The 115,343-nt window shown below is 39.7% G+C and carries 97 protein-coding genes, 2 tRNA genes and 2 riboswitches (2 of these 101 running past the window's edge); of the genes, 26 read left to right on the top strand and 73 right to left on the bottom strand.

Features of this window, described 5'->3' with window-relative positions; translation table 11 throughout:
- The 9 genes from CJ263_RS13310 to CJ263_RS13270 form a co-directional block, all read right to left on the bottom strand.
- Window positions 1-830 carry the 5' portion of a homocysteine S-methyltransferase family protein gene (locus tag CJ263_RS13310; protein WP_094997725.1) on the bottom strand. The gene continues 175 nt to the left of window position 1, outside the view, so only the first 830 of its 1,005 coding nucleotides appear in the window; it begins with the start codon at window positions 828-830; its stop codon lies beyond the left edge, outside the window.
- 93 nt (window positions 831-923) lie between these two features.
- Window positions 924-1,049: riboswitch (SAM riboswitch) on the bottom strand.
- A gap of 138 nt (window positions 1,050-1,187) precedes the next feature.
- A complete protein-coding gene (locus CJ263_RS13305) occupies window positions 1,188-2,249 on the bottom strand; it encodes an NAD(P)/FAD-dependent oxidoreductase (protein WP_094997724.1) in 1,062 nt (353 codons plus the stop codon).
- Between the two features lie 59 nt (window positions 2,250-2,308).
- On the bottom strand, window positions 2,309-3,145 hold the full coding sequence (gene cobA / locus CJ263_RS13300; RefSeq protein WP_094997723.1) for a uroporphyrinogen-III C-methyltransferase: 837 nt from the start codon (window positions 3,143-3,145) through the stop codon (window positions 2,309-2,311).
- A 1-nt stretch (window position 3,146) separates the two neighbouring features.
- Window positions 3,147-5,237, bottom strand: coding sequence for a HEPN domain-containing protein (locus tag CJ263_RS13295; protein WP_094997722.1), 2,091 nt, complete (start codon window positions 5,235-5,237; stop codon window positions 3,147-3,149).
- A gap of 121 nt (window positions 5,238-5,358) precedes the next feature.
- Window positions 5,359-6,606, bottom strand: coding sequence for a sulfate adenylyltransferase subunit 1 (locus CJ263_RS13290; protein ID WP_094997721.1), 1,248 nt, complete (start codon window positions 6,604-6,606; stop codon window positions 5,359-5,361).
- A gap of 81 nt (window positions 6,607-6,687) precedes the next feature.
- A complete protein-coding gene (gene cysD, locus CJ263_RS13285; protein WP_094997720.1) occupies window positions 6,688-7,626 on the bottom strand; it encodes a sulfate adenylyltransferase subunit CysD in 939 nt (312 codons plus the stop codon).
- 9 nt (window positions 7,627-7,635) lie between these two features.
- Window positions 7,636-8,259 (bottom strand): phosphoadenosine phosphosulfate reductase domain-containing protein, encoded by a 624-nt coding sequence (locus tag CJ263_RS13280; RefSeq protein ID WP_094997719.1) that lies wholly within the window; start codon window positions 8,257-8,259, stop codon window positions 7,636-7,638.
- A gap of 7 nt (window positions 8,260-8,266) precedes the next feature.
- Entirely contained in the window at window positions 8,267-8,530 is a 264-nt protein-coding gene (locus tag CJ263_RS13275) for a DUF2061 domain-containing protein (RefSeq protein WP_094997718.1), read from the bottom strand.
- Between the two features lie 191 nt (window positions 8,531-8,721).
- On the bottom strand, window positions 8,722-9,141 hold the full coding sequence (locus CJ263_RS13270; protein WP_094997717.1) for an RrF2 family transcriptional regulator: 420 nt from the start codon (window positions 9,139-9,141) through the stop codon (window positions 8,722-8,724).
- Window positions 9,142-9,364: 223 nt separating this feature from the next.
- Here CJ263_RS13270 and CJ263_RS13265 point away from each other — a divergent pair, with 223 nt between their 5' ends.
- The 5 genes from CJ263_RS13265 (at window position 9,365) to CJ263_RS13245 (ending at window position 17,340) form a co-directional block, all read left to right on the top strand.
- Window positions 9,365-9,832 (top strand): (2Fe-2S)-binding protein, encoded by a 468-nt coding sequence (locus tag CJ263_RS13265; protein WP_094997716.1) that lies wholly within the window; start codon window positions 9,365-9,367, stop codon window positions 9,830-9,832.
- 29 nt (window positions 9,833-9,861) lie between these two features.
- Window positions 9,862-12,093 carry a xanthine dehydrogenase family protein molybdopterin-binding subunit gene (locus tag CJ263_RS13260; RefSeq protein ID WP_094997715.1) on the top strand — a complete coding sequence of 744 codons (2,232 nt, stop codon included), beginning with the start codon at window positions 9,862-9,864 and terminating at the stop codon, window positions 12,091-12,093.
- A gap of 222 nt (window positions 12,094-12,315) precedes the next feature.
- Window positions 12,316-12,783 (top strand): (2Fe-2S)-binding protein, encoded by a 468-nt coding sequence (locus tag CJ263_RS13255; RefSeq protein WP_094997714.1) that lies wholly within the window; start codon window positions 12,316-12,318, stop codon window positions 12,781-12,783.
- 5 nt (window positions 12,784-12,788) lie between these two features.
- The gene (locus CJ263_RS13250) at window positions 12,789-15,059 is read left to right on the top strand and encodes a xanthine dehydrogenase family protein molybdopterin-binding subunit (protein WP_094997713.1); all 2,271 of its coding nucleotides are present in this window, start codon (window positions 12,789-12,791) and stop codon (window positions 15,057-15,059) included.
- Window positions 15,060-15,090: 31 nt separating this feature from the next.
- Window positions 15,091-17,340 carry a xanthine dehydrogenase family protein molybdopterin-binding subunit gene (locus tag CJ263_RS13245; RefSeq protein WP_094997712.1) on the top strand — a complete coding sequence of 750 codons (2,250 nt, stop codon included), beginning with the start codon at window positions 15,091-15,093 and terminating at the stop codon, window positions 17,338-17,340.
- Window positions 17,341-17,353: 13 nt separating this feature from the next.
- Here CJ263_RS13245 and CJ263_RS13240 read toward each other — a convergent pair whose 3' ends face one another.
- The 17 genes from CJ263_RS13240 to CJ263_RS13160 form a co-directional block, all read right to left on the bottom strand.
- The gene (locus CJ263_RS13240) at window positions 17,354-17,866 is read right to left on the bottom strand and encodes a GNAT family N-acetyltransferase (protein ID WP_094997711.1); all 513 of its coding nucleotides are present in this window, start codon (window positions 17,864-17,866) and stop codon (window positions 17,354-17,356) included.
- 5 nt (window positions 17,867-17,871) lie between these two features.
- Entirely contained in the window at window positions 17,872-19,140 is a 1,269-nt protein-coding gene (locus tag CJ263_RS13235; RefSeq protein WP_094997710.1) for an acetyl-CoA hydrolase/transferase family protein, read from the bottom strand.
- Window positions 19,141-19,269: 129 nt separating this feature from the next.
- Window positions 19,270-19,728 (bottom strand): META domain-containing protein, encoded by a 459-nt coding sequence (locus tag CJ263_RS13230; protein WP_094997709.1) that lies wholly within the window; start codon window positions 19,726-19,728, stop codon window positions 19,270-19,272.
- A 73-nt stretch (window positions 19,729-19,801) separates the two neighbouring features.
- The gene (locus CJ263_RS13225; protein WP_094997708.1) at window positions 19,802-19,984 is read right to left on the bottom strand and encodes a hypothetical protein; all 183 of its coding nucleotides are present in this window, start codon (window positions 19,982-19,984) and stop codon (window positions 19,802-19,804) included.
- A 58-nt stretch (window positions 19,985-20,042) separates the two neighbouring features.
- Window positions 20,043-20,465, bottom strand: a complete 423-nt coding sequence (locus CJ263_RS13220; RefSeq protein WP_094997707.1) for a VOC family protein — start codon at window positions 20,463-20,465, stop codon at window positions 20,043-20,045.
- A 154-nt stretch (window positions 20,466-20,619) separates the two neighbouring features.
- Entirely contained in the window at window positions 20,620-22,251 is a 1,632-nt protein-coding gene (locus tag CJ263_RS13215; protein ID WP_094997706.1) for a serine hydrolase domain-containing protein, read from the bottom strand.
- A 71-nt stretch (window positions 22,252-22,322) separates the two neighbouring features.
- Window positions 22,323-23,129, bottom strand: a complete 807-nt coding sequence (locus tag CJ263_RS13210; protein WP_094997705.1) for a helix-turn-helix domain-containing protein — start codon at window positions 23,127-23,129, stop codon at window positions 22,323-22,325.
- A 222-nt stretch (window positions 23,130-23,351) separates the two neighbouring features.
- Window positions 23,352-23,819 carry a DinB family protein gene (locus tag CJ263_RS13205; protein WP_094997704.1) on the bottom strand — a complete coding sequence of 156 codons (468 nt, stop codon included), beginning with the start codon at window positions 23,817-23,819 and terminating at the stop codon, window positions 23,352-23,354.
- A 134-nt stretch (window positions 23,820-23,953) separates the two neighbouring features.
- The gene (locus CJ263_RS13200; protein ID WP_094997703.1) at window positions 23,954-24,760 is read right to left on the bottom strand and encodes a Cif family virulence factor; all 807 of its coding nucleotides are present in this window, start codon (window positions 24,758-24,760) and stop codon (window positions 23,954-23,956) included.
- Window positions 24,761-24,974: 214 nt separating this feature from the next.
- Window positions 24,975-25,685, bottom strand: a complete 711-nt coding sequence (locus CJ263_RS13195; protein ID WP_094997702.1) for a DUF6090 family protein — start codon at window positions 25,683-25,685, stop codon at window positions 24,975-24,977.
- 177 nt (window positions 25,686-25,862) lie between these two features.
- A complete protein-coding gene (locus CJ263_RS13190; RefSeq protein WP_094997701.1) occupies window positions 25,863-26,279 on the bottom strand; it encodes a 3-hydroxyacyl-ACP dehydratase FabZ family protein in 417 nt (138 codons plus the stop codon).
- A 162-nt stretch (window positions 26,280-26,441) separates the two neighbouring features.
- A complete protein-coding gene (locus CJ263_RS13185; RefSeq protein ID WP_158657158.1) occupies window positions 26,442-27,761 on the bottom strand; it encodes an ATP-binding protein in 1,320 nt (439 codons plus the stop codon).
- A gap of 157 nt (window positions 27,762-27,918) precedes the next feature.
- Window positions 27,919-29,048 (bottom strand): IS3 family transposase gene (locus CJ263_RS13180; RefSeq protein WP_094997699.1). Its coding sequence is split into 2 segments (ribosomal slippage): window positions 27,919-28,787 and window positions 28,787-29,048, totalling 1,131 coding nucleotides; the frame shifts between segments, so codons are not numbered across the junction.
- Between the two features lie 49 nt (window positions 29,049-29,097).
- Window positions 29,098-29,661, bottom strand: coding sequence for an ATP-binding protein (locus CJ263_RS13175; protein WP_233726850.1), 564 nt, complete (start codon window positions 29,659-29,661; stop codon window positions 29,098-29,100).
- Window positions 29,648-30,253, bottom strand: coding sequence for a hypothetical protein (locus CJ263_RS13170; protein ID WP_094997697.1), 606 nt, complete (start codon window positions 30,251-30,253; stop codon window positions 29,648-29,650). Before CJ263_RS13170 ends, CJ263_RS13175 begins: the two co-directional genes overlap by 14 nt.
- Window positions 30,240-30,974, bottom strand: coding sequence for a hypothetical protein (locus CJ263_RS13165; protein ID WP_094997696.1), 735 nt, complete (start codon window positions 30,972-30,974; stop codon window positions 30,240-30,242). The genes CJ263_RS13170 and CJ263_RS13165 overlap by 14 nt, the downstream gene beginning before the upstream one ends.
- A 423-nt stretch (window positions 30,975-31,397) precedes the next feature.
- Entirely contained in the window at window positions 31,398-32,669 is a 1,272-nt protein-coding gene (locus tag CJ263_RS13160; RefSeq protein ID WP_158657156.1) for a hypothetical protein, read from the bottom strand.
- A gap of 121 nt (window positions 32,670-32,790) precedes the next feature.
- On the opposite strand from CJ263_RS13160, the gene CJ263_RS13155 reads away from it, so the two are divergent.
- Window positions 32,791-33,990: a hypothetical protein gene (locus CJ263_RS13155; RefSeq protein ID WP_094997694.1), complete on the top strand. Its 1,200-nt coding sequence runs from the start codon at window positions 32,791-32,793 to the stop codon at window positions 33,988-33,990.
- Window positions 33,991-34,237: 247 nt separating this feature from the next.
- On the opposite strand, the gene CJ263_RS20975 is transcribed toward CJ263_RS13155, so the two are convergent.
- The 4 genes from CJ263_RS20975 to CJ263_RS13135 all read right to left on the bottom strand — a co-directional run bounded on the left by CJ263_RS20975 (window position 34,238) and on the right by CJ263_RS13135 (window position 40,859).
- The gene (locus tag CJ263_RS20975) at window positions 34,238-34,429 is read right to left on the bottom strand and encodes a hypothetical protein (RefSeq protein WP_158657155.1); all 192 of its coding nucleotides are present in this window, start codon (window positions 34,427-34,429) and stop codon (window positions 34,238-34,240) included.
- Window positions 34,430-34,705: 276 nt separating this feature from the next.
- Window positions 34,706-35,872, bottom strand: coding sequence for a trans-sulfuration enzyme family protein (locus CJ263_RS13145; RefSeq protein ID WP_094997692.1), 1,167 nt, complete (start codon window positions 35,870-35,872; stop codon window positions 34,706-34,708).
- 259 nt (window positions 35,873-36,131) lie between these two features.
- The gene (thrA, locus tag CJ263_RS13140) at window positions 36,132-39,518 is read right to left on the bottom strand and encodes a bifunctional aspartate kinase/homoserine dehydrogenase I (protein ID WP_094997691.1); all 3,387 of its coding nucleotides are present in this window, start codon (window positions 39,516-39,518) and stop codon (window positions 36,132-36,134) included.
- Window positions 39,519-39,572: 54 nt separating this feature from the next.
- The gene (locus CJ263_RS13135; protein WP_094997690.1) at window positions 39,573-40,859 is read right to left on the bottom strand and encodes an O-acetylhomoserine aminocarboxypropyltransferase/cysteine synthase family protein; all 1,287 of its coding nucleotides are present in this window, start codon (window positions 40,857-40,859) and stop codon (window positions 39,573-39,575) included.
- 143 nt (window positions 40,860-41,002) lie between these two features.
- Window positions 41,003-41,119, bottom strand: a riboswitch (SAM riboswitch).
- Between the two features lie 477 nt (window positions 41,120-41,596).
- Here CJ263_RS13135 and CJ263_RS13130 point away from each other — a divergent pair.
- Window positions 41,597-41,968, top strand: a complete 372-nt coding sequence (locus tag CJ263_RS13130; protein ID WP_094997689.1) for an endonuclease domain-containing protein — start codon at window positions 41,597-41,599, stop codon at window positions 41,966-41,968.
- Window positions 41,969-42,057: 89 nt separating this feature from the next.
- Here CJ263_RS13130 and CJ263_RS13125 read toward each other — a convergent pair whose 3' ends face one another.
- The 4 genes from CJ263_RS13125 to metK all read right to left on the bottom strand — a co-directional run bounded on the left by CJ263_RS13125 (window position 42,058) and on the right by metK (window position 46,142).
- Window positions 42,058-42,588, bottom strand: coding sequence for a hypothetical protein (locus tag CJ263_RS13125; protein ID WP_094997688.1), 531 nt, complete (start codon window positions 42,586-42,588; stop codon window positions 42,058-42,060).
- 6 nt (window positions 42,589-42,594) lie between these two features.
- Window positions 42,595-42,663 (bottom strand): DUF3667 domain-containing protein, encoded by a 69-nt coding sequence (locus CJ263_RS21465; RefSeq protein ID WP_394339925.1) that lies wholly within the window; start codon window positions 42,661-42,663, stop codon window positions 42,595-42,597.
- A 178-nt stretch (window positions 42,664-42,841) separates the two neighbouring features.
- The gene (locus CJ263_RS13115; RefSeq protein WP_094999246.1) at window positions 42,842-44,782 is read right to left on the bottom strand and encodes a CocE/NonD family hydrolase; all 1,941 of its coding nucleotides are present in this window, start codon (window positions 44,780-44,782) and stop codon (window positions 42,842-42,844) included.
- A 103-nt stretch (window positions 44,783-44,885) separates the two neighbouring features.
- The gene (metK, locus tag CJ263_RS13110; protein WP_094997686.1) at window positions 44,886-46,142 is read right to left on the bottom strand and encodes a methionine adenosyltransferase; all 1,257 of its coding nucleotides are present in this window, start codon (window positions 46,140-46,142) and stop codon (window positions 44,886-44,888) included.
- Between the two features lie 337 nt (window positions 46,143-46,479).
- Here metK and CJ263_RS13105 point away from each other — a divergent pair, with 337 nt between their 5' ends.
- Window positions 46,480-47,094 (top strand): deoxynucleoside kinase, encoded by a 615-nt coding sequence (locus CJ263_RS13105; protein ID WP_094997685.1) that lies wholly within the window; start codon window positions 46,480-46,482, stop codon window positions 47,092-47,094.
- Window positions 47,095-47,097: 3 nt separating this feature from the next.
- On the opposite strand, the gene CJ263_RS13100 is transcribed toward CJ263_RS13105, so the two are convergent.
- Both CJ263_RS13100 and CJ263_RS13095 read right to left on the bottom strand, forming a co-directional pair.
- Window positions 47,098-48,102: an App1 family protein gene (locus CJ263_RS13100; protein ID WP_094997684.1), complete on the bottom strand. Its 1,005-nt coding sequence runs from the start codon at window positions 48,100-48,102 to the stop codon at window positions 47,098-47,100.
- Window positions 48,103-49,368 carry an MgtC/SapB family protein gene (locus tag CJ263_RS13095; RefSeq protein ID WP_094997683.1) on the bottom strand — a complete coding sequence of 422 codons (1,266 nt, stop codon included), beginning with the start codon at window positions 49,366-49,368 and terminating at the stop codon, window positions 48,103-48,105.
- A 254-nt stretch (window positions 49,369-49,622) separates the two neighbouring features.
- On the opposite strand from CJ263_RS13095, the gene CJ263_RS13090 reads away from it, so the two are divergent.
- Window positions 49,623-50,324, top strand: a complete 702-nt coding sequence (locus CJ263_RS13090) for an energy transducer TonB (protein WP_094997682.1) — start codon at window positions 49,623-49,625, stop codon at window positions 50,322-50,324.
- A 77-nt stretch (window positions 50,325-50,401) separates the two neighbouring features.
- Here CJ263_RS13090 and CJ263_RS13085 read toward each other — a convergent pair whose 3' ends face one another.
- The 4 genes from CJ263_RS13085 to CJ263_RS13070 form a co-directional block, all read right to left on the bottom strand.
- Window positions 50,402-52,825 (bottom strand): sodium-translocating pyrophosphatase, encoded by a 2,424-nt coding sequence (locus tag CJ263_RS13085; protein WP_094997681.1) that lies wholly within the window; start codon window positions 52,823-52,825, stop codon window positions 50,402-50,404.
- A 104-nt stretch (window positions 52,826-52,929) separates the two neighbouring features.
- Window positions 52,930-53,457: an inorganic diphosphatase gene (locus CJ263_RS13080; RefSeq protein WP_094997680.1), complete on the bottom strand. Its 528-nt coding sequence runs from the start codon at window positions 53,455-53,457 to the stop codon at window positions 52,930-52,932.
- Window positions 53,458-53,531: 74 nt separating this feature from the next.
- A complete protein-coding gene (locus CJ263_RS13075; protein ID WP_094997679.1) occupies window positions 53,532-56,033 on the bottom strand; it encodes a DUF5686 family protein in 2,502 nt (833 codons plus the stop codon).
- 103 nt (window positions 56,034-56,136) lie between these two features.
- The gene (locus tag CJ263_RS13070) at window positions 56,137-57,114 is read right to left on the bottom strand and encodes a pyruvate dehydrogenase complex E1 component subunit beta (RefSeq protein ID WP_094997678.1); all 978 of its coding nucleotides are present in this window, start codon (window positions 57,112-57,114) and stop codon (window positions 56,137-56,139) included.
- 177 nt (window positions 57,115-57,291) lie between these two features.
- Here CJ263_RS13070 and CJ263_RS13065 point away from each other — a divergent pair, with 177 nt between their 5' ends.
- From CJ263_RS13065 to egtD, 7 genes are all read left to right on the top strand, one after another.
- Window positions 57,292-58,032 carry an electron transfer flavoprotein subunit beta/FixA family protein gene (locus CJ263_RS13065; RefSeq protein WP_094999245.1) on the top strand — a complete coding sequence of 247 codons (741 nt, stop codon included), beginning with the start codon at window positions 57,292-57,294 and terminating at the stop codon, window positions 58,030-58,032.
- 38 nt (window positions 58,033-58,070) lie between these two features.
- Window positions 58,071-59,036 carry an electron transfer flavoprotein subunit alpha/FixB family protein gene (locus CJ263_RS13060; RefSeq protein ID WP_094997677.1) on the top strand — a complete coding sequence of 322 codons (966 nt, stop codon included), beginning with the start codon at window positions 58,071-58,073 and terminating at the stop codon, window positions 59,034-59,036.
- 85 nt (window positions 59,037-59,121) lie between these two features.
- Window positions 59,122-59,751, top strand: a complete 630-nt coding sequence (locus CJ263_RS13055; RefSeq protein ID WP_094997676.1) for a bifunctional nuclease family protein — start codon at window positions 59,122-59,124, stop codon at window positions 59,749-59,751.
- 18 nt (window positions 59,752-59,769) lie between these two features.
- On the top strand, window positions 59,770-61,233 hold the full coding sequence (locus CJ263_RS13050; protein WP_094997675.1) for a NupC/NupG family nucleoside CNT transporter: 1,464 nt from the start codon (window positions 59,770-59,772) through the stop codon (window positions 61,231-61,233).
- An 84-nt stretch (window positions 61,234-61,317) separates the two neighbouring features.
- A complete protein-coding gene (locus CJ263_RS13045; RefSeq protein WP_094997674.1) occupies window positions 61,318-62,142 on the top strand; it encodes a thymidylate synthase in 825 nt (274 codons plus the stop codon).
- A 69-nt stretch (window positions 62,143-62,211) separates the two neighbouring features.
- The gene (gene egtB / locus CJ263_RS13040; protein WP_094997673.1) at window positions 62,212-63,372 is read left to right on the top strand and encodes an ergothioneine biosynthesis protein EgtB; all 1,161 of its coding nucleotides are present in this window, start codon (window positions 62,212-62,214) and stop codon (window positions 63,370-63,372) included.
- A 15-nt stretch (window positions 63,373-63,387) separates the two neighbouring features.
- Window positions 63,388-64,353, top strand: coding sequence for an L-histidine N(alpha)-methyltransferase (gene egtD / locus CJ263_RS13035; RefSeq protein WP_094997672.1), 966 nt, complete (start codon window positions 63,388-63,390; stop codon window positions 64,351-64,353).
- A 221-nt stretch (window positions 64,354-64,574) separates the two neighbouring features.
- On the opposite strand, the gene CJ263_RS13030 is transcribed toward egtD, so the two are convergent.
- Window positions 64,575-64,871 carry an isoamylase early set domain-containing protein gene (locus tag CJ263_RS13030; protein ID WP_094997671.1) on the bottom strand — a complete coding sequence of 99 codons (297 nt, stop codon included), beginning with the start codon at window positions 64,869-64,871 and terminating at the stop codon, window positions 64,575-64,577.
- Between the two features lie 150 nt (window positions 64,872-65,021).
- Window positions 65,022-66,107, bottom strand: a complete 1,086-nt coding sequence (locus tag CJ263_RS13025) for an aminotransferase class V-fold PLP-dependent enzyme (RefSeq protein WP_094997670.1) — start codon at window positions 66,105-66,107, stop codon at window positions 65,022-65,024.
- A 124-nt stretch (window positions 66,108-66,231) separates the two neighbouring features.
- Between CJ263_RS13025 and CJ263_RS13020 the strand changes: the two genes are divergently transcribed.
- Window positions 66,232-66,738 carry a dihydrofolate reductase gene (locus tag CJ263_RS13020; protein ID WP_373288370.1) on the top strand — a complete coding sequence of 169 codons (507 nt, stop codon included), beginning with the start codon at window positions 66,232-66,234 and terminating at the stop codon, window positions 66,736-66,738.
- Window positions 66,739-66,762: 24 nt separating this feature from the next.
- Here CJ263_RS13020 and murI read toward each other — a convergent pair whose 3' ends face one another.
- Both murI and pafA read right to left on the bottom strand, forming a co-directional pair.
- Window positions 66,763-67,551: a glutamate racemase gene (gene murI / locus CJ263_RS13015; RefSeq protein ID WP_094997669.1), complete on the bottom strand. Its 789-nt coding sequence runs from the start codon at window positions 67,549-67,551 to the stop codon at window positions 66,763-66,765.
- Window positions 67,552-67,558: 7 nt separating this feature from the next.
- A complete protein-coding gene (gene pafA / locus CJ263_RS13010) occupies window positions 67,559-69,229 on the bottom strand; it encodes an alkaline phosphatase PafA (RefSeq protein WP_094997668.1) in 1,671 nt (556 codons plus the stop codon).
- Window positions 69,230-69,340: 111 nt separating this feature from the next.
- Here pafA and CJ263_RS13005 point away from each other — a divergent pair, with 111 nt between their 5' ends.
- Entirely contained in the window at window positions 69,341-70,078 is a 738-nt protein-coding gene (locus tag CJ263_RS13005; protein ID WP_094997667.1) for an MlaE family ABC transporter permease, read from the top strand.
- The gene (locus CJ263_RS13000) at window positions 70,078-70,845 is read left to right on the top strand and encodes an ABC transporter ATP-binding protein (protein WP_094997666.1); all 768 of its coding nucleotides are present in this window, start codon (window positions 70,078-70,080) and stop codon (window positions 70,843-70,845) included. Before CJ263_RS13005 ends, CJ263_RS13000 begins: the two co-directional genes overlap by 1 nt.
- On the opposite strand, the gene CJ263_RS12995 is transcribed toward CJ263_RS13000, so the two are convergent.
- The 9 genes from CJ263_RS12995 to porV all read right to left on the bottom strand — a co-directional run bounded on the left by CJ263_RS12995 (window position 70,842) and on the right by porV (window position 80,464).
- Window positions 70,842-72,311, bottom strand: a complete 1,470-nt coding sequence (locus CJ263_RS12995) for a DUF389 domain-containing protein (protein ID WP_094997665.1) — start codon at window positions 72,309-72,311, stop codon at window positions 70,842-70,844. The two genes, CJ263_RS13000 and CJ263_RS12995, sit on opposite strands and share 4 nt — an antisense overlap.
- Before the next feature lie 2 nt (window positions 72,312-72,313).
- On the bottom strand, window positions 72,314-73,393 hold the full coding sequence (locus CJ263_RS12990; RefSeq protein ID WP_094997664.1) for a mannose-1-phosphate guanylyltransferase: 1,080 nt from the start codon (window positions 73,391-73,393) through the stop codon (window positions 72,314-72,316).
- A gap of 1 nt (window position 73,394) precedes the next feature.
- Window positions 73,395-73,997, bottom strand: a complete 603-nt coding sequence (locus CJ263_RS12985) for a SprT-like domain-containing protein (RefSeq protein ID WP_094997663.1) — start codon at window positions 73,995-73,997, stop codon at window positions 73,395-73,397.
- A 93-nt stretch (window positions 73,998-74,090) separates the two neighbouring features.
- Window positions 74,091-74,771, bottom strand: coding sequence for an SDR family oxidoreductase (locus CJ263_RS12980; protein WP_094997662.1), 681 nt, complete (start codon window positions 74,769-74,771; stop codon window positions 74,091-74,093).
- On the bottom strand, window positions 74,771-75,814 hold the full coding sequence (locus CJ263_RS12975) for a M28 family metallopeptidase (RefSeq protein WP_094997661.1): 1,044 nt from the start codon (window positions 75,812-75,814) through the stop codon (window positions 74,771-74,773). The genes CJ263_RS12980 and CJ263_RS12975 overlap by 1 nt, the downstream gene beginning before the upstream one ends.
- A gap of 81 nt (window positions 75,815-75,895) precedes the next feature.
- Window positions 75,896-77,560, bottom strand: coding sequence for a pyruvate dehydrogenase complex dihydrolipoamide acetyltransferase (locus CJ263_RS12970; protein WP_094997660.1), 1,665 nt, complete (start codon window positions 77,558-77,560; stop codon window positions 75,896-75,898).
- 4 nt (window positions 77,561-77,564) lie between these two features.
- Window positions 77,565-78,563, bottom strand: coding sequence for a pyruvate dehydrogenase (acetyl-transferring) E1 component subunit alpha (pdhA, locus tag CJ263_RS12965; RefSeq protein WP_094997659.1), 999 nt, complete (start codon window positions 78,561-78,563; stop codon window positions 77,565-77,567).
- 184 nt (window positions 78,564-78,747) lie between these two features.
- On the bottom strand, window positions 78,748-79,236 hold the full coding sequence (gene cdd / locus CJ263_RS12960; RefSeq protein ID WP_094997658.1) for a cytidine deaminase: 489 nt from the start codon (window positions 79,234-79,236) through the stop codon (window positions 78,748-78,750).
- Between the two features lie 76 nt (window positions 79,237-79,312).
- The gene (gene porV, locus CJ263_RS12955; protein ID WP_094997657.1) at window positions 79,313-80,464 is read right to left on the bottom strand and encodes a type IX secretion system outer membrane channel protein PorV; all 1,152 of its coding nucleotides are present in this window, start codon (window positions 80,462-80,464) and stop codon (window positions 79,313-79,315) included.
- A 391-nt stretch (window positions 80,465-80,855) separates the two neighbouring features.
- Here porV and gldJ point away from each other — a divergent pair, with 391 nt between their 5' ends.
- On the top strand, window positions 80,856-82,520 hold the full coding sequence (gene gldJ, locus CJ263_RS12950) for a gliding motility lipoprotein GldJ (RefSeq protein WP_094997656.1): 1,665 nt from the start codon (window positions 80,856-80,858) through the stop codon (window positions 82,518-82,520).
- Window positions 82,521-82,585: 65 nt separating this feature from the next.
- A complete protein-coding gene (locus CJ263_RS12945; protein WP_094997655.1) occupies window positions 82,586-83,857 on the top strand; it encodes a UDP-N-acetylmuramoyl-tripeptide--D-alanyl-D-alanine ligase in 1,272 nt (423 codons plus the stop codon).
- Window positions 83,858-83,889: 32 nt separating this feature from the next.
- Here CJ263_RS12945 and CJ263_RS12940 read toward each other — a convergent pair.
- Window positions 83,890-83,964 (bottom strand) — tRNA-Val (locus tag CJ263_RS12940).
- 385 nt (window positions 83,965-84,349) lie between these two features.
- Here CJ263_RS12940 and CJ263_RS12935 point away from each other — a divergent pair.
- The gene (locus CJ263_RS12935) at window positions 84,350-85,447 is read left to right on the top strand and encodes a tyrosine-type recombinase/integrase (protein ID WP_158657154.1); all 1,098 of its coding nucleotides are present in this window, start codon (window positions 84,350-84,352) and stop codon (window positions 85,445-85,447) included.
- Between the two features lie 446 nt (window positions 85,448-85,893).
- On the opposite strand, the gene CJ263_RS12930 is transcribed toward CJ263_RS12935, so the two are convergent.
- The 7 genes from CJ263_RS12930 to CJ263_RS12900 form a co-directional block, all read right to left on the bottom strand.
- Entirely contained in the window at window positions 85,894-87,207 is a 1,314-nt protein-coding gene (locus CJ263_RS12930; protein WP_094997653.1) for a glycerate kinase type-2 family protein, read from the bottom strand.
- 177 nt (window positions 87,208-87,384) lie between these two features.
- Window positions 87,385-88,269: a 2-hydroxy-3-oxopropionate reductase gene (gene garR, locus CJ263_RS12925; protein WP_094997652.1), complete on the bottom strand. Its 885-nt coding sequence runs from the start codon at window positions 88,267-88,269 to the stop codon at window positions 87,385-87,387.
- 73 nt (window positions 88,270-88,342) lie between these two features.
- A complete protein-coding gene (locus tag CJ263_RS12920; protein WP_094997651.1) occupies window positions 88,343-90,025 on the bottom strand; it encodes an L-lactate permease in 1,683 nt (560 codons plus the stop codon).
- Window positions 90,026-90,068: 43 nt separating this feature from the next.
- On the bottom strand, window positions 90,069-92,354 hold the full coding sequence (locus tag CJ263_RS12915) for a GH92 family glycosyl hydrolase (protein WP_094997650.1): 2,286 nt from the start codon (window positions 92,352-92,354) through the stop codon (window positions 90,069-90,071).
- A 177-nt stretch (window positions 92,355-92,531) separates the two neighbouring features.
- Window positions 92,532-93,971, bottom strand: coding sequence for a RagB/SusD family nutrient uptake outer membrane protein (locus CJ263_RS12910; RefSeq protein WP_094997649.1), 1,440 nt, complete (start codon window positions 93,969-93,971; stop codon window positions 92,532-92,534).
- Between the two features lie 9 nt (window positions 93,972-93,980).
- Window positions 93,981-97,406, bottom strand: coding sequence for a TonB-dependent receptor (locus CJ263_RS12905; protein WP_094997648.1), 3,426 nt, complete (start codon window positions 97,404-97,406; stop codon window positions 93,981-93,983).
- 153 nt (window positions 97,407-97,559) lie between these two features.
- Window positions 97,560-98,723: a FecR family protein gene (locus CJ263_RS12900; protein WP_094997647.1), complete on the bottom strand. Its 1,164-nt coding sequence runs from the start codon at window positions 98,721-98,723 to the stop codon at window positions 97,560-97,562.
- Window positions 98,724-98,838: 115 nt separating this feature from the next.
- Between CJ263_RS12900 and CJ263_RS12895 the strand changes: the two genes are divergently transcribed.
- Window positions 98,839-99,432 carry an RNA polymerase sigma factor gene (locus CJ263_RS12895; RefSeq protein WP_308423272.1) on the top strand — a complete coding sequence of 198 codons (594 nt, stop codon included), beginning with the start codon at window positions 98,839-98,841 and terminating at the stop codon, window positions 99,430-99,432.
- Between the two features lie 365 nt (window positions 99,433-99,797).
- On the top strand, window positions 99,798-100,052 hold the full coding sequence (locus CJ263_RS12890) for a site-specific integrase (RefSeq protein ID WP_094997646.1): 255 nt from the start codon (window positions 99,798-99,800) through the stop codon (window positions 100,050-100,052).
- A gap of 635 nt (window positions 100,053-100,687) precedes the next feature.
- On the opposite strand, the gene CJ263_RS12885 is transcribed toward CJ263_RS12890, so the two are convergent.
- The 12 genes from CJ263_RS12885 to nhaD form a co-directional block, all read right to left on the bottom strand.
- A complete protein-coding gene (locus tag CJ263_RS12885; RefSeq protein WP_094997645.1) occupies window positions 100,688-101,656 on the bottom strand; it encodes a DUF5712 family protein in 969 nt (322 codons plus the stop codon).
- Between the two features lie 30 nt (window positions 101,657-101,686).
- Entirely contained in the window at window positions 101,687-102,247 is a 561-nt protein-coding gene (locus CJ263_RS12880) for a BfmA/BtgA family mobilization protein (RefSeq protein ID WP_094997644.1), read from the bottom strand.
- A gap of 337 nt (window positions 102,248-102,584) precedes the next feature.
- Window positions 102,585-103,247 carry a P-loop NTPase family protein gene (locus tag CJ263_RS12875; RefSeq protein WP_094997643.1) on the bottom strand — a complete coding sequence of 221 codons (663 nt, stop codon included), beginning with the start codon at window positions 103,245-103,247 and terminating at the stop codon, window positions 102,585-102,587.
- A 5-nt stretch (window positions 103,248-103,252) separates the two neighbouring features.
- A complete protein-coding gene (locus tag CJ263_RS12870; RefSeq protein WP_094997642.1) occupies window positions 103,253-103,705 on the bottom strand; it encodes a helix-turn-helix domain-containing protein in 453 nt (150 codons plus the stop codon).
- 9 nt (window positions 103,706-103,714) lie between these two features.
- Entirely contained in the window at window positions 103,715-104,026 is a 312-nt protein-coding gene (locus CJ263_RS12865; RefSeq protein ID WP_094997641.1) for a DNA-binding protein, read from the bottom strand.
- 148 nt (window positions 104,027-104,174) lie between these two features.
- On the bottom strand, window positions 104,175-104,828 hold the full coding sequence (locus CJ263_RS12860) for a hypothetical protein (protein WP_158657153.1): 654 nt from the start codon (window positions 104,826-104,828) through the stop codon (window positions 104,175-104,177).
- Between the two features lie 210 nt (window positions 104,829-105,038).
- Window positions 105,039-105,113: transfer RNA gene (locus CJ263_RS12855), tRNA-Val, on the bottom strand.
- Between the two features lie 59 nt (window positions 105,114-105,172).
- Entirely contained in the window at window positions 105,173-106,384 is a 1,212-nt protein-coding gene (locus CJ263_RS12850) for a bifunctional folylpolyglutamate synthase/dihydrofolate synthase (protein WP_094997639.1), read from the bottom strand.
- A complete protein-coding gene (locus CJ263_RS12845; RefSeq protein WP_094997638.1) occupies window positions 106,381-107,313 on the bottom strand; it encodes a cell envelope integrity protein TolA in 933 nt (310 codons plus the stop codon). The genes CJ263_RS12850 and CJ263_RS12845 overlap by 4 nt, the downstream gene beginning before the upstream one ends.
- Window positions 107,313-107,699: an ExbD/TolR family protein gene (locus CJ263_RS12840; protein ID WP_094997637.1), complete on the bottom strand. Its 387-nt coding sequence runs from the start codon at window positions 107,697-107,699 to the stop codon at window positions 107,313-107,315. Before CJ263_RS12840 ends, CJ263_RS12845 begins: the two co-directional genes overlap by 1 nt.
- Window positions 107,700-107,708: 9 nt before the next feature.
- Window positions 107,709-108,401, bottom strand: a complete 693-nt coding sequence (locus CJ263_RS12835) for a MotA/TolQ/ExbB proton channel family protein (protein WP_094997636.1) — start codon at window positions 108,399-108,401, stop codon at window positions 107,709-107,711.
- 50 nt (window positions 108,402-108,451) lie between these two features.
- Window positions 108,452-109,786 (bottom strand): sodium:proton antiporter NhaD, encoded by a 1,335-nt coding sequence (nhaD, locus tag CJ263_RS12830; RefSeq protein WP_094997635.1) that lies wholly within the window; start codon window positions 109,784-109,786, stop codon window positions 108,452-108,454.
- Between the two features lie 297 nt (window positions 109,787-110,083).
- Between nhaD and CJ263_RS12825 the strand changes: the two genes are divergently transcribed.
- Together CJ263_RS12825 and gltB are read left to right on the top strand one after the other, a co-directional pair.
- Complete coding sequence (locus CJ263_RS12825) at window positions 110,084-111,223, top strand: acyl-CoA dehydrogenase (RefSeq protein WP_094997634.1); 1,140 nt, start codon at window positions 110,084-110,086, stop codon at window positions 111,221-111,223.
- Window positions 111,224-111,540: 317 nt separating this feature from the next.
- On the top strand, window positions 111,541-115,343 hold the 5' portion of the coding sequence (gltB, locus tag CJ263_RS12820) for a glutamate synthase large subunit (protein ID WP_094997633.1). 706 nt of this gene lie beyond the right edge of the window; 3,803 of the gene's 4,509 nt are visible here — the first part of the coding sequence; the start codon lies at window positions 111,541-111,543; its stop codon lies off the right edge, out of view.

Here is a 115,343-nt window from a genome sequence, read left to right as displayed (position 1 = left end):
AAAGCATTGGGCAGTCCCGCATTGGGATGGGCCGATATTCCGAATTCACTTTTTTGGGACAGGACCTCTAAATGGGGTACTAAGTCCTTAGCTCCCAAGGCACAGTTAAATCCAACAGATAAAAGGGATACATGGGATACGGAAATCAAGAAAGCTTCTGCCGTTTGTCCTGTTAACGTTCTACCGGAAGCATCGGTAATGGTTCCGCTAATCATGATAGGAACGTCTATATCTCGTTCTTCCTTCACCTCTTCTATAGCAAATAAAGCGGCCTTACAATTTAAAGTGTCCGTTATGGTTTCTATCAGCAAAACATCCACACCACCATCCAACAGCGCTTCCACTTGTTGCTTATACGCTACGCGTAATTCTTCAAAAGTGATGGCCCTGTAACCAGAGTCGTTTACATCCGGGGACATACTGGCTGTTTTATTTGTAGGTCCCATGCTACCTGCCACAAAACGTGGTTTTTCGGGGGTTTTCAACGTGTATTCTTCGGCGACTTTTTTAGCGATGACGGCCGATTCATAATTCAAGTCATACACAAAATCCTGCATTTCATAATCCGCCATGGCAATGGTGGTGCTGGAAAAAGTATTGGTCTCAATGATATCCGCCCCGGCCTCGAGATATTTACGATGTACCTCCGCCAAAGCTTCTGGCTGCGTAAGGGCCAACATATCGTTATTGCCTTTAACATCAATATGCCAATCCTTAAATCGTTCACCACGAAAATCCACCTCTGTGAACTTATATTGCTGCAACATGGTGCCCATCGCACCATCCAATACCAAAATTCTTTTTTGAATTTCCTCTTTTATATTGCTCATTTCTGTTTCATATTGGACGTTATAACCTCCTATTTTAAATCAATTAAATGTAACGTAAGGAATCAAGAATAGGAATTTGAGCTAAGCCTTTTGGGGTTATCTTTCCCGATAGCATTCGGGATAGAACGTAGCACCTACTTACCTACTGACCAAATCAGACTAGACCAAGGGTTGCCAAGGCTTCAATGGGTCTATTCCCTCCACCTTTCTTGATAACAATACAGTTTTTAAAAGAACTGGGGCAAAGTAACGGCTCTACCCGTTCAAAACCAAATAATCATTTTGTAAAGACCTTTCCATAACAAAAAACCCTTCAATTAGTATTCTTGAAGGGTTCCTTAGTCGTTTTAAAAATTACTATGCTATACTTTGAACCACTTCTTTTTTTGCTTCTTTTTTGGAACCGTCAAATCCTTCCACACCTCCAACAGTTGTATATTTCATAACATAGCGTTTTCCAGGATTGACAACTTGATAGGCATACTGACACATCACAGCGGCCTCGTGAAAACCGGAAAGTATCAATTTCAATTTACCTTCATAGGTATTTACATCCCCAATGGCAAAAACACCAGGCAAATTGGTTTGATAATCCTTGGCATTGTTCACCTTAATAGCGTTCCTCTCAATTTCCAATCCCCAATTCCCAATAGGCCCTAATTTTGGGGACAATCCGAATAGCGGAATAAAATTGTCCACCTCTAAATAGGTCTCGCCCTTTTCTGCGTCATTATGTTTAACGACAACGGCTTCCAACTTCTCATCGCCATATAATTTTTTAACCTCGGCTTCCGTAAATAATTTTATTTTACCCAATTTGGCCAATTCCGATGCTTTCTCAACAGAGTCCAAGGCTCCTCGGAATTCATTTCTACGGTGAACCAAGGATACTTCCGAAGCGACATCTGCCAAGAAAATGGCCCAGTCTAGGGCAGAATCTCCTCCACCGGCAATAACCACCTTTTTACCACGATAGACCTCAGGATTTTTGACCATATAGGCCACGCCTTTATCCTCAAAATCCACAATATTGGAAATAGGAGGCTTCCTAGGCTCAAAAGAGCCTAAACCGCCTGCGATCACCACAACTGGTGCATGGTGCTGAGTACCTTTATTGGTAGTAACAATATAGGAACCATCTTCTTGTTGGTCCAAGGTTTCCGCCCGTTCTCCCAAGGTAAATCCGGCTTCAAATGGCTTTATCTGTTCCATAAGATTATCCACTAATGTACCCGCCAATATTTCCGGAAAAGCTGGAATATCATAAATCGGTTTTTTGGGATAAATCTCCGAGCATTGACCACCAGGCTGTGGCAATGCATCGATAAGATGGCATTTTAATTTTAGCAGTCCTGCTTCAAATACGGTAAATAATCCTGTTGGGCCTGCACCTATGATTACAATATCTGTTTTTATCATACTTCTTAATTAGGATTTAGTGGTTAGGAGTTAGCTGTTTAGCTAAAAAAATCTTTTATCTATTCACTTAGAACTTTTGACTCTTTACTATCTACATATCGTTTTTTTATTTCGATAAGCTTTTGCCGATGTCGAACCACTTCCCCAATAATAATGATGGCAGGGTTGGACAATGTATTCTTCTTTACTTCGTCTTCTATGTTGGAAATAGTTCCTACACCTATTTTCTCGTCTCTCGTCGTTCCGTTTTGAATAATGGCAATGGGTGTTTCGTCTTTCCCTTCTTTTTTAAAAAGCGAAACGATTTCAGATAACTTGGACATGCCCATGAGAATGACCACCGTAGCATTACTTTTGGCCGCCAAGGCTACGTCTCCTGATAATTTATGCTGTTTTGTTGTTCCTGTAATGACCCAAAAACTCTCCGATGCCCCTCTTTTAGTAACGGGAATATTTTGATGGGCAGGAACACTTAAACTGGACGAAATCCCAGGAACCATGGACGTTTCCAGACCGTGGGAAGCTGCAAATTCCATTTCCTCGGCCCCACGCCCAAAAACAAAGGAATCCCCTCCTTTTAGCCGGACTACGTGTCCGTGGGATTTGGCCCTGGAAACAATAAGCTCATTTATCTGGTCCTGCTGATAGGTATAACACCCTTTTCGTTTTCCAACGAATATCTTTTCCGCCTGTTGGGCATATTGCAAAAGTTCTTCGTTAACCAGGGCGTCATACAAAACCACATCGGCACTTCGCAGGGCCTTTATCCCCTTAAAAGTTATCAATTCAGGATCGCCCGGTCCCGCTCCCACAACAGTTAACCTCCCTTCCTTTTGGAAGGGAGTGCTTACTGCTGCTGCGATTGTTTTTTGATTGGGTTGTTTGTTAAACTGCATTTTAAACTTGCGCTAATTCTTGTTCCCTATACTTTTCAACGGTTTCCAAAAACAATCTTGCATTTTTCAAATATGATGTGGCAAATTCTTTCGTTGGCTCATTCTTGTTTATTTGTAGCACCATAGTTTCAAACCCACCCTCTACGGCAATTCTACCATCCGCAACAAATTTCTCGTCAAAATCCTTGATGATACTTGCGTGTGTATTCACCTTCGTATTTTCTGATGTCAATAAGGCCTTGGCCGAATTTACCATGGAGGCATAGGCATAATAAATACTGGCCGCCCATTTTTCCTCCTCAAATTTCTCTTGGGCATTCTGAATCTTTTCCTCACTTTCAAAAAGCAACGTCGCAATCAAATCGATGACTACCCCTGCGCATTCACCTACTCCGATAGCTTTTTCATATTTTTCAGTATTTCCCCAATCGATGAAATCATCGGCAGTTAAATCATCGACACTGGATAAATGGGTCAAGAAATCGTAGAAATACATTTGTCCTTTTTCGGCATAATAATCAGGAAAAGATTTTCCGTTGCCGTTAGCATCAAAATCGTCCAATATTAATCGTAAGGCTTCAGGTCCTCTTTTACTTGGCACTTTTACAACCTTATCCGCAAATCTTCCATTTCCATTTCCATAATTTCCGCCTCCCAATAATACCTGCAAAGCAGGAGCTACCAATTTATCCTTGGTTCTAACGGACATCCCCTGAAAACCTATATTGGCCATATTGTGTTGCCCACAGGCATTCATACATCCGCTTATTTTAATGACGACATCCGGATTTTCAATATATTGTGGATATTCTGCTTTTATTACCCGTTCCAGCTCCTCCGCTATTCCCGTACTGCTCGCAATACCCAGGTTACAGGTATCCGTTCCAGGACAGGCGGTAATATCCAGTGCCTTATTGTAACCTGCCTCGGCAAAACCTAGTTTTTTTAGTTCCGTGAAGAAAAATGGAATGGCTTCCTCCTTTACATAGGGAATCAATATGTTTTGGCGCAAGGTCAACCTAAACTCACCAGCAGCGTACTTCTGCACCAAATCCGCCAACAATCTGGCCTTATCAGTATAAAAATCCCCTAAAAGTACCTTTATGCCAATAGCTACAAAACCACCTTGTTTCTGTGGTACAATATTGGTCGATTTCCATTTCTCAAATTCCTTGATATCGTCGATTTCTACTTTTGGAGCTTCGAGCTCGGAAACTTTTATTTTAGGATATGCCAAGGCATCGATAGGATAGGCTTTAAAGGGAATTGCCTTGCATTCTTCATCAATCAGTTTTCTAAAACCATCCAAGCCCACATCTTTCAACAAGAACTTCATTCTGGCTTTTGCCCTGCTTTTTCGTTCCCCATAACGGTCAAAAACACGGACCACTACTTCCATCAAAGGAATTATTTTATCCGAAGGCAAAAATTCATACAGCATATCGGCATGTCTAGGTTGAGATCCCAAACCACCTCCCAACATCACCTTGAAGCCTTTTATACCTTCCTTGACTTTGGCAATAAAACCAAGGTCGTGCATGTAGGAAAGTCCGGTATCTTCATCCGAAGCGGAAAAGGACACCTTAAATTTTCGTCCCATTTCCTGACTGACGGGGTTTCTAAGAAAATATTGAAAAAGCGCATGGGCATAGGGCGATACATCAAAAGGCTCCATGACATCGATTCCTGCAGTTTCACTGGCCGTGACATTTCTTACGGTATTTCCACAAGCTTCTCGCAAGGTAATATCGTCTTTTTCCAGCTCCGCCCAAAGTTCAGGAGTTCTGTTCAAATCCACATAATGGATTTGAATATCCTGCCTTGTCGTAATATGTAGCCTACCTCTGGAATACTCATCGGAAACCTCACAAATACGGTGCAATTGTTTAGATGTCACCTTGCCATAAGGCAACTTAATCCTGATCATTTGCACTCCCTGTTGGCGCTGTCCATAAACCCCTCTGGCCAACCGTAGACTTCGGAATTTCTCCTCGTCCAACTTGCCTCCATGGAATTCATGAATCTTTCGCTCCAGTTCCAGGATATCCTTTTCAACAATCGGATTTTCTATTTCTGTTCTAAAACTCTGCATTGCTCTTTAATTATTTAATCTTGTCGCACCCCTTCGATTTATTACTTTAATACTAATCCTATCGATTTAATATATTTTAAATCAAAACATACTGGACTTTAATTCATTACAGGAGCCACGACTAACTTATAAAACCTGCTCCTACAGTATTATTGGATTGGGTATCGATAAGAATAAAAGAACCATTGGTCCTATGATTTTTGAATTTGTCATAAAATATGGGCTTGTTCAATCGGAAACTTACCTCCGCTATATCATTCATTCCCAAAGCTTTGGCTTGGGTATCTATGCCGGAATAATCAGGTGCAATTTTATGATGTACTTGATCTACCTTGGCCAATACCTTATTCACCCCATGCTGAACCACATATTTGTTCCCAGCCGCCAACGGCTTGGAATCCATCCAAGAAATGGTAGCAGTAAATTGCTTTTCTATGGTTGGGAGGTCATTGGCCTTGACCAACATATCACCCCTGCTTAAATTAATTTCGTCTTCCAACGTTATGGTCACAGATGACCTTCTGGAAGCCGTTTTATATTTTTTATCGTAAACATAAATATCCTTGATTTTGGACCTTGTTTGTGAAGGTAGGGCGACTACCTCATCACCCACACTCAACTCACCTCCGTACACCTTACCTGCGAATCCCCTAAAATCATGATGTTCTTCCGTTTTTGGACGAATAACATATTGCACAGGAAAGCGTGGCGTACCCACATTTGAAACCGCTGCAAGATCCAATCCTTCCAAATGCTCCAATAAAGTTTCCCCTTTATACCACGGAGTATTTTCGGATTTATTCACCACATTATCACCCTTTAGTGCACTGACCGGAACAAAGGTGATTTTTTGATCGGCATAATCCCGTTTTTCCATCAATTTTTCAAAATCGGCCTTAATTTCATTGTATCGCTCCTCAGAAAAATCGACCAAGTCCATTTTATTAATGGCCACCACCACTTCCTTAATACGAAGAAGGTTATTGATGAAAAAATGCCTGTTAGTCTGCTCAATGACCCCTTTACGGGCATCAATCAAAATAATGGCCGCCTGAGAGGTAGAGGCACCCGTTACCATGTTTCGGGTATATTCCACATGTCCTGGGGTATCAGCGATGATATAACTTTTTTTCGCAGTGGAAAAATAGATATGGGCTACATCTATGGTAATTCCCTGCTCCCGCTCCGCTACCAACCCATCCGTAGCCAAGGAAAAATCCAAATAATCATATCCTTTTTGCTTACTGGTCCTTTCTATGGCTTCGAGTTTATCCGAAGTCAGGGATTTGGTATCGTAAAGTATCCTTCCAATCAAGGTACTTTTACCATCATCCACACTACCTGCCGTTGCTATTTTTAGTACTTCCAATTTCGTTGTTCGTTGTTAGTTCATAGTTGTTGGTGTTATTCGCAAATACTATCAACGAACAACCAACAACTATCAACCAGGTTAAAAATATCCTTGTTGTTTTCTTTTTTCCATGGCGGCTTCGGAACGTTTGTCGTCTATACGGGCACCACGTTCTGAAATGGACGAATCCCTAATTTCGGCTACCACCTTATCTATACTAATGGCATCCGAAAGAACTGCTGCCGTACAGGACATATCCCCTACCGTTCTAAAACGAACCATCCGTTCTTCCACGACCTCATCCTCGTCCCTGAATACAATTCCATCCTCGGCAGACCATATCATACCGTCCCTAAGAAAGGTCTTACGCTTATGTGCAAAATAGATGGAAGGAATTTCTATTCCTTCATACTTTATATAGGACCAAACATCCAGCTCCGTCCAGTTGGAAATAGGGAAAACACGTACGTTCTGACCCAACTCGATCTGACCATTTAACATATCGAACAATTCCGGTCTTTGGTTTCTTTCGTCCCATTGTCCAAAATCGTCACGAACAGAAAATATCCTTTCCTTGGCCCTTGCTTTTTCCTCATCCCTACGGGCACCTCCGATACAAGCATCGAACTTAAACTCTTCAATGGCATCCAATAGCGTCGTTGTCTGCAAACTGTTTCTACTGGAATATCTTCCAGACTCTTCCTTGACCTTTCCTTGGTCAATAGAGTCCTGGACATTCCTTACGATAAGTTCCAATCCCATTTCCTTCACCAAGCGATCTCTAAATTCTATAGTCTCTGGAAAATTATGCCCAGTATCAATATGCATCAAGGGAAAGGGAATTTTAGCGGGCCAGAAGGCCTTTTGGGCCAACCTTACCAAAGTAATCGAGTCCTTTCCTCCCGAAAACAATAAAACCGGTTTTTCAAATTGTGCAGCTACCTCCCTCAAAATATAAATGGCCTCGTTCTCTAGGGCATTGATATGGGCGGTATTCTCACCGATTTCCGTTGGTACTTCCAATTCTTTTACTTCCATAGGTATTTTTTATGTATGCAATCCGCACTCCCTATTGGCCAAAACCTTGGTGGGATCAAAATAGTTATGTTCATTGGGAAGATCGAACTTCCTTAAATAGGTATCTAATTGGGTATCACTATAATGATAGAAAGGACTTACTTTTAGCACTCCGTCCTTGCTCAAACTTAAAATATCCAAACTATCGCGCAAAGCTGTCTGACCTTTGCGCAAGTTCGTAAACCAAACATCCGGCTTAAAGTCTGCCATGGCCCTGGCAAAAGGTTCCAATTTCACCTGCTTGGTAAATTCCTCATGTCGGGGATCATCTATTTGTGGAATTCCCATTATGGCATCCCTATGGGCAGAGGTCTGTCTGGGAACATATAGTTTGATGTTCAACTGTAACCTTTCAATTAGCTCCTCCGCATGTTTGTAGGTCTTTGGGGTATTGTACCCCGTATCGCACCAAATCACAGGAATATCCTGACTTACTTGCGATACCGCATGTAAAATAGCGACTTCATAAGGCCTAAAATTGGTAGTAACCACTGGCGTATTACCGTGTTTCACGGCCCAAGAGATGATTTCCTCTGGTGGTATACCCTTGAATTGGGCGTTCAATTGTTGAATTTGAGATGTTGTTAATGCCATACCTTTTTTATTTGCCCCATTTTATTAAGTTCCACAACCTTTCATGAAAAAAATAGAGAATCATTTTCGTAACAAAATCAATGGAGGCTATGGATGCCGCAATTGAAATCTTACCCGTAAGGATGTATGAAATAACGAGGGTGTCCAGAGTTCCTATGATACGCCAGCTAAATGCCTTGGCAATACTTCGTATCGGCTTTTCGGATTTTTTATCCTCCGCGTAGGTTGTTTTTGTGGTTTTCTTATCTAAAACAAGTTGATCTGCAATCATCTTAAATGCTTTCTTTTATTACCCTACTTATTTAGTAGAGTTTTCAAAAATAGAATTTAATTTTTACCTGTCACCAATGAAATCCATAAAATTTATAATTACCCTATAGAATTAGTAGATTATTAACAAAACAGGGGTGAAATTGAGATATTTCCAACAAGAGGTTTAGATGGGCAAGCTTATTTCTCGTCTTAGGGTTGATTGCAAAGAATATCCTGCAAAGTATTGTTTCGGTATACCGCCAAGGCACTGTCCCTAACTTGGAGCATCAATTTGTGGACGGAGCATGTCCTTTCATCCGGGCAATCATCACAGCTTTCGTAAAAATTAAGGCTTACACAGGGTACCATGGCAATGGGCCCTTCCAGTACCCGCATAACATCGGTCATGTATATTTGGTCTGGATTCTTTAAAAGATAATATCCCCCACCCTTACCCTTTTTGGAACTCAGGAAACCCGACTTGCGAAGACTTAATAAAATACTTTCCAAAAACTTTTGGGAGATATTCTCATGCTCCGCAATTTCAGAAATCTGAACCGGCTTTCGATCCTTTTGGTTACCCAAATAGGCCAATGCCTTTAGTCCATATTTTGTCTTTTTGGAGAGCATGGTGCTAAGATACTTAAAATTGGAATTGAGTGTTCCAAAACTGGAATCCGGAAATTGTCCGAAAAAATGTAAACATTAAATTATTTTAGCCCAACCCTTTAATTGATTGAACTTTTAGAGCATTTGGTGTTAAAAGATAATTTTTGTTAATCTTCTGTCTTACAGTTCCATTACATTTTAATATTTCTTAACTTGTAACATCCCTTTCAAAAACAAATCAATTATGTCAAAATTCAGCTTAAAAATAAACGGAAAGACTCAAGAGGTCGATGTGGACGAAAACACACCAATGCTTTGGGTACTTAGGGACCATCTCAAATTGGTGGGCACAAAATACGGATGCGGCATTGCTCAATGTGGGGCCTGTACCGTTCACCTAGGAGATAATGCCGTTCGTTCCTGTCAAATACCTGTTTCATCTGTTGGGGACCAAGAAATCACTACTATAGAAGGTTTGTCCGAAAATGGTGATCATCCAGTACAGCAGGCTTGGTTGGAAATTGATGTTCCCCAGTGTGGATATTGTCAAGCGGGTCAGATAATGAGTGCATCGGCCCTTTTGAAAAGAAATCCAGTACCCTCCGATACCGAAATAGAAGCCGCCATGAACGGAAACATCTGTAGATGTGGAACCTACACGCGCATTAAAAAAGCGATCAAGACGGCAGCATCTGCAACTGAAAATGCTTAAAGCGTACCTAACACCCTAAAAACAAAGAAATGACACTCGTAAAAACAAAAATAGGAAGACGATCTTTTATAAGAACTTCGGCACTTGCCGGTGGGGGTATGATGGTGGGTTTTAGTTGGCTCGCCTCTTGTAAAATGACCCCTGAAGAAGTAAATAGCCTTCCCAAGGAATGGTTTGACATAAATGGCTTTCTGAAAATAGGTGATAACGGCATGGTAACCATCATGTCCCCAAACCCAGAAATTGGCCAAAACGTAAAAACGGCTATGCCGATGATCGTGGCTGACGAATTGGACGTGGATTGGAAAAAAGTCATTGTTGAGCAGGCTCCTTTAAACCTGGAAGTCTTCCAACGTCAATTGGCAGGTGGAAGTCAATCCATTAGAGCGGGCTGGGAAGGATTACGAATGGCTGGTGCTACAGCAAGAAAAATGTTGAAACAGGCAGCTGCCAAGGCTTGGGAGGTTCCAGAGAATGAAATTACTACTTCCAATGGCATGCTTTACCATGAAGCCAGCAACAAGTCCGCTGGATATGGGGAAATGGCATCTGCAGCAGTGGGCGTAGCTTCTCCCAATGACCCACCGGAAAATATTGAAGTTCCGGAAGAAGTGGAATTAAAGGATATTAAAGATTTTACAATAATAGGTACGGACAGATTAAATGTGGACGGACCAAAAATAGTTACAGGAAAACCATTGTTCGGAATCGATGTTCAAGAAGAAGGCATGTTAACTGCTATGATCATACATCCTCCGGCGTTTGGACAGACGTATAAATCCATGGATGTGGAGTCCATTAAATCCATGCCGGGAATCGTAGATGTATTTCCAGTGGAAGTATATCCGGAAGGCGTTGAAAAACAATGGTCCGATGGTGGCGGAATCGCAGAATTAGTGGCCGTTGTCGGAGAAAGTACCTGGCAATGTATGCAGGCCAAAAAAGCGTTGAAGGTAGAATGGGAAAGCCCGTCCAACTTGGAAAGCACGGCATCCTACGAAGAAGACCTCGAGAAACTGATAGAGGCTCCAGTTGAGGCACCTGCTAGAAGCGACGGTGATTTCAATAAGGCTATTAAAGGAGCTGCAAAGGTTATAGAACGTACGTATAGTGCTCCATTCCTGGCGCACAATACTATGGAACCCATGAACTTTTTTGCCAACGTAACAGCGGACAAGGCAGAAGTTAAGGGCCCTATACAGACTCCTGAGTTTTTGGAAAAGACCTTATCCTCCGTGTTAGGATTGCCCATTGATAAAATAGATGTTGGCATGACCCGTATGGGTGGTGGATTTGGACGTAGGCTCTACGGGCACTTTGGTGTAGAGGCGGCCGTTATTTCCAAAAAAGTGCAGGCTCCAGTCAAATTGGTTTATACCCGCGAGGACGACATGACCCAAGGAACCTACCGCCCTGCCTACAAAGTGAGGTTTAAAGCAGGGTTGGACAAGGACAACAATCTAATAGCTTGGTCCGTGAAGGGAGTTGGAACCAATGATGATTTAGTTTTTGAAAATAGATTCCCCGCGGGAGCTGTAGATAATTATTTGGCCGAAAAGACCAGCCTACAGACCAAAATTACAACAGGGGCTTGGAGAGCACCTAGATCCAACTTTATGGCCGGTGCGGAGCAGTCCTTTATGGACGAGGTAGCCGAATTGGCTGGTAAAGATCCTATCGAATTCCGATTGGAATTGTTTGACAGGGCCATAAAAGATCCCGTTGGCCCTCCTGAGAAAAACGATTATGATCCAGAACGCTATGCGGGAGTATTAAAACTTGCCAAGGAAAAATCTAATTGGGGCAATACTAATGACGGAAAAGCAAGGGGAGTTTCGGCATATTACTGCCACAACTCCTATGTAGCCCAGGTATTGGATCTTACCATGGACGGTAACAAACCTATGGTAGACAAGGTTGTCTGTGCTGTTGATTGCGGAATCGTAATCAATCCGATAAGTGCCAAAAACCAGATTGAAGGGGGTATCATAGACGGTATTGGACATGCTACTTATTCTCAAATGACCTTTGAGGACGGGGTTCCGCAGCAGCAGAACTTCGACTCCTATCATTTAATTAGAAATAGCGAAGCGCCCAAACAGATAGAATCCTATTTTGTGGACAACGGTATAGACCCTACCGGACTGGGAGAACCTTCGTTGCCACCGGTCATCGGGGCATTGGCGAATGCCATGTACAAGGCTACCGGAAAACGTGTCTACAATCAACCCTTTATTCTTGAAAAGGAAATAGTGGGATAGTATATTGCTTGGCCTATAATTGCTAGGTATTACCGTTACGACCCCACGGCCGTAAATGTAAAAAGTGTTATCGAAGATTTTTTCGGTAACACTTTTTTAATTCCATGTCAACCAAAGCTAAAAATCATATAGCCTACATTATTTTGAACTTCCCTGCCTTAGTTTTCCTTTTGTATATCAATATTTTGTAATTTCAACAAGGACAACAACTTATCAAAAATTATGGCAGCATTCTCATTAAAAATCAACGGAGCACAACATGAAATCGATGTTGACCCAACAACGCCCATGCTTTGGGTCCTTCGAGATCATTTAAACATGGTTGGAACCAAATACGGTTGCGGTATTGCACAATGCGGTGCCTGTACGGTACATCTTGGCGACAACGCCGTTCGATCTTGTCAGTTACCGGTATCATCCGTGGGCGACCAAAAAATTACCACTATAGAGGGCCTATCGGAAAATGGGGACCATCCGGTTCAAGAAGCTTGGCTGGAAGTAGACGTTCCTCAGTGTGGTTATTGCCAAGCGGGTCAGATTATGACGGCATCTGCTTTGCTCAAACGAAACCCTAACCCTTCTGACGATGAAATTGAAAATGCCATGAACGGAAATATTTGCCGTTGCGGTACATATACCCGAATTAAAAAAGCCGTAAAAATGGCTGCCACTACGAATCAAAACTCATAAATCAGATGACCCATATCAAAACAAAACTAGGAAGACGCGCATTTATAAAAAACACCAGTCTTGCGGGAGGTGGACTGGTTCTTGGATTTAGTTGGCTAAATTCCTGTAAACCTAAAGGTGCGGAAGCCGTGGCCATGGAATTGGAAATGCCCAAGGAATGGTATGAAATCAATGGATATTTAAAAATTGGGGATAATGGGGTCGTTACGATTATGTCCCCCAATCCTGAAATCGGACAAAACGTTCGAACCTCTATGCCCATGATTGTGGCAGATGAACTGGAAGTGGATTGGAAAAATGTGGTCGTTGAGCAAGCTCCCCTAAATACAAATCTGTACAGTTGGCAGGTGGCCGGTGGCAGTAGATCAATAAGCAGCTCTTGGCAAAATCTACGTATGGCAGGAGCAACGGCACGGCATATGTTAAAAGAGGCAGCGGCCAAGGCTTGGCAGGTGCCCGTTGAGGAAATCACTGCAATTGAAGGTGTACTTTCGCACGAGGCAAGCGGCAATTCCGCCGGATATGGCGAAATGGCATCGGCTGCGGCGAGCTTGGAAGTACCCGAAGAAATAGAATTAAAAGAGATTGCGGATTTTTCCATTATCGGAACATCACGTAAAAATGTGGATGGTAAAAAAATAGTAACGGGCCAACCCCTATTTGGATTGGACGTACAGCGGGAAGGTATGTTGATCGCCTCATTGGTTCATCCGCCTGCCTTTGGCATGAAACTAAAATCCTTTGATGCAGAGTCTGTCAAAAAAATGCCGGGGATTCACGATGTTTTTTCCATCAAACTATACGATGAAGATTACAAAAAAAACACCTTTCACTTTACGGCCTTCAATGAGTTGATTGCGGTGGTAGGGGAAAGTACTTGGCAGGTATTTCAGGCCAAGAAGGCCTTGAATGCCGAATGGGAAAACGCTTCCGATATTACAGAAACCGTTACCATGTTCGGCAATGATATGGAAGTTACCTTTCCCGCAGGTATGGAAGATTCGGAAACCCATACCACCAAATTAAAGGAACTGGTAACTTCAAAAGGAAAGGTAACACGCAAAGATGGTGACCCTGAAACCGCTTTTAAAAATGCCGCCAAAATTATTGAGCGGAGTTATAGTTGTCCGTTTTTGGCGCACAATACCATGGAACCCATGAATTTCTTTGCCCATGTAACGGAAGACCATGCGGAATTATTAGGTCCTACACAAACACCAGAATGGATGGAACCCGCTGTTTCCGAAGTTTTGGGATTACCGTTGGAGAGCATCGATATACAAATGACGCGACAAGGAGGAGGTTTTGGCCGAAGGTTGTACGGTCACTTTATGGTGGAAACCGCCTTGATATCCAAAAAAATGAAAGCTCCCGTAAAATTGGTCTATAGCCGGGAAGATGATATGACGCAAGGGATTTATCGCCCTGCTTATTATGCCACCTACCGTGCAGCTTTAGACGAGGATAACAATTTGATAGCCTTTCATGTAAAGGGCGGGGGAATTCCGGAAAGTCCAGTATTCGCCAATCGGTTCCCTGCCGGAGCCATTGACAATTATTTAGCTGAAGACTTTACCCTTGATTCCAACATTACCACCGGTGCATTTAGAGCGCCACGCTCCAATTTTATCGCCGGGGCGGAACAGTCCTTTTTAGATGAACTGGCCGAGGAAATGGGCAAGGACCCCATCGATTTCAGATTGGAACTACTAAAACGTGCCCAAGAGAACCCAGTCGGGGAAAAGGAATCCAATGATTATGACGCGGCCCGATATGCAGGCGTGCTGGAATTGGTGAAGGAAAAAGCGAATTGGGGCCAATCCGAAGCGGGAGTCCACAGAGGGGTTTCAGCCTATTTCTGCCACGACAGTTACGTTGCCCAAGTATTGGATATGGTTATGGAAAATAACAAACCCATCGTTCAAAAAGTTACGGCTGCCATCGATTGTGGCATTGTTGTAAATCCGGATGCGGCATCGAACCTATCTGAAGGGGGAGCTATTGACGGAATTGGCCATGCTATGTATAGTGGCCTTACCTTTAAAGATGGCACTCCAGAACAGAACAACTTTGACCGATATCGATTGATTCGGCATAGCGAAGCACCAAAATCCATTGAAACGCACTTTGTGAAAAATGACATAGACCCAACGGGAATGGGCGAACCGCCATTTCCGCCAATCATGGGGGCCTTGGCGAATGCATTGTATAAGGCCACGGGCAGAAGACATTATCATCAACCCTTTATAACGGACAAACCGCCATTGGTGGGATAAGGCTCAAAACGAATCTAAAATATCCGAATAAGTGACTACCGTTAAAACCAAAATTGGACGTCGATCATTTATAAAAAGTAGCGCCTTGGCCGGCGGTGGAATGGTACTGGGCTTTAACTGGTTAGCTTCGTGCAAAATGTCAGCGGAAGAAGTGAACCAACTACCCAAGGAATGGTTTAAAATCAACGGATATTTAAGAATAGCGGACAATGGTCAGGTGACCATTCTATCCCCAAATCCAGAAGGGGGCCAAAATGTAAAGACGTCTATGCCCATGATTGTTGCGGATGAACTGGGAGTTGATTGGAAAGATGTCATTGTTGAACAAGCACCCTTGGACACAAATGCCTTCTCATTTCAATTTTTGGGAGGAAGCCAATCCATTCGAAGAGGCTGGGAAGGGCTGCGTATGGCCGGAGCTTCGGCTAAGGCCATGTTGATTGCGGCTACGGCCCAAGATTGGCAAGTACCCTCAGAAGAAATTAGTGCACGTAATGGCATTTTAACACATACCGGAAGTGACAAAAGTGCTTCCTATGGGGAAATGGCCTCAGCTGCGGCAACAATGAAGGTACCGGATGAAGTGCAATTAAAGGACATCAAGGATTTTACCATTATTGGCACATCCCAAAAAAATGTGGACGGACACAAAATCGTTACCGGCAAACCCTTGTTTGGGGTAGATACCTATAAAGAAGGTATGCTGACCGCCATGATCGTACATCCGCCTGCATTCGGATTAAAATTAAAATCCATTGATGATAGCGAGGCCAAAAAAATGCCCGGTATCAAGGATGTCTTTACCATTAAGGTATTTAACGACGATTATGAGAAGGCCTTTTTTGATACAAGAACCTTCAACGAAGTGGCGGTTGTTGTTGGAAACTCCACTTGGGAGGTGATGCAGGCCAAAAAAGCATTGAAAATTGAATGTGAGCCCATAGAAAGTACGACAGAAAGTCGGGACCGCTTTGGTCGCAAATGGAAGGAACATACGCCTTCAGGTTTGGAGAGCACAAAGAAACACTATGCGGAAATGGTGGCCATGACGGCCAAAAATGCAACCGTAAAACGTAGAGACGGAGAACCCGAAAAAGCATTTAAGAATGCAGCCAAGATCATCGAAGCAAATTATACGGCTCCTTTCTTGGCCCATAATTGTATGGAGCCCATGAACTTCTTTGCCCATGTCACCGATGAAAAGGCAGAACTGATAGGGCCGCTTCAAAAACCCGAATTGACCGAGCAAACACTATCCGCACGTTTTGGCATGCCCGTAGAAAATATCGATATCCAAATGACCCGTTTGGGCGGGGGCTATGGCCGAAGGTCCTATGCCCACTGGTTGGTGGAGGCCGCCCTAATTTCCCAAAAAATGAAGGCGCCCGTAAAACTGGTCTATTCCCGTGAGGATGATATGACCGACGGTATTTACAGACCATCTTATAGCGCCACCTATAGAGCTGCATTGGATGCCGACAACAACCTCATCGCCTTTCATGTAAAAACAGGTGGAATTCCACAAAGCCCCTTGCATGAAAACCGTTTCCCCGCAGGTGCCGTGGAAAACTATTTGGCGGAAGATTGGACCATAAACAGTAATTTGACCGTAGGTTCCTTTAGGGCACCAAGTTCCAATTTTATGGCGGCTGCGGAGCAATCCTTCTTAGATGAAGTGTCCGAGGCCGCAGGCAAGGACCCAATTGATTTCCGGTTAGAGCTTTTGGAACGTGCAGAGAAAAATCCTGTTGGAGAAAACAACGACTATGATCCCGAACGCTATGCAGGGGTACTGAAACTGGTCAAGGAAAAATCCGGTTGGGCGAATACGGAGGACGGACTATCCCGAGGGGTAGCCGCCTATTTTTGTCATAATTCCTATGCCGCACAAGTGTTAGACCTAAAATGGGAGAATAATAAACCTACAATAGAAAAAGTAACCTGTGCCGTTGATTGTGGTATTGTTGTCAATCCCGATGCAGCGACCAATCTTGCGGAAGGTGGTATCGTTGACGGTATTGGAAATGCCCTGTACGGAGAAATCACCTTTAAGGATGGGGTGCCGGAACAAAACAATTTTGATACCTACAGAATGATTCGTATGAGCGAGGCACCTAAGGAAATTGACGTGTATTTTGTAGATAACGAGGTGAGTCCGACCGGATTGGGAGAGCCTACCTTCCCTCCCATTTTTGCCGCTTTGGCGAATGCCATATATAAAGCCACTGGAAAAAGGCAGTATCATCAGCCTTTTTTAAGGGACCGGGAAATTTTAGGATAAAAAATTGTTTCCTTTATTGAACTTGATTCCGAAAGAGTAGAAACGGAACACCCTTATCATGGGCCTTTACGGTCCCAATTTCCTCTAAGTTCAATTTGGTTAATAGTTTTTTGGAGCGCTCGTTATCTTCCGTTGTGACCGCAAGGATTTTGGTAAAGCCCAGGCTATTCTTTCCATACTCCATTACTACCGAAGCCGCTTCCAACATATAACCGAACCCTTCAAATTCGGGTAACATGGCAAACCCGATATCGGGGGCATCCAAGTAATTCCGTTTCAGAAATCCACAAACACCTATGGGCGTATTAGTTTCCTTTAAGGACACTTTATATAGTCCGAATCCATTTTCATGGTAGGATTTCATTAAACTTCCTTCAATATATCCAACAGCATCTTCCTTATTTTTTATCCCTCGGTCCCCAATATGTTTTAACCAAGATGAACTGTTTAAAAGGGCGTAAAAGAAATCGGCATCAGAATTTTTAGCCTCTGAGATAACAAGTCTATTGGTTTCACCTATTTTCATCGATTTTAACTACTAAAACGCTCAAAGGTAGCCTTTTCCAAATCTTGTCTGTGATCCGGGTGGGCAATATTGATAAGTGCCTTTGCGCGTTCCTTTAAATTTTTCCCGAACAAATCCACTACGCCATATTCCGTAACAATGTAATGTACATGTGCGCGAGTAGTCGTTACCCCTGCTCCATGTTTTAGATACGGTGTTATCTTGGAGATTCCCTTCGCGGTGACGGATGGCATAGCAAAAATAGGTTTACCACCTTTCGACAAGGCGGCTCCACGGATAAAATCCATCTGACCTCCTACCCCGGAAAACTGCCTATTCCCAATGGTATCTGCGCAAACCTGTCCGGTAAGGTCGATTTCAATAGCACTGTTAATCGCCGTTACCTTTGGGTTTTTTCGAATAATTGCGGTATCGTTCGTATAGGCGGCCTCCTTGAAGTGAACCAAGGGATTGTCATCCACAAAATCGTACAGTTTTTGGGAACCTACTGCAAAACAGGTCACAATCTTTCCTGTTTTCACCTTTTTCATTTCTCCGGTCACCACACCTTTTTCGATCAAGGGAAGAATACCGTCCGTAAACATTTCAGTATGGATACCCAATTGTTTATGATTGCCCAAATTGTCCAAGACAGCATTGGGAATACTACCGATACCCATTTGAAGGGTAGCGCCATCCTCGATGAGTTCCGCCACATGTTTACCTATTTCCGCTTCCACGGGCGATACTTCTATTTTGCCATGTAGGTGAATGGGGCTTTCCACTTCAATGGCACAGTCGATATCCTTGATATGGATAATACCGTCCCCATGGGTTCTTGGGACAAAGGGATTAATTTGGGCAATGACTTTCTTCGCTGTTTCAATGGCCGGTAAAGCCACATCGACAGAGACTCCCAAGGAACAATAGCCATGAACATCGGGCGGGGAAACTTGTACAATAGCAACATCCAAAGGCAAAATTTCCTGTCGGAACAAGAGGTGGATTTCACTCAAAAAAATAGGGATGTAATCCCCAAGCGTGCTATTGACCGCATTACGAACGTTTCTCCCCACAAAACAACTGTTCATTTTAAAACTTTGGTTGTAGGGTTCCCTAGTGTATTTGGCATCCCCTTCTGTGTGGATGGAAATAATTTCGACATCCTTTAGCTCTTGGTATCTATCGCACAAAGCATCAACCAATGTATTCGGAGTCATGGCCGCTCCCTGTAAAAACACTCGGTCTCCTGACTTTACTAGTGCTACGGCCTCCTCTTTACTAACTATCTTCATGGTGTTTTATTTGAAGATGCAAAGATGTTCAAGATAGGAGCGTTAAAACATGAGGAATGTCATGCTTTATAAAAATGCACCGGAAATAAATTTAGAAGGAAGTTATTTTACTTGAAAGAAAATGAATACTCAATTACGCTCAAACACAATGGCGTCTGTCCTATCGTTATAGTAGATAAAAAGTTCATCGCCCTTGACTTCATATTCTTGTGCGGCACTTATATTATACAAAGAAGTCCATTCCGGTTCATTGATCAATGTAGTAGCCACCGGACCAATAGACAGTTCGCCATTCTTTTTAGCCGTATAACTTCCGGTGTAAGAATTGCTTACGGTAAATCCAGAAAGTATTCCCTCTCCCCCATCACCTGGCTCGCCGAATGTTGCGGTGATTTCGCCCCCGTTAACTTCCGGCCATGTAGGGTTTTGTTCCTTGGTAATGCTAAGGTCGCCCGCCGTAATATAGTATGTAACCTTCCAGCTCCCTACCAAATCATAAGAGATATCATCGTCCTTGGAACAACCTAAACTCACAAAAAAAGTTAGCAGTGCCCACAAACCCATTTTAAAAGAAGCCCTCTTATTCATGACCTTTATTTAAACGTAAAGATGCAAAACTAAAAAAATGGTTGCTTAACTATGGAAGAATTCCTGCCGGTATTTACTGCTCTTTACCTTCCTGAAACGACCCTGCAATTAGAAACACCAGGCCCAAAACCAAAAAAACGGTACCAACACCATCTTGCTTGATACCATCACCTTGATATTGTTTAAAAATGAACATTACCAACCAAGTAAACAAAAAAACACCACCTAACCTTTTCATTTTTTGAGGTCTCTTCATGTTTACGAATTTTAAGATAAATATTAAATATTTCTGTGTTTTGTAGCACTTACCAAAACTATTGGTAAAATTCCTCAGGGTTCACTTTAATGGTAGTGAGCTCCACCGTATGCCCGTCCGGATCCTGGGTATAGATGGAATCAAAATAATGATGGTCTTGAACGGAGAATTCCAGATTCAATTCCTCATACCGCTGTTTCGCCCTATTAAAATTCTCTTGATTCACATTAAAGGCAAAGTGATCTATTTTCACATTTCTTGAACTCAAATCCAATTTAGGATCATCGTTATTTGCTGGGAAGAGAGCAATACCGGATTTGCCTGCCAACATAAAAATGGGGAATTCGCCCCATTCTGGCAGTTGGTACTTTTTAAGTCCCAAAACCTTTTGATACCATTGGGCAGAAACCTTCAAATCCTTGACACGAATGGCGACATGGTCTAAAAAATCGATTTGTATTTCTGTATCCTTCTTTGCCATTTTTAAATTTAATGATTATTTTCTGGAAAAAACCAATGATTATAGGGCACCAAAAAAAGTGCAGTAAATGTTATTTTTCCATTTGAAATATTCTCGGAAAACCTCAAAAAAGCTTTATGCTCACTTTTCCATATACACCTTCTTATAACGGGCTCTATTCTTTCCCTAGGATTGCCGGCAATATATATTCGGTCATCATTTTATCTACGTTGGCATGTGCATTTGGAACGTTATATGCCGAAGACGTAATGACAACTACATAAGGAATGTCTTTAAAGATGTAAATTTTATTTCCTCCCATACCGCTACAATAGGACACCTCATAGTCCTTATGGTTAATGGAAAAGGTTTTGTTCCAAAATAAATAACCGTAGTATCCATGGTCAAGCGATTGTTCTATGTGCCTGTCCAAACTTTTTTCCACCCATTGTTCAGTTAAAATTTGGTTACCATTCCAAAGACCTTTGTTCTTATATAATTGACCATATTTTGCAAAATCAATGGTCCTTAACCTAATTCCCCCAGCGGTATTCCCCACTTTTTGCGGGGTATATTCCCATTGATAATTGGTTATACCCAGTGGTTCGAATAACTTTTTATCGGCATATGAAACCAACCCCCCAGGGACCGCTTTATCAATGATATCCCCTAAAACTACTACCCCTGCCGTAAAATAGGCAAAATCCTTACCCATTACCCTGTCATCTTGCATGGGTAAATCAAGGGCAAATTTCACCCAGTTTTTCGTTGGATACATATTTTCCTCATTACCCGGACTACTGAAATCATTATCGTTACCAAGAAATCCGGAACTCATGGTCAAGAGCGATTTAAGCGTAACGGAATCTTTTTTTAAACTATAGTTTTGGAAAGATTTTAAATTGTAAAAATCCTTTAATTGGGCATTTTCATTAGGTATGTAACCCTCTTCAACAGCGATACCCAACATGGTAGAGGCGATTGATTTTCCAACGGACCTTGGGTCGTGTAAACTATCCCTAGTTTCTCCGTTAAAATATTCCTCTATTAAAAGTTCCCCCTCCTTTATGACCACAATTCCATTGATAGCTTCAAATCTACCTTCGGCTATTTTTCTATTTAAGGCTTCAATTTTACTTCTATCAAACGTATCCTTGGATATTTTCCAGCCGCTATTGGGTTGTATTTCCTGAATGGGGATTAGGCTTTCATCCACGGGTATTTCTGCAACTTCAACAGCAACTTCCCCTTTGGCAAATAGTTTGCCCACACGAACCGAAGCCTGTTTTACATACGGTCTAACCTCAATACCTAAAGTATGTTTTCCATCCTCAAGAACATCTTGTCCACCCCCTAGCTTCATGAATTTGAGCCACATGAACCAACCCCAAAAATCTAACTGTTGTGGTGCCGCCAAGCGTATGGTGTGCTCTAGCTGCTCTGTTTTGGAGGCTCTTAGTCCTGCGCCCTTGTTCAGGTTTTCTACATAGATGATTTTCCCATCCACTAAAAAGGAAAATTGAAAGTTCCCTTTTTCCAATAATTCATCCACGGTTAAATTTGGCGCAATGTCTTGTAGACTTTCTACGAGCGGGTTGTCCAATGTAAAGTGAATATTCAGGAATTCATCTTTGTTTAACGTGAAGTTATTGATGTAGTCCCTTTTGGAAACATCCCCTTTGGAAATGTCATCTTTGGAAAAATATAAATTTTCAATTTCTTTTGAACGGGAGCTGCTCGATACATCGCTGTTCTTGCACGATATAACCACACAGACCAGGAGAATTAATAAATAATTTGATTTCATACTACGCATTTTGATTGACTTTTGATGAACACCAAAGTTGCGATTAATTAAGCCCCTAAAATTGTATAAAATTAACCTACGGAAATCTTCGTCTGGATTTTTGAAGGGGTTGTGCCATAAATACGTTTGAAGTTGGTGATGAAATGACTTTGGTCGTAAAAATCGCATCGGTAGCAAATTTCCGTTAATGAAAATTTATTCGAAACGATAAGGTTAAAAGCCTGATTGATTTTCAGCAACCGTATATAATTCCCTAAACTGGTGCCAAAATATCTGCTGAACTCTCGGGACAAATGAACCGGGTGCAATCCTAAGGATGCACTTAAATTTTGTAAGGAATAATCGATTTTTTCCTCCAGTAACAGTTCCTTTAATTGGCCCACCCACACCGGCTTTTTGGAACTGTCTTTTTTTGATGTTTCCATCGCACTGAACAAAGCGATCAAATTACTTTCAATACTCAATGTTGAATACGGGTCGTTGATTTTAGAATCGACAAAGATGTGGTTCATCAGGTTCCTTGCTATAGGATCCTTTAAATTGATGCTCCCTTCAAAATCCAATATTTGAATATCAAAAGTTGAAAACCATTCGGTATTGAGTTCTATGTGAAACCCTCTCGTAAACTCAGGTGGTTTTATATTGTAATGTGCATCCTGCCAATTATGGAATAGTAGATTTCCCGGTTCTAAATAGTAAGATTCCTTTTTGTTTGCTTCAAAGAGTTTACCCTGAAGCAGATAGGTGAAATATGGATTTTCATGATAGTGCCAATCCACTTTTTCATGGGTGTATTCGGTATCCGTAATGAGTACATTTTCAAAAGCCGATTTTTGATAATGTGCTCCGTAAAACTCGCCTGTTTTCAATTCGTTCATGCTGTATCTTCAACGGATTACCAAGATCCTATCCCAATGCAAATTACGGGATAAAACCCGTACCTATTCCTTGCAATCCATAGCGCAAAACTAATAGGTTATATACTTTCCTTCTGGTCACAGAGTGAAATCCTAAGGATTTCCCGTCCCCTAAAAATACAATTACCTTTTGCTTAAGTTATTGGTTTAAGTTGTTATAATTGGCTTTAGTGTTTCTGTTTTTTAGTCCCATATCTCCGGACGATCTATTTTCATTGCCCGCAAATAAGAAAGGAACTGTCCCGCATGGACAGATTCATGATATCCAATCCGTAATAAATAGTTCCCAAGGATTTTTTTCTTTCCATTTCCGGGGTGAATGATTTCCGTTTCGCTTAATTCCCTGTCGGAAAATTGGCGAACGCTTTCCAAAAATGAATTTCTATAGGGCTCGGCAAATTCAAGTTCGTCAGCAACGCTAACAAAGGGTCGGTTTTTCCAAGGTGTTTGAAAATCTGCCATACTCTCATTAGTGATGATTTTATTCCAACCATAATCGGCTTCCAAAACGTGCCTGACCATTTCTATGGCCGTCATGGCCTTTTCATCGGGTTTCCAATCATAATAGCGCTCCGGAAGTCCCTCCCAAAGTTTTATGCTTCTTCTCCTAATCTCCGTAAAGTTTAAAATTATGAGTTCAGATTGGGTCATTTTCCTTGTTTTCGAGAATATCGTTTTATATTAAAATTAGCGTTCAAGTATATGAAAAGTTGGCGATTACGGAATACCAAACTTTTATCTTACCGCTTAACCACCTTTTTCTACATATTGTTAGTCTTCTTTTTTTAAATATTGGAATCAATAAATACTTTCCAATTTCCGTCTGTTTGTTTTTTCCAGACCAAAATATATTTTCCGTTATAACTTCCACTACATTGCCCAATTTCAAAGGCCGTGCTGGCATTTACTACCTCCAATTTCATTGGATGTAAGTTTAACTCGTAGTTTTCATTATTCATATAGCCATATTCCCTAATCAATGCTTCGGTTCCCTGTACTATAGGTTTATGGTTAAAATACATCGTATTATTGCTGTAGAGTTGTTTCACCAGGTTTTCCGGGTTATTTGTATTACAGAGTTCGACCCATAAGTTTCGTCTCTGGGCTATATTTGTGGTGTCAATTTTTTTTGATTCAGAAGTATATTCTTCGGTATATTCAAATTCCCTAATTATCCTTTCATTTTCCATGCTCCAAATTACAATTCCAACGAATTCTTTTAGGTTATCCCGTGTATACCTGACCAGTTCATAATTAATTCCTCTTTCCTTGTTTGCCTCTATAGTGAATATTGATTCAGCTGACGTAATGCTTCCTTTGCGAATCATGTAGTAATCCGCTATTTGGGCTGAATTCTCAAGTATACTATCCGAAGAAATAATCTTAACGCCATTAGGATCGTAGAGATTTTTTATGGCATTAATGTCATTATTGTTTATGCCCTCTGCCCAATTTTTGAGGTTATCGGAAAAGTCTTCGGATTGAACTACCTCGGTTTGGGAATTGATGGTATTTTCTTTTTTATTGACAGGTTGTTTGTATCCAACAATTGCCAAAAGAACACAGGTGAGTATTACTGTTTTAAATTTCATTTGTGATTTTCTAAATGTGCTACCATGCTCGATGATAAAAAGTTGTATTGATTAGCGTTAAACTTTGCTTACCTGCCAGCTGGTAGGCAAGTACAAACCTAACTGAAAATCCTCCAGTTCCGATAGCTATCGGGATTAGAAGTATTTAGAACAAGCTATTACTTAAGACCTATGTTGTACTTTCGCTATTTTTATATGAATAATTTTATTTTCATTATTCTTTTGGTTCAGTTAATCGGATAATTTCATTGATGTGATTTTCAATGGGTTCTTCCTCAATAGCTTTGACAATGGCTCTTAAATAATTCCTTTTGTCTATGATGTAATTTTGAAACTTTACGGTAGAAGTTCCTGTAAGACTTATTTCATTGTCAAATCCTGAATAATCTAATACTTCCCTCCAATAAGGCCAAAAATGGTCATTCATCATTTTATAGTACAAATTTTCTTCTTCTTGATAATCCAGTAAAACATCTTCCCAAGAAACTAGATATTCTTGTAAGTCTTCATCTTGTATTAATTGAAGCGAATTTGAATTAATTACCAATGCTATAGAGCCAGAATATGGATTATAGGTATGGTCTTGTATTTGTGAGAAGTATTTCCAAAAGGTTGCATTTTTTAGGCTATCTCTCTGTAAAGGGAACAGAGCAATCATGCCGTCCAAGGCTGCGAGACTACGATAGTTAATTGCTTTAACAGAATCAAAACTAATTTTATTCTGAATAAAATCTCTATGAATATTGTCCAATAGTTTACGCTCGCTAATGCGGTCTTTCCTATCCTGATTCCAATTGCTCACTTGCAAGGCAAGTAAAATACCAATCATTACCAAAACAATTTCACCAATGGCATAAAGTAAATACGTATTGAATTTATTTTTGGAGAGTAACTTTTGCCGAATTTTTCTAAAGAATTTTATCATTGGTTATTGGTTGATTACAATGTAGTACAACATTTTCGGATACAAGTAGTTGCGTGGTTTAGCGCTTAACAATACAAGTATACAAATCTGAAAATCAGAAAGTTCCGATATCCATCGAAATCAGAAGTAGGCGAGAACAGGAAAATACTTATAGCTACAGATATCCAAGGTTTTTATTTAGTCAATCCTAGCACATAACCATGTGGCTTCTGCAACTGGTCTATTCTGAACATACGCAACTCCAGACTGCTTTATTAATCGATTACTTACTCTTAAATTTTTGATTACGTATTTAATTTCCTCTTCATACGTTGCGCCACTCAAAAAACTTACTTTTTCCATACTCACCAAACCGAAAAACCCATCTGCCAATCCTGCTTTTTTAATTCCCGCTCCCCCGCATTGTGCCATTGATTCTATCAATATCATTCCAGGGATAAAATTGAATTTAGGAAAGCTTCCCGTAAGCATTTTATCTTCTTCCGCATTAAAACTTTTAAAACCTACCACCTCTTTTTCATTCGCTATTTCAATTTTGTCCACAAATAAAAAAGGAAATCTATGTGGGATTAATTTTTCTATTTCTGTTTTCATCTTTTAGTTTGTTAATTTCACAACTGTCTAGAATAACTTTCAGTTACGGATTAATATGCCTTAATTTTCGGTTTAGCACAGACTTAAGTAATTCCGAGTGGATTTGGATCTAATCGAATCCGCCGTAATTGCGATTATCTATTGTTGACAGCTGGTGTTGCCCTAATTTATTCTTTTTAGTAGATAATCATTTTTATCTTTCATTTCATATATAATATGATCATCAAATTTATCTTTATCAGTTTGAAGTTCTGAATAGGTTGTTAAAATGACTTGACTGCTATTGTAAGTTATATTTTCTATTAAATTAACACAATCCATAAGAGAATCACTATCAAGATTTTGTTGTTTTGGCTCATCTAGGATCAGTAATTTTGGATAACAAATCTCATTAATTTGATCAAGTTTAATTGACGTCTGCAATAATGCTAAATAATAACTGAGAATTATTCGAATGTTATCACTTGAACTCGAGATGTTGTAAATGTCAAAATTATCTAAATAGGGAGTGTAATTATCTGTTTCATCAACCCTGATATTATCTATCAACCCTTTATTACCTTTAAATAAACCAAGTTCTGATACATAAGACCTAACCAAATTTTGAATTGTATTAATGATTAAGATATCCTTTTCTGTTTGCTGGTATTGGGAAATTTTTTCTCGTAATTTTTCAATTTGATTTTCTAAATTGTCTATCTTTTTTCGAATGGGTTCAAGTTCCTCCCATCTTACAGAAATACGCGTATATCTTTCCATTTTCTTGTGTGTAGCATCAATGTCTAGAATTCTCTTCCTTAAGTTTGCAAATTCTTTTCCTGCGTATGTTTTTGTTTGATGCTCTAACTGACTTTCATACTCCTTAATTTTATCTTTAATATTACTACGTTTTTCGATTAACTTTCTGCGGTCAAAAATTCTTTGAGAAATAACTTTTTTAAAAGTTTTTTCTTCATCTTCCAAAAAAATTAGGTTTTGCTCAGGAGTAGAGATTTTTTTGCTCAGATCAGTGTGACATAATATACATTCACCTTCTTCATTTTTTTCTAATCGTGCTTCACAAATTGGACAAGTTTTAATATTCAAATCAGTTGAAAACTCCTGTATTTTTTTTAATTGCTTGTTTTTGTATTTGTTATTTTGAATTCTGTCCAAATAATTTTCATAACCGGAAATTTCGATATTGAGTTTATCAATTCTGGATGAAATTTTTCGATATTGATAATCTAAAGTTTTAAGACTATCTCTTAACTTGAGATTTGATTCTTCATATTTTTTATTCTGACTAGAAAGTTGATTGATTGATTGAGATTCAGTTTTATACTTTTGAGTAAGATATCTGATGTAATCATAAATACTCGTTTTTCCAATTTCACTTGAATCTACGATGGGTATTCCATCAATTTTCTCTGCATTTCCAATTATCAATAAATTTTCTTCCTTTTTTTCCTGGTGATCTTTTAACTCCCTTAATTCAGACAATTTTTCCCTCAATTCGATTTCAGAGAGGTGAAGATTAAACCTATCTAGCCCAAAAAGATATTCAAAAGTAACTTTCTTAACGTCTTTAATATTATATCTAGATACTTGTCTAGCTTGAATTTGAGACCATCTGTAAGCTTCCCCTAGATAGAACTGCTCATTTTTCTAATACTTCATCAAAGTTATCGTTTTTAATTCCTTGTGCGGTACCGCACAAGGAATTAAGCTCCAGATATTGTTTGGGGGACACATATCCCAGGGCCTTGTGTGGTCTGTAATTGTTGTAATCGTCCATCCAAATCCGTGCCTGTTCCCTTACCTGATTAATGTCCTCAAAGATGAACCTATTGAGGGCCCCTCTCCTAAAACTGCCGTTGAACCGTTCCACAAAAGCGTTCTGGGTCGGTTTTCCCGGTTGTATATATTTGAACTCTATTCCATGCATCTCGCTCCATTGGGAGGTGAGCTTTGCTATGAATTCCGGGCCGTTGTCCATGCGTATGCGCTTGGGCTTGCCCCTTCGGTTTATCAAGTGGTTCAGGACCCATACCACCCGGTTGCTTGTCAGGGAAAAGTCCACTTCGATGTGCAGCGCCTCCCTGTTGTAATCGTCCATGATGTTGAGTGCCCTGAAACGGCGTTTGTTCTCCAGGACGTCGGTAACAAAGTCCATGCTCCAAGTATGGTCCGCCTCCGCTGGGACCTCCAAAGGTTCCTTTACACGGGACGGCAGGCGTTTCTTCGCCTTTCTTCTCAAGGGCAGTCCCAGTGCTCTGTAGACACGGTAAACGCGCTTATGGTTCCATGGCCTCCCCTCCGCCCTCAAACGGTGATAGGCCATCCAGAAACCCTCCTCCGGATGTTCCCCGGCCTTTTCCCGAAGTGCCTCCTCTATATCGTCGTCATCTTTTGGCAACGGACTGTAATAATATACGCTCTTGCTCATGTTAAGGACACGGCACGCCCTGCTGATGCCGTAATGGGCAAGATCCTTTCCGATGCTTCGCTTTCGGCAGGGCCTCAGAGCTTTTTTTCGATGATCTCCTTGGCCATTTGGTGGTCCAGGGCCAAGGTGGCGTACATCTGCTTGAGCTTGCGGTTCTCCTCCTCGAGCTCCTTGATGCGCTTGAGCTCCTTCCCGCTCATACCGGCGTACTTCGAACGCCACTTGTAAAATGCGGCGGAGCTGACCCCATGGTCACGGGTTATCTCTGCAACGGACTTGCCGTTGTCGAACTCCTTTAAAATCTTCGCGATCTGTGTTGGTGAAAATTTGCTCTTCCTCATAATGCTGTTTAAAATTAAGATTATTATTCTACTTTTAAACAGTTCGGTTTTAAGGGGAGCTTACACATCCAGCTCTTTGTTCAACAAAAAATAGCGGTAGTAAGTTTTCAAAATATAGTTTTGAAAACTTCTGATCATATGTGGGTAGTAATACTTGTTCTAGACCTATAAAGTCAAAAAGGAAAGATTGAAATCCATTTTCAGAGAAAACTCCTTCACCAGAAATTATCAGTTTTTCTGAATCTTCAATTTTGAAAAAATTATCCGCTGTACATTTTTTTATCGCAGCTATATTGATATCAGTTCCTTTTATATATCTAAAAATAGTTCTGACTTCTGATCCATTAGAAATCTCCAAGAGTAAATATGATTTATCAATTGACTCACCTTCAATTGCTTTATAAAACTCAGGTTTAAATGGGTTTTGTACAGATTTAAAAATTCCTAGACTTTTTTCACCGCCTAAACCATATACTATTCCTGTTATAATACTTGTTTTTCCTACCGAGTTTGGTCCAAAGATAATATTAAGTCCCTCCTTGAAATTTACCTCAGAACCATATTTTTTCATTGAATGAGTTGTTATATTATAAACAAGCTTATTTATCTTCAATCTCGACATTTTGTTTCCAGTATGAATTTGGAATAACTTCCGTGATTATATTTATTGTTTTATCTTCAGCTAAACGGTTTCCAAAAAGTTCTAAAAAATTTATTTCGGTTGGAAAAACATCTTTTATTTTGGAAAAAAATATCTTTCCTGTTTCAGTTAATTTTAATCTGATATTCTTATTATTTGAATCAGTTTTATACTCTATAAAACCCCTCATAAATAAATACAAAAACATATCGTTAAAACGAATATCCCAAGGAACACTTTTATATTGAACTATATTAAAATCAATTTCTGTTTGCCTTCCTTTTTTAAACTCTGATATTTTATCCAAAATATTTCTTTGACCCTTGAAATATTCTGCGATAAATTTTGATTGAAATTCATCATTTCTTAATAGAAAATCTACGCAAGCAATTACATTTTTACTTAAACCAAATTTTGTATTTAATATTCCTAAAATTACAGCTATTCGAGTAGCCCGATATTGAATACGGTCTTCAGGTTGGATGTATGTTGGCCTGTCCAAATTTATACTTGGTTTCAGTCCCTTTTCCTCAATGGTTTCAACAAGTCTTTTAAGTGGTTCCATTATCCCTCCAATCTAGTGGACATTGAGCAGCAAGCTCAAATACAACTCCATTTAACAGCTTTTCTTTATCTCCTTTAAGATCGTAATCTTTATAAAAACTTATAATTTCTTTTTCTGCAATCTCAAAGAAGTCGTAAAAAAATTTATGAGCGGAATATGATTCATCAATACTAAACTTATCGGATAACCTTTTGGCTTTAATTCGAAGGTTATATTCCCAGTTCAATATATTTGCTCGGAGAGCTGGAGATAAATCTTCTAGACTAGCTAAATAAATCTTATAATTGGCCCGCAACCTATGGTATTCAATTCTTCTTTCGTCATCTTCTTCAAATAACGTATTTAATTTCTCATCAAGAGTTGTTTTCAAACTCTCATCTTCTTCTAGTTCCTCATCACTATCTTGAATAGATATCCAGTTAGCAAATTTTAAGTGTTCTTTTTTTTGAATAAAATTATTTATCAGACACTTTATCCTATTTATTTCGTTTTCTCTGTCAATAGATATATTACAGGTTTTTTTGTCATATACTTTTTTATATAATTTTTCATCTAATGCAAATAGTTGTTCGACATTTTTATCCGGAGTCCAAAAATCCACAGGGAATCTAAACTTATTAATACTTTTTGCTTGTATATTATGATCAATATTGCTTAAATTTTTTAGTGGAGAGAGAGCAATAAATGCTGTAGGATCATAATTTGCAGAATCAAGTTGCATTTCTTTATTAAATATATCTGCCCAATAGAGTTTAGCTGCAGTGTAATATTTACACTCAATGAAAATATGTCTTTCAACGTCATTTTCATCGAAAAATAATACACTAATATCAAATCCATTTTAATCTCCTGAATCTTGATTTCTGACTTCAATAACTGTAAATCCCATTTCTTCAAATAATTCCCTAAAGAATGGCTTTACTAATATTTCAAAATCCTTTCCTGTTATTGGCATATATTGATTATAGTTTTATATTTCTGACAACACTTGCTGCCAACAATTGTATATGATCATTGGTCATATACACACTATACGATTCAATAGTCATACAGGTGTTTAATTCACTATTAAATACTAGGGGGAATCACTAAATATAAGTTTTTTCCTATAAAAAATATATGTTTTTATCTAAAAGGGAGAAATTTATAAAGCGTGGTACAGGCCTTGGGTATTGCCCAAGGAGACCTCTTTCATCAATCCTGAACCTTCAAAATGAACGACCACTCCCACAAGCTTTTTAGCGGCTATGGGTACTTTAGCGGTATAGGCAGTTTGGCCATTGACCAAAATTTCCAGCATACCAGCTTTGGAATTGCATTGTAAGGTCGCCGCTTCGGTAAAATCCACGCCCAAACCGGAAAGGTCGGTCGTCTTACCGCTGATATAGTCCCCAAAGAGCATAAGGTCCAGCTGCGCCGCACAGCCCTTTTTGGCGAGGGGAATGCCTATGGCCCCACCATCGTACAGTACAAACATCCTGACCCATTGGCAACCGGTTCGGCCTTGGGGGAAAGTATTCTGCAGCTGTAGCGAAAGTTGAAAATCGTCCGTGTAGAGCTCGCCATAATCGGCCACATGGTACAGGCTGGTGACCACTTCGGTGGTACGTGGGTCCAATCCGTATGCTGCCACGGTTTCCGGGGTAATGGCAAGATAATCGTCTTTTTGAATCTCCCTAGTTTCCAAATAAATGGGCATGGAATCATTTTCCACCATTCCCAACCACCCTTGGGTGGGAATAAAGACATCGGTCTCCTTTACCACGGTGTCGCCCACCACCAACTTGGACTTAAAAAATCCGGGGCGGTAATAGATACTGGTGGCAATGCTATCGGTCGCGGAAACAGTCATGCGTTTTTTGTTGTCCCAACTCTGTTGTATCTCAATGCTAGCCCCATCAGGGGCTGCGGTGGCATCATAGGCGAACACCACGGAGTTGGGCAGGCCCTCGCTAAGGGTGCGGCGGCTAAAATGGAAGTCGGTCTTCTCCAAAGATGGCGTTGGCATAGAGGGCTGTTCCGTATCGGACGCATAAAAGGCCAACAAAAGGGCTATCAACATCACAAAACCAAGCGCCAAGGGAATTTTCCAAGGAAAGGGTGCTTTTGCTTCAATCTGTGGTGCCTCGGTTGATTCTTGGGATACCTGTGCCTGTACGAACATCCGCCAATTGTCATATCCCACAAACTCCGAAAGGATGTTCAAGGTACTGGAACTGGGATTCGCCACTCGCTCCGCCCGGCCCCAAATACGCTTTAAGGTGGTAACGCTTAGCCGTTTTTTGGTTTCGGCAAAGATGCGCTCGCTAAGTTCCTCAAAATCGCCATTGTTCCAATTTTTTCCATCGCCCCAACCCAATTGGGCCTCGATACGGGCCACTAGATCATCCACCATATAGAATTTTGATTTGTCCATAAAACTACATCGTGCCTTGCGAACGGGGATTTTTGAATAGGATTAAACAGGATTGAACAACTTGAACAGGCGAAAAAAATGAAACGCCCACTACTTTTAGTCCAATCAAAAATAACTTTTAATGATAAATACCACAAGCATGAACATCACATCAAAAACGAACATGGCCCTCGCAGCGGCATTATGCATCACCCTATTTTCTTATGGACAGCGCAAATCCCAAACAAGAACTATGGATTTTCCCATGACGGAAAACCACTGGGCCAAACTCACGGACAACACCGAATTTGTTCCCTACAAAGGCACCCAAGCCGTACAAAGCACTGACGGCAAACCTTTTACCATATGGCTAAAGGATTTTGAATTTTCGGACGGTACCATAGAGTATGATATGGAACTGAAGGGACAGGGTTTTCCCAGTATCTATTACCGCATCAGCCCCGATACCCTGAATTTCGAAACTTTTTACGTCCGTTATTTTGGTACCCCCGACCCTAAGTTGCGCTTTGCCACACAATATACGGCGGTGGTGGACAAGGTTAACCTTTGGGACATGACAGACGATTATCAAGCGGCGGTTAACCTCAACGAAACGGGTTGGAACCACATTAAAATGGTCATCCATGGCAAGCAAATGCGGGTGTATGTAAACGATATAAAAAAGCCTGTCCTTTGGGTGCCTGCTATGGAAGGTGTTACCGAAAATGGTGCAATAGGTCTGGAAGGCAATGTTATCTACGCCAATGTAAAAATCACCCCTAATGCGACCGAAGATTTGCCGGCCGTGGCGGGATATGACCCAACCTATAACGACCCCCGATACCTCCGCGAGTGGCAAGTAACTGAGCCTGTAGACTATCCCTTTGGCAAAGATCTTTTGGAAGGGATTCCAGTGAGTCCGGGAGTACAGATCGACTCCACTTATCTGGATGAAAATGCCACTTGGAAAACGGTATGGGCGGGCAGAAGGGCCCTTGTAAACCTGACCCCGGAGTATGGCGGTCCGAAGGATGGCAACCGACGTTTGGTATGGCTCAAAACCACCATCAAAGCTGAAAAGGATATCGAAAAATTGTTGCGTTTGGGCTTTAGCGATGAAGTCTGGGTGTTCATTAACGGCAAACCTCTGTATCAGGACCGAAACTTTTATGGCTCTCCCGGGATGAAATTCCCCAAGGGACGTGCCAGTATTGAAAATGCCGCCTTTACCCTACCCTTGCAGGAGGGGGACAATGAACTTTTAATCGGCCTATCCAATTATTTCTACGGTTGGGGTATCATCGCCCGGATGGAAGATACAGATGGGGTATGGTTTAAGTAGGTGAAAGTAAGTATGTCAGTTTGGGTACATCGAAAATGAACTGAAGAGTTCACTTAATAAAACTTCGATAGGCTCGGTTTGATAAGTGCATGAAACAGTCTTTTGCTTGCACAACTGTTCTCGACTGCGCTCGAACTGACAAGCGTTTTTAAAGTTACCTGTCACTTCGAGTGGAATCGCATCGCGACTTTGTATCGAGAAGTAAGGAAGTACATCGCGTTAAGGGTTTCTCCCGTTACACGTCAACCTATTTTCGAACCGACTTAAAATCACCAAAAACCAAGGTAATCAGTAAAAGTCCTATACCCACTCCAATGAAAGAGCCCTTTGTAAAATCGTTTAAGGTTATAAAGCGGGAAGCGATTTGGGACATCGCTATAATGAACATACTCACCGCCATTAAAATCATGGCTTTACTTTTCGTTATTTTTCTCATCATTATATTGCTTTTAAGATTGGTCTTGGGTTCCTTTTTTTTGTTACAGTTTGACACAAAAATATTTTTCCAAAAACTCCCTTCTTTTATAAGGTAAGTCGAAGGCACCTATTGGTTTTATAAAGTTTGTTCCCAATGTCAATTCGAGTGGAATCGTAGTGCGATTTTGTATCGAGAAGTAGAACTCGATTAGATCAAGATGTTCTCGACACCTAGTTCCTTGGATTTCGACTCCCCTTCGACTACGCTCAGGGCAGGCTGCTCAGTGACCCAACTAATTTACCCTAAGGCCTGAGAAATATCGGCAATGATATCGTCAATATGCTCCAATCCGACGGAAATACGCACCATACCTTCGGTAATTCCACTAGCGGCGCGTTCCTCCACAGATAGTTTGCTATGTGTCGTTGATGCAGGATGGGTGACAATACTTCGGGAATCCCCCAAATTTGCGGAGAGAGACAGTAATTTGATGGAGTCGAAGAATGTACGCCCGGCTTCCAAGCCCCCTTTGACTTCAAAAGCGACCACACAACCCCCGGCCTTCATCTGCTTTTTGGCTACTTCATATTTTGGGTGTGATTTTAAGAAAGGATATTTTACCCAGTTCACTTGGTCGTGGCCTTCTAGAAATTCAGCCAATTTTAAGGCATTGTCACAGTGGCGGTCTACCCGTATGGCCAAGGTTTCCAAACTTTTACTCAGTACCCATGCATTAAATGGGGACAGTGCAGGTCCCGTAATTCTGGAGAATCGGTATACCTTATCCATCAATTCCCTTTTTCCCACCGTGATTCCGGCCAAAACACGGCCCTGACCGTCCATCAACTTGGTTCCAGAATGAATGACCAAATCGGCCCCAAATTTAATCGGCTGTTGTAAATAGGGCGATGCAAAACAGTTATCGATAACCAACAATACATTGTGCTTTTTCGCTATCTGACCCAGCTCTTCCAAATCCAACACATCCACCCCCGGATTCGTGGGAGTTTCGGCGTAAATCAACTTAGTATTGGGTTGAATAAGATCATCAATGGAATCCAGATTATGGACATCAAAATAGCTATGGGAAATATTCCATTTTGGAAAAAAGTTATTGAACAGGGAATGGGTAGACCCAAAAATACTTGCCGCCGAAACCACATGGTCCCCGCTATCCAACAACGCCGCCAAGGTAGAGAATACGGCCGCCATTCCGGATGCAAAGGCAAAGCCTTGCTCGGCTCCTTCCATTTGGCACACTTTTTCAACGAATTCATTGGTATTCGGATTGGAATATCGGGAATAAATATTCCGCTCCTTTTCCTCTGCAAAAGATGCCCGCATATCCTCCGCATCTTCAAAGACAAAACTAGAAGTGAGGTACAAGGGAACGGAATGTTCCAAATTTTCCGTTCGTTTTAACTGCGTTCGTATGGCGTTCGTTTCGAATTTTTTGTTGCTCATTGCTTGTTCGTTCCTCGTTATTTGTTATTTGTTGTTGGTTGTTGGTTGTTGGTTGTTGGTTGTTGGTTGTTGGTAAAAGAAAAAATCACTTTTAACCTTTATCAATAATCGTTACCAAATGTCTCCTCGCGCGCAGTCGAGAGGTCTTACTAATTAAATATTTAAATTAGGTCTCGTATCTCGTCTGCGCTCGATATGACAGCTCGACCTGACAAATTAAAATCATGGATGCAAAAATCATCAAGCCTAACCCTAAAAATCAGCTTTTCTCCGCAATCCGTAATATATCCCCGAAAACTCCTCGGGCGGTAACCGCGGCACCTGCCCCGGCACCCTGAATCACCAATGGGTTTTCCCCATAGGATTCCGTATAGATTTCAATAATGGAATCCGACCCTTTCACCTGACCCAATGCACTCTCCTTGGGAACAGAAACCAGTTGTACGTCCAAGATTCCTTTTTCCTTTTGTAAATCGCCATGCAAATCTCCCACATAACGTAATACATGGTTCGGTTTTTGGTTCTTTTTTATCTCGTTGAATTTATCGTCCAATACCTCCAGATTTTCCATAAAGAAATTTACATCCCCTTTTTCCAAGGATGATGGAATTAGATTTTCTATATTAATATCGGAAAATTCATTGCTCAGATCCAGTTCCCTAGCCAAAATCAACAACTTTCTACCTACATCGTTCCCGGAAAGGTCTTCCCGCGGATCAGGCTCGGTAAAGCCTTGTAATTTGGCATCCTTCAAAATCGACGAAAAGGAAGTGTCCACCTCCGAAAATGTATTAAAAATATAGCTCAAGGAACCTGAAAAAACCCCTTTGATACGGGTAATATTCTCTCCGGACAGGTGCAACAACTTAATGGTATCTATCAAGGGTAACCCCGCGCCCACGTTGGTCTCGTACAAATATTGTTTTTGATGTTTGTCCAGCTCCTCCCGTAGCAATTGGTAATAATCGAACCCAAGGGTATTGGCAATCTTATTGGAAGAAACTACATCGAATCCGTTTTCCACAAAATCGAAATAATGGGCTACAAAATCCTGACTGGCCGTATTATCGATGACAATCAGATTCTCCAAATGGTTGTTTTTGGCAAAATCGATAATATCCTTTACGGCGTAGGATTTTCCCTTGCTTTTGATATCGGTCTTCCACTTTCCGCTTACTCCTTTCGCATTGAGCAAGACTTTCCGGGAATTGGCAATGGCAAAGACCCTTAAGTCGATACCTTTTCGGTCCTCAATATTTTTAGCCGATTTTAAAATTTGGTCGATTAAGGTGCCGCCAACATTTCCATGCCCGAATACCGCCAGATTTACTTTTTTACTTACCCCGAAAATCTGGCCGTGCATTACATTGACCGCTTTGGTCAAATCCGATTTCCTGACGACCAAACTTACGTTCTTACCCGATACCGTATTGTTGAACAACAACGGTACGATTTGGTTTTTGATCAGGGCATTAAAGGGTTTGTGGAAGGTGCTCAAATCCTGGCCCACCACGGAAATTACCGATACATCGGCAACGACCTTGATCATGTTGATATCCTGACTTTGGAAATCGCTCGAAAACTCATTTTCCAAGGCGCGCTTGGCACGCTCTGCTTTGTCGCGCTTTACCACCAATCCAATACCCCGTTCCGAAGAACCTTGGGAAATGATACTCACGCTGATGTTGATAGCTTCCAAAGTTTTGAAGATACGGGCATCTATACCCACTTTACCCAACAGTCCACGACCCTCTAGGTTAATCAGGGCAACATCCTCAATTACAGAAATGGACCGGATACCCTCCTTGCTGGACTTGGCACTGATCAGCGTACCCTCATTATCGTCGTTATAGGTGTTTAAAATCCGTAACGGAATGTTCTTTTCAATCAACGGAATAATCGTCTTGGCATGTAAAATCGTGGCCCCAAAATTGGCCATCTCATTCGCCTCTGCATAGCTCAGATTGCTAATACGTTTGGCCTCCTTCACATAATCCGGATTGGCGGTAAAAATACCATCGACATGCGTATAGTTTTGTAACTCTTCGGCATCCAGGAAATTCGCCAAAAGTGCGGCACTATAATTACTGCCATTTCTACCCAACGTTGTGGTTTCCCCCTCTTCCGTGGCTGCAATAAATCCGGTAATCACCGGTACGGCATCATGGGGCAGTTCAGAAAATTTCAACAACACCTTTTCCTTGGAAACATGTTCCAACACCTTGGCATCTCCAAAAGTAGCATCGGTGGCAATCAATTCCCGTGAATCCAAAAAGCGGGCGTTTATGCCTTTGCCTATCAGGAGTTTGGTCACTAATTTTGCTGAAATCAGCTCACCATGGGCCAATACCTCATCCTTGATTTTGGCGCTGTAATCTCCCAACAGGGATACTCCCTCGAACAATTTGGCCAAGCTTTTGAATTCCTTGGACAAATTTACATTGCCGTAGGTATGTTGCTGATAACTCTCCAAAGCCTCGAAGTCCTCTTTATAAGGCTTTCCTTTTGAAGCCTTTTCCAGAATACTTTCCAGTTGGTCCGTTGCTTTTTCACGTGCCGAAAGTACTACGGCAATATTTTCCCCGGACTTTACCTTGGTGGCGATTACATCCAACACACGTTCCAAACCTTCACCGTTGCTCAAGGATTTTCCGCCAAATTTCAAGACTTTTACCTTGCCCGATTTACCATTCGCATTAAATATGGAATGGAGCAATTTTTCCATTTGTTCAAACTCGATTAGGAAGGCATCATGTCCATGTAGCGATTGAACTTCTCCATAGGTTACATTGCTATTGGCCTGTGCCAATTGCTTAAAAGTGTCCTTGTTTTCTTTAGCCGTAAAAAACAGGTCGGAATCCACTCCAACAATATGAATATTGGTGTCGCTATTTTGTAGTTTGATGAAGTTCTCCTCATCATTTCTCGTAACATCAATGGTTTTCAATAACTGGTTCATCAGCTTATAGGCCGATAATTGAAAACGTTCCTGTAGCTTTTCGCCATGATGCATCAACCAGCTTTCTACATTGAACACCTGAAGCTCTTCGTTGGTACTTCGTTTAAAACGCTCCTTAAAAGACTCCGGTGTCCGATAACATAACATGGCATGCATACGCGCATCGTGGACGGGCTGTTTGGAATTTACCAAGAACTGCTCTTGGATCTGGCAATTAGCAATCAGCCAGTCGGTCGATTTCCAGTCGGAAGCTACGGGCACCAAATGTTCCGTCAAATTAGGGTTGATGGCCGCCATTTCCCAGGCAATTCCACCACCCAATGAACCCCCAATAATGGCAAAGAGTTTTTGGATTTTTAATTTTTCCAATCCCAAAAGGAAAATCCGGGCGATGTCACCCGCCACAAAATCCTTATAATTTTCAATGACAAACTTATCATATCCGTTTCCAGGAATGTTAAAGCAAAGGATAGTGTACTTTTTTGTATCGATACATTTTCCCTCACCGATCAACGCGGACCACCACCCATTTTCACCCGTAACGTTGGAATTTCCCGTCAAGGCGTGGTTCACCAAAATAACGGGCGCGGTATGGAGCTTGGCCCCAAAGAGTTCATAGGATAGCTCAATATCCTGGGTAACTCCGGAAAGGGTCGTGTACTCCTTTATATGTAAATGATGTAGCATAGGATGCCAAAATTATTAATTATCAGTGGTTTGCCGTGCAAAACTGCTGCTCTTTTATGCTTTGATGTTGGCCGCGGCAAAAGCTTGTTCCAAATCGGCCTTTAAATCGTTAATATCTTCCAACCCTACTGAAAGTCGGATCAAATCCTTACCTACACCCGCACTCAATTGCTGTTCTTCCGTCAATTGCTGATGGGTTGTACTCGCCGGGTGGATAATCAAGGATTTGGTGTCTCCAATGTTCGCCAATAAAGAGAATATTTTGGTGGCATCCGTTACATTCTTGGCCGCTTCAAATCCTCCTTTGATTCCAAAAGTGACCAATCCACTTTGCCCTTTGGGCAGGTATTCCTGTGCCAAATTATAATACTCGTCCCCTTTAAGACCCGGATATTTTACCCAAGCGACTTCATCCCTGCTTTGCAGCCATTCTGCAAGCTCCAGGGCATTTGCACTGTGTTGCTTGATACGCACCGGTAGGGTTTCCAATCCCTGAATAATTTGAAAGGCATTGAACGGGCTTAAAGCTCCCCCGAAATCCCTAAGACCTTCCAAAATCAATTTAAAGGTAAAGGCTGCCGCACCTAAGGCTTTATGATATACCAGACCGTGGTAACCTGCCGATGGTTCGGTAAATTCTGGAAATTTTCCGTTGGCCCAATCAAAAGTACCGGCATCGATAATGGCACCGCCCAATGACGTTCCCTGTCCGCCAATATATTTGGTTAAAGAATGTATGACCAAGTTCGCCCCATGCTCGATCGGATTCAGCAAAACTGGTGTTGCAACCGTATTGTCTACAATAAAGGGTACACCGGCAGCTTTTGCCTCTTTGGATATCGCCTTCAAATCCAATACATCCAACTTTGGGTTACCCAAGGATTCCACAAAGATGGCCCGGGTATTTTCTTTTACAGCTTTTCCAAAGTTCTCTGGATTGGAGGCATCTACAAACGTGGTGTGAATTCCTAAACGAGGTAGTGTTACATTGAGAAGGTTAAACGTACCTCCGTACAAGCTACTGGAGGCTACGATATGATCTCCTGATTTTAACAAGGTTAAAAGTCCCGTAGAAATTGCAGCCGCTCCCGATGAAAAGACCACCGCACCAACACCACCTTCCACAGCGGCCAAACGGTCCTGAAGAATTTGGTTGGTAGGATTGTTCAAGCGGGTGTAGATAAACCCTAATTCCGCCAAAGAAAATAGATTCGCGGCATGCTCCGTATTATTGAATACATAGGATGACGTCTGGTAAATAGGTACGGCACGGGTTCCACCAGTTTGCGTTGTGTCATGCCCAGCATGTAAGGCGTTTGTTGCTAATTTTTGATCGCTCATGATTTTTGTTTTTTAATAGTTAAGCCCAATTCCAATATGGGACGTGAAAAATGATTAAAAAAGCCAAACCCCAACCTGCCGACATTGCGGTTAGGTAAAATCAAATAAGTTATAAGAAAGTGAAATCGATTAAATTTCGATGACTGTTATCCTTCCCCTAAGGGTAGAATGTAGCACCTTCTTGATTCCGATAATCATCGGGAGAACAAGGGTTGCTAAGGCTTCAAAGGGTCCAATCCCTCCACCTTTCTTGATAACTATTCAATACGTGTTTGAACTTAGTGGATGCAAATATAAGGGGGGTATGTTTTAAAATCCTAATCAAACCATAAAAATTAACAAAACCCTAGTGAAATGATAGGTTTTAATTTATCTCCCCGATTTGGCACAGCTAAAAAAGGCTCCTCCCTTTAGAAAAGGGAGGTGGCGCGATACGCAGTATCGGGTCGGAGGGATAGAAAATTTTGAACAAACCCAATCTCCCCGATTCGGCAAAGCCGAATCACCCCTCTTTGGAAAAGAGGGGAGCTTGTTATTACTACTGTAGGCAGCAAAAAAAGCATATTTAACCCAGTTCCAGAAAAAAGCTCCTCCCTTTGGAAAAGGGAGGTGGCGCTATACAAAGTATCGGGTCGGAGGGATAGAAAAAATCAAACTAAAAAAACAAATCTCCTCGATTCGGCACAGCCGAATCATCACTTTTTAATAAAGAGCAGAGCTTTTTTGTATTTTTAACTATGGCGAATAAACACCATAACCGCAAGGAATTTCTGGAAAGACGGAAGGAGCTCAGGAAAAACCTTACCTCCGCCGAAGCTTTCCTTTGGAAACATCTGAAGGCAAAACAATTGGAAGGCAGAAAATTCCATAAACAACACAGCATCGATTGGTATATTGTCGATTTTTATTGCCCTTCCGAAAAGTTGATCATTGAATTGGATGGCCAAGTTCACATGAATTCCGCAGCCCAAGCCTATGACGAAAAACGCACCGAACACATTGAGAATCTTGGTTTGAAGGTAATCCGATTTGAAAACAAAATGGTGTTTGAAAATTTACCTTCAGTACTGGAAGAAATCAAGAACAACTTTACGAACACAGTCTTTTAAAAAATCTCCCCGATTCGGCATAGCCAAATCACCCCTCTTTGGAAAAGAAAGTATTCACAAGCTTACTTCATACCACCCCTATAAATTGTTTAAGTATCTATTTTCTGTAAAAACATTAAGGCAACAACTGTGGTAAACAACAATATATTTATTAAAATGACAAATAATAAATAGAAACCTGCTGTCCTTAAAAGGGTATTCCAAACCTTATTTGGCCTGAACAAACCAATGTTCACCCAAAAAACATACCCTATGGCCAAAAAAGCAGCAATAGACTCTAGAATATCATTTTTGCCAAAAAGATAAATTAAAAGAGAAAAGAACAAATATATTAAGGCCTGTTGCCCTACAACAAATGAACGGATAGCAATATGTTCTATATAATTATATCTTACACCTTTAAATGCTATGAACATACTAAAAGCATAAAAGGGAATTAACAATATGGAAATAATTGCATAATTATCAAGTATCAAATTAACATCAAACTTACAATCCCCTTTAACACTGTCATCATACCCTGCATTGAATCCAGAAATAGCTTTCCCTAAAAAAGTTTCAGAATCTAAGAGTCTAGTGAGGACAAAATAAAGAGTAGAAAGCGCAAGTGCATACGACAATGGTCTCTAGTAATTCTTGCGTTTACCTTGAAGATAATCCTTAATGGCATAGCCGGGTCTCCAAAATAAATCCACCACAGTTTTCAAAAAACCCCGGTCAACCTGGAAAATTGTTTCTGAAACTTCCTGAACAAAATTGGAAAGATTTAGTTTCCTACCCTAGAATGCTGACCGCATTTCGGACAATATATTTCGGCAACATTTGCACCACAATTTTTGCATTCCATTTCAGCCATTTAAGTCTGATAAAAAATTACCTCAACACCGTAAACTCGATTTTAGAATCCGTGTAGACCGTATGGGTTTGGGTATTAAAATCGGCTTCGTCCGCCTCAAAGATGTTATCTACATAGGTCTGAGGGTTTAAATCTATGAGTGGAAACCAAGTGCTCTGTACCTGGACCTGTAACTTGTGTCCCTTCTTTATCGTATGGAAAACATCCTGCAACTTGATATTCACTGCCGTTTTTTGATTCGGCACAAAGGGTTCCGGCTGGGAGAAGCTATTCCTAAACCTACCCCTTAACACCTCGCTACGCACCATCAAATGGTAGTTGCTCATCTTCAAATGGTCCTGCATGTCTTCATGATTTTCTGCATCGGCTGGGTGCACATCGATTACTTTTACGATCCAATCGGCAGCCGTTCCCGTGGTGGCAACGTTCAAATTCGCCATAATGTCGCCTGCCAAGGTCAAATCCTCTTCCATCACATCGGTTTCAAACACCAATACATCAGACCTTCTCGAGGCAAAGCGCTGGTCATCTGTCATGTATTTTCTTGGGGTAAAAACGGATTTGATATCTTCCGAATAGGGAACCGGTTTTTTGATATCACTCACAAATTGAATCCCTGTTTCGCCTTTCTTCTCAGTGGTCAATTCCTGATTATCGGACAGGTACATATTCTGCTTTACCACCCCTTTGGGAGGCCAGGAATCGTACTGTTTCCACTCCTTTCTCCCTGAATCGAACACATAAGCTTCGGGCAATCCACTGTTCATATCTCCATCGCCCTTTAAAAAATGATGAAAGAATTTGGTCTCTATATTCTCCTGAAAAAACTCCGAAATACCGTCTCCGAAATAATAATTACCAACTAGGTTCTTACCCCTACTTCGTGCCCATCCGCCATGGTCCCAAGGTCCAAAGACCAAAGTGTTGTAATTGTCCTTGTTATATTTTTCAATAGTCTTATACGTTTCCAAGGGTCCGTATAAATCCTCAGCATCAAATTCCCCTGCAACTACCATTGTGGCCACGTGGCTCTTAACATCCTTTAAGTGCTGAATTAACCCCCTACTTTGCCATAATTCATCGTAATTGGGATGCTCCTTTAGTTCATTCCAAAAAAAATCGTCCGTTTTACCATCAACGGCCATCCTTGGTGTATCCCCGGTTTCATATTCAAAAAAACTATCGAGATTTTTTAACGGTCCGGCGTCCAAGAAAAATTGATATTGATCTTCAGTTCCCAAATCCGGCAAAGTGTACCAAGCGGTATCGATGGGCTGGTCCCCATTGGGCCTGGGCGTACCGAACAGACTGGTGGCCCTAAAATAACTTAAGAGATACGCCCCATTATGATGAAAATCGTCAAAAAAGAAATCCCCGATACATGCCTGCGGAGAGGCCGCCTTTAAAGCAGGATGCGCATCTACAGTAGCATAGGTAGAATAAAACCCAGGATAGGAAATTCCCCAGATACCTACCCTTCCATTATTGTTTTCCACGTTGTTCACCAACCATTCAATAGTGTCGTATGTGTCCGAACTTTCGTCCACATCCTGATCGGAAGTTTTATTGGGAATATAGGCCCTCATGTTTTCATAGTGCCCTTCGCTCAACCACCTTCCCCGGACATCTTGGTACACTACGATGTACCCCTCCTTCATCATATGAACATTTGGAGCAATGCTTTCCTTAAACTGGCCTTCTCCATAGGGCCTTGAGCTATACGGAGTACGTTGCATGATGATGGGATATTGTTTTGAGGTATCCTTTGGTGAATAAATAGTGGTATGTAGGGTAACTCCATCCCGCATTTCAATATCCACCTCTTTTTTGGTATAGTTATCTGCAACGTAGGTGCTAACCACCTCTGCAGTTTCTGTTGTTTGAACTTCCTTTTTACAAGAATATAAAAGGAAAGTGATAATGAAGAGCGTCAGTAGATACTTTAAGGTAGATTTCATCATGGTTGAATTAATTGCCCCTAAAGCTAGGAAAGAATCGGTATTCCTGAAAATAAAAAGGAGCCATATCTGGCTCCTTTTCCTAAATAATATTGAAAATTTGTTATAGCCCGAATGCGACTTTTACATCATCAACCATATCCAGTTTCTCCCAGGTAAACAATTCTACTTCCATTTCAACCCGACCATTATAAGGGGATTCGAAAACTTTTACCACTTTTTTGGATTCCTTGCCCATGTGACCATATGCAGCGGTTTCTAAATAAATGGGGTTTCTAAGCTTTAAGCGTTCCTCGACCGCAAAAGGTCGCAAATCGAACAATTGCCTTACTTTTTTTGCAATTTCGCCGTCGCTCAGATTAACGTTGGACGTTCCATACGTTTCCACAAAAATGGAAGTTGGCTCTACTACACCAATGGCATAACTTACCTGAACCAAAATTTCATCCGCAACGCCGGCCGCGACCAAGTTTTTAGCTATATGTCTTGCCGCATAGGCCGCACTTCTATCGACTTTACTAGGATCTTTTCCGCTAAACGCTCCACCACCGTGGGCTCCCTTTCCACCATACGTATCAACAATTATCTTTCTACCAGTTAAACCAGTATCTCCGTGAGGGCCACCGATGACAAATTTACCTGTAGGGTTGATATGATAGGTAATCTGATCATCGAACAGTTTCTGGATATCCTCAGGCAATTGCGATTTTACCTTTGGGATAAGAATGGAGATAATATCCGATTTTATTTTCTTCAACATCGCCTCATCATTGCTATCAAAGGCATCGTGTTGTGTGGATACTACAATGGTATCGATACGTTGTGGCACATTCTCATCAGAATACTCAATGGTAACCTGGGCCTTGGCATCTGGCCGTAAATAGTTGATTTCCTTACCATCCCTGCGCAGTTCTGCCAGGGTATGTAATATTTTATGGGATATGTCCAAAGCCAAGGGCATATAATTATCGGTCTCCTTTGTGGCATAGCCGAACATCATACCCTGATCACCCGCGCCTTGTTCTTCTTTGGCACCTCGGTCAACTCCTTGATTGATGTCTTGGGATTGCTCATGTATCAATGAAATAACTCCGCAAGAATCCCCACTAAATTGATATTCCCCTTTTGTATATCCTATTTTATTGATGACCTCACGGGCAATGTTCTGTACGTCCAGATAGGTGTGGCTTTTGACTTCTCCTGCCAACACTACTTGACCCGTAGTGACCAGTGTTTCACAGGCCACTTTGCTTTCTGGATCGAATGCCAAAAAATGATCTAATAGTGCATCACTTATTTGGTCCGCTACTTTATCCGGATGTCCTTCACTAACTGATTCCGATGTAAATAAATATGCCATTTCCTTTTGATTTTTAGAAAGGATTTAAAATTGCACTGACTAAAGAAGGTATTGTTTTTCTCTTGAAGAGTTGTCAAACACGGTCGACACAAAACTGCTTTAGCATTTTTAACGAGGTTGCAATCAGTCAAATCCTTCCTCCTAATTTTGAGTCAAAAGTATGAAAATAGTTTGTTTTAAAAATGAATTAACATCATTTTGTGTCCCCACATATTTCATCAAAGGCTTTCAAAAATATTGCAGGCATTTCAACTACTATTTTTTCTAAAAGTTAATATACTTTGTATATTGTACGCTACAACTTTTTTAGAACAACTAACCACTAAATAAGAGCAAAATGCACATTGCCGTTGCCGGAAACATTGGAGCAGGTAAAACCACTTTAACCAGATTATTGGCCAAGCACTTTAAGTGGGAAGCCCATTTTGAAGACGTTGTAGACAATCCGTACCTGGATGATTTTTATACCCAAATGGAGCGCTGGAGCTTTAACCTCCAAATTTATTTTTTGAATAGCCGTTATAGACAAATTGTACAAATAAGGGAAACCGGTAAAGATGTAATACAAGATCGCACCATCTATGAGGATGCCCATATTTTTGCCCCCAACCTTCATGCCATGGGCCTTATGACCAACAGGGACTTTAAAAATTATTCCAGTTTGTTCGAGTTAATGGAGTCCTTAGTAAATCCCCCTGAATTGTTAATTTACTTAAGAAGTTCCATTCCAAACCTGGTAAAACAAATCCATAAACGAGGTAGGGACTATGAGAACAGTATTTCCATTGATTATTTGAGTAGACTCAACGAACGATACGAAGCATGGATTCATGGTTACGATAAGGGAAAGCTTTTGATTATCGATGTGGATGAACTGGATTTTGTAGATAACCCAGAAGACTTGGGAACAGTGATCAATAAAATTGATGCTGAAATCAATGGTCTATTCTAACGATTAGATAAACCCATTTTTTTTCGCATGGGCAATGGCTTCTTTCGTTTTATTCACCATTAGAAAAGGAATACTCTTGTAGCCTTTAAACAAATTGGATACTCTCGCCATTCTTCTTGCATTAGATACACTTCTTAAATAAATGGCCTTTACCCTATTAGGGAACAACTTGGAAATTTCAATATAAATATCCGCATCCCTTTCACCACTATCCCCTATGAGAATAAAGGACATTTCCGGATAAGTATTAAAAATATTGGTAATCTCCTTTTGTTTTTGGGGTTTGTCATCCTCTCTTCTCCTTCTCCTGAAGCTGGACATACTTCTCAAAAGAATCGGTCCTTTCGGAAACTTATTTACCGTCAAAAAAAGTTCCAGATATCTGTACAAATTCCAGGGACTATGACTCACATAAAAAATGGGATTGGCTTCATTCCCCTCTTTGCCTTGATGTAGCTGGTGGTAAAAATCAGCAGCACCCTCCAAGGGTTTTCTATTGATTGCCCTGGTAAAAATAGTATTGATCAATACCTTCCATTTTAAGGAAGATACAACCCCCGTATGTAAAATGGTATCGTCGATGTCGCTAATGACCCCAAACCTAGCGGTTTGGCTTGGAATCAGCATTTCTCCCGGGAACCGGTTTTGTCTTAGTATTTCCCTTTTTAAATTCGTATCCAAAAAGGAAATCTCAAATTTCACCCACCCCTCCTCATTCATATGTTTTGATAACCCTTCTACTTTCTCGTTAATGAGATAATAGCCTTCGTGGTCAGTCTTTCCCTGTATTCCGATATCTTCATCTAAGCTGATTCTTATTGGGGTGTTTTTAATTTCATCAGTTTCAAATCTCTTCCATGTATTTACCAAGAGTTTAAAAGCACCTTTGTGTCCTAGATCTATATTTTCATCCTCAAGTGCCCTGCCCCTAACATAGAATCTATTCGAGGTTCCATAACCGTTAAAGGCAATAATTTGGAGCTTATCCTTTTTCCAAAACACTTTCATTTAAAAATGCCAATTTTCTGGCCAGAGCCACATGATCAATAAACCGATTACTATGGAAATGCCAAAAGACATGCCAATCCATTTCATCAATCGTTTGGTTCCTAGGACTGCTGCCATTACACCCTTGAACAACAAATTGGACAAGGAGGCCAACAAAATTAAGCGCCATCCGGTTGAAGTGGCCAACCCATCGTTCTTCATTAAATTAGAGAGGGAAAGCGTTATGGCATCCACATCCGTAAGTCCGCTTATAATCGAGACAATATAAAGCCCTTCATTACCAAATCTATCCTTGGTAAAAGCTACGGCCAATAATATAAGGCCATACAACAGACCAAATACCAAGGCGCTTTTAAATTGAGCGGGATTGTCCGGTTCGGGCATTTCATCATCGTTTTTTTCCTTGTTTATAAAATAAAACAATGCCCCGCACAAAATGGCCATACAAACCAATTCAAAGAATAAAGGCAGAACAATTGAATTTAGTTTTTCCGGTATGACCACTCCTACCTCAACCATAACACGGACAAGCGCAATGGCCGAGGCCGTAGTAATGATAAACGCGGCTATTAAATCGACCCTTCCTACATCTTTTGTTTTTTTCGCATAACTCACCGTGGTGGCAGTACTGCTGATCAATCCTCCCAAAATTCCATTGGAAATAATACCCGCCTTTTTGCCCAAAAATTTATAAATGAAATATCCCACCACACTGATACCCACAATAAGCACCACCATTAGCCAAATATTATGAGGGTTTATGACATTAAAGGGACCATAGGTCTGATTGGGAAGAATGGGCAATACAATTAGGGAAATTCCGGCAAAGGTCATTATGGCGGCCAAGTCCTTCTCCATTAAATTTTCAATAAAATCATGTAAATGTTCCTTCACATAAAGGAGTATGGCCATAACTCCACCTACAATAATACCGATTACCTGATTTCCCAAGACCAAATAGGCCCCAATGGCAAACATGAGCAGGGCGGCGACCTCCGTTGTCTGACCCACATCCGCATCCTCAAACTTTTTAAGTTTTATCAAATTGGCCACAATCAAAAGTCCGGTGAGGCATAGTCCAATGACCGGAAGCAGATAGGGGTTTTCCAAATCACGGGTCAAAAAGGCAGACATTACACCTAATATGGAAATTAAGGTAAACGTACGTACCCCGGCCATTTTGTTATCGGTTCGCTGTCGTTGCAGCCCTACCAAAAGCCCCAAACCAAAGGCAATTCCTAAAGTAGATAAATCGGTATAGTCCATACACCATGAATATACTATAAATAGCGAATAAAAAGTAGGGGTGAAACGGAGTAATTTATTTCAAATGAAACCGATTCCTTATAGAACAATTTTAAATTATACCACCTTTTCCATATAAAAGGGCATTTCCCTAAGTGAACACCACAGTTGACTCATTGTCCATTTTATACTACAGTAAAAGACCATAGCTTGAGGTAAATTATAAAACTATGTGTAACCGGGCTTTTGTCAAAAGAAGCCACAAATTCAAAAAGATGAAACCAAAAAAGAATCCCAAAAAAGACCTCAACAAAAAGAGTAGTTTGTTTTTTGTATTTGGACTTTTACTTGTTTTAGGACTGGCGTTTATAGCTTTAGAATGGAAATCCTATGAACCAAAATCTATTTATGAAGTAAGCATGAATGTGGCACCTAGTGAAATAGAGGAGGAACCCATAGAGAAATTTAAGGTTGAGCAGCCGAAAATTAAACAAGTACTTCCTCCGGAAATAAAGGTAGAAGACAATGATGTAGAAATTGAAGAAACCGAAATCTTATCCACAGAAGCGGATACCGAGACCGAAATTCTTGAGGTTGATGACATAGAAGTCGATGAACCGGAAGAGGAAGTACATGTAAATTGGATTACCATTGAGGAAGTACCCATTTTCCCAGGATGTGAAAATGCCAAGGATAAAAGGGCGTGCTTTAATGAAATGATGCAAAAGCACATCCAAAAAAACTTCAGGTATCCAGAACTCGCCCAAGAAATGGGAATTCAAGGTAGGGTAAGTACCCAATTCGAAATAAAAAGTGATGGTTCCATTGGAACCATCCAAAAAAGAGGACCGCACAAAGTTTTGGAAGAGGAAGCCATCCGTATCCTTTCCAAATTGCCCAAAATGACTCCGGGACAACAGCGTGGAACCCCTGTAAAGGTCTCTTTTAGTATTCCCATTAATTTTGTACTTCAATAAAAACCCAATAAAAAAGGGCTTACCGAAAACGGTAAGCCCTTTTTTTTATAAAATGATTTTTGTCTTAAGAAGAATTCCTACTGGATTTTTTTCTCTACTTCTTTAACCACTTTTTCAATCTTTACTTCTATATCTTCAGAATTTTTGTTGAAAGCTTCTATTTCAGCCTTAACCTCTTCCTCGGTACCTTCAAAAACTTGTTCCGAGACAGATTCTTCACCATTATCAATTAGTGTAGTTACTACTGTGGCCTTAACTAATCCTTCCCCATTCTCTTCCATATTAACCTCAACTTTTTTCTCAACCTGCTTTGCCACCATTTCAGTAGCAACCTTTTCCTCATTGTAAGCTGTCATGCTATCCCCGCTCATAGCAATACTAGGTGCGATTACCAAAGCCACAACAGACATCAACTTTAAAAGGATATTCAAGGATGGACCGGAAGTATCCTTGAAAGGATCTCCTACCGTATCACCGACTACAGCCGCTTTATGGGCATCAGTACCTTTACGGCCATCACTCTCTATGGTCTTTTTCGCGTTATCCCAAGCACCACCGGCATTGGATTGGAAAATAGCCATCAATACCCCACAAGTGGTAACCCCTGCCAATAGTCCGCCCAACATTTCTGCACCACCAACAAATCCTACGGCAACGGGTACGGCAATGGCCAATAAACCTGGCAATACCATTTCCTTAATGGAAGCTTGTGTGGAAATAGCAACACACTTATCATATTCCGCGACTCCATCGGCAGCATCAAAAGTGGCTCTTTGTGCCTCAGTTGCTTTGGACATATCTGAATCTACGGCCCTCATTACCTCCAAGGCAGCCTTCAATTGAGGGATATCCCTGAACTGGCGACGTACTTCTTCTATCATGGCCATAGCGGCACGACCTACTGCATTCATGGACAATGCCGAAAATACAAAGGGCAACATACCACCAACCAATAAACCGGCCATAACCGTTGGCTTGGAAACATCAATAGCCACTACATTGGCAGTTTGCATGAAGGCGGCAAAAAGGGCCAAAGCCGTTAATGCGGCAGAAGCAATGGCAAATCCTTTACCAATAGCAGCCGTTGTATTACCTACTGCATCCAATTTATCCGTACGTTCCCTTACCTCGCTTGGAAGTTCGGCCATTTCCGCAATACCTCCAGCGTTATCAGAAATTGGTCCGTAAGCATCTACAGCCAACTGTATTCCAGTGTTAGCCAACATTCCAACAGCAGCAATTGCAATACCATAAAGACCCGCAAAATGATGTGAAATCAATATGGCAGCCGCAATTAAAAGAATAGGAAACATGGTTGACATCATACCCACACCCAGACCTGCGATAATATTTGTTGCCGCTCCTGTCTCGGATTGGCGAACAATGGCGTTAACAGGTTTAGTTCCCGTTCCTGTATAATATTCCGTTACCTTACCTACAGCCAAACCTGCAATAAGACCGGCAAGTACAGCAATGAAAACACCCAATGCACTATATTCTACCCCACCGAAGGTCCAACTTTCTGGAAGCATATTGGTTATAATGAAATAACAAGCGACCAACATTAAACCGGCAGATCCAAATTCTCCTATATTCAAAGCAGTTTGTGGATTTCCACCGTCTTTTACCCTTACGAAGAATGTTCCAATGATGGACATAATAATTCCTACAGCGGCAAGTACCAATGGTAGATAAACCGCACCCAAGCCATCAAAAGCACTTTCAAAGGCAGGAATTTGCACAAATGCAGCACCTAAAACCATTGTACCAATAATTGAACCTACATAAGATTCAAACAAATCCGCACCCATACCGGCAACGTCACCTACGTTATCACCAACGTTATCCGCAATCGTAGCGGGGTTTAATGGGTGATCCTCAGGAATACCAGCTTCTACCTTACCTACCAAATCGGCACCAACGTCAGCGGCTTTAGTATATATACCACCACCTACACGTGCAAACAATGCAATGGAAGAGGCACCCAGGGAAAAACCGGACAATACATTCAGAACTTCACCTATTGACCAACCTTGTCCACTATAAATCATAAAAAGGCCACTTAAACCAAGTACGCCCAATCCTACAACACCAAGTCCCATAACGGCTCCTCCGGCGAAGGCAACCTCCAAGGCTTTACCTAGCGAAGTTCTAGCTGCCTGTGTTGTTCTAACGTTTGCTTTGGTAGCCACTTTCATACCAATAAAACCAGCTAAAGCAGAGCAGATAGCACCTACAATAAATGAAATTGCCACCATGCCGTTAGATCCCACTTCGTTGCTACCTTTAAAGAACAAAAGGACCGCGACCGCAGCTACAAAAACAGCCAAAATTTTATACTCGGCCTTTAAGAAAGACATTGCCCCATCGGCAATGTTTTTGGCTATTCTCGCCATTTTTTCATTACCAACATCTTGTTTGGATACCCATGCACTTTTAATGAAAACATACAAAAGAGCCAAGACACCAAAAGCAGGTAAAAACTTTACGATTAATTCCATTTGATTAGTTATTTTTTTGTGGCTGCTAAAGTAGTAAAATAGAATATAATAAAAAAAGCCCCCTTAATTATATTAAAAGGGGGCTTTGACTTCTTAAAAAATAACTATATCATAAAGGTGCGCTTATCCTTATGTTCACTTTCAGCATAGCGCTTTACACATTCTTCATAAATTTTTACGGCCTCTTCATGATTGCCCCAGCCACCGGTATCGACCTTCTTTTTTTCAAGATCCTTATAAACCTGAAAGAAATGTTCGATTTCCTTAAGCCTATGCGGATTTAAATCGCTGATATCACTTCTTTTGCTCCAAATGGGATCGGAGACCGGAACACAGATAACTTTTTCATCTGGTCCCTTTTCGTCGGTCATGTGGAAAACCCCTATAGGTTTTACTTCCATGACCACCATGGGATAGGTAGGTTCAGTACCCAAGACCAAAACATCCAAAGGGTCTTTGTCCAAAGCCAAGGTTTCAGGCACAAACCCGTAGTCCCCTGGATACATCATGGATGAAAACAAGGTTCTATCGAATCTAATCTTATGGAGGGTGAAATCATACTCATATTTATTTCTACTTCCTTTGGGAATTTCTATCAGTACATCAAATGTCACAGGTTTTTTACTTGCCATTTTTGTTAAGTGTTATTTACGTTTGTTTAAAGTAACGAATGTCATATGCAATAATTGCTTGGGGAACAACGTATTTAAAAGTTGAATCCGAAGGTGCCCGTAACTCCAAAGGGCCTTGCATTTGGATTGTCCAAATAGTTGCCCCTAAAGTTAAAATCCAACCTAAAGATTTTAAATATATTCCCTACCCCGAAGGAGTATTCATAATATATTTTTTCGGACGGTGCGCGTAATGGGGTGTTTATAGTCGCGGGTGTGCTTAAAGCGATATTCTCATCCGAAAGATTTCCCCAAACTCCTCGGAGACCCACGATTTCCCGAAGGTTCAATTTACGCAAAAAAGGTATCCTAGAAAAGAGCCTGCCATTAAAATTATGTTCCAGATGAACCGATGCATAGGTATCCGTCACGAATTCATAAAAATCCAAATTGGGAAAGGTACCATAGTTGGAGAAAAAAGTTTGGTTCCCCGGTACAACGCTCAACAGCCCTAGAGGCACCTCGCCAAAAGTCTTTCCAAGTTCAACCGTACTTAGCAATCTTCCGAAACCACCTAATTGCCAAGGTTGACTGTAGGAAAATTGAAGTTTTTGGTAATTAAAGTCGCTTCCCAAAACACCCTCCATCCCTTTGGTATAATTAAGTAGCAGGGTACTATAGGTATCGTTCACATCCCTACGTTCCACACCAAATCCTATGGTCTTTTTTCCAGGAGTATAAATTAATAGGGTATTAAAATCGAACTGTCTAATTTCCGATGAAATACCCGTTGGGGACTCCGGATCTATATAGTCCAGACTAAATTCGTTTGGTAACGCAGAACTCAAGGTCCTAAAAGTACCACCTAGGGAAACCCTAAAATTTGTAATAGGTTCTACTTCAAAATTCAGGGCACTTAGGTTTATGTTCGTCAACCTATTGTTGGCTCCAACGGTCAATAGCGATGACGAGGCCACACTTCTCCCGAGCACATCGCGGGTTGCCGTTAGGCTAACTCCCAATTGTTCAATATCACGCCTATTTCCCCCGGAAATAATGAACCTTGTTTTGGGTTCTATTAAAAATTTACCGCTTAATCCATGCTTCATTTTTCTATCGGTAAATCCGTAGGCGGCATAACCTTCCAACCGCCACATATCATTTTGACCCCGATAGGTCCTTGCCCCTATCCGCACTCTTGGTCCTTCGGCCTGATTATACCCAAAGAAGTCATAAATAGTACCTATATCCAGATTCCACTTATCAATTTCCACATATCCCGAACCCAAAATACTCACTAGGTTATAATAGGATTTAAACTTGGGAACGGTCTTTAGCGTATCCAACAATTTGTAGATTCCCGCTTCATCCTTGTTCAGGGATTCCAATCTATTCTTTTGCCAAAACTCATCATCCTTGACTATAAGGTTGATATCCAAAGGGTTCAAATCCTTTTTATAAAAATCCCTAGGTTTCTGTTTATCAAATTCATAGTTATCGTAGACCGTCGTGCGTTTACCGTATACCCCTCTGGATTTTTCCTTTTTCTGAAAACTGAAGTCGCTTAACATATAATCCCGCTTCAAAAGAAACAGGGAATCGTTCACTACCTCAAAATCCTGTTCAATATAAATTTCCTTTACCCAGTTGATGTTGGCACTTTTGGTTACCTCCAAATTGATGTTCTTGATGGCCCAAGTAGAATCGTTCACCCAAAAGTCCCCCTTGAACGTAAGCTCATTTTTTCGCCTCGGATAATACACAATGTTATAGCACCATTTGTTATCTATAAAGGCACTGTCGCGCAACGCATAATTATAGGTATCTATTCCTGTTCTTGATAAGGGACTGGTAAAACTCTTGTCAAAAAACTTCAAGTAATTATCATAGATATCATAACTCTGGTAAAGGTCCTGTACAAAGGCAATGATTGCCTGATTATTCTCAAAGCCGGAATTTTTGTTCCCAAGTACCTCTTCCTTTTCTTCATTTATGACATTATCCCCATACACTTTAGAAAACGTTTCATTCAAAAAAATAGGTAAATAGGTCTTGCCGGTAATCCTAGAGGTATCCAAGTCTTGAAATACGAATTCCAACCCTTTGAAGATTTTGCGCTTCATAAGGGCACTATCTATGGTATTCAGGTCAAATTCTACCTTTTCGTACTTATCAAAGGCATATTGATCAAACTTTCGGATTCCATTTTGACGTTTTTTGGCCCATATCTTCCTAAGGATATCCACTGCCGGATTATTTTTTTTGGACTGCTTTCCAGAAATCAGCACAACTTCGTTAAGTTGCTCGGCCGCCTCTAAAAGAGAGATTTTCAAATCGTAGTTTACCTTACCGGCAAGCTCAATTTCCTTGGTTTCATACCCGATGAACGAAATGACCAGAACGTTGTAATTATTGTCCGATTCCAGATAAAACCCCCCATTGTCATTGGTTATAGTACCTTCCGTAGAGCCTTTAAAAAGAACGTTCGCAAATGCAACCGGTTCTCCACTTTCATCTATTACCAGACCTCCCACCTTGGTTTGGCCCATAGCCCGTATGGTCATAAGAAGAAGAAAACAGAAAAAGAGTTTTTTCATATATAAGGTTGTTCTGCCATGCTTGTTCACAAATAGCGTACCAATAAAAAAGCTTCTTCAACATGGGTCGAAGAAGCTAAGGTACCTTTACATTACTTAACAGTTATTTATATAACACTTTTTTAACGGCTTTTATAACGTCCTTATAATTTGGTAGCCATTCCTCCAATAGTACAGGTGAGTATGGTGCCGGTGTATCGGCCGTATTGATTTTTATAATCGGTGCATCCAAATAATCGAAAGCATTTGCCTGAATATGATATGTAATCTCGGTTGCTACATTTCCAAAAGGCCATGCTTCTTCCAAAACGACAAGACGATTTGTTTTTTTAACCGATTTTACAATGGCTTCGTAGTCCATAGGTTTAACGGTTCTTAAATCGATTATTTCACAGCTTATTCCTTCCTTCTCCAATTCTTCGGCAGCTTTTACCGCTTCCTTGATAATTTTTCCAAAGGATACTATGGTTACATCCTTCCCTTCCCTTCGAATATCTGCAACACCAATAGGAATTGTATACTCACCTTCGGGTACTTCACCTTTATCACCATACATTTGTTCGGACTCCATAAAAATAACCGGATCGTCATCCCTAATGGCAGATTTCAACAAACCCTTGGCGTCTGCCGGATTGGAAGGAACAATTACCTTTAGTCCTGGACAGTTGGCGTACCAACTTTCAAAAGCCTGTGAGTGTGTCGCAGCCAACTGGCCCGCAGATGCCGTGGGTCCCCTGAACACAATGGGACAAGGAAATTGCCCGCCGGACATTTGTCTTATTTTTGCCGCATTATTGATAATTTGATCGATACCGACCAAGGCAAAGTTAAAGGTCATAAACTCCACAATGGGCCTGTTACCGGTCATAGTAGAACCTACAGCGACTCCCGCAAAACCAAGTTCGGAAATAGGCGTATCGATAACCCTTTTGGCACCGAACTCATCCAACATCCCTTTAGAAGCCTTGTAAGCACCATTATATTCCGCAACTTCCTCACCCATTAGATAAATGGATTCGTCCCTACGCATCTCCTCGGACATCGCTTCCGCAATAGCTTCTCTAAACTGTAGTGTTTTCATCTTAATAAGAAATATTAGTCTTTAACCTTTCAATTGAAAGCAAGCAAAAATAGGAAATTATATGTCAATTCAACGGATGCAGGTTTTAAAAAAAGTTATAAAATTTACTATGCATGCATAGTAAATTTGGAAATAATTGGTTATCTTCGTTCCCATCACATAAAAAGATTTTATTCAATGAAAGTACTTGTTTGTATAAGTAATGTTCCGGATACAACATCCAAAATAAATTTTACGGAAAACGACACCCAGTTTGATACAAACGGTGTCCAGTTTGTTATTAACCCTAACGACGAATTTGGGCTCACCAGGGCCATGTGGCTAAAGGAAAAGCAAGGTGCAACCGTACATATTGCTACCGTTGGAGGTGCCAATGTGGAACCCACCATGAGAAAGGCATTGGCCATTGGTGCCGATGAAGCCATACGCGTAAACGCTGAACCCACCGATGGTTTTTTCGTGGCACAACAGTTAGCAGAGGTTGTGAAAAGTGGAGGATACGATTTGGTAATTGGTGGTAGGGAATCCATCGATTATAATGGTGGAATGGTACCGGGCATTCTTGCCTCATTATTGGACATGAATTTTGTAAACACCTGTATCAAATTGGAAATCGAGGGGGAAAAGGTAACCGCTGTCAGGGAAATTGATGGAGGAAAGGAAACTTTGAGCACTTCGTTGCCCTTGGTCGTTGGAGGTCAAAAAGGGTTGGTAGAGGAAAGTGATCTTCGCATTCCCAATATGAGGGGAATCATGATGGCAAGAAAAAAGGCCTTGAACGTTGTGGAACCCGTATCTGGAATCCATGCCACCGAAGATGTAAAATTCAACAAACCTGCACCTAAGGGAGAAATCAAATTGGCCGAATCCGTGGATGAGCTTGTCTCATTACTCCATAATGAAGCCAAAGTAATATAATCGCGCTCCTAGCAGCCGTAAAACAAAAAGAAAAAGATATGTCAGTTATAGTATACACAGAATCCGATAACGGAAAATTCAAAAAAAATGCATTTGAAGTTGCATCCTATGCAACGGAAGTTGCCAAGCAAATGGGGACCACTGCTACGGCGGTTTCCATAAACTGTAGTGAAAACGAGGTTTTGGGCACTTATGGAATTTCCAAAGTGTTGAACGTAAAGAATGACAGCCTAAAACCTTTCAACGCAGAGGCTACGGCCGAAGTACTGTCCAAAGCCATATCATCTGAAAATTCAACCGTATTGATCGTAAGCTCAAGTTCAGATGCCAAATATATGGCTCCACTTTTAGCGGCAAAATTAAAAGCTGGTTATGCTCCCAATGTGGTCGCAGCACCGGAGAGTACTTCTCCTTTTCAAGTGAAGCGGACCGCTTTCAGTAACAAGGGCTTCGCTCATACAGAAATAAAAACGGATATAAAGATTATAGGGGTATCCAATAATGCATTCGGTCTGGTTGAAACAAAGACCGATGCGTCTATCGAAGATTTTGACGTCACATTGGATACCGATTTTAAAACCAAGTCAGTGGATATAGACAAGGTGGTAGGAAAGGCCACTATTGCCGATGCAGACATTGTAGTATCTGCCGGAAGGGGATTAAAAGGACCTGAAAATTGGGGAATGATCGAGGAATTGGCCGATGTTCTTGGAGCCGCAACCGCTTGTTCCAAACCTGTATCCGACCTTGGATGGAGACCACATGGAGAACATGTAGGCCAAACGGGAAAACCCGTTGCCAGTAATCTTTATATAGCCATTGGTATTTCAGGTGCCATTCAACATTTGGCAGGTGTAAGTGCATCAAAAACAAAAGTGGTAATCAACAATGACCCTGAGGCCCCATTTTTCAAGGCTGCAGACTACGGAATCGTGGGCGATGCTTTCGAAGTCGTGCCGGAGTTAATCGAAAAATTAAAGGAATTTAAAGCTCAAAACAGCTAATTTTTGTTAATTTGTGCCCCACAAAGGGCTGTTCGAATAGTTGGGGTCCCAAGTGTTTGAACAGCTTTTTTAGTTTATAAGATTTATGAGTTTAGTACGACTGAAAATAAAAGGGATTTCATATAGCCAAACACAAAATGGCGCCTACGCCCTTATATTGAATGAAGTTGAGGGAGATCGAAAATTACCCATTGTCATTGGAGCATTTGAGGCTCAATCCATTGCCATTGCTTTGGAAAAGGAAATTAAGCCCCCTAGACCTTTGACCCATGATCTTTTTAAAAACTTTGCGGACCGGTTTGATATTGTCATCAAACAGGTAATCATCCATAAACTAGTGGACGGTGTTTTTTATTCAAGTATCATCTGTGAAAGAGATGGTATTGAAGAAATAATAGACGCTAGGACCAGTGATGCCATTGCTTTGGCACTTCGCTTTAATGCACCGATCTTTACCTATAAGACCATATTGGACAAGGCAGGTATTTTCCTAAAGTTTTCTTCCAAAGAGACAGAAAAGAAAGAAAACGACGAAAGCATTGTTGTTGATGAGATACTTCAGGAGGGCGAAACCGTTGAAATAGATTCGGGTGCTACCGATGGCTATACAGAATTGAGTATCGATGAACTTGAACAAGAATTAAAAAAGGCGGTTGCTAACGAAGATTACGAAAAAGCTGCAAAATTGAGGGATGAAATATCCAAAAGGAATTGAAAGGTCAAACCCTTACGCATGAAAAAACACACCTGCCTAACCATTTTACTATTCTTTCTCACTCTAATAACTTTTTCACAAACACCTGAGTCTTCCGAAGTAATAACCAATTCAGTGGACACCACCGTCCTCAACGACGTTTCAGAAAGTAGACTATCCTCTACGATTCCCAATGAAGGTTTTTCTTTTAATAGTTTATGGAGAGGTATCCTTGGAATGCTTGTTTTACTGGCTTTAGCATTTGCGTTCAGCTCTAATAGAAGAGCCATTAATTGGAAAACGGTAGGTATAGGACTTGCCATACAACTCTCGTTGGCCGTTGGGATTTTAAAGGTTCCATTTATACGCACAATCTTTACCGTTCTGGGAAAACTATTCAATGAAATTTTAAATTTTACAGTTGCCGGAAGTCAGTTCTTATTAGGCAATCTGATGAATATTGATAATCCGAACATTGGATACGTATTCGCATTTCAAATTCTGCCTACCATTATCTTTTTCTCAGCATTGACATCCGTTCTTTTCTATTTGGGAATCATTCAAAAAATAGTGAAAGGATTGGCTTGGTTGTTGACCAAAAGCCTGGGCATTTCAGGACCGGAAAGTTTATCTGTTGCGGGAAACATATTTTTAGGTCAGACCGAAGCGCCATTAATGATTAAAGCCTATTTGGAAAAAATGACCCGATCGGAAATCCTTTTGGTCATGATTGGCGGGATGGCGACTGTAGCCGGAGGGGTATTAGCAGCATACATTGGTTTTTTAGGAGGTAATGACGAAGCCCTACGTTTGGAATTTGCTCGTCACCTTATAGCTGCATCGGTAATGGCCGCACCAGGAGCCATTGTAATATCAAAAATTTTATGCCCACAAACTGAAGAGGTGGATACCAACATAAAAGTTTCTACTGAAAAAATAGGCACCAATTTATTGGATGCCATTGCCAATGGTACTACTGAAGGTTTAAAACTGGCGGTTAATGTAGGGGCTATGTTATTGGTTTTTGTTGCTTTCATTGCCATGCTAAACGGTATTTTTGGATTTATTGGAGATGTAACCAATCTTAATCAGTTTGTTGCCGAACATTCTTCTTTTGACAAACTATCATTGGAAGCAATTCTTGGAACCATTTTCGCACCGTTAATGTGGCTTATTGGAGTCGCAAACGAAGATATTGCGCTAATGGGTCAGCTTTTGGGAATTAAACTAGCCTCTAGTGAGTTTGTAGCCTATACCCAATTGGCAGAATTAAAAGATTTATCCATCACCCCAAGTTTGGGTTACCAAAAATCCATCATCATGGCAACCTATATGCTTTGTGGATTTGCCAATTTTGCATCAATCGGAATTCAAATTGGAGGGATTGGTTCCTTGGCTCCTGGTCAACGAAAAACCCTTTCGGAGTTTGGAATGAAGGCTGTATTGGGTGGTTCACTTGCTTCTTTATTATCAGCAACTATTGCGGGAATGATTTTGGGTTAATAACCTTTTGATAAAATCACGTTATTTCATGGAGTAATAAGTCAGGCTTTTTCTACTTTAGCCTCCCACAAGGCAAGTATCCCAATGAAACAATATCACGACTTATTAAAGCACGTTCTGGAGGAAGGAAACCAAAAGGGCGATAGAACCGGAACTGGAACCAAAAGTGTATTTGGTTATCAAATGCGTTTTGACCTCAGCGAAGGGTTTCCCATGGTTACCACAAAAAAACTGCATCTCAAATCTATAATCTATGAGCTATTGTGGTTTTTGAAAGGGGATACCAATATTGCTTATCTAAAAGAAAATGGTGTTCGAATATGGAACGAATGGGCCGATGAAAATGGAGATTTAGGACCCGTGTATGGTCACCAATGGAGAAATTGGAACGACGATGAAATCGATCAAATTAAAGAGGTAATCGATTCCTTAAAAAATAATCCCAATAGTAGAAGAATGTTGGTATCCGCATGGAATCCAAGTGTGCTTCCAAATACTTCCAAATCTTTTTCAGAAAATGTGGCGAATGGAAAAGCGGCCTTGCCTCCATGCCATGCATTCTTTCAGTTTTATGTCGCAGATGGCAAACTTTCCTGCCAGCTTTATCAAAGAAGTGCCGACATCTTTTTGGGCGTACCCTTTAATATTGCTTCCTATGCCTTATTTACCATGATGATGGCGCAAGTATGTGGCTATGAGCCAGGAGACTTCGTGCACACTTTTGGTGATGCACACATCTACAATAACCATATGGAGCAAGTAGAACTTCAACTGAGCAGAGCTCCAAGACCTTTACCCAAGATGGTTTTAAATCCTGATGTAAAGGATATTTTCGATTTTAAATTCGAGGATTTTACTTTGGTCGACTATAATCCGCACCCTCATATTAAAGGTGTAGTTGCCGTATAGTATCAATTTCTTTACTTCTTAAGTTAAAATTTCAACCCGTTAATAATTATCTTTCAAAAAATCAGAAAGATGGTTATAACCGACTCCCTTGTGGATTTTTTAATTGAAACAAGGAAACAAACAGAGGCTATTTGTTCCCCCTTGGAGATTGAGGACTATGTCGTACAGCCCATAGAAGATGTCTCCCCGCCCAAATGGCACTTGGGACACACCACGTGGTTTTTTGAAGAATTTATTCTAAAAGTTTTTCAAGATGATTATCAGGTTTATGATGAGGATTTCTCATTTATTTTCAATAGCTACTATGAAACTGTAGGCGAACGCGTAATCCGGGCAGATCGTGGAAATTTATCCAGACCTTCCGTTAGTAAAATATATTCGTATAGGGAACATGTGGATAATCATTTGAAAGCTTTGTTAGAAAAGGTCGATTCTGATGACTTATTTGAAATTTTGGAAATAGGAATTCATCATGAAAAACAACACCAAGAGCTTTTGCTTACGGATATAAAATACATTTTAGGAAACAACCCCATTTTTCCAAAGTATTCTGATTTTTATCAAGAAAATGAAATTGAGGTCACGGAAAAAGAATGGATATCCGTTGAAGAAAACGTGTACTCAATCGGCCATAAAACCAATGAATTTTGCTTTGATAATGAATTGAGTAGACATAAAGTTTTTTTACATGATTTTCAAATCTCCAATAGACTGGTCACAAATAAAGACTATACAGAATTCATTGAATCCGGCGGCTACGATAATTTTAAACTTTGGCACGCCGAAGGTTGGGATTGGGTAAAGCAGAACCAAATAAAATCCCCTTTATATTGGCATAAAATACATGGAAAGTGGTATCAATATACTTTGAAAGGTCTGCATCCTGTTGACATGGATGCACCGGTAAGCCATATCTCTTATTTTGAAGCCTTTGCCTATGCCCAATTTAAAAATTGTAGACTACCAACCGAATTCGAATGGGAAGTAGCGCAACAACATTTTTCCTGGGGCCAAAGGTGGGAATGGACGGAAAGCGCCTATTTACCCTATCCTAATTATAAAAAAGCCGAAGGTGCCCTTGGGGAATATAACGGCAAATTCATGGTAAATCAGAAAGTACTTCGTGGAAGTTCTATCGCGACACCAATAAAACACTCCAGACCCACCTACCGTAATTTCTTTCATCCTCATTTAAGATGGCAGTTTACCGGAATTAGGTTGGCCAAATAACATTTTACCTTTAAAATGCAACAATCTCCAAAAACAATTAAACTAACCGATTTTGAAAAAGATGTATGCGAGGGCCTAAGGGATTTTCCAAAACATCTTTCCTCCAAATATTTTTATGACGAGACGGGAGACGAACTTTTTCAGAAGATAATGGGAATGCCAACCTATTATCTAACACAAGCGGAATACAAAATTTTAAACCACCACAAGGTGGAGATTGCCGAAATGTTCAGTAGTAAAGGACCTTTTGAGCTAATAGAACTGGGAGCAGGTGATGGAAAAAAAACCAAAGTTCTACTTGAAGAATTATGCGAGCAACAATCTGATTTCACCTACATTCCTATTGATATAAGCGAAAATTCATTAGAACAATTAACAAATTCCGTTACCTATGAACTGCCTCAAGTAAACATTGATGGCTTCCAAGGAACTTACTTTGAAGCACTTAAAAAACTAGGCAATAGAAACCAAAAAAGAAAAATCATTCTCTTTTTAGGCTCCAATATTGGCAATTTGAAGCACAACCAAGCTATTGACTTTTTAAGCGAAATCCGGCAACTTATGCAACCCAACGATATTTTATTTCTTGGGGCTGACCAAAAAAAGAACCCACAAACCATATTGGACGCCTATAATGATAAAGAAGGTATTACGGCGCAGTTCAATAAAAACATCTTACATAGGATAAATAAAGAATTAGATGCGAATTTTGACTTGGACAAATTTTTACACTGGGAAAATTACGACCCTGAAAATGGAACTGCCAAGAGCTACCTAGTTTCAAAAGAGGACCAAATAGTTTATTTGGAAAAGCTAAACCTAACAATCCATTTAAAGGCGTGGGAAACCATACATACAGAAATATCCCAGAAATACGATGACGACATGGTCCATTGGCTGGGGAAGGAGGCAAGACTTACGATTCACAGGATTTTTAGTGATGGTAAGGAGGCCTTCAAAGACTATGTTTTCACATTTTAAATATGGAAGACAACAGCTTTGGTTAACATTTTCGGTCCCCATGTAAGGTTTTTGTAATAATTCCAATCGAGTCTGCCCTTTTATAATAAAGAAAAACTTTTTATGATATTACTATATCTGAGAACTTGATATCAGGTTTAAATTTGACTATACCTAATTACCGAATATTAAAAAAGGAACCCTTGTCAGGGTTCCTTTTCAAAATATGGTTTAAAATTATTTTATAACTCCAATACCGCATTTTCGGAACCTGCATAATCGTTCCACTGATAACGGTCGGCTTCGGTTTCATTTATGTATTCTCCATCTACCAAATACTTAAATTCGTAAGTATTCTCCTTAGGCAGATCAAAAGTACCTTTAAAGGTACCGTTCTTCAATTTTTTCAAAGTGCTTCCCTTTGGGCTCCAATCGTTAAAGTCGCCAACTACAGCTACTTTTTTAGCGTCTTCAGCGGGAACGGTAAAAGTAACCTTACACACTGGCTTTGTTTTTAAATATTGTTTTGCAATTGCCATGATCTTAGTTTTTAAATTCAAAGCAAAAATAATACATTAAAATCCTCATTGTCAACGCTTAAAGTCATTTTTATCAATATGACAAAAATTTAGCTTAGTTTAACTTTGGTATTGAAATTTTATCTTGGTTTTATTCGAAGTAAATAATTCCTACTTACCTGTTTTTAAAATTCTTACCAAAGATTTCAAATCATCTTCGCTATTGTAGAAGTTGAAGCTTATTCTTATTCCATTGCCCCGTTGAGAACATAAAATATTTTCTTCAATTAACTTATTAAACATTTTTTCATCTGCCTTGATGTTAAAAATAGTACTGTGCCGCTTTCGTTCTACCACGTACGGTTCCAATAAATCCAAATCTTCAAATTCCCTTTTAATCTTTCTGGACAAAGCCTCATTCTGACCGGTAATATTATCCATCCCTATTCCATTTAAAAAGTCCAAGGAGAATTTTAAACTACCAAAATTTAGACTGGACAAATGTCCTGGCTCCAGTTTATTGGGGAGCTTTAAATTATGCTTATTCTCATAATTTCCGTTGGCCGCATTGAAACCTGTAGTAGGCACGGAAAATTCTTCGGCTGCATTATTACTAAAAAGCATAAAACCATTACCGTATCCGGAAAGTAACCATTTATATCCACTAGTCCCCATTACATCGATTCCAGAAGAATTAAAATCGAACTTCGCAGCACCGCAAAATTGGGTGCCGTCCGCAATTATCAATAAATTAGGATTGGCCTTTTTTAAACGTTTAATGAATTCCAAGTCGATTAAAAACCCATCCAACCACTGCACAATACTGAAGGCAAAAACATCAATATTATCCTTACATACTGCCTCTTCAATTTTTTCTTCGATATCGGAAGTTATCTTTAAGATGGTCGTATTGAATTTCCTGCTTTCAAAAGGCCAGTTCAAAGATGGGTAATCATTCTCTAATAGCAGTACTTTTTTCTTGGTATCCAACCCTTCCAAAAGTAGGTTCAAGCCAATTGAGAAGTTATAAACCAGGGCTACATTTTCTTTTTTACAATTGAAAAACTCACCAATGGTTTCCCTTGTATCGGTTAAAGTTTTCAGCGTATGATCCCATAAATCACTGCCATGAAGAAGAAAATCCAAGTCATGTTCCTGCCTCCAATCTATCAAAGAATCATAAAGCGGTCCATAAACAGCAGTATTTAAATAGGTACTTTTCCTGAGTACAGGAAATTCCTTTGCAATTTTTTCCATAGTTTGTATTTTGAAAAAGACCTATTTGCCTTATAGCAATAATCTCTTTCCACATTAATTAACTTTGCTATCTAAAGATAGCGATAGCAATTTATATGGTCCACTTTTTGTAGATTGATTAAAAATGAAAGACTTGAAAGAAATTATTATGATTGCCGCTGCCGGTGAGGATAATTCACTAGGCAAGGATAATGATTTGTTGTGGCACCTGCCCGATGATTTTAAGCGCTTTAAACGTCTTACTTCTGGGCACAAAATCATAATGGGCAGAAAAACGTTTGAAACTTTTCCCAAACCTTTACCCAACAGGAAACATATCATTATTACGCGTGATAAGAATTATACAGTTCCATATGAAGCTTGCACCGTTGTTCATTCCTTGGAAGAGGCTTTAGATCTTATAGACAACGAAGACGCCTTCATTATAGGTGGTGGCGAAATTTACAGCCAAGGGGAAAAGCATGCAAATGTCATAGAACTTACAAGGGTTCACGGTAATTTCAATGCTGATACTTTTTTTCCGAAAATAGATGAAGCCATTTGGGAGGTGGTGGCCACGGAATATCATCCAAAGGATGAAAAGCACAAATTTGATTTTACTTACATCACCTATAAAAGAAGAGAAAGCTGATAGCATTTTTGTAAATCCCAGCCTCTAAAAATCCAAATATTCCGCGTTTACATGGGATGCCGCATTTAAAACAAACCTTTCGAGCACCTCAATATTTCCGTTTGTATAACATTGATGACGTCCTATTTCATCAGCATCATTAACCAGGTTTTGTTTAACAAGAATGGATTTAGTCTGTCTTGCTACTGCTTGACCGGAATCTATGATTTTCACATCCGGAGGCAACATTTCCTTTAATAGCGGAATTAAATAGGGGTAATGTGTACATCCCAGGACCAGATAATCTATACCCCTTTCCAACATAGGACCCACGTACTGATTTAGCAGTAGCCTTAAGGATTTACTTTCCAAGTCTCCCTCTTCAATCAATTCAACAAGACCCTTCCCCTGTCTCTCAAAAACCTCAATCCCTTTCGCATGGTTTTGGCTTGTACTATAAAATAAAGCACTGGACAAGGTTCCTTTAGTAGCCAAAACCCCAACTTTTTTGGACTTGGAATTAATAGCTGCAGGCTTTATAGCCGGCTCAATACCAATAAAGGGAACAGTGTATTGATTTCGTAGATAATCTATTGCATTCGTCGTCGCTGTGTTGCAGGCGACCACAATCAACTTGCATTTCCTTTCTATTAAAAACTCGGTATTCTTTACACTGAGCCTTAAAATTTCTTCGTGGGACTTTTCGCCATAAGGTGCATTCTTACTGTCAGCCAAGTAAATGCAATTCTCATTGGGCATCAAATGCTGAATTTCCTTCCAAATGGAGGTTCCTCCAATACCCGAATCAAATATACCTATGGGATTGCTTTTCATCTTTTTGTTACTCCAACACCTCGGAAATGGGTTTTCCTGTTGTTCCGCTAGGAAAAGCAATACCCAACAAAGATGAAATTGTGGGGGCGATATCAGGAATTTCAGTACGTTCTACTGTACTGCCCTGTTGTATACCCTTTCCAAAAAATAGCAAGGGCACATGTGTATCATAAATTTGAGGCGATCCGTGGGTTGAACCTGTTTTGTGATAACTAATGGTTCCCGGCTTTAGAACCAATAAAACATCTCCTGACCTTTTTTGGTTATATCCATTTTGTAAAATATAGGGTATCCCTGATTTATAATTGTTTTGCCACATTTGATATCCAGTATACACCCGATCTATATAATCATAACCCAAAAATTCCTGTGCAATATCTTCCTGCACATCCTTAATGTTCAAATCCAGATTTTTAATAATCTTATGGTCCAAGAATAATTGATTGTTTGAATAATTCTTGACAATATCCTCAGTTCCGTAAGTATATTTTAAAAACTCGGCAAACTTGTCCTTAGTCGTGCTATTGTCCACATAACCTGCCGGAATTTTGGTTGTCAAGAGATATGAGGGTACATCTATGGCAGCGTGGTCAGCAGTCAAAAAAACGGTGTATTCCCCTTCACCCACTTGTTTATCCAAGGCTTTGAAAAGTCGGGCCAAATCCAAATCCAGTCGTATATACGTATCCTCTACTTCCTTGGAATTCACACCGAACATATGTCCTACATAATCTGTACTTGAAAAGCTAATGGCCAAAAAGTCAGTGGTTTCATCCTTGCCCAATTGTTCCTGTTTTAGAGCCTCTATGGCAAAATCCGCAGTAAGGCTATTACCGTATGGGGTACTTTTTATTATTTCAAAATCATTGTTTTTATCCAATAGGTTTTGTGGGTTATGAGGAAATGACGACGACGCTTCACCATCGAACAGTCCTTCAAAAGCATTATCGTCCACACCACTTTCAACATAGGTGTTTATATCCCTTAAGGTATTCCAACCTTTCTTATAGGATTGCACAATTCCAGAACTATTAAAATCATTCACCCATTTTGGCAGGGCATCCATATAATAGCTACTGGTTATCCATTTACCTTCATTGCCACCATAGAACCAATATGCAGCGTTTGCCGTATGACCTCCAGGTAATACAGCCCCTCTATCCTTTAAAGCGATGGCAATCGTTTTCCCCTGCATTTCCGTATTCAGCCTTAATTCATCGGTAATCGTTGTTACCGTCATACGATGGGGAGACATTTGTCCGGCATCTGAAGTGGTGCCTACGGATGAATACCTATCGTCCGATGCACAGTAAACCTCCACATCATTTTCCTTGTCGTACCAGTTATTGCCAATTACGCCGTGCGTAGCTGGCGTGGTTCCCGTATACACGGAGGTGTGTCCAGGTCCTGTACTTGTGGGTGCATAATTAAAATGATTGTTCTTGCAATTAAAACCCTCTTCCACCATTCTTTTAAAACCGCCTTCGTCAAACTGATTGTAGAAACGGGTCAGGTAATCATACCTCATCTGATCGACAATGATGCCCACTACCAGTTTGGGCTTAACCCTTAACATTACGTCATCAGCTGGTTTGTCCTTACGCTGTGAAAAGGCTTGTGGTATGAAAAAATAAGAAATTATAAATGTTGCTAGAACCAACCGAAATTTAATGTGCATACTTAAAATATTAAGATGTAAAAATAAAGAAAATACCCCTTTAAAAATGAAATGGAAGTTAAATCAAATCCTTTATTGTTATTTTTACGATAAGAAATCTATTTTTAAAGAATGAACTATTTAGCGTCGATTGGCAGCTATTCCATGATGGTCGTAGAGGTTTTTAGAAAACCTACCAAATGGCGTATAATGAAGTCCTTGATATTAAAAGAAATAGATGAACTTGTTTATGGGTCTTTAGGAATTATCATTTTCATTTCCTTTTTCATTGGTGCCGTTGTTGCCATTCAAACAGCCTTAAATCTGACAAATCCCATTATTCCCAGAAGCTTAATAGGATTTGCCACCAGACAATCCGTAATACTTGAATTTGCCCCAACTTTTGTATCTATTATTATGGCCGGTAAAGTGGGGTCCTACATTACTTCAAGTATAGGAACGATGCGAGTAACGGAACAAATTGATGCTTTGGAAGTCATGGGTGTTAATTCCCTGAATTATCTGGTTTTTCCCAAAATTATAGCCATGCTATTTTATCCTTTCGCAATAGCCATTTCCATGTATGTGGGTATTTTTGGAGGGTGGTTGGCCGGAGTTTTCGGAGGTTTCTTGACAAGTGCGGATTTCGTAGCCGGTTTACAGACGGATTTCGTCCCGTTCCATATTGCCTATGCCTTTATTAAAACCCTGATTTTTGCATTTATCATAGCAACTATACCTTCCTTTCACGGTTATTATATGAAAGGTGGAGCACTTGAAGTTGGGAAAGCAAGTACGACATCATTTGTTTGGACCAGTGTTGTCATTATCATTCTGAATTATATACTAACCCAACTCCTACTCGGCTAATGATAGAAGTGAACGACATACATAAATCCTTTGGTGATGCCCATATATTAAAAGGGATTTCCACCACTTTTGAAAAAGGTAAAACCAATCTGATCATTGGGCAAAGTGGTTCTGGAAAAACCGTATTCCTAAAATGCCTTCTAGGTCTTTTCGCCCCGGAAGTTGGCAGTATTGTTTACGATGGAAAAGACTACTCGAGCCTTAGCGAGAATGAAAAAAGAAATCTTAGGCAGGAAATGGGAATGGTTTTCCAAGGCAGTGCATTATTCGATAGTATGACGGTAGAAGGAAATGTCAAGTTTCCCTTGGAAATGTTCACCAAACAATCCCAATCAGAAATGGACGACCGGGTGAATACCGTTCTAAAGCGTGTTAACCTTGTCGACGCACACAATAAGTTTCCAGCGGAAATTTCAGGGGGAATGCAAAAACGCGTGGCCATAGCAAGGGCCATCGTCATGAACCCAAAATATTTGTTTTGCGATGAACCCAATTCAGGACTAGACCCTAAAACGGCTATTTTAATAGATGATCTTATAAAAGAAATTACCGAAGAATATGATATTACCACGGTAATCAACACCCACGACATGAACTCCGTGATGCAAATAGGGGAAAAAATCCTTTTTCTAAAAGACGGCCTTAAAGAATGGGAAGGAAGTAAAAACGAAATTTTCAAAACCGATAACGAGGCCGTTACCAATTTTGTCTACTCATCCGATCTCTTTAAGAAAGTTAGACAGATGTACATTGAAGAGAGAAACTAGTCCGCTACAACCTCTTTTACCTGAATTTTATTATTGTTTAAACGAAGTTTTAGCCACTCTAATAACTTTTGACCATCTTTAACCGTTTCATTTCTTTTTGCCTCCTTTTTCCAAGTAATTTCAAAAATGGGTATGGTATCGGTTTTTTCAAAATTTGTAGCGATTAAATATGAGTAACCCAGTCGAGCAAGATTTTCGTAGTTCGTTTTGGCCTCCATACTAATTTCCTTAAACGGAATCTGACCTACTGCACTTTTACTCAATCTTGACAATTCCCCTTCCAAAAAGGCGATTTTTTCATCTTTATTGCTCAATTGATTTTTTTGTGTTTCGTAAAGTTCGTTTATGTACTTGAGCTGATTGATCTCTTCGCTCTGGCCTCCTTGGATTATTTGTAAATCCGTATCCTTTAACCTGGGATTATCCTCTAATTGAGTTCGCCAAGTGGCAATTATATTATCTGGAATGGCCTCATTGCCCATGAATACCAATTCGATGACAGAATTTTCCCCATTGTTGTATTCCAAGTCGGTGAAATCTTCCAGAAACCGTCCCTGCCCAGAAAATTGATAAGGAGCAACATTTTCATCTATGAAAATATTGGCTTGTTTCCTAAAAAGGGATTCCTGCAATGCGTTCCAAAACGTAATACCTGCAGGTATCATTACCGCAATGGCCAGAACAGATGCCAATCTGGCTATTAATCTTCGCCTTTTGGAATTTACATAACGGACCATGGGAAAACGCAACAACTTAATCACCAAAAAGGTAGCCAATGCAATAAAAATCGTATTGATGGTAAATAAATACATAGCGCCGCTGGCATAGTCCAAGTTGCCAATCGCTAGACCAAAACCAACAGTACATAAAGGCGGCATCAACGCAGTGGCGATCGCCACACCGAATATAACACTGGCAATAGTTCCTTTTTTCGCCCTGGCGATTACTAAGGCCAATCCACCAAAGAACGCGATCAGCACATCACGGATGTCCGGTGCCGTCCTTGCCAAAAGCTCAGAAGACTCGTCACGTAAGGGGAAAAATTTAAAGAACAAAAAGGCCGTCAATACACTTAGCACCACCATAACACCAAAGTTCTTCAAAGACCTCTTGAGTGTGTCGATGTCATTGATTCCTACGGACATACCTATACCCAAAATTGGGCCCATAAGCGGAGAAATTAACATGGCACCAATAACCACGGCCGTAGAGTTTGCATTCAAGCCGATTGAGGCTATAAAAATAGAACAGATAAGAATCCAAGAGGTGTGACCCTTAAATGGGATATCGGCTATTATAGCCTCCTTGGTGGCATCTTGGTCCGTATTGGTCCTAATATCCAAGAGTTCCGAAAGGAATTTCTTTATGCTTCCAAGAAGTCCCTGAAAATCCTTTTTTACCTCATCTCCACTATCTGGGGTGTTGTCCGTTGGGGTAACATTATCTTGACCGAATTTTTCTTCCATAGCTATGCGTACTTTTCACCGAAGTTTTCCTTAACCGAATTTAAGACCTTTTTTATATCCTGTTCCTTGGCTTTTGGATAAATCAAAAGTACATCTTCCTTATCCACGATGATATAATCCTTTAGCCCGTCAACTACAACAATCTTATCCTTGGGCGATCGAATCATATTACCCGTAGATTCTTCTGCCAACAACTTGGCGTTGACCACGGCATTTCCCATACTATCCTTATTCAACTTGTCGAATAAAGAACCCCAAGTTCCCAAATCGTTCCAATCAAATGTAGCTTCCAAAACATAGATGGCCTTTGATTTTTCTAAAATTGCATAGTCAATGGAAATATTTTCAGCTTTGGGGTAGTTCTTGGCAATAAAATCCTTTTCCTGAGATGTATTAAAACAGGAAATCCCACTGTTAAACAAACTAAATTGTGAAGGTTGAAAATTCTCAAAGGCCTGGACGATGGTCTTTACGCTCCACATAAAAATACCGGCATTCCACAAAAAGTTACCCTGAGCCAAAAATTCCTTTGCCGTTTCATAATCCGGTTTTTCGCGGAACTGATTAACTTTTTTTAATTGTTCTTCATCGGATTTATCAAACTCAATATATCCGAAACCTGTATTTGGAAAGGTTGGCTTTATGCCCAAAGTACAGAGTACCTCCTCCTTTTCACATTTATCAAAACATGCGGTCACATCCGCGGCAAAGGCATCCTCATTCTCTATCCAATGATCACTAGGTGCTACGATCATAACACCATTGGGATTCATTTTCTGGATTTTGAGTGCCGCATACAGAATGCAGGGAGCAGTGTTTCTCATGGCGGGTTCCAATACTACCTGATCTTGGTTTACCATAGGTAATTGCTCCAACACCAAATCATTGTATCGTTCATTGGTAAGAATCAGGATATTTTCAGTTGGAACAAATTTATTTAACCGTTGAAAAGTTTTTTGAATCAACGTGGTTCCTGTTCCCAACATATCATGAAACTGCTTTGGATAATCTGAAGTACTTATTGGCCAAAATCTTGACCCTACGCCACCTGCCATTAAAACGGCATAATAATTTTTATTCATTCTAATTGTTTATTAATTCAACCTCTGCATTGGGCTGAAAAAGATATACTCTTCCGGTTTTGACCTCAACGCATTCAAATCTTTTAACTCTTTTATTGCCTTTTTTGAAAAGTTTGCCATTATAAATCCTAAATATACTTCCAATAGGCAATTGAAAAACATAGGTCTTATTATTTTCATGTTTGTCAAATTGCTGCAATGCAATGGATAATCTTGCATCTGTACTACTGCTTGCCTTAGGATTTTTAAAATGCAAGGCCAGCAAAGGAAGTAATTTGGATGGAAATATTTCAGGTCGCAAGAAGGGAAGCATTAAAAATTGAAAAGTGCGTTTCCATTCCACTCCATGCGGTTTTATGCTACGACCGTATTTTTCAAAAGCGACTAAATGGGCAATTTCATGTACAAGGGTTATTAAAAACCTGTATTCGTTCAAAGTAGCATTCACGGTAATCAAATGTTTTCCATCTGGAAGTCTTCTATAATCCCCATGTCTTGTAACCCGTTCATTTACAATTTTAAGGTGTACGCCATTGACCTTTATGAGCTGTAAACAAAGATCGACCGACCTTTCCGGTAAATATTTACCAAGTACCTGTTCCATTAAAACAAAAATACCCGAAAAAATAAGAATTTAATCGGAATGACTTCCATTAACAAAGCTTGGACAGAAAATATTGGAATATAAGAATGTAAATTAAGGGGTTGAATTGGAAACCTGAATCAATTTTCCATTGAAAAGTTTATGTCCCGTAAGTGCAAAATCTTTAATATAAGTAGCCATTTCCAAAGCGGTCACTGGAGCTTCATAGCCCGGAAAGGCCTCCTCTAGCATTTCCGTCTGCACGGCTCCAAGGGCGAGAACGTTACATGAAGGTCCTGTTTCTTTATATTCTTCAGCCAAAAGCTCAGTTAATGTAATTACGGCACCCTTACTGGAACTATATGCCGAAAGCCCAGGGAACTTTACGCTTCCCTGTACACCACCCATGGAACTAACTGTAACTATATGTCCGTTTTTCTTCATATAGGGAATTATCATTCTGCTCATGGCCGCAACCCCAAATACATTAACCTCATACACCTTTTTAAATTCATCCAAAGAGGTTTCGGTAAAAGGTTTGTTTAGAAGGCTGCCAGCATTATTAATCAAAATATCTACCTTTTTCCATTCACGCTTTATGAATAGTTCCACATTTTCAAAGTCGGAAGGACGCGACAAATCAAAAGAAAAGGTCTTTATAGAATTATTTTTTAGACTTTTAACGGGCTCCTCATTTCTGGATAGTGCCAAAACGGAATGCCCTTCAAGGGCAAACAATTTGGCCATTTCAAATCCTATACCCCGGCTGGAACCTGTAATAATAACATTTGCCATTAATTATATTTTATTTCCTTTTCCGCAGAATTAGTAATTCCAAAAACGATAGGAATCATTTTATTCACTATGTGGGCCATGTGTTCATAATCCATTTCAGTGGTTTCATCATCCACTTTATGGTAATAAGGAAAATTAGTAAAATCAAAAGTGCTGTACGTTTGTGATGGAACGTTGAACTCTTGATGGAATGCATAATTATCGGATCTTTTAAATAGGTTGAATTCCTTGGCCTTCGGAAGAAAACCAACCACCTTTTCTCCGGCATATCCATTACTTATCTCCGCTAAATTCGAAAGTTCATACCCAGTTAGATAAACCAAATGGTCCTTTCCAACCATGGGCACCCCAACCATTTCATAGTTCAGCATGGCATATATATCAATACCTTCCTCCTTTAGTTTTTTTGCCAAATGTCTTGATCCTAGTAGTCCTTTTTCCTCGGCACTAAAAAAGGCAAAAATAAGACTTCTCTTATTGGACTTTGTAGTACCGAAATATCTTGCCAGCTCCAATAATGTAGAGGTTCCAGAAGCATTATCATTGGCCCCATTGGCAATATCGTCTCCATTCTCTGGCTTAATTATACCCAAGTGGTCATAATGTGCCCCAAGTACTATATATTCATCCTTTAAATTGGGATCATTCCCCTCTAAAACGCCAACCACATTAAATGCGGTACCATCGAAATTTTCCAAGGTATCCTTATACACTTCAAAATATGGATCTACACCAATGGAACGCAGGTGCTTCTCAATGAAATTGGCTGCCAGTTCAATACCCTCTGTTCCCGAACCCCTACCCTGTAATTCGTCGGATGCTAAATAATCCATAAGACCTGCAATATCCTCAGGGGTTGAAAAACCCTCTTTTACAATAGCCTTGTCCTTAGAAGTACCTTGGGATGACTTACTCTCATTGGCAACCATTCTTCCTTTCAATCCATCCGGACCTTCGGGGTTTAATGTTGTTTCTGTTTGAATCTTTTTAGAACCGCAAGAGATCAGAAGAAGAACCAAAAGAATTTTTAGATAGATTCTCATATATGCTTATTTGAATTATAAAGATAAAAAAAGCATCTCCGAAAAGAGATGCTTTTACTTTGTATTTAAAATAATCTTACATTAGGCCAACATGGTTACCGGATTTTCCACAAAATACCTTAGCGTCTGTAAAAACTGGGCTCCCACAGCACCATCAACTGTCCTATGATCGCATGCCAAAGTAAGTTTCATGGTGTTTCCAACCACTATTTCCCCATTCTTAACAACGGGTTTTTCCACTATGGCACCTACGGATAGGATAGCTGAATTAGGTTGGTTTATAATCGATGTAAATTCCTGTATACCGAACATACCTAAATTGGACACTGTAAAGGTGCTACCCTCCATTTCAGAAGGAGCAATCTTTTTATTTCTTGCCTTACCGGCCAATTCCTTAACAGCAGCTCCTATTTGTGTGAGACCAAGTAAATCCGCATGTTTTATAACAGGCACTACCAATCCTTCATCAACTGCCACTGCAACACCCATATGTATATGCTTGTATTGCTTTGTAGTATCTCCATTCCAAGTAGTATTTACCTGTGGATGTTTCCTTAAGGCCATGGCACATGCCTTTAACACCATATCATTGAAAGATACCTTGGTATCCGGCAAACTGTTAATTTGTGCCCTTGATGCTATGGCATTGTCCATATCCACTTCAATGGTCAAATAAAAGTGGGGAGCGGTAAATTTGGAATTGCCCAAAGCCTTGGCGATAGCCTTACGCATATTAGAATTCTTAGTTTCCTCAACACCTTCTTCTCCAGCAGGAATTGCCATGGACACCGCAGGTGAACTTGCGGGACTTTCAACTTTTGCTGAATCTGGAGCAGTTTTGGGAGCTTCAGACGGTTTAAAGTTTTCAATATCCTTCTTAATGATTCTTCCATTATCTCCGGAACCTGAAACCTTGGATAAGTCTATGCCCTTATCCTCTGCAATTTTTTTAGCCAAAGGCGATGCAAAAATCCGATTTCCATCTGATGTTACTGGAGTCGAAGCTTCGCTGGAGACCTCTTTTTTATCTGAAGTTTTAGATTTTTCTTCCTTCTTTTCTTCAGTCTTAGCGCTCTTCTTAGCCCCAGGTTTCGCATTGAGAACAGCATCCACATCGGTTCCTTCTGGTCCTATAACAGCAAGGACGGAGTCTACAGGTGCGGATTCCCCTTCTTGAATACCTATATGAAGTAATTTACCGGAATAGAAAGACTCGAATTCCATGGTCGCTTTGTCCGTTTCGATTTCAGCCAAAATATCTCCTTCCTCGACATCATCACCAACTTTTTTCAACCAACTGGCTACCGTACCTTCCTCCATAGTATCGCTAAGACGGGGCATCTTCACTATTTCAACCCCATCTGGAATATCTCCACTTGAGGCCTCTTCCGGCTCACCCTCTTCATCTTTGGAAGAGTCATCTGTCGTTTCCTCCGCTTTATCCGAAGTGGTTTCCTCCTTATTTTCTTTACCGCTATCACCTTTCAATAGTCCGGAAATATCCTCTCCTTCCTCCCCAATGATAGCCAATAAACTATCTACAGGAGCACCATCGCCCTCTTCAATACCTATATGAAGCAAGGTCCCTTCATGAAATGACTCAAACTCCATGGTTGCCTTATCCGTTTCAATCTCGGCCAATATATCCCCTTCTTCTACTTTGTCTCCTACCTTTTTCAACCACTTAGCCACGGTACCTTCTTCCATGGTATCGCTTAGTCGCGGCATATTAATTACTTCTGCCATTTAATTACAATTTATGTTGAACGAATGGAAAATCCTCTTGTTCGTATACCATATCGTACAATTGCTGTACTGGAGGGTAATCAGATTTTTCAGCAAATTCCTCACATTCCTTGACCAAATCCTTAACCCTTTTATCTATTTTCTTTATTTCCTCGTCAGTTGCGTACTTTTTCTCCTTTATTATATCCAAAACCTGAGTAATCGGATCTATCTTTTTGTACTCTTCAACTTCCTCCTTGGTTCTATAGTGTTGGGCATCTGACATGGAATGTCCTCTATATCTGTAGGTTTTCATCTCCAAGAAAGTAGGACCACCCCCAGAACGTGCTCTTTCTATGGCCTTGCTCATTTCTTGGGCCACAGTAACAGGATTCATTCCATCTACAGGTCCACAAGGCATTTCATATCCTAAACCTAACTTCCAGATATCTGTAGAAAACGAAGTTCTTGCTACGGAAGTTCCCATGGCATATCCGTTGTTTTCACAAACAAATACTACTGGCAATTGCCAAAGCATGGCCAAGTTAAAAGTTTCATGAAGAGATCCCTGTCTTACGGCTCCATCGCCCATATAACAAAGCGTAACAGCATCACTACCATGATATTTATCTCCAAAGGCCATTCCTGCCCCCAATGGAATCTGTCCTCCTACGATACCATGGCCTCCATGAAAACGATGTTCTTTGGAAAATATGTGCATGGACCCCCCCATACCTTTGGAGGTTCCTGTAACTTTACCATATAATTCTGCCATCACCTTTCTGGGGTCCACACCCATTCCTATGGGCTGAACATGATTTCTATAGGCAGTGATCATTCTGTCCTTGGTCAAATCCATTGCATGCAATGCACCAGCCAAAACAGCCTCTTGACCATTGTACAAATGAAGAAAACCTCTTACCTTTTGTTGGATATACACAGCAGCTAGCTTGTCCTCAAACTTGCGCCAAAACAGCATGTCCTCGTACCATTTCAAATAAGTTTCCTTGGTGATTTTTTCCATCGATTTTTAAAATTTAATACAAATTAAACGGAATCAAAAGCAATGTTCAAGAAGTACATCACAAGAGAACAAAAATACACATATAAATGAATGGATGAAAATAATAGAAACAAAAGCAAGAAGAAATTATACCCTTAACAAAAAATAGAAATCCAGTGTTTTTTTGGAGAAATGAATCGGCATCCTATTTTAAATAGGAATTATTGAAACCCAATGGTAAAATATCAGCGAGGGAGCTACATTCAATAATTTTCCCACTGGCTCCCATCATAAGTATCCTAATGGGTGATTTTTGTTTGTATTCATATTCAAAAATAGCCTGCCTGCAATTGCCACAAGGGGCCGCTGGCTCCAATACTTCATAATTTGAAGAATAAACAGATATAGCCAGGGTATTCATGGGTACATCCGGAAATTTTGCCCCTGCGTAAAAAACCGCCACTCTTTCTGCACAAAGTCCTGACGGGTAAGAGGCATTCTCCTGATTACTTCCCATAACAATCTCTCCATTCTCCAGTTTTAGAGCAGCGCCCACCTGAAAGTTAGAATAGGGAGCATAGGCATTTGCCCTAGCTTCTATAGATTTTTTCAATAAATTCCTATCCCTTTCTTGCAGTTCCTCAAGAGATTCATAAACAATGATATCAAAACTGATTTTCTTCCTATTAGCCATATGGTCATATTAAACCGTGAAGATACAAAACAAAAAAGCCCGCTAATTGCGGGCCCCTGTATATTTGAACAGTTTCTTAATCGTTATAATATTCTTCTCCCAAACTAAAAGTAAGTCCAAAACGCAATGTATTCTCCAGTGGATTTCTTACCTGGGATGTTGAGAACAAGTAGGACAGATCAATTTGTGCCGATTTGAACTTGAATCCAGCCCCAAGGGTAAAAAACTTTCTAGACCCTTTTAATTCGCTTTCATTAAAATATCCTGTCCTCACCATAAAGGCATCCTGATACACATATTCAGCTCCTAAGGCCCAGGTAAACTCCTTCAATTCCTCGCTAAAGCCATCAGGGGCATCTCCGAAAGAACCAAAGATACCGCTAAAGCCACTCTCATTCTGGTAAATATCATTATCCGCAGAATCAATTACCCCATCACCGTTTTGATCCTTGGGGGTAGGAACTAAAAGCTTATTGAATTCGGAAGTAATTCCAATAACGTTGTCCTGGTCTAAAATGAAATCAAAACCAACTCCAAACTTTAGGTTGCTAGGTAAAAAGTTTTCTTGCCCTCCTTCATCATATTGCATTTTCCCACCAATATTGGATATATTAAAGCCCGCCCTCCAGCGACCGTCGAAGCTATTATAGGCGATTTCCCTTGAACGGTAAAAACCGGCCACATCTACGGCAAAGGAACTTGCCGCTTGGGAATCAACGGATCCACTTTGCTGTGGAAGCCTTAAGTTTGAACGTATATATCTACCTGCAACTGCCATGGAAAAGGTTGGACTCAATTTTAAGGAGTAAGATCCGTCCAGAGCCAATTCATTAGGCTTTGCCAGTGTACCGGGGTCATTGGCAAATTGACGCAATTCAATTTCACCTAAGGTAAAATATCGTAGACTTACGGCAAAAGCACTTTGTTCGTTTATTTTATTATAATAACTACCGTTAAGAAGGGAAATATCCGTTATGATACTTTCCAAATAGGGCGTATAGCTTAACCCTATTCCCATTTTTCGCTCCGCGAAGGCAAATTTTGCCGGGTTCCATTGCTGGGAAAAGGCATCCGTGGAGGTAGCTACCCCCATATCACCCATACCCGCTGAACGAGCGTCGGCAGCAATTGTTAAAAATGGAACCGCAGTGGTAATTACCCTTTGGTCTTCCTGTGCATTGGCTTTCACCAATAACATTAGCATTAAAATAAATGTGATTTTTTTCATTAATTCAATAGTTGACATAAAGTGGACCAAATTAATATTTCAAATTCTTATTTCCCTTATATTTTATATGTAAACGCTATTTTCAACGTTATCTTGCACTATCCTATTATATTTTTGCTTTTTTTTAAACGCATCCGAATAGGGGCTTTATAATTATCATTTTTAGTTGGGCCACGAATATACTATATCCACAATTGGTTCGTTATTCCTGTTAGAAAAGAATTTTATTGAAAATATTTTAGCACTGGAATGGCCAAAAATATTTTAATCCATAAAATATAATAATCAAATCATCGTTTTAACCAGCAAAAGCGATAAAACTTAATTAAAATCCAAATCAAATTAGACTAGCGAACTATTAGTTTAAACAGATTGAACTCAAGTCCTAATTATGAAAAAACAGTTTATTAAAGTTGTACTCTCATGCACCGTAATTGCGGGAGGTTTCACAGTTACCAGCTGTTCCAAATCAACATCCTCCAAAAATGTATCAAGAGCTACAGGTTGGAAGATAAATGAAAAGGAAGGTGGTTTTCAATATAACACCGATTTCAAGGAACAAGAAACGGCTCCCGGACTGGTATTTGTTGAAGGTGGAACTTTTACCAAAGGAAAGGTGCAGGATGACGTAATGCATGATTGGAACAACACCCCAACTTCACAGCATGTTCAATCCTTTTATATGGATGAGACCGAGGTAACCAACCTAATGTATTTGGAATATTTGGATTATCTTAAAAGCGTTTACCCGCCAGAGAATCCTAAATATGCTAACATTTATAAAGGTGCCTTACCGGATACCTTGGTTTGGAGAAATAGATTAGGATTTAATGAAACAATGACAAATAACTACTTAAGACATCCTGCTTACGCAGAGTATCCTGTAGTTGGCGTCAATTGGATTCAAGCAACCCAATTCGCGGAGTGGCGGACAGACCGTGTAAACGAAGCTATGCTGGAAAGAGAAGGTTATCTGGCCAAAGATGCTAAGTACCAAGCGCTTAACGGTGAAGTTGCAGGAACTTTTAGTACCGAAGCATATTTAAATAGGCCTGAGTCCGTTTACAATGGTCAAATTGATTCCCTACAGGGTAAAATGAAAAAGGATAGTGTTTCTACTTTTGCCAAAAGAAGCAGCGGCATAATCATGCCCGAATATAGGCTCCCTACCGAAACCGAATGGGAATATGCAGCACAAGCCCAAGTTGGACAAAGAGAATACAACAACTATAGAGGTCGAAAAAAATATCCTTGGGAAGGTGATTATACCAGAAACGGACAAAGAGTCGGCCGTGGTGACCAATTGGCGAACTTTAAGCAAGGTAAAGGTGATTACGGCGGAATTGCCGGATGGTCCGATGATGGTGCCGATATTACTGCCGAAGTTATGTCATACAAGCCAAACGATTTAGGGCTTTATGATATGGCCGGAAACGTTGCAGAATGGGTAGCTGATGTATACAGACCAATAGTAGACGATGAAATAAGCGATTTTAACTACTATAGAGGTAATATTTACATGAAAACGGCTATTGGAGAAGATGGAAAAGTAAATATCTTAAGGGATTCCATAGTTTATGACACTTTACCAAATGGAAAAGTAGTTGCCGTCAACCTGCCTGGTGAAATAAAAATGGTACCAGTTGATGAGGAAGAGACTTATTTAAGAACCAATTTCTCGTCTAGCGACAACAGAGGCTATAGGGATGGTGACCCAGGTTCATCCAGGTTCTTTGATAGATTTAGTGATGAGGAAGAGACCGAAAAACAAACCATGTACAATTCTCCGAAGCACAAGGTTGAGAGAGACTCTAGCGGAAACGTAATTAGACAGTATGATCAGTCCAATAACAGAACCTCTTTAATCAATGACGAGGTAAGGGTATACAAAGGTGGTTCATGGAGAGATAGGGCCTACTGGTTAGACCCGGCCCAAAGAAGGTATTTGCCCCAATACATGGCAACGGATTATATTGGTTTTAGATGTGCCATGTCCAGAGTAGGATCTAAATCCAAAACTAAAAACAAAACAGTGAGAGGCAAAAAAGCCAAATAAAAGTTTTGATTTCCTTACGAATATGAAAGCCCTTTTTTAAAGGGCTTTTTTTTATCTTCGATTTCATGAAAATAAATGAACTTCACCAAGTCTTTCTGAAATGTTCCGGCGTCTGCACCGATACCAGAAAAATCAAGTCCGGAGACCTATTCTTTGCATTGAAGGGCGATAATTTCAATGGAAATGAGTATGCTGAAGAAGCTTTGGCAAAAGGAGCTGCCTACGCCGTAATTGATGAGGAAAAATATTCAGGAAATCAAAAAATATTAGTCGAAGATGTATTAAAAACACTTCAGGAACTTGCGAATTACCACCGAAGAAATAGCTCGGCCAAAATTATCGGATTGACAGGAAGTAATGGAAAAACCACTACTAAGGAATTGATTAATTCCGTGCTCTCCCAAAAATATAGGACGGTAGCCACTTCTGGCAACCTCAACAATCATATTGGAGTGCCACTAACATTACTTTCCATTGAAGAGAATACGGAAATTGCCATCGTGGAGATGGGGGCCAATCATCAAAAGGAAATCGCATTTCTTTGTTCCATAGCAGAACCGGATTTTGGATACATAACCAATTTTGGAAAGGCACACTTGGAAGGTTTTGGGGGCGTAGAAGGCGTTATTAAGGGGAAAAGCGAACTATATGATTTCTTAATGGTCCATGATAAAGTAATCTTTATGAATGCAGATGACCCTATACAGAAAGAAAAACTAGGGGACTATATCAAAAAATATGGTTTCAGCACCATGGATCAAAGATTCTATCCAATTCATTTAATCTCGGCAAATCCCTTTGTGAGCATAAAAGCAGAGGGTATCACTATACTATCAAACCTTATAGGCGAATATAATTTCACCAACTGTTGTGCTGCAATCATCATGGGAAAATATTTTAATGTTGAATTGAAAAATATAAAAGCAGGCATTGAAGGCTATGTACCCGCCAACAACAGATCTCAAATTATTGACCGGAACGAACATATGATAATACTTGATGCTTATAACGCAAACCCCACAAGTATGTCGGCCGCTCTTCAAAATTTTGCAAAGATGTCCGGACGTAACAAAATTCTTTTTTTAGGTGATATGTTCGAGCTTGGGGAAAGCGCTCACGAAGAACATCAGAAAATAGCAGATCTGATAAAACAATTAGGTTTCGATAATGTATTTCTTGTCGGAAAAAATTTCTTTAAGGTCAAAAGTGAATTTCCAAAACTGGGGACATTTGACCAATTGAAACAAAACCTTGAATCATTGGAACTCCCAAAATCAACAATACTAATAAAGGGTTCTAGAGGAATGGCTCTGGAAAGAATATTGGAACTAATATAAAATCCAAGTTTTGCCGCATTTGTGAATTAAAGTGGGATATACTGGATTCGAACCAGTGACCTCTGCCCTGTCAAGGCAGCGCTCTAAACCAACTGAGCTAATATCCCTTAAACTAGACTAAGATAGAATATTAATTTGCCATTATAAAAATAAAAAGGCTTTCAAAAAGAAAGCCTTTTTTATATCTGTGGGCCCTACTGGATTCGAACCAGTGACCCCCTGCTTGTAAGTGCGAGTATTTGTCTTCTCATTTACTTTCATTTTTTTTCAATCTTCGGAAACCTTTGTTTTTATTGGACTTTTGCTTTTACTTGTTTTCATGCGCTTTCAAAAAAGGTGGGATTTGTTTCACCTATGTTTCACCCCTTAAGAAAAAAGCATGGTAAGTATTAAATTAAAATTGAAGAACAAATCAAATGCCGCGGGCGAACATTCTATTGTTTTGCAAATACTGAAAGATAGACAAAAAAAGTTATCGCTACCGGACTTTTGGTGAAAAAAATATTATGGGATGAGAAAGAACATTGTTTCAAAGCCAGACATCCGAACTCGATGCAGAACAATCGTTTGCTTGACACCATTAAAATCAAAGCGAGGAATATCATTTCTGAATTTGAAATAGAGGATATTGATTTTACCCTTAATGACTTTGAAAACCGTTTTCGATTTGGTTCAAAAAGAAATAAAATCGATCTGTTCGAATTTTGGAATTCGGTTGTTAGGGACTTAGAATTATCTGGAAGAATTGGTTATGCCCGTACAAATAGAGATACTATAAACTCTTTAAGAATCTTTCACAAAAGACCAGTCTTAAATATGCGCGAAATCAATGTTACTTTCTTGGATAAGTATGAAGTCTTTCTCAGGAGCAGAGGTGGTTCAAATGGAGGTATCTCTGTACGCATGAGAAGTATTCGTACCATTTTCAATTTGGCGATTCGTAGAGATTTGGTTAAACAAAACCTATATCCTTTCCATAAATACAAAATATCCAAACTTAAAGGTAAACGAATAAAGCACGCTCTCAACATATCGGAAATTGAATTTTTCAAAAATGTGGATTGTGAAGAGAATATTCAACTTATTAACGCAAAGAACTATTTCTTATTTAGCTTTTATAACAGAGGCATGAACTTTGCCGATATGATGCTTCTAAAATGGTCTGATATTACCAAAAAAAGAATCACATACGCAAGGGCTAAAACTCAAGGTAATTTTTCCATAAAGATTGTACCCCCTGTCAAGGAAATCTTGGATTATTACAATCAGAACAGGACGGATACTAACTACGTCTTCCCAATTTTGTTATATGATCGTATGACAGCCATTCAAATCGAGAATCGAAAACACAAAACCCTTGGGCAATATAATAAAAGCTTGAAAATACTGGCAGAAAAAGCAGGTATAACAAAAAATGTCACTAGTTATGTTGCACGACATAGTTTTGCCATGTGCCTACGTGAAAAAGGGGTTGGAATTGATATAATCGGAGAGACGCTTGGTCACCAAAGTGTATTAACTACTAAGGCGTATGTCCGAGAGTTTGGTGCAGAGATTTTGGATGAGGCTGTGGAGGTCTTGCTACGGTAATGGATATATGGAAATTATATTTCACTTTTCTATGCGATAGAAGGTTGTTTATATTGGGATTAAGCATGTGATGACTGGTTACGAGAAATCAAATACATAAAAAACCAAAAAAATTTGAACCTTTTGATAAAATTAAAGACTTCGTAAAGGGGAATTCGATTTTTTAGATTTTATGAGAATTCAAAAGGCAAAGAATATTTCACAAATTTTTAAATTTCCAAAAAAATAAAAGTAAAAATGATTCCAAATCTCTAAACTATCATAGTTTTAATTCTTTCTCTCACAGGTTTAGCCTTTCCCTTCAGTAGCCTCCCCTAAAATTAGAACAGTTAAAAATTTGAATTTATTAATTTTAAAATTTCACTTAAAGTCAAGAGTATTATTATGGAAATCAATACTATGATTTTCTTTAAGGTCTTTACCTATCTTGAAAAATAAAATCTAGTCTATTTGATTAGAACAACAATAAGATCCATTACGTTGGTCTGGGTAGGTCCAATCTTAATTTGGCCTCCTACCTGCTTAAAAAAGTGGTAAGAATTATATTCCCCAATATATTCTTCTTCACTAAGTCCAAGCATTAAAGCCTGCTTAATGGTAAAAGAGTCAACTATTGCTCCTGCCGCATCCGTAGGCCCATCACTGCCGTCAGTACCCCCTACCAGAATAGTGCATCTATCCAGTAATCTTAATGAACTTGCAATAATTAATGCCAGATGTTGATTCCTTCCTCCTAGACCCTTTCCCTTCACACTAACTGTAGGCTCACCTCCAAATAGCAAACATGTTTTTCCATGATCATTTATCTTTCGAACCTTTTTTACTTTTTCAAGAATGTAATTAGACACATCTACTACATCCCCATTAATTCTATCCGTTACGACCAAAGATTTATAACCGAATGATTCAGCCTTCTTTTTTGCAGCTTGTAGGGCAATTTGGTTCGTTCCTATAATAAAATTACTAGTAAGAGTTAAAATTCCATCGTATTCCTTAACCGTCTCTTGTCTATGACCATCTACACCTTCTTCAAGTAACTTAAAAAGTTGCTTAGGCATTTTATTTTTTATCTTATACTTGTTAATAATTGAGATTGCATCGGAAAATGTAGTTGGGTCACAGGCGGTTGGTCCAGAAGCTATCGATTCAAGAGGATCTCCAATTACGTCTGATAAGATTAAACTAACAACTCTGGAAGGAAAAGCCTTTTTGGATAATTGCCCACCTTTTAGTTGTGATATATGCTTGCGAATACAATTGATTTCTGATATATCAGCACCTATTTTCAGCAACAAAATATTTAGTGATTTCAAATCATCCAATAAACATCTATCAGGAACATCCGCCAGGAGGGCGGAACCACCCCCGGAAATCAAACAAATTACTAAATCGTCCTTTGTTGTTTTGTTCAATATTGAAAGAATTTTTTTAGTACCCTGAACTCCATTCTCATCGGGAATGGGATGCGCAGCTTCTGTAACTTCAATAACTTCAAGTGGCAAGGAATGACCATATTTCGTAACAATATGCCCCTGGGTTATTCTATTTTCTAATATATCTTCTAGTGCTTGTGCCATAGATGCACTAGCTTTTCCGGCACCCACAACGTAAATATTTTTTATATTCTTAAGTTCAAAAATATTATTTCCAATTTTCAATTCTTTATTTTCAATCAAAACATTGTGTATGATTAATTCTTTCGGTCTGACACTTTCAACACCACTTAAAAAAATTTCCAGGGCTATTTTTCTACTATTCATTACTTAATGTTTCTATTAGACAAATTCCTAATAAAATAGGAACAGAGAAAATCTCTGTCCCTATTCTCAAAAAAACTAACTCAACAAACTCAAAAAAACTAACTCAAATTTTACAACTTGAAAATACCTTGTCATAAGGGGGCGGTCTTCTCAATAGTTGCTTCTGCATATTTTAAATTAATGTCCTACCACCACATTGGTGATTTTTTCGTAATATTTCACTAAACTGCAATGATCTTCATTAGCTAGTCCATCAGCATTGATGGCCTGCATCATTTCCATTACTGAAGCCGAAAGGGGAAGAGGAATTCCTAAAGTATGCGAAGTTTCAAGAACATTCTTCAGGTCTTTGATATGAAGGCTAATGCGAAAACCAGGGGAGAATTTTCTATCCATTATCAAAGGTGCTTTCGCATCTAAGACGGTGCTCCCTGCCAATCCACCACGTATTGCATTGTAAACCAATTCAGGACTAACTCCGGCCTTTTGGGCCAATATTAACGCCTCGGAGACTGCAGATATATTCAAGGCTACGATTATTTGATTACACAATTTTGCAATATTACCGGCACCTGTTTCGCCAACACGCACAACAGACCCTGCCATTGCCTTGATTAAATCATAATATTTCTTGTATACTTCTTCCTTTCCACCCACCATAACAGATAAGGTCCCGTCAATGGCTTTAGGTTCGCCCCCACTGACTGGTGCATCTAAAATGTCCATTCCAACTTTTTCCAGTTCACCAAATATCTCGCGACTAATTATTGGGGAAATAGAGCTCATATCAATAACTGAAAGCCCAGATTTGCCACTTTTTATTATCCCTTTGACTCCTAATACGACGTCTTTCACTTCAGGAGAATCTGGGAGCATGGTAATTACAACATCAGCAATCTCTGCAACAGCTTTGGGTGATTCAGCGACCACAGCACCCAGTTTTTCAAGAGCACTGGTAGCTTCGTTATCTCTTTTTAGCACAACCAATTCATATCCTGAATTTATGAGATTTATACTCATTGGTTTCCCCATTATACCCAGTCCAATAAATCCTACTTTCATAATTCTTATGTTTTTATTTTATTTTTTATTTATCTAGTGACTACCATTTTTATTGATTCATTTTCTCTGTTTTTTAAAATAAACTTCCCTTAAGAATTAAAATAGCAATCAGACCAGTTACACCTGCAATGATTGAGGCGAAAAACATTGGAATCAAATTTCTTTTTATCAACAGCCCTTCCACTCCAATCAACCCTACGGTTGCGCATGCCGCAATGACATTATGAACACAAATCATATTACCTAGGGCACCACCAATATTTTGAAGGCTTACCACTATAATATGGGATACCCCTAATTTGTCGGCTATTGAATATTGGAATAGGGAAAAAAGCATGTTAGAAACTGTATTAGATCCAGCCATGAATGAACCAAGGGCACCTACAAAGGGATCTATTAAGGGCCATGCTCCTTGAAAAACGTTAGCCATTGATTCAGCCATAGCAATGGGCATACTGAGATAATCATTCGGATTAGTGCCAGATTGCATCATCAAACGAACTAGTGGTACAGCAAAAATTAAGGCAACAAATGGTCCCTTTATTCTCTTCAATGCCTCCGACCAAGCAATTTTAACTTGTTTATTTTCCATTTTAAATAGTGGGATACAAAGCAGGGCTATGAGCATAAAAGGCATAATTCCAGGGATATTCAAAGGGTCAAGATCAAAGGAAATGGAGGTCCCAAACAATTCCGGGGAGACATACTTTACAGACTTTATCCAATCATTAAAGGGTAGAAACCGTACTCTGGTAATAACCAACAAAAAGCCTATAAGTATATATGGAATCCACGCCTTGAACAGACTTAAATCAGTCTTTTCCATATTTTCTTTGACTAAAATAGATCCATTCCAGTTTTTTTCCCATTTTTCCTTGTTCGGAAATTCCCAAATTTTTTTTGGCACCAAAAATCCTGCTCTGGTTGACGGTATTAGAATAATTAGTCCCAATAGTCCACCTAAAATGCTCGGAAACTCCGGACCCAAAAAGATGGCAACAAGGACATATGGTACAACAAAACATAACCCTGAAAAGATTGCATAGGGCCATATATCAAGACCATCTTTGAAACTTCTCTTCTCTCCAAAAAATCGAGTCATCATCATAACCATCATAAGCGGCATAAGAATTCCTGGTATAGCATGCAGAATAGCCGACCATGAACCAATCTGATGAATGAATGTATTATAATCAAGTCCATTCTCCGAAAGCGAAGCTAAAACTTCAGGAGTCTTTAACGTACTTCCGATTCCCATAACTGTTGGAGTTCCCACTGCCCCAAACGAAACGGCGGTGCTATTCGCAATCAAGGTAATCATCACTGCTGCAAGTGCGGGAAATCCCAACGATAGTAATAAAGGTGCAGCCAAAGCGGCCGGGGTTCCAAATCCTGCTGACGCTTCAATAAACGAGCCAAAAAGCCATGAGATGATTATTGCTTGTATTCTGCGGTCGGGAGATATTGCGCTAAAACCCCTTTTTATTGCGGCTAATGCACCGCATTCTCTGAGAGTAAATAACAAAGTAAGAGCTCCGAAGACAATAAATATTATCTTTAAAGCAATTACTGCTCCGTTAAGACTGGATGCAAAAATCCAATTTAATGGTGTTTCCCAAATAAAAACCACCATTACAAGGGCTAAAAAAAAAGATAGTGGCATTGCCCTGGTCGCTGGCCAACGAAACCCAACCATTAGTATAAAAATAATGGCAATAGGGGTTATAGCAAATAATGCAAGTATACCTGTAGACATAGTAATGTTTTTGTTTTTTAAATATTGTCTTTTCTATACCCAATTATAACTTTTCATTCCAAGAAATCGGATTTTCTCCCATTTCCAGAATTATAGTTCCACCATTCATAAGATCATCATGAGAGAACCATGGTGTGTCCAAAGTTTTGCCATTGAGAGATGCAGACTGAATATATTTGTTTGTTCGAGAACTATTTTTAGCGATAAGGCTAAACTTATTCCCGTTAGGTAAGTCAATCGTTATTTTACTGAAAACAGGACTAGTGATTGTGTACATTGGCAGACCTGGTTTAACAGGATAAAAGCCCATTGAAGAAAAAACTACGAATGCAGACATAGAACCCCCATCTTCATCCCCAGGGACACCAAAAATGTTATCCTTGAACCAAGTATCCAATAACAGGCGGGTCATTTTTTGAGTCTTCCAGGTATCACTTGTATAATTATATAAATAGGGAATAAAGAAAGAAACCTGATTACCCATCCCATGATTACCAATTAGTCCTGTTTGATCCTGAAATACGGAAAAAAATTGAACTTTACTTCGATCTAACCTTTCTGTAAACAACCTATCCAGTTTGTTTGCAAAATGCTTTTCACCCCCCATTAAATTAATTAGTCCTTCAATATCCTGCTGAACGTTCCATAGATATATCCAGCCATTGTTTTCATTATAATAATCAAGTCCGGCACGACCCCCATCAATTTTCTGGTCAATCTCTATCCAATTACCTTGTGCATCTTTGGGAACAAAGAATTGGGATTTTTCATGCCAAAGGTTTTTATAGTTCTCGGCTTTGGGTTTAAATTTTGCGGCCACTTTAGAATTTCCTAGTTCTTCAGCTAGTTCACTCAAGGCCCATGCATCATAGCTATGTCCTAGGGTTAATGCAACAGCAGAGCGTTTTTGGCCCTTTTTACCCAAAACGGTTGGGTCAGTCTCAACTTCTCCGGGATGAAGAGCAGGATAATATCCTTGATCATTATAGAAATCCTCCAAAGCCCCTTTTGGTCCATTTCGTGAAGGGAGCATAGTTGCCTGTTCTGCACTTTTAACTAAACCTTCCAGTGCTTTCGTGGAATCAAAATTTCGAATTCCTTTTCGATAGGCATCTAAGAACATAATTGTGGTATGAAAACCAAACATTCCCTCTCTGTCGCCGAAATGCTTCGGATAATCTGGCATCCAACCACTTTGGTCATACATTCTAACATAAGATTGTAGCATTTCACCTTCCTTCTTGGGATTAATTATCGTATATAGTGGATGTAGTGCGAGATAATTACCCCAGGAATAATCGTCAACGTAAAATGGTATACTGTCAGAATGAACCTGTTTATCATAACCACTGAAATATTGTCCGTTTTCGGTTATATTGGACATTCTTGCATAGCACCTATATAATGCCGTATAGAATGTTCTTCTTTGGGACTTAGTGCCGCCTTCGACATTTATTTGACCCATGACCTTTTCCCATTCAGTTTTACCCTTTTCCTCTAACGCTTCAAACGTTACATTTTCTAGTTCTTTAAAATTTTTCTTCGCCTGTTCACGGCTAATAAATGAAATGGCATATCTAAATTCGACAATCGATGGATCTTCCTTAGAATATGTTACCCAGGCCTTCTCTCCATCCATTTCAATTGGTTCTACCCCTCCCCAAGTGCCAATTGAATACTTTCCCCAATCTATTTCACCTTTGCTTTTTCCTTTTTGAGGACTTCCTGAAAAAGTTCCATACATGTAGGCCTTTCCCTTTTGATTGTGATTGGAATCAACAACAAGTTCAGTTCCATATATTTCATTTTTACCGGAAAACTCATAAAGTCCAGATTCATAATTATGTGATAATAAAATATTCTTCGTTACACCTTTTGGAAAAGTAAACCTATAAATGCCAGTTTTGTTACCAGCTGTGAATTCTACATTGGTATTATCTCCTGTAATTTTATTGGAATAATACCAAGGTTTTGTTGTTTCAAAGTCCTGGTCATAGTCCATTCTACTTTTCCAAATTGTATCCGTGATTTTACCTAAGGATGGCTTGATTGAAAAAACAACCTGAGGTGTTATAATATTTAAAGCTAATAAAGGAAAACTAGTAATCTGAAGATCAAGATGGTCATAACGTTTTGGGAACACCCTTATCATTTGGTTCGGAAGATGAACTACGGGCCGATTTGAGTTAAGTAAAGGTGCCACATTTCCTATGGTCGGATCTATATAACTTGCATTAGTGTCTTGGTTCAGTTGCGATTGACAAGAAGTAGTGGAAACTACAAATAAAAGCAACCCAGTATAAGTAATGATGTTTTTTAATTTGCACATAACTTTTTATTAAATATTAATTGGATAGTGTTCAAGAAATTAAAACCTGTTTGTATTTCGTTTTATGGCATAGCCAGAAGCATATTTTGCTTATGAAATATTTTCTGAGGTCTTATTAAAATTATTGGCTATAATTCCACTGCCTATAGGAATGTAGAATTAAAAATGAAGTTATCTTTAATCATAGCCAGGGTTTTGCGGGAATACGGACGGATCATTCATAACTTGAACCTCTCTTAAAGGGATAGGAAAAACTGTATTATAGGCTTTCATTCCTGTAGAGGATAACACTTCCAAAGCTCTACCTGTTCTTACCAAATCAAACCACCTATGACCTTCCATTCCCAATTCAAATCTCCGTTCATCATAAATTTTATTACGAGTTTCATCCTGTGTCAAACCAGAATAACCTGCTAATTCAACCCTTGTCCTAACCTGATTTAAATACTCCAATGCTTGGTCAGTTTTGCCATTCTCATTTAAAGCTTCGGCGTACATCAATAACACATCTGCATATCGTAGTACCTTCCAATTAGCTGGGCTATCATTTAAACTGGCAACTGGTGTAATGTATTTTTGAGTGAAAGTAGCAATCTGAATGAACTTATGAGGAATACCATCGTTATCATAGTACACTGAATCTACAGTAATCGTTCTCCTCGGATCTATTTCTTCAAAAGCGTAAAATAAATCAAAGGTAGGCGTGTTAAATTCACCTACCCCCCCTTTAATTCCGAAAAAGTTATCTGCATGATTTTGTGGGGATTTCGGTACAAATGAATTGGTAAACCTGCTCCCAAGCCCCTGTCCACCATTAAGGTATTCAATATCGAATATATACTCACTGTGATGCTCATCTTTAGTATAGTCAAATAAGTCGTTGTAGTTGGGCAAGAGAGCATACCCTAAGGTAGTGACTTCCTGCAGTTTAACTTCAGCTTTTGGAAAATCCTTGCGAGTTAAATATACCTTTCCCAAAAGAGCTTTAGCTGCCCCTCGTGTTGCTCTCCCTATGTCGGAACCGGTATAGGTGACAGGCAATCCAATTTCCGCATCTAACAAGTCCGGGATTATTATTTCCTCATAAATTCTATCAAATGATATTCGACCTTTGCTATATGATTCCTCTATCGAAATAGCAGATGTTATCATTGGAACGTCCCCATAAATCCTAACCAAGTCGAAATATGCCAGTGCTCGCAAAAATTTTGCTTCCGAAATATATTGATCTTTGTTTTCAACCGGTTCTGAATCTGCCTCTTCTATTTTTTGCAATAGTACATTAGCCCTAAAAACAACAGAGAAATAATCCCTCCATGTACTTTCAAATAAAGGCTCGCTACTTCTCTCTGAAAAATTATTTATAGCGTTCATTTGAGCATTGTTTCCTAGGGCGTGCCAAGCATCATCGCTACGAATGTCACCATAGACAAACATATTATCATATGAGCTTCGTAAAGCGGCATAGCACCCTGTTACGGCATCTTGGTAGTCTTTATCCGTTGCATACAAGTTATCAACTGTTACTGATGATATTGGGGGTATCTCAAGAAAATCCTTACTGCAGGATAGCACTACAAAAAATCCCAATACTATTATAATTCTAAGCTTTTTCATGTTTAATATTTATAGTGATACGTTTAGTCCTAAAACAAGTCCTTTACCCAAGGGATATTCGTTAGCTTCATTCCCTGGTCTGAGTGGATCGCCCCTAAAACTTACATCTGGATTAAATGAGACATAATTGGTAAAAAGAAATGGATTGGTCGCTGTAAGATATAATCTTAAGGAATTTAACATAAGTTTCTTGGAAGCCTCCTCAGGAACTTGATAACTTAAAGTTATATTTGTTATTCGTAAAAATGACCCATCGTCAACCCATCTCTGGCTAGGTCTCCTTGCCCCTCCCGTTGGAGAGTCGTTTGGTCTAGGGGTAAATCCATCTCCAGGATCTTGTTCCGATTTCCAGTAATTATTACTATAGGCGTATCCCCTTACACGGCCTCTACCACTGTTTCCTGCGTCTCTGGTAACACTTAAAACATCATTTCCTTGCGATCCTTGGAGGTTGACGGTTAAATTTATGTTCTTATATGAAAAACTATTAGACATTCCATAGTAAAAATCCGGATATGGACTCCCCATTATAGTATTATCGGAATTATCTATTATTCCATCTGGTACTCCATCTGGACCACTCACATCCTTAAACCTTATGTCACCGACTCGAGAAGCATCCCTTGCTCCCGGATTGTAAATTGGTCCCATATCCAATTCGGCCTGATTTTTGAAAATACCGTCCGTCAAATATCCGTAGAACATCCCAAGAGGTTCTCCAATCTGAGTGACATTGTTCCCAGAGTAGATGGGATCTCCAGTCGGACCTAATTTTATGACCTCATTTTTATAGGATGATATATTAAAATTGGTATTCCATTCGAATTTTCCGGTGAAGTTTACCGTATTCAATGCCAATTCCCATCCTTTGTTTTCAACTTCACCTATATTTTGCAAAGCGTTTGTGAATCCAGTTGTGCTGGGAACGTTGACATTCAATAACAAATCCGTATTTGTTGAATGAAAGTAGTCCATTGTCAAATTAATCCGACCATTAAAAATTCCGGTATCCAACCCAACATTAATCTGCGATTGTTTTTCCCAAGTCAATAATGGATTTGCGATTTGTCCTGGACCATAACCACCTACTACAGATTCTCCGAAAGGATATTTATTGTAATTTATGGTCGCGAATTGCTGGTAATTACCAATATTATTATTTCCCGATTGCCCATAGCTCGCTCTTAATTTCAATAGGTTTGTAAAACTGGAGTTATTCAAGAAATTTTCTTGAGACATAACCCAGGCTAAAGCCACCGAAGGAAAGGTTGCATACTTATTATTCAATCCAAATCGTGACGACCCATCAGTACGGACTGAGCTTGTTAAAAAATACTTATTATCATAATTGTAATTAACCCTAGCCAAATAGGACAGTAATGACCACTCACTTACTTCTGATGACCCTGAAGTAATTCCGCTCGCAGCGTTTAAAGTCGGAACAAGATTGTTAGGATACAAATTGCTTTCAAGCGCATTGTACTCATCTTTTTGCTTTTGAGATGTGAAGCCCACTAAACCAGCTACATTATGCAATCCAAACGACTTATTATAATTAAGGGTATACTCCGTAAGCCAATTATAGCTCGCAATGGCTTCATCTCTGCCAGTTGCAGGTTCATTAAAAAAAACATCAAGGCTTGGTCTAAATCGCATTCCTTTTGTATTAATCAATCGTCCTCCCAGCATTACGTTCAATTTTAACTCATCCAATATCTTATACTCAAGATCTATGTTGCCCAAAAATTGGCTTCTATTTTCGAGAGCTTGTGTTTCCTTTGCAACAGCCAAAGGGTTATAAACACCTGCAAGAGTAGAAAGACCTTCAAAATTAAAGTAGGAACCATCTTCATTTTGTATAGGAAAAAAATTGTGTATTTGAAGACCGGCCGCTACAACTCCTGAACCCAAACAGCATCCTTCCCCTGTGACCGGAAGGGATTTTTGCTCTGTAAAAGATGGACTAAGATTAAGCTTGACTTTGATTCGGTCTGTTAACTGTGCATCCACATTACTCCGAAATGAATATCTCTTAAAATTGCTGTTTACGACTATCCCGTCCTGATCCATATACTCACCGCTAAAAGCATACTTTATATTTTCGCTTCCCCCTGAGGCGGTTAATTGATAATGCCGTTGTGGGGCAGTTCGAAATATTGAGTTCAAAGGTTCTTCATCATAAGAATTGGTGCCGTCGAGTACATCAATAATTCCTTGAGGAACTGGAAATCCCCATGAGGTCGGAGGTCCGGATATGTCATTTCCCGCATCCAAATTTTTGTTCTTTAAACCATCTAAAAACCAATTTGCTTGCTCAATGGAATTCTTCATTTCCGGTATTTTCTCTACCGTTTGGAATCCATAATAAGTATCAAATGTAATTACCGCTTTCCCGGCCTTTCCTCTTTTAGTTGTTATCAATACCACTCCATTAGATCCACGCGATCCGTAGATGGCTGTTGCAGAGGCATCTTTTAAGATATCCAGGCTTTCAATATCGTTCGGGTTTAGCATTTGTAGATTATCAATGGGGAAGCCATCAACAACGTATAGGGGGTCAACCCCAGCTGAAATACTGCCGACACCCCTAACCCTTATTTGAGGTGCGGCTCCTGGTTCTCCTGAGACCGATTTGACTTGGACACCCGCAACTTTTCCCACTAACGCTTGATCAATTCGGGTAATTGGTACATCCTTAATTTCATTGGCGGAAACAGAGGAAACAGATCCTGTCAAATCGCTCTTCTTTACCACACCGTATCCAATAACCACCACTTCATCTAGACCTGCGGTATCTTCCAACAAAGTGACTATAATAGTAGACTGTCCATTTACTTGGACTTCCGAAGTTTTAAATCCAATAAAAGACACTATCAATATGGCATCACTGTTTGAGATATCAATGGAAAAATTACCATCGAAATCCGCGGTAACACCATTGGTTGTTCCCTTTTCTACGACATTTGCTCCAGGTAAAGGTTGGCCTTCTGCATCCGTCACAATTCCATTAACTTTTGATTGGGGTATTTCCATAACCGATTTGGATAGCAAATTGGTTTTCCTTTCCTCCACCTCTTCCTTTTTAAGTAGTATTTTACGACTATCTACTTCATAGGATATATTGACTTCTTTAAAGAGAAGATCCAAAACTGTTTGTATCGACGCATTTTTAATCTTTATGGACACTTTTCGGTCTAAATCCACCTCCTCGGAGTGGAAAAGGAACTTGAACTCGGTATTTTCTTCTATTTCATCAATCACCTCCTTGACAGTAGCCCCATCTCTTTCGATGGAAATTTTGGTTTTCTGTGAGTATGAGGAATTTGCCTGTATAACAAAACTTATAGTTATAAAAAATAGAAGGGAGAACCTCATTTTCAGGCGATAATTTAAACTCCATGGAAGTATTTCCTTGGACTTTGGTGGTTTTTTCATAATTTTGAATGTTTAATAGTGATTATTCGTTCTTGTTTGGTCACTTTACCAAATCGGGAAATGTTAGCGCATTTTCCGATTTTTTTAACTCACTTTCTGTTAGGGAGAAAATGATTTGAATCTCTTAAAGGGTAATATTCATAGGCCTCTCGTTTAATTTATTATAATTTTATTTTCTATTATTTTAAATTCTATCTGATATACTTTGTTGAAATAATTAAGGACCTGTTCAATGGTTTCATACTCCACTTCTATAGTAGCGTTGAACTTTTCGGTTGCCAACTTGGCATTATTATTTATTATAACAACATTGTAATGTCTTTCTAATTTTTGGGTAATCTTTTCAAAAGCAGCATTTCTAAATACCAAATTACCTTCCATCCATGAAGTATATAGGGCTGTATTGACTTTTGTATCAACTATTTTTTTGTTAGATTTATTAAAAGTTCCCTTATAACCCGGTATTAAAAAAAATTCCGATTGATTTATTTCAGCATTGCCTGATTGTCGTAGACTTACGGAGCCTTCAAGTAGTACGATTTCTGTATTTTCATCCTCGGGATAGTTGGTTATATTGAATTTAGTACCGTACACTTTAACATTTAGTTCTTCTGTTTTAACTATAAACTCATGTTTGTCATTGTGGGCAACTTCAAAATAGGCCTCTCCCTTTAGGAAAACGCGCCGAACACTATCACGTACAAATCTTTCAGGATATGTTATGGAGCTCCCTGAGTTCAAATACACCTTGGTGCCATCGGAAAGGACAACATTAAACCGTTTGCCGTTGGGAACGCTAAGCGTATTATAAATAAATTTTGTTTCGGTACCGTCATCCTTATATACCAACTGTTTTCCCTTTTGCGTACCTACCACCTTTCCATGGGCCTTGATAAGCTTTGACGTGCCATCTTCGGTAATAATTTCGATATCTCCATTTCCCAACTGAAGTGTGATGGTATCCTTTCGAGGTATAATTAGCTGATTGCCCTTGTTTTCGAAAACATACCGTTGTAGAAAAAGACTAATTCCTAAAAATGCAAGAGCAATGGCGGCATACTTAACAACAGAAATATATCTAAACCGGACAGCACCTCTTTTTTCCTTCCTAATTTCTTTTATTATTTTTTCTTTAATGATTTTTAAATCGGGGTCATTCATTGCCAAGTTTATTGCGAAATTTGTTTTAACGTAAGTTTTGAATATTATTTGGTTTTCTTCCAGCGAAATCCAATCATTTAGTAAATCCAAATCGGCAATATCGGCGGATTGGGTAAAGTACTTTACTATACTTTTTTCTATTTCCTTCGAAACCATTTTTACCTTTGCCTTTTAATGTATTACAAGGCAAATTCATAATACCCTAACTTTTTATTAATTTTTTTTTGGTTATCTTAATTTTTTCAATATTAATTTATAATATTAATTATACATGATGGATTTCACTGACAATAAAGTCTTGATAGAAAATCTTATTTTAGGGGAGGAAAAAGCCTACATTTTTCTATTAAACACATATCATAGACAACTCAATGCATATGCTCTGACTCTTGTTCATGATTCGGCCATGGCACAGGATATAGTCCAAAACGTCTTTTTGAAAACTTGGAAATCCAGAAAAAAATTGAACTCGCAATTCTCTATTCAAAGTTTTCTTTACAAATCCGTTTACAATGAATTTATAAATGCCTATCAAAAAAACAAGTCCATGATGCTCTTGCACCAAAAATACGTTGAATCGTCAATTGAAGTCGTTGAAAATGCGGATGCGAGTATGTTACAAAAGATGATTGGAATTGTAAATAGGGAAGTAGGAAAGCTTCCTCCGAAATGTCAAAAGATTTTCATTTTAAGCAAAAAAGAAGGTCTCACAAACCAAGAAATATCCAAATTCTTAAATATCTCCGTTAAAACCGTGGAAGCTCAAATTACGAAAGCCTTCAAAATTCTTAAAGAAAGGCTTGATGATAAATACGAGACCATTCTTATGCTTATTTTTGGAGCCTCACCTAAAAAATTAGCTTGAAAAACCATGGTAATTTCTGGCAAGTATTACCTCAATTAATTATGAGCTACTAAACAGTGTTCTTTAACATATCCTATCTGATTTAATTTCCGTGTCTTAGGTAAAGACCAAATAATTTTAAACAATTTGTACAAATCAACGACAAAGTAATCAGAAGTTATTCAGAACTTGATCAACTCAAAATTATAAACTAACTTGCCTTAATGTGAATATTTGTCTTCTCATTAACTTTCATTTTTTTCAATCTCTGGAAACCCTTTTTTATTGGACTTTTGCTTTTGCTTGTTTTCATGCGCTTTCAAAACGGGCGGGATTTGTTTCACCTATACTTCACCCCTTAAAAAAAAGCATGGTAAGTATTAAAATTGAAGAACAAATCAAATGCCGAGGTCGAACATTCTATTGTTTTACAAATACTGGCAGACAAAATAGGTATAACCAAAAATGTAACTAGCTATGTTGCAAGACATAGTTTTGCCATATGCCTGTGCGAGAAAGGGGTTGGAATTGATGTAATTGGAGATGCGCTTGGTAACCATAGTGTATTAACTATTAAGGCGTGTGCCCGAGAGTTTGGTGTACAGATTTTGGATGAGGTTGTGGAGATCTTGCTACGGTAATGGATATAGGAACATATTATTTCACTTTTCTATGCAATAGCAGGTTATTTAACCTGAGATTAAACATTGGCAACAAATACAGGTTGTAATTAATTATTTTTTGAAATTGTCTTAGGTACTAGCCATCACAACTTGTATTGTACGTAACCAGAAGCTTTTATTTTGGGGTGAATGTAGCTTGCTGAATAAAAAAAATAAATGCTGAAGGTGTTGTCTAAGCCAAACTAATGACTAAAAATATAATTATACCCCTCCTTTAAAAAATCAATTAATGAGACTACTAAAAGAGACCACTTTTGGCAGCCTCTGGGATAAAGAGAGATAAGTTTAATATGTCTTGAAAACGACACTTTCAATCCATGGGATTAATACGTTGTACAGCTTTACAAAAGTCATGTTCAGATCAAAAAGGACAAGGTTTCGTATTTGCAAAACTGTTGGACAAGAAATAATCCTTCACGGGCAACTGACTCTTTTATTTTCAAAATTAAGGCGGGCAAAAACCGAGTTTTGCACTCCAAGCGTCCCAAATTCTTACCCCAACTTTTGCGCATGGATCCTGTCGGGTTTTTGTAGTGTTCCGATAGATAAGCGTAAAGCAAAAACCCGATAGGGCGCAACCTACTTTTTGGATCTCAGTACCCCATCTCCTCCCCTGTGCCCCTTGCTTTATCAATACCCCTTCCAAGTGCCTTGATGATCTTGGCAGCCATCTGCACTTTATTGGTCGGTATACTGGGAGCCTTTACACCCATCGTTTTAAGTAGTTTAAAGGCCATGTCCTTTTCCTTGGTGGGCAGTCCCATCACCTTTGCAAAGAACTTTCCCGGTTCCTTGGCATGGGCCTTTCTCCCAACATAGGATTCCACATAGTTCCGTTTGAACCCAGTTGTCCTGTCAAAGGTCTTTTCGGCCGCTTGGTAAAAGCTGTCCCTATCAAAGCCTCTCTTGACCGTCTTTCCGTTCAGTTCTACTTCGGACGCCCTATGTTTGGCCATTGGGGAAAGCGTATAAGTGTTTGTTACGTCCCTTCTACTGACGATGATATGGATATGGGTCTGAGGCCCCTCTTTTTGCATCCCTGCGGCCACCAGTTGCCCGTTCTGTTTGTGCGGGGCCATTCTTTCTTGCTCTTTGATTCTTTTTTCGAGTTCTTTGACATTGCCGATGGACTCGCCCCGTTCCACTTTCCGTATCTCGTTCCTGAGCCTTGCTATCTCCCTACGATAGGATGCATTCTCCTGTACCTTTCTGTCAAGGCCCCGATAGGTGCGTTCATGTTCTATCCTGGCATAGTCCTCCATGAGCTTCGTTGTATATTCCCTAAGCAAGTTTTGGTCATTGCCTATGGCCTTCAGTTCCCTTTGGTTCGGGCTGACCACTATGGAGTAGAATTTCGGGTCCTTCTGTCTCAGTTTGGCCGTATTGGCATCTATTTCATCGATGACCGTTTGAGGGCTTACGCTGTCGTTGTCCCGGTCAAAGAATTTCTCCCTGAGTTCGGGCATCCTTTCTTGGTTCTCCTTTTCCAGATAGTCCACATAGTTCCCTACACTGGAGTTGTAGGTACTGCCCATTTTCTGTGCCGAGATGGTTAGGTACATAAGCGTTATCTTGATCGGTGTTTCAGGCTTTCAAAATCCCCCGATGCCCATATTGATCTTTAGATACGGCTTTCCCATCATAGGTTCCACCTTTTCCACCTTGTTGAGGATTTCATTGCAACGTTTTTTATATTCTTTGAATTCTTTCAGCATTCTTTCATGTTCCGTTTTCGGAACGGTGTTTCTTGGCTCCAAAAAATCCTTTCGCTCTTCCTGTATCTTGACGGGTTTAGGCTTGGGCTTCCTACCATCTTTTACATAGGCCTCATAAAAGATGAGCACCATTTCATAGGTGGGCCTGATACTGGTCTTTTCCATGTTCTTGATTATGGCGATGATCCTATCGAATTTCTTCATCATCTTTGTTTCCAGCTTTTTGATATTATCGACCACGATCTTTGTTCCTTCTCCAAAAGGGTCAAGGTCGTTCTCCTTGAAATAGCCCAAAATTCTGTCCAATACCTCGCTATGGCATTTGTTGAACTTTTTGGAATAGGTTCGAAAGCGTACGGCCGTTTCCTTCTTTACGGTGATGTTGGAATAACCACCGGTTCCCTTCTTTGTCCTGACATCTTTTGATTGCTTTTCCATAGGCCGAATTTTGTTTTTCCGTTAACTTGCGACAACTTTTTCGCTAAAAATTTCCAGTGTTTACAGGGCTTCCCAAAGGGTTTACTGTAGATTTCGGAAAAGTCTACTGTAGCCCCTGATTTTACACGGTTCTTCAAAACCAACACAACAAACTGGTTTTCAACGTGTTGAAGACCCGAAAACGACCGTGATGGCGCAATCTGCGCATCACCCTCTTGCTATTCCTTTTCTTCGTTTTACTATTCCTTTTCTTCGTTTTACTTCAATAAGGAATACCTTGTTTCGTTCAATAAGCAAAGGCTAAAATTCAAAGCAAATTCCATATTCCCTTTCACTATCATTTTCTCCTGCTCGGTCCGTCCAATTTTAACAGATTGAACATTTTAATAAAACGGTCTACCAGCTGTTTGCCATACCGCTGTTCAATTTGACTAAGGTTTAGATTCGTGGTGATATGCGTCTTGGTACCCAAACGTTCAAAATTGCGATACCTATTCAGTAGGATCCGCACGAACACCTCTTCCTTGCCATATTGAAAGATGTTGTTCCCTTCCATTTCAGCTCCTAGGTCATCGAACAGAAATACGCCCTTAGAATAATATTGTATCACTTCCTCTTTGTTCTTTTCCAGGTTAAACTTGGCGACTACCTCCTGGGTAGAAATGGTTGGGAACCATAACTCATTCACTTGATAATATTTGGCCATATTTTGGATAATCTGAAAACTTGAGGTCTTCCCCGTCCCGTACGAACCAAATACCAATAGTCCTTTTCTCAAAGAGATGTTTTCCAAAAGCTCAAAAGCCTTGTCCCGGTTCCAATATTTGCAGAAGTGTTGCAAGAAACTTTTGTTTGAACTATCCACCTCAAAGTCCAAATTTGTATTGGCATAAAATACCTGTGCCATTTTGAAAAAAGCTTTTTTGAAACTATCAGGATCGCATAGCGGTCCTTTTATTTCCTCTCCTTTTTTCATAAGCCCTTCTATTTCCCTTTTCATACCTGCTATTCCAATATTTGACTTCTATCTTCGATTTTTCTTTTTAAAGAAGTATTTGATTTTTTATGTTGTTCTGTAATTGGTTTATTATGGTGGTCATTTTTGTCAATGCAGTTGCGATAATCCTTTCGATGCTGTCTAGACAGAATTGTCAAGTCAGAATCGACCGTTCGAAAACTGAATTGGAGCTTACTTCTTAGATATCTCTTTCTCCCGTCAAAAGACGTTTCCTCGATCCATCCCAAAGCCTTTAGTTCCGATATATATCTAGATACCTGTCTTTCTGAGATTTTGAGAAAGGAGGAAATGTATTTGTTGGACATATAACACTCCTTGCCATGCTCCGTAAAGCTATGTATTTCCAGAAATAGGATTTTGGCATACCAATTGACCTCGGTATTCAAATAGATCTGTTTAGGAATCCATATACCCTGAAAATTTCTATCGATGACTTTCATAGTGCTCTCTTATGAATTCTCGAGACGGTGTTTTTTCAAATGGGTATTTACTTTTTCTTCGAGTTCGGTTTCGGTATAAGAAGGGTTTTGAAGTAGCCATTCCTCAATTTTCTCTCGTTCAAAAAACAGGGACCCGTTGGTAGGCTTTGAAAAGGGAATCAACCTTGCGGATGTGAGCTTATAGATCTTGGAAAGGCTCCAACCAGTGTACATCTGTAAGTTCGCAACGTTGAAGACCTTTTTCTTGACCAGGGCAGCTTCATCGAGATGGTCGATCTTTTCAAGGAGTAATTTTACAAGGGAAGAATTTTGTTTGTCCATAATGCTTTCAAATTAAGTTTTCACTCTTTTTCCATGAGTAGCCCATGGAACTATTTGAAAGCAATTTGGGTAGGACTCCCTTTGTAATCAAGTAAAGGAAAGACTTCCGCCGCTTTTCGCTGCTTTCCTTTTCATTTTGTGGGTTGCCCTAATGGACAAAATGGTTTTCAATGTCGATTTTAAGATCCATACGTCTTTTGGGACTGCAGTTTTTCCAACCCGAATGTGCCTTTTGAAGTTGCTTTACCGTCCAATCTTTGTCCCTTGACTTAAAATTGTTGGTGATAAACTGGCAAAGACACAAAAGATTTTCCCCATAGTATCCTTCCAGGTTTTCTTCCGTGATATGGTTCAGAAACTCAAAAAAAAGCCTAAAGTTAGGGAGTTTTCTATCCGTAAGCGGTAGCCAGATTATTTTTTCGATAAGATTCCCACCAATTAAAAGCTGTTTGAAATCATTCTCGCTTGTGCTAAGGTAATCTCGGAAAATTCTAGAGCTATTACTGTTTATTCGATTGACGAAATCAACAAAACGGAAAGGCAGCTGTTTCTCTGAGGGAATAAGAACTTCTTGACGTTGTTGAATAGAATATGGATTCTTATATATTAGTAGGTGAGATACAAAAGCCTTTAAGACAATCAAATAAAACAAAGTCGTGATTATGACGGCAATTAAACCAACATAAAAGAAGAACTCTATTTCAGATTGAAATAATGGAACAAATAGGGTAAAAATAATAAGGGCAAAAGTAAATGTTATCAAAACAAACAGCACCCATCTCGGAATTTCCATAGAACGCATCCGTAAATTTTTCCGATACACATCGAAAACTGCTTTGTCGATTCGCTGGAAAAGCAAAAGAATTGTATTTTTAAAGGACGATTTCATAACCGCATGAAAGCTGCGTATGAAGATAGGAAGATATATGCAAAGAACATTTGTTTCACCCTTGTTTCACCCCTGCCAAAAAAGAAAGGCCCCGCATTGCTGCGAAGCCTTATCTTTACTATGTGGGCCCTACTGGATTCGAACCAGTGACCCCCTGCTTGTAAGGCAGGTGCTCTGAACCAACTGAGCTAAGAGCCCCAAAAGGAGTGCAAATATAGAATAGTTTCTTTTTACACCAAAAGAAAAAAATAAAAATTTTAAAGAACTTCGGCAACCACAAAAGTACTGCCTCCCACAAAAATCAAATCTGATTTTTTAGCTGCTTGTTTTGCAGCGTTATAGGCCTTTGAAACGTCCTCAAAAACTTGACCATTCAAATTATGTTCCTTGGCCTTTTTCATTAATATGTCAGCCGGTAAACCACGTGAAATATTTGGCTTACAAAAGTAATACTCGGCATTGGCTGGAAACATGGGAAGTATAGATTTTAAATCCTTTTCCTTTACAAAACCCAACACGATATACAAAGTATCATACGTTTCATACTCCAATTGTTCCAACACCAATTGCAAGCCCTCTTTGTTATGAGCCGTATCACAGATAATATTTGGTTCCTCGCCCAATTGCTGCCAACGACCAAGTAGGCCTGTATTTTCCGCTACATTCTTCAATCCGTCTACAATGTTCTTCTTCTTTATAATAAAAGCCGAAAGCTCTTTAATTACCGCCAAAACACCATTTATGTTTCTGGTTTGGTATTTGCCTTTTAACGATGACTGAAAAGTCTCGAATTGCTTTTGGTCCGCATATATTAATTTGGCATTTTTTTCTCGGGCCACCTGCTCAAAAACCGAAGCGGTCTCATCTTGATATTCACTAATTACCACAGGCGTATTGAATTTTATTATTCCTGACTTCTCAAAAGCTATTTTGGGCAGAGTATCGCCCAACATATCGACGTGATCAAAACCAATATTCGTAATCAATGAAATCACGGGAGAAATAATATTCGTTGAATCCAATCGACCTCCAAGACCCACCTCGACTACGGCCACATCCACCTGTTCAACAGAAAAGTATTGAAAAGCCATCCCTACGGTCATTTCAAAGAAAGACAAATGTCGGTTTTCAAAAAAATCCCTATTATCGGAAATAAATTCTACCACAAAGCTCTTCGAGACCGGTTTTCCATTGATTCTTATTCTTTCCCTAAAGTCCTTGAGATGTGGTGATGTGTAGAGCCCAACCTTATATCCTGCCTCCTGAAGAATGGATGCAATCATGTGGCTACTGGACCCTTTACCATTGGTCCCTGCTACATGGATAGTCTTAAAATTCTTGTGTGGATTACCCAGATATTCTGAAAACTCCAGAATACCATCCAATTTGTTGTTAAATGCAATCTTACCCTTTTGCTGATACATTGGAAGTTGTGCGAACATCCAATCCAAGGTTTCCTGATAGGTCACTCCCCTAATTTGAAATTTACGACTACAAACCCAATTTGTTGACTTGGGGCATTGGAATCCAAGTTCCACTTATGCATGAAGGCTGTCTTTCTTGCAGGTTCCAAAAGACACGGATTATTATTGGTAGTACCTCGAACACCAGGAGTAGCGCTTATTACCTTTCCACTTCTGTCTACCACAATTTTCACTACTACACGTCCTGATTCATTACATTCTTGAGGCACTTTTCCTTTATTGACCAAAGACCTTCCGTTTAATCCATAACCTCCCGTTCCACTACCCGAGCCTGGACTACCATAGTAACTAGTGGCATAGGGGTCACCATCGGGACTTCCTTTATCTCCTGCCCTACTATCGTCTCCCTCGCTACCGGAAGCTGTACCGTCCGACTTGTTTAAGCCACCCATAAGCTCATCCAATTTTTTCTTTTTGGCTTCTTGTTCCTGTCGGGCTTGTTCCTCTGCTTCCCTCTTTTGTTGGGCTATCCGTTCGGCTTCGGCCTTTGCTTTTTGCTCTGCTTCCTGTGCTTTTCTTTTTTGCTCTGCAGCCGCAGCATCGGCCTTTCTCTTTGTTTCTTGGGCCTGCTTAATTCTGATGGATTCTTCGTCCTCTTGGGTGAGAACCTTTTCAGAAGGGGCTTCCTTAACTTCTTCCTGTACTTTCTCCTCGACTTCTTCTACAGCTTCCGAAACTTCTTGCTTAGTAGGTTCAATCGGAGGAGTTTCCAAGGGTTCTGATCTTACGCGTTCCTTTGGCTGTACTCGTCCACTACCAAAGTCAGTGGTGCCAAAATTAACAGATATCCCGTTTTCTATTGGCGGATCCATATAAGTTAGTCCAATATAGAACATCACCAACAACAAAATGCTCAATAGCAAAGTTGTTAGTGTCAGGGATTTTTTCTTGTGTCTCGTGTCTAAAAATGCCATTAGTTAGGCCGCACCGCCAAAATGACCTTATAATTATTCCTGTTGGCAATATCCATTACGTTTACTGCCTCCTTTATGGCAACGCTTTCTTCCGCCCTCAAAATAATCGTAGGTTTTTCTTGACCTTCCAGTGCCTTTTTTAATTCAATTTCAATGTACTCTCCGTTTATTCTCTGATTGTTCACAAAATACTGCAAGTTCTTATCGATACTTACGGAAACATTTTGTGTATTGGTGGATTTACCCTTTGCCTTGGGCAACAATAAATCCAGCGCATTCGGTGAATTTGCCGTTAGCATGAAAAATATCAACAACAGAAATACAATATCTGTCATGGAGGACATGCTAAAGTCCGGACTCACTTTATTCCTTCCTTTTAATTTCATAATGAAAGATTAAAGAGGTTCGTTCAATAAATCCAAAAACTCCACTGCGTTAGCTTCCATTTTGTGGACTACCTTATCCGTTCTGTTCACCAAATGGTTATACCCCATATACGCTATGATACCCACTATCAAACCAGCAACAGTGGTTGTCATTGCCGTATAAATACCGGAAGCTAAAGATCCCATTTCCGCTTGACCACCACTACTGGCCATTTCATGGAATGCCAAAATCATACCAATTACGGTTCCCAAGAACCCAATCATAGGTGCTGCACCAGCAACCGTAGCCAGCACGCTAACATTCTTCTCTAGTTTATACACTTCCAAGGTCCCGGCATTCTCGATGGCCGTATTGATATCATCCAATGGTTTCCCAATTCGGGAAATACCTTTTTCCGTCAATCTGGCAACGGGGGAATCTGTCTGTGCACAAAGGATTTTGGCGGCTTCCAATTTTCCAGAGGTCACGTGATCCCGAATCTGATTCATGAAATTCTTATCAATCTTGGATGCGGCATTTACTGCCAATAAACGCTCAAAGTAAATATAAAGGGCTACACCAAGCATTAAAAAAAGTACCGTAATTATAATAACACTACCAGCACCTCCATTAAAAACCAAGTCCATTACAGAAAGTGTTTTCTCCTCAGAAATCACCTCTCCCGTAGTTGGATCTTGTGACAAATCTTGTATTAACATCATAGTATTCTTTATATGAAATTTGCCATTATAACGGATAATTCCGGATTAAATTATGCATTGAGGATAAAATCCCTAATTAAAATAAAGGCACCGGCACCGGCAACAAATCCAAGAAATGCTAACCATGTAATTTTCTTAAGATACCAGAAAAAGTCTATTTTTTCCATTCCCATGGCCACAACGCCTGCTGCCGAACCAATTATCAACATACTACCGCCTGTTCCTGCAGAGTACGCGATAAAGTGCCAAAGCGGATTATCCATGGTCTCTCCAAACATACCCATACTGGCCGCGACCAAAGGTACGTTGTCAATTACTGCAGATCCCACACCAAATAACATTACCACAATATCCGTATTTGGAATGGCATTATTAAGACTTTCGGCATAGTGGAAAAGCATTCCCAGTGATTCTAGGGCAGCCACCGCCAATAGGATACCCAAGAAGAACAATATACTTGGTAACTCTATTTTTGATAAAGAATGATGTACTGGACTATGGTGTCCTTCCGTATCGCTATGTTCCCCATCCAAAGAACTAATACTAAACTTCTTATTACTATAAATTTCAGCAAAGGTCGCCACTATTGCCAAGGATAGCATCATTCCTACATAAGGAGGTAGATGCGTTACTGTTTTAAAAAAAGGCACAAAAATTATAGCTCCAAGACCTAGATACAGCATAATTGAGCCATATTTGGATTTGGGTGTTTCAGTTTCGAATTCACCTTCAATTTTACCTTTAAACGCTTTGTAGGTTCCTGCAATTAAAACAGGTACCACCATACAAACTATAGAAGGAACCAGCACATGTTCTATAAGTTGGGCCGCAGAAACCTTATTGGCAATCCAAAGCATGGTTGTAGTTACATCACCAATAGGGGACCAAGCACCACCGGCGTTGGCAGCAATAATTATCATACCCGCAAACCAAAGCCTGGTATTCCTATCATTTATCACTTTTTGTAAAATGGTAATCAACACAATGGTTGCGGTAAGATTGTCTATAATTGCTGATAAAATAAATGCCAGGATAGAGAACAACCACAACAACTTCCTTTTGCTTCTAGTTCTTATATATCCTTTTATAGTTGCAAATCCATCGAAGTAATCAATTATTTCTACAATGGTCATGGCCCCTAACAGAAAGACCAATATTTCTGCGGTCTTACCTAAGTGATGTAACAATATTTCATCCAAATGGGTAGGTTCCAATTCTCTGAGCTCCGCATTCACCTCAAATACAGGCATATGATTTAATGCAATCAGGGCCCACAAGATAGCCATCATGGCCAAAGCAGGAATCAACTTGTCAATTTTTAGATTGTGTTCCAAGGTAATTGCGAGATATCCCGCTAAAAAAACAATAATGATAATGGTTTCCATTCGATGTTGGTTTTAGTTTCCTCTTATTAAGTAAGGTTTCAAATATAAGACTGAATTATAAATTTTGAAATTCTCATAAAGATATCCAAAAATGTCAATCCTACCATAGGTAAAAAAAGATTATCCTAGAGCAGTTTGATAGTCAAACTTTTACAAATTAATTTTTAACAAAATTATTTACCTATGATAAACACCTTCATTGTAGAACCAATAATCAAAACCACAGATTAGATAAAGAGTTAAGAAATTAAATGGTATAGACTTATATTTGTTGATATACCTATATTTCATATCACCATGGACTTTAAACTTACAGAAGAACAAGAATTAATCAAACAAGCCGCAAGGGATTTTGCCCAGAACGAACTTCTTCCTGGAGTAATTGAAAGAGATGAAAATCAACAATTTCCAGACGACCAAGTAAAAAAAATGGGGGAATTGGGCTTTTTGGGCATGATGGTAGACCCAAATTATGGAGGAAGCGGGCTTGATACCCTTTCCTATGTTCTGGTCATGGAAGAGTTATCTAAAATAGATGCTTCCTCTTCCGTAATCGTATCCGTAAATAATTCATTGGTCTGTTGGGGTATGGAAACCTTTGGGACCGATACACAAAAGGAAAAGTATTTGCCTAAGCTGGCAACTGGCGAAATGATTGGGGCTTTTTGTCTATCCGAACCGGAAGCGGGAAGCGATGCCACCTCACAAAAGACAACTGCTATAGATAAAGGAGACCATTATCTTTTGAACGGTACAAAGAATTGGATAACCAATGGTGGCACAGCCGGTGTTTATTTGGTAATCGCCCAGACTGACAAAGAAAAAAAGCATCGGGGAATAAATGCCTTAATCGTCGAGAAAGGTATGGAAGGTTTTGAAATTGGCCCTAAAGAAAATAAACTGGGGATTAGAGGTAGCGACACCCATTCGTTGATCTTTAATGATGTAAAGGTTCCCAAAGAAAATAGAATTGGAGAGGATGGCTTTGGTTTCAAGTTCGCCATGAAGACCTTAGCTGGAGGAAGAATCGGAATTGCGGCCCAGGCTTTGGGTATCGCCGCCGGTGCTTATGAACTGGCCCTTAAATACTCAAAGGAGAGAAAGGCCTTTGGAACTGAAATTAGTAATCATCAGGCTATTGCCTTTAAATTGGTAGACATGCACACCCAAATACAAGCGGCCAGACTTCTCGTTTATCAGGCGGCGAAAGACAAAGACAACGGTGAAGATTATGACCTTTCCGGCGCTATGGCCAAACTATATGCATCTCAGGTTGCTATGGAAACTACCGTTGAAGCTGTTCAAATACATGGAGGCAACGGATTTGTAAAAGAGTATCATGTGGAAAGATTAATGCGCGATGCAAAAATCACACAGATTTATGAAGGTACATCCGAGATTCAAAAAATTGTAATTTCTAGATCAATCCTAAAATAATTCCTTTTCTATTTACTTTACCCTTGGAAGTTTAAGGGCTGATAGCGTTATAAGACATAAACTATTTGTTAACCCCGATAGAAGGTAGGGTTAAATTGTTACAAACATTCATTTTTGGGCCCACACCCCCCTTATAGCTATTTGGCCTATTCAATAATATCCTATATTTATCAATATGACAAAATCCCATGAACAAAAATTACAATTTATAGGTTTTTTAACCTTTATTTCAAAACGTTGAATATTTTATTTGATTATCATAGAATCACTGATTATAATTTAAATAAAATAATATTTTTGGAGAAATACGATAAATTATGACATTGAAGAAGCAAGGGCTATATCTGCCAGAATTTGAACATGACAACTGTGGAGCCGGATTTATTTGTAGCTTAAAGGGAAAGAAATCCAATGACATTATACATAAGGCATTGGAGATTTTGGAGCGTCTTGAACACAGGGGTGCCGTTAGTGCGGATGGAAAGACAGGGGACGGTGCCGGTATCTTGATAGATATACCCCATAACTTCTTTAAAGAGGTATGTACCTTTGAGCTTCCAGATCAAGGAGAATATGCCGTAGGCAATGTGTTTTTCCCACAAAAACAGAATCAAAGGGATTTTTGTATTTCGGTTTTTGAGGAAAACATTAAAAAACAAGGCCTAAAATTACTAGGCTGGAGAAATGTTCCCGTTAATCGTTCGGTCCCGGGTAGAATAGCCGCTGAAACCGAACCCTTCGTAAAACAAATTTTTATCGCCAAGGAAAATCCGGAACAATCGTATTTCGATTTCAATTTAAAATTGTTCATCGCCCGTAAAGTAACGGAGCACGCTATTATAAAATCAAAGCTTTCAGAAAGTAAGTTTTTTTACGTACCGAGCCTCTCGACCAAAATAATCATATTCAAGGGGTTGCTAATGCCCATGGACATTAGTCTTTATTATTCCGATTTGATGGATTCCAGAGTGGTTACCCGTTTAGCCCTGGTCCACCAGCGTTTTTCCACAAATACGTTCCCAACTTGGGATTTAGCACAACCCTTTAGATATATGTGCCATAATGGCGAAATAAATACGCTAAGAGGAAATGTTTCCAGAATGTTCTCCAGGCAGGAATTGTTGGAGAGTGAAATGTTTGGGGATGAGATAAAAAATATCTTACCTATCGTTTTGCCGGGCAAATCAGATTCGGCCACAATGGATATGGTCGTGGAATTACTATTAATGACCGGTAGGTCCCTACCGGAAGTTATGATGATCCTGGTACCCGAGGCATGGGAAAAGAATACCGAAATGTCCGAGGCAAAAAAAGCTTTCTACGAATACCACTCCTGTATGATGGAACCTTGGGACGGACCCGCCTCCATTCCTTTCACGGATGGAAACTATATAGGTGCCGTTTTAGACAGGAATGGACTAAGACCTTCAAGATATTCTGTTACAAAAGATGATTACGTAGTAATGTCTTCAGAGACAGGGGTCGTGGAAATTGCACCGGAAAACGTTGAATTTCATGGCCGTTTAGAGCCTGGAAAAATGTTCTTGGTAAACATGGAGGAAGGTCGTATAGTAAATGATGAAGAAATCAAGGAGAAAATAGCCAAAAAACATCCCTACAAAAAATGGTTGGATAAAAACTTGGTTCATTTAAAGGATATACCTTATAATGACTGTCCTCTGTTTTTGGGAGAAGCCACATTGGAAAAGAGAAAATCCGTTTTTGGGTATACTTTGGAAGACATCAATACAATCATTCTTCCAATGGGCAAAACCGGTAAAGAACCCATTGGCTCTATGGGGTCGGATACTCCCATAGCCGTCCTTTCCCAGCGACCTCAATTGATATACAATTATTTTCAGCAGTTGTTTGCACAGGTTACAAACCCGCCATTGGATGGTATCAGAGAAGAACTAATAACGGACATAAGCCTTACCTTGGGCAGTGACCATAACATTTTTGAATTTTCTGAATTACACTGTAGAAAACTGAAAATCCAAAACCCGGTTATTTCGAAGGAGGACCTTGATAAAATAAAAAATTACGACGCCAGCCCAGACTATAAAGTAGTTTCCATTCCAATGCTATATCCTGTAGAAAAAGGACATAATGGTTTGGAAGATGCTTTGGAATCCATACTTGCGCAAGCGTCCCATGCTACAGATGAGGGTGCCAACATTATTATCTTATCGGATAGGAACGTAAGTGAAAAGGAGGCTCCCATACCCGCCCTGCTGGCTTGTTCATTTGTAAACAGCGGACTTCAAAAATTGGGCAAACGTTCAAAATTGAGTATCATTATTGAATCTGCAGAACCAAGGGAGGTACATCATTTTGCTGTGCTATTTGGTTTTGGAGCTAGTGCTATCAACCCTTATTTGGTTAACGAAATAATTGGGGAACAAATAGAGGAGAACGATATTACGGAATTCACTTTTGAGGAGGCCGTAAAAAATTACAATAAAGCCATTGGTAAAGGTATTTTAAAGGTAATGAACAAAATAGGTATCTCAACCTTAAATTCTTACCGAGGTTCACAATTGTTCGAATGCATAGGCATCAATACGAAAGTGGTTGAAAAGTACTTCCCCAATACACCAACAAGGATTCAGGGTATTGGTCTTTACCAAATAGAGAAAGAAGTGGCCAAACGTCACCATAAAGCGTTTTCAACCCAAGAAGTAGAAGCTAATCTGGACCTTGAGATTGGTGGCGAATACCGATGGAGACGAAATGGGGAAAAACATATGTTCAATCCATTAAGCATCGCAAAACTTCAAAAATCCGTAAGAAATAACGAACCGGATACTTACAAAGAGTTTTCTCAAATGGTCAATGAGCAAGCCAAAAACCTGATGACCATTAGGGGACTTTTTGAGTTTTCCAATTATGATCCCATTCCATTGGAAGATGTAGAACCATGGACAGAAATTGTAAAAAGATTTAAGACTGGAGCCATGTCTTATGGATCCATAAGCAAAGAGGCCCATGAAAACCTGGCCATTGCCATGAACAGGATTGGGGGTAAAAGCAACTCCGGAGAAGGTGGTGAAGACGAAGAAAGGTTTTACAAAAATGCAACGGGAGACTGGAGAAACAGTGCCATCAAACAGGTGGCTTCAGGTCGATTTGGAGTAACCTCCAATTACCTGACCAACGCGAAGGAAATACAGATAAAAATGGCTCAGGGAGCCAAACCAGGAGAAGGTGGACAATTACCCGGTCCTAAGGTAAATCCTGCAATTGCCAAAACAAGAAATTCCACGCCCTATGTAGGTTTGATTTCACCACCACCCCACCATGATATATATTCCATTGAGGATTTGTCGCAATTGATTTACGACTTAAAATCGGCCAATAGGAAAGCCAGAGTCAATGTAAAATTGGTTTCGGAGGTAGGTGTAGGTACTGTGGCCGCAGGGGTAGCCAAAGCAAAGGCAGATGTAATTTTGGTGTCCGGTTTCGATGGAGGTACTGGTGCTTCGCCATTGACATCATTAAAACATGCGGGCCTACCATGGGAATTAGGAGTCGCCGAGGCACAACAAACTCTGGTCCTGAACGACCTAAGAAACAGGATTGTACTAGAATGTGATGGCCAACTCAAAACGGGAAGGGACGTAGCCATTGCTTGCTTGCTAGGTGCCGAGGAATTTGGTTTTGCAACTGCCCCTCTAGTGGCATCAGGATGTATCATGATGCGTGTTTGCCACTTGAATACATGCCCCGTAGGTATTGCTACCCAAAATCCTGAACTCCGTAAAAAGTTTGAAGGAAAACCTGAGCATGTTGTCAACTATATGTACTTCGTTGCACAGGAATTAAGGGAAATTATGGCACAGCTTGGCTTTAGGACCATAAATGAAATGGTAGGACAAGTGCAAAAGCTAGATCGAAAAAAGGCCATAGACCATTATAAGGCCAATGGTATTGATTTAACCCCAATTCTGCATCAAGTGGATGTTCCCAAAGGAACTAAGTTTTATAATACGGAAAAACAACATCACGATGTATTCGATTCTATTGAATTCGACATCATTGAAAAGGCAAATCCTTCTTTATTCCGTAAGGAAAAATTGACTTTGGATTATCCTATTTGCAATACTGATCGTGCTGTTGG

Source organism: Maribacter cobaltidurans, from assembly GCF_002269385.1.
Classification (GTDB): Bacteria; Bacteroidota; Bacteroidia; order Flavobacteriales; family Flavobacteriaceae; genus Maribacter; species Maribacter cobaltidurans.
Note: the sequence above shows the minus strand (reverse complement) of the source record. Positions and strands in the feature narration are given on the sequence as shown.

What these genes read in the sequence shown, in the direction of transcription:
- CJ263_RS13305 (WP_094997724.1), bottom strand. Translation starts at nt 2,249, where the DNA reads ATGATAAAAACAGATATTGTAATCATAGGTGCAGGCCCAACAGGATTA.
- cobA (WP_094997723.1), bottom strand. Translation starts at nt 3,145, where the DNA reads ATGCAGTTTAACAAACAACCCAATCAAAAAACAATCGCAGCAGCAGTA.
- CJ263_RS13295 (WP_094997722.1), bottom strand. Translation starts at nt 5,237, where the DNA reads ATGCAGAGTTTTAGAACAGAAATAGAAAATCCGATTGTTGAAAAGGAT.
- cysD (WP_094997720.1), bottom strand. Translation starts at nt 7,626, where the DNA reads ATGGAAGTAAAAGAATTGGAAGTACCAACGGAAATCGGTGAGAATACC.
- CJ263_RS13280 (WP_094997719.1), bottom strand. Translation starts at nt 8,259, where the DNA reads ATGGCATTAACAACATCTCAAATTCAACAATTGAACGCCCAATTCAAG.
- CJ263_RS13275 (WP_094997718.1), bottom strand. Translation starts at nt 8,530, where the DNA reads ATGATTGCAGATCAACTTGTTTTAGATAAGAAAACCACAAAAACAACC.
- CJ263_RS13270 (WP_094997717.1), bottom strand. Translation starts at nt 9,141, where the DNA reads ATGCTCTCCAAAAAGACAAAATATGGACTAAAGGCATTGGCCTATTTG.
- CJ263_RS13265 (WP_094997716.1), top strand. Translation starts at nt 9,365, where the DNA reads ATGTCAAAATTCAGCTTAAAAATAAACGGAAAGACTCAAGAGGTCGAT.
- CJ263_RS13260 (WP_094997715.1), top strand. Translation starts at nt 9,862, where the DNA reads ATGACACTCGTAAAAACAAAAATAGGAAGACGATCTTTTATAAGAACT.
- CJ263_RS13255 (WP_094997714.1), top strand. Translation starts at nt 12,316, where the DNA reads ATGGCAGCATTCTCATTAAAAATCAACGGAGCACAACATGAAATCGAT.
- CJ263_RS13250 (WP_094997713.1), top strand. Translation starts at nt 12,789, where the DNA reads ATGACCCATATCAAAACAAAACTAGGAAGACGCGCATTTATAAAAAAC.
- CJ263_RS13240 (WP_094997711.1), bottom strand. Translation starts at nt 17,866, where the DNA reads ATGAAAATAGGTGAAACCAATAGACTTGTTATCTCAGAGGCTAAAAAT.
- CJ263_RS13235 (WP_094997710.1), bottom strand. Translation starts at nt 19,140, where the DNA reads ATGAAGATAGTTAGTAAAGAGGAGGCCGTAGCACTAGTAAAGTCAGGA.
- CJ263_RS13230 (WP_094997709.1), bottom strand. Translation starts at nt 19,728, where the DNA reads ATGAATAAGAGGGCTTCTTTTAAAATGGGTTTGTGGGCACTGCTAACT.
- CJ263_RS13225 (WP_094997708.1), bottom strand. Translation starts at nt 19,984, where the DNA reads ATGAAGAGACCTCAAAAAATGAAAAGGTTAGGTGGTGTTTTTTTGTTT.
- CJ263_RS13220 (WP_094997707.1), bottom strand. Translation starts at nt 20,465, where the DNA reads ATGGCAAAGAAGGATACAGAAATACAAATCGATTTTTTAGACCATGTC.
- CJ263_RS13215 (WP_094997706.1), bottom strand. Translation starts at nt 22,251, where the DNA reads ATGAAATCAAATTATTTATTAATTCTCCTGGTCTGTGTGGTTATATCG.
- CJ263_RS13210 (WP_094997705.1), bottom strand. Translation starts at nt 23,129, where the DNA reads ATGAACGAATTGAAAACAGGCGAGTTTTACGGAGCACATTATCAAAAA.
- CJ263_RS13205 (WP_094997704.1), bottom strand. Translation starts at nt 23,819, where the DNA reads ATGACCCAATCTGAACTCATAATTTTAAACTTTACGGAGATTAGGAGA.
- CJ263_RS13200 (WP_094997703.1), bottom strand. Translation starts at nt 24,760, where the DNA reads ATGAAATTTAAAACAGTAATACTCACCTGTGTTCTTTTGGCAATTGTT.
- CJ263_RS13195 (WP_094997702.1), bottom strand. Translation starts at nt 25,685, where the DNA reads ATGATAAAATTCTTTAGAAAAATTCGGCAAAAGTTACTCTCCAAAAAT.
- CJ263_RS13190 (WP_094997701.1), bottom strand. Translation starts at nt 26,279, where the DNA reads ATGAAAACAGAAATAGAAAAATTAATCCCACATAGATTTCCTTTTTTA.
- CJ263_RS13170 (WP_094997697.1), bottom strand. Translation starts at nt 30,253, where the DNA reads ATGGAACCACTTAAAAGACTTGTTGAAACCATTGAGGAAAAGGGACTG.
- CJ263_RS13165 (WP_094997696.1), bottom strand. Translation starts at nt 30,974, where the DNA reads ATGCAACTTGATTCTGCAAATTATGATCCTACAGCATTTATTGCTCTC.
- CJ263_RS13160 (WP_158657156.1), bottom strand. Translation starts at nt 32,669, where the DNA reads ATGGACAAATCAAAATTCTATATGGTGGATGATCTAGTGGCCCGTATC.
- CJ263_RS13155 (WP_094997694.1), top strand. Translation starts at nt 32,791, where the DNA reads ATGATAAATACCACAAGCATGAACATCACATCAAAAACGAACATGGCC.
- CJ263_RS20975 (WP_158657155.1), bottom strand. Translation starts at nt 34,429, where the DNA reads ATGATGAGAAAAATAACGAAAAGTAAAGCCATGATTTTAATGGCGGTG.
- CJ263_RS13145 (WP_094997692.1), bottom strand. Translation starts at nt 35,872, where the DNA reads ATGAGCAACAAAAAATTCGAAACGAACGCCATACGAACGCAGTTAAAA.
- thrA (WP_094997691.1), bottom strand. Translation starts at nt 39,518, where the DNA reads ATGCTACATCATTTACATATAAAGGAGTACACGACCCTTTCCGGAGTT.
- CJ263_RS13135 (WP_094997690.1), bottom strand. Translation starts at nt 40,859, where the DNA reads ATGAGCGATCAAAAATTAGCAACAAACGCCTTACATGCTGGGCATGAC.
- CJ263_RS13130 (WP_094997689.1), top strand. Translation starts at nt 41,597, where the DNA reads ATGGCGAATAAACACCATAACCGCAAGGAATTTCTGGAAAGACGGAAG.
- CJ263_RS13115 (WP_094999246.1), bottom strand. Translation starts at nt 44,782, where the DNA reads ATGAAATCTACCTTAAAGTATCTACTGACGCTCTTCATTATCACTTTC.
- metK (WP_094997686.1), bottom strand. Translation starts at nt 46,142, where the DNA reads ATGGCATATTTATTTACATCGGAATCAGTTAGTGAAGGACATCCGGAT.
- CJ263_RS13105 (WP_094997685.1), top strand. Translation starts at nt 46,480, where the DNA reads ATGCACATTGCCGTTGCCGGAAACATTGGAGCAGGTAAAACCACTTTA.
- CJ263_RS13100 (WP_094997684.1), bottom strand. Translation starts at nt 48,102, where the DNA reads ATGAAAGTGTTTTGGAAAAAGGATAAGCTCCAAATTATTGCCTTTAAC.
- CJ263_RS13095 (WP_094997683.1), bottom strand. Translation starts at nt 49,368, where the DNA reads ATGGACTATACCGATTTATCTACTTTAGGAATTGCCTTTGGTTTGGGG.
- CJ263_RS13090 (WP_094997682.1), top strand. Translation starts at nt 49,623, where the DNA reads ATGAAACCAAAAAAGAATCCCAAAAAAGACCTCAACAAAAAGAGTAGT.
- CJ263_RS13085 (WP_094997681.1), bottom strand. Translation starts at nt 52,825, where the DNA reads ATGGAATTAATCGTAAAGTTTTTACCTGCTTTTGGTGTCTTGGCTCTT.
- CJ263_RS13080 (WP_094997680.1), bottom strand. Translation starts at nt 53,457, where the DNA reads ATGGCAAGTAAAAAACCTGTGACATTTGATGTACTGATAGAAATTCCC.
- CJ263_RS13075 (WP_094997679.1), bottom strand. Translation starts at nt 56,033, where the DNA reads ATGAAAAAACTCTTTTTCTGTTTTCTTCTTCTTATGACCATACGGGCT.
- CJ263_RS13070 (WP_094997678.1), bottom strand. Translation starts at nt 57,114, where the DNA reads ATGAAAACACTACAGTTTAGAGAAGCTATTGCGGAAGCGATGTCCGAG.
- CJ263_RS13065 (WP_094999245.1), top strand. Translation starts at nt 57,292, where the DNA reads ATGAAAGTACTTGTTTGTATAAGTAATGTTCCGGATACAACATCCAAA.
- CJ263_RS13060 (WP_094997677.1), top strand. Translation starts at nt 58,071, where the DNA reads ATGTCAGTTATAGTATACACAGAATCCGATAACGGAAAATTCAAAAAA.
- CJ263_RS13055 (WP_094997676.1), top strand. Translation starts at nt 59,122, where the DNA reads ATGAGTTTAGTACGACTGAAAATAAAAGGGATTTCATATAGCCAAACA.
- CJ263_RS13050 (WP_094997675.1), top strand. Translation starts at nt 59,770, where the DNA reads ATGAAAAAACACACCTGCCTAACCATTTTACTATTCTTTCTCACTCTA.
- CJ263_RS13045 (WP_094997674.1), top strand. Translation starts at nt 61,318, where the DNA reads ATGAAACAATATCACGACTTATTAAAGCACGTTCTGGAGGAAGGAAAC.
- egtB (WP_094997673.1), top strand. Translation starts at nt 62,212, where the DNA reads ATGGTTATAACCGACTCCCTTGTGGATTTTTTAATTGAAACAAGGAAA.
- egtD (WP_094997672.1), top strand. Translation starts at nt 63,388, where the DNA reads ATGCAACAATCTCCAAAAACAATTAAACTAACCGATTTTGAAAAAGAT.
- CJ263_RS13030 (WP_094997671.1), bottom strand. Translation starts at nt 64,871, where the DNA reads ATGGCAATTGCAAAACAATATTTAAAAACAAAGCCAGTGTGTAAGGTT.
- CJ263_RS13025 (WP_094997670.1), bottom strand. Translation starts at nt 66,107, where the DNA reads ATGGAAAAAATTGCAAAGGAATTTCCTGTACTCAGGAAAAGTACCTAT.
- CJ263_RS13020 (WP_373288370.1), top strand. Translation starts at nt 66,232, where the DNA reads ATGAAAGACTTGAAAGAAATTATTATGATTGCCGCTGCCGGTGAGGAT.
- murI (WP_094997669.1), bottom strand. Translation starts at nt 67,551, where the DNA reads ATGAAAAGCAATCCCATAGGTATATTTGATTCGGGTATTGGAGGAACC.
- pafA (WP_094997668.1), bottom strand. Translation starts at nt 69,229, where the DNA reads ATGCACATTAAATTTCGGTTGGTTCTAGCAACATTTATAATTTCTTAT.
- CJ263_RS13005 (WP_094997667.1), top strand. Translation starts at nt 69,341, where the DNA reads ATGAACTATTTAGCGTCGATTGGCAGCTATTCCATGATGGTCGTAGAG.
- CJ263_RS13000 (WP_094997666.1), top strand. Translation starts at nt 70,078, where the DNA reads ATGATAGAAGTGAACGACATACATAAATCCTTTGGTGATGCCCATATA.
- CJ263_RS12995 (WP_094997665.1), bottom strand. Translation starts at nt 72,311, where the DNA reads ATGGAAGAAAAATTCGGTCAAGATAATGTTACCCCAACGGACAACACC.
- CJ263_RS12990 (WP_094997664.1), bottom strand. Translation starts at nt 73,393, where the DNA reads ATGAATAAAAATTATTATGCCGTTTTAATGGCAGGTGGCGTAGGGTCA.
- CJ263_RS12985 (WP_094997663.1), bottom strand. Translation starts at nt 73,997, where the DNA reads ATGGAACAGGTACTTGGTAAATATTTACCGGAAAGGTCGGTCGATCTT.
- CJ263_RS12980 (WP_094997662.1), bottom strand. Translation starts at nt 74,771, where the DNA reads ATGGCAAATGTTATTATTACAGGTTCCAGCCGGGGTATAGGATTTGAA.
- CJ263_RS12975 (WP_094997661.1), bottom strand. Translation starts at nt 75,814, where the DNA reads ATGAGAATCTATCTAAAAATTCTTTTGGTTCTTCTTCTGATCTCTTGC.
- CJ263_RS12970 (WP_094997660.1), bottom strand. Translation starts at nt 77,560, where the DNA reads ATGGCAGAAGTAATTAATATGCCGCGACTAAGCGATACCATGGAAGAA.
- pdhA (WP_094997659.1), bottom strand. Translation starts at nt 78,563, where the DNA reads ATGGAAAAAATCACCAAGGAAACTTATTTGAAATGGTACGAGGACATG.
- cdd (WP_094997658.1), bottom strand. Translation starts at nt 79,236, where the DNA reads ATGGCTAATAGGAAGAAAATCAGTTTTGATATCATTGTTTATGAATCT.
- porV (WP_094997657.1), bottom strand. Translation starts at nt 80,464, where the DNA reads ATGAAAAAAATCACATTTATTTTAATGCTAATGTTATTGGTGAAAGCC.
- gldJ (WP_094997656.1), top strand. Translation starts at nt 80,856, where the DNA reads ATGAAAAAACAGTTTATTAAAGTTGTACTCTCATGCACCGTAATTGCG.
- CJ263_RS12945 (WP_094997655.1), top strand. Translation starts at nt 82,586, where the DNA reads ATGAAAATAAATGAACTTCACCAAGTCTTTCTGAAATGTTCCGGCGTC.
- CJ263_RS12930 (WP_094997653.1), bottom strand. Translation starts at nt 87,207, where the DNA reads ATGAATAGTAGAAAAATAGCCCTGGAAATTTTTTTAAGTGGTGTTGAA.
- garR (WP_094997652.1), bottom strand. Translation starts at nt 88,269, where the DNA reads ATGAAAGTAGGATTTATTGGACTGGGTATAATGGGGAAACCAATGAGT.
- CJ263_RS12920 (WP_094997651.1), bottom strand. Translation starts at nt 90,025, where the DNA reads ATGTCTACAGGTATACTTGCATTATTTGCTATAACCCCTATTGCCATT.
- CJ263_RS12915 (WP_094997650.1), bottom strand. Translation starts at nt 92,354, where the DNA reads ATGTGCAAATTAAAAAACATCATTACTTATACTGGGTTGCTTTTATTT.
- CJ263_RS12910 (WP_094997649.1), bottom strand. Translation starts at nt 93,971, where the DNA reads ATGAAAAAGCTTAGAATTATAATAGTATTGGGATTTTTTGTAGTGCTA.
- CJ263_RS12905 (WP_094997648.1), bottom strand. Translation starts at nt 97,406, where the DNA reads ATGAAAAAACCACCAAAGTCCAAGGAAATACTTCCATGGAGTTTAAAT.
- CJ263_RS12900 (WP_094997647.1), bottom strand. Translation starts at nt 98,723, where the DNA reads ATGGTTTCGAAGGAAATAGAAAAAAGTATAGTAAAGTACTTTACCCAA.
- CJ263_RS12895 (WP_308423272.1), top strand. Translation starts at nt 98,839, where the DNA reads ATGATGGATTTCACTGACAATAAAGTCTTGATAGAAAATCTTATTTTA.
- CJ263_RS12885 (WP_094997645.1), bottom strand. Translation starts at nt 101,656, where the DNA reads ATGTACCTAACCATCTCGGCACAGAAAATGGGCAGTACCTACAACTCC.
- CJ263_RS12880 (WP_094997644.1), bottom strand. Translation starts at nt 102,247, where the DNA reads ATGGAAAAGCAATCAAAAGATGTCAGGACAAAGAAGGGAACCGGTGGT.
- CJ263_RS12875 (WP_094997643.1), bottom strand. Translation starts at nt 103,247, where the DNA reads ATGAAAAGGGAAATAGAAGGGCTTATGAAAAAAGGAGAGGAAATAAAA.
- CJ263_RS12870 (WP_094997642.1), bottom strand. Translation starts at nt 103,705, where the DNA reads ATGAAAGTCATCGATAGAAATTTTCAGGGTATATGGATTCCTAAACAG.
- CJ263_RS12865 (WP_094997641.1), bottom strand. Translation starts at nt 104,026, where the DNA reads ATGGACAAACAAAATTCTTCCCTTGTAAAATTACTCCTTGAAAAGATC.
- CJ263_RS12860 (WP_158657153.1), bottom strand. Translation starts at nt 104,828, where the DNA reads ATGCGTTCTATGGAAATTCCGAGATGGGTGCTGTTTGTTTTGATAACA.
- CJ263_RS12845 (WP_094997638.1), bottom strand. Translation starts at nt 107,313, where the DNA reads ATGGCATTTTTAGACACGAGACACAAGAAAAAATCCCTGACACTAACA.
- CJ263_RS12840 (WP_094997637.1), bottom strand. Translation starts at nt 107,699, where the DNA reads ATGAAATTAAAAGGAAGGAATAAAGTGAGTCCGGACTTTAGCATGTCC.
- CJ263_RS12835 (WP_094997636.1), bottom strand. Translation starts at nt 108,401, where the DNA reads ATGATGTTAATACAAGATTTGTCACAAGATCCAACTACGGGAGAGGTG.
- nhaD (WP_094997635.1), bottom strand. Translation starts at nt 109,786, where the DNA reads ATGGAAACCATTATCATTATTGTTTTTTTAGCGGGATATCTCGCAATT.
- CJ263_RS12825 (WP_094997634.1), top strand. Translation starts at nt 110,084, where the DNA reads ATGGACTTTAAACTTACAGAAGAACAAGAATTAATCAAACAAGCCGCA.